This is a genomic window from Vibrio salinus (genome assembly GCF_021272385.1).
In the GTDB taxonomy this organism is placed as follows: Bacteria; Pseudomonadota; Gammaproteobacteria; order Enterobacterales; family Vibrionaceae; genus Vibrio; species Vibrio salinus.
The window spans coordinates 691284-806626 of sequence record NZ_JAJSDZ010000005.1 but is presented as its reverse complement, the minus strand read 5'-3'; the positions used below and the strand labels follow the sequence as shown (position 1 = coordinate 806626).

Sequence of the window (115343 nt, the reverse complement as noted above, 5' to 3'; positions counted from 1 at the left end):
TTTAGAGAGTGCGGATTGTCTCTTAGATCTGATAAAAAAGTTAAAACTCCCCCAGCAGGTAACCTTAAATGACGTGTCTAGATACAAGTATCGCTCAGTTTTTTACATTTGAATTTTGGAACTCTCGAGCTGATATCATTATGGCTGTAATTGCTGTTATCGCTTTAGTGTTTACCATTATTCAATTGCTATCAGGTAGAAAAGAATCGCGAAGAGCTACTGCATATGCTGCCTATCAAGAGTACCTAAGATTGTGTTTTGATAATCCGATGTTTGCTTATGGAAACCAAGATGAGATTGTTTTAAATGGTAAAACTGACAAAAAGTACCCTTGGTTTGTGTCCCAAATGCTTTTTGCTTTTGAACAGATATTGGAAACGGATAAATCCGATAATCAATGGAAAATGGCAATTGAAGCTCAATTAAAACAGCATGATTGGTATCTTAAAAAATCGACTTCAGCAAGTCGAGATGAATGGAGTAAGGAACTCTCATCAATTATTCAGAAAGTAATAAAGTAGTATCTTCTGAGGGAAGTTGTAACTAGTCCTACAGTGATTTTCCTCATTGTTTCCATATGGATGCATGAGTAAACTGATATGAAGTGATTAACATATATTGGCTTATGCGCTAACTATTTAAAATGTCTTCCAAACTTACTTTTCAACAAATTCACACAATCTGGAGTAATGCGGTAAAGTATATCCGTGGTGTTTCTGAACTCAATGATATAAAAGAGCAAATTCTTGTTTTAGTATTTATAAAACGGCTATCTGATACATTTGAAGAAGCTCAAGAGAAGATTATTAAATCCTATTTAGATGATGGTTACATCAAAGATGTAGCTGTGACTTTGTCGGAGAACCGTGATGAATTTGATTGGATGTTCTTTATTCCTTCATCTGCGCGGTGGTCTGAACTTGAAAAATTAAACTCTAGTTCTGAAATTGGACATAAAATTAATCGTATTTGTTATGAAATAGAAAGTAATAATCCTGTACTCAAAGGTGTATTAACCTCTGTTGATTTTGTTGCCAAATCAGCGAGAGAAAAAATTTGGCTTGACGTAATTTGTTACTTTTCACAATTCAGTTTTTGTGATGATAACTTTGAAAATTCCGACTTATTCTTTTACGCCTTTGAAAGTTTGTTGCAGTTATTTGCCAACGAAGCAGGTAGAAAAGGAGGGGAGTTTTATACGCCTCAATCAATAGCTAAGCTAATGATTGAATTATTAAGACCAAAAGAAGGGATGCATATTTATGACCCGACGTGTGGTACTGGTGGTTTACTTGTTCGAGCGGTTAATTATCTTCGAGAACAGGGCTCAAAATTTGATAGCTTAACGTTGTTTGGACAAGAGATTAATTTGGATACCTGGACAATCTGTCAGATGAATATGTTTATTCATAAAGTATTTCATAGTGATATAAAATTAGGTGACACGTTAGTAGAACCAAAGCACGTTAACAATAGATGTTTACAGCAATTTGATTGTGTTTTAGCTAACCCTCCTTATTCAATGAGAATGAATGAACAAGAAAGCCTGTATCATGATGAATATAATAGATTTCGATATGGACTACCGCCCAAAAACTACTCTGATTTAGCTTTCCTACAACACATAATCGCTGCTCTTAATACTAATGGAATGGCTGCCGTTATTCTTCCACATGGAGTTTTATTTCGAGGTAATAGCGAAAAAGTAATTAGGGAGGGAATACTGAAAGATGATTTGATTGAAGCCGTAATTGGTTTACCCCCCGGTCTTTTCTACGGGACAAGTATTCCTACCTGTCTGATTATTATTAATAAAAACAAGTCACTTATTCGTCAGCGTAAAGTATTGTTTATAGATGCATCACAAGACTTCTTATCCACGAGTTTGATGAATGTTTTACGGGAGCAAGATATTCAAACTGTTGTTGATGCATATGATAAATTTGAATCGATGGGCACCTTTAGTAAGATTGTTTCGGTCGATGACATTTTATCTAAAGAGGCAAATCTAAATATTTCACTCTATGTAAATAACTCCCCTGTGGTTCAAGAAATAGAAGCTTTACTGAGTCATCATGAAGGCTTTGAGCAAGTTTCTATGAAAAGTAAAAAATTGGTGAAATCGATTGGTGTCGTCAAATCTGATATTGATGATAATGAATTAAATGCTATTTTTCTACGAAGAACTCGCCCAGAATTAGGTTCTATTTTACTCAGTTTAAAAGGTCAAAAAATCCCATCAGTTGGATATGTTAAGATCTTATTTAATAAAGATAAATTATTATCGGAATATGCCAAGTTGTTCTTTGAATCTCAGCTTGGGAGAAAAATGTTGAGCCAAATTCCGACTGGAACAAGTATCCAGACTCTTCAAGCTAAATCAATTCAATCTTTAAGTATCCCGATTCCGACAATCGATGTGCAGCTAGAAGTGATAAAAGTCGCCTTAAAATTAGAAATAGCGAGAGGACAAATTGACCAGTTCTTCAAAAAGCTTACGACTGAGCCAAAAAAATACAAATCTATAGAAGACAGTACTGATGAAATGGTTTATCGACTTTCGGCATTAAGCGATGTTAAGCATCTTGAGCATCTGATTTCTCTTGGTGAAACTAGACAAATGGAATTCAAGCAATCATTTTTCGCTAATGTGGATAAGATTCGTAATGAAAAGGTAAAAGTAGAGAAAGATAGGGATACTCAAGGCGATATAATTAAAGATATTGTCTCTTTCTTAAATACGGCTGGTGGCATATTACTAATTGGTGTGAATGATAAAGGTAAAGTCACAGGTGTCGATATCGAGGCGAAGCGCTTTGGATTCAAGAAAATGGATAACTACTTCCAAGAACTAGGCGCACAATTAGCTTCGCGTGTTAGGGCTGATTATGCGGAGTATTGCCTGTTAACTGAGGTACCGTTTGAAGGTAAAACCATAGTTCGAATTGACTGCCAGCCTTCACCAACACCTGTCTTTCTTGATAACACCAAATTTCACGTTCGAACCGATACATCTTCCCCTGAACTAACTGGCATCGAGATGTTAAGATACATCCAAAATCATTTTAAGGTTGCATTGATTAATGACCCAGAAAATCACACTCCAACAGCTTGAGTCCTTCCTGTGGGAAGCGGCTGATATATTACGTGGCAATATGGATGCCTCAGAATACAAAGACTACATCTTTGGCATGATGTTCCTGAAGCGCTTGTCAGATGCGTTTGAAGAAGCGCAGGAAAGCGTGGTTCAGTACTATCTTGGCAAAGGTAAAACTCAAGAGCAGGCGCAAGCCTTGGCACAGGATGAAGATGAGTACGATAAAACCTTCTATGTGCCGAAAAGTGCGCGTTGGTCTGAGCTGAAAGATTTAAAACACGATATCGGTGCGACACTCAACAAAGCCACGGAAGCGATTGAAGAATACAACTCCAGCTTGGAAGGGGTATTAGTTACCATCGACTTCAATATCAAAAACAAACTATCAGATAAAAAGCTGCGTGATTTGTTGTCGCATTTCAGCAAGTACCGCCTGCGTAATGAAGATTTCGAACGTCCAGACTTGTTAGGTACTGCTTACGAATACCTGATCAAAATGTTTGCTGACAGTGCTGGTAAAAAAGGCGGTGAATTCTATACGCCAAGTGAAGTGGTGCAACTGCTCGTGTCATTGCTTAAACCACAAGCGGGGATGCGTATCTATGACCCGACTTCTGGCTCTGGCGGTATGTTGGTACAAACCCGTAACTACCTAAAAGATCATGGAGAGAACCCAGCAAACTTATCCTTGTTTGGTCAGGAGATGAACCTGAACACCTGGGCTATCTGTAAGATGAACATGTTCCTGCATGGTGTGTTGAGTGCCGATATCCGTAAAGGAGATACCTTACGCGAGCCGAAGCATACTGAAGCTGGCGAGTTGATGACCTTTGACCGCGTAATTGCCAACCCACCATTCTCTCTGAAAAAGTGGGGTAAGGATGAGAGTGATAACGATGGTTATGGACGTTTCCCTTATGGCACACCACCTAAAGATGCGGGTGATTTAGCCTTTGTTCAGCATATGATTGCCAGCACCAATGCCGAAGGTATGGTTGGCGTGGTGATGCCTCACGGTGTGCTATTCCGTGGGTCGAGTGAAAAGGCGATTCGTCAGGGCATTTTAGAAGATGATTTGTTTGAAGCTGTGATTGGTTTGCCATCGGGTTTGTTCTACGGTACGGGTATTCCGGCTTGTTTGCTGATCATCAATAAAAACAAACCGACTGAACGCAAAGGCAAGGTGCTGTTTATCAATGGTGAGCTGGAATTTGAAGAAGGTAAAAACCAGAACAAACTGCGTGATATCGATATCGAAAAAATCGTCACCACCTTTGAAAATTATCAAGATATTAAGCGTTACGCCAAAGTCGTTAAGTTTTCCGAAATCGCAGAAAACGACTACAACCTTAATATTCGCCGTTATGCCGATACTGCGCCACCAGCGGAAATTTTTGATGTCCGTGCTATTTTGCATGGCGGTGTACCAGTACGCGAAGTGGAAGACGAATACATTCAGGAAGAGATTCTGCAAGGCTTTGATGTGTCCACTGTGTTTACCGTGCAAGCAGAAGGCTATTACCAGTTCCGTAAAGAGATTGAAGCAAAAGAACAGATTCGCGCTTTTGCTACTGATGCGACTGCTGCGGTTATTGCTCAATTCGAACGCTGGTGGGATAAATATCAGGTCTCACTGAAAGCGTTGGATGATGAAGTTGCGACTGCTGAAAGTGTAATGCAGGGGTATCTTAAGGAGTTGGGGTATGAATAAACCATATCCTAGTGAGTGGAACTCCTTCTGCTTGAGAGATGTTGTCGAGTCACGGTCAAGCAATGTTGATAAAAAAAGCTATGATGGTGATAAAATAGTACAGTTGTGTAATTACACGGATGTTTATTACAACAATAGAATTACTAGTTCTATTTCTTTCATGATTGCAACTGCCAAAGATAAAGAAATAGAACGATTTTCTTTATGTCTTGATGATGTAATTATTACTAAAGACTCTGAGACTCCTGATGATATTGCAATACCAGCTTATGTGAGTGAAGAACTAGATAATGTAGTGTGTGGTTATCACCTAACTTTATTGAGACCATATAAAAATAAAGCTAGTGGAGAGTATTTAGCTCATTTATTTCGATTACCTATCATTCAACATTATTTTTATATACTAGCGAATGGTATTACTCGTTTTGGATTAACAGCTGATGCCATAGCGAACGCACCTTTGGTACTTCCCCCTCTCCCTGAACAACAAAAAATCGCCAAAATTCTCACCTCTGTCGATGAAGTGATTGAAAAAACACAGGCGCAAACCGATAAGCTCAAAGACCTAAAAACCGGCATGATGCAGGAACTGCTGACTAAAGGTGTCGGTGTGGATGGTAAACCGCATACCGAGTTTAAGGATTCCCCAGTGGGGCGGATACCGAAGGGGTGGGAGGTTAGACAGTTTGGCGAGATTTTTAAAAGCTATAAATATGGTCCTCGATTTAGTGCCAAGGATTATGCTCTTAATGGTAATGTTAAAACTATTCGAGGAACAGATCTCTCTAGTAATGGAGTCATTAAATATACACAAGTTCCCACAGCAAAATTGGATGAAAAGTTAGTTGATCAAAATGCTCTAGAGGATGGCGATCTTGTGATGATTACAACTGCTGACTGTGGTGCTACTGCTGTATTTGAAAAGCAATCTATCCCATACATTGCTAGTGCATATGCTATTAAGTTAACTCCTAAGGCTCAACTCAATTCAAAATATATAAATTATTTTATGCAGACTAGAAGCGCATTAACGCAAGTTGAATCCTTTATAAGGAAGGGGACTGTCGCAAATTTGCCTGGTTCAGATGTAATGTCCATAGTTTTAGCTTTGCCATCACTAAATGAACAAAATAAGATTGTTGATATTCTTGAACAATTAGATAAAGAAATAGCACTTAAGTCGGATTCTTTAGAAAGTAAAAGCAGGTTAAAGAAAGCTCTTATGCAAGATCTTCTGACAGGCAAAGTTCGCGTACAGGTTGATTAACAAGGAAGGAACATGTTACAGGCAATACTCCATGGAAAGGCTGGACGCATTGACACCGATGAAGGCGAATCACAAAGTTGGCGTGAGGTGTTTAAACAGCGAGAAGACTTGATGACCGCTGCGGTGTTTGGGCGCTTTGCCTATTTGTCTGCACCTGTTCAATCTTACTTGATGCAAAGCTGGCTCGGGGTTACTGAGCCAGCGTTTGACGACTTTGAAACCATCGATTTTTGGTCTAACTACGATCTAGAGAACAATCACAATCAAAAACGAGTTGAGCCCGATGTGGTGCTGAGATTTAAAACAGCTAATGTGATTATTGAGGTGAAACCACCAGCTGGTGGGGATCAATATAAAGACCAATGGCAGCGTGAAATTGAGGCGTTTCTTCAATCGGATGAGCAAACTCATTTGCCACTCTATTTTGTTGCGCTGGGTCGAATCCCTAACAAGCAAACGTCAGAACAATGGTTCACTGAACTGCAAGATGAGTTTAAAGAAAAGCTCAGCGGTATCTATGCGTTAGAGTGGCAGCCTGTGGTCAATACGCTACTTGAACTGAAAAAAGGCGAACTGCCTAATGTTCAGGACCGTCGGGTTATCGATGATATTTTACAAGCGGCTCAGCTCTATCATTTAAAAACTAGTGGTTACGGTTGGGATGCATTACTGAATGCATCTTTACCTAAACTCTCTTTAGAACACTTGTTATTTAAGAATCCCATAAAAACTAACTGGGATGAGTTATTGAATTACACCCAACAGTTACCACTTTCACTAAAGGACATTACAGCATGGAAGAAGTAGACGAACTCTTTTGGCAAGTTCGCACAGCTCACCGATTGTTAGTTGCTTATTACCAGCGATTGCACCCTATCATTGATGACTTGGCTACTTTCGCTGATACAGTCTTTGATTTCTGGACTCCTCAATTGTTTGATAAACCAGCTAGAGCAAATCCGTTTACAAAATGGCAGTGGGATTTACTTCCTGCCGCAGTAACTCGCTATGTCTTTAAACAGGTGAAAGAATCATCCAAAGTGACAAAGGGTGATTTTACACTCGAATTTCTTGTGGTTAACGATACTGGTATCGTTAAAGAGAAAGGGAAAGGTGAACTTGATGCTTTAGCGTTGCCACTAAATGTGGAACATGCTGAAAGTATTATTAAAGTTGGTATATATCGGGCTGCTGAAAATAGTGATAAAGACTATTTCTCTCAATGGAATAGTGTAAATTATCCCGATTATCAGGATGATGACTCTTTCAAAAGAGATAAATTATTCTTAACTACAGGATTCGAATTCCCTATTTCTTTACTGTTGACAGAAGACGGCGTTCAGGCCGTTAAAGAAAAAATTGATAAATATCTAAAAATAACTCAGCAAGCGATATCTTCTAGTCAATCATAGGAATGCATATTAATGGCTAATGATGAATTCGACAAAGTAGAACAACCTGCTATTGTCCAGCTCCACCGGCTTGGTTGGACTTATATACCAGGCAAGAACCTATCTCCAGAGCATCCAAACCATGAACGTGATTATTTGAGCGATGTGGTATTGGTTAAGCGTTTAGAAGCTGCCATTACTCGAATTAATCCATGGATCAATGAAGAGAACTTGCGCAAAGTGATGCGAGAGGTTACCTATCCTCACTGTGCTGGCTTAATGGAATATAACCAAGGCTTTTATGACACGATGGTCGGTTATATTTCTGTCGAACAGGATTTGGGGAAAGGTAGAAAAGGTCAAACCGTTAAGCTGATTGACTTTGAAGATCCCAGTAAGAATGATTTTATCTGCACTAACCAATTTAAAGTTGAAGGTCTGAATCAAAAAATCATTCCTGATATTGTCTGCTTTGTGAATGGATTACCACTCGCCGTTATTGAATGTAAGTCCCCTTATATCTCTGATCCTATAGCACATGGTATTGACCAATTAAGACGCTATGCGAATCAACGTATTCCTGAACACTTCGAAGGTGCGGAAAAGCTGTTTTGGTATAACCAACTGATGGTGTCTACCTGCCGAGATAAAGCAAAGGTAGGTACGATTAGCTCACCTGCACAATATTTCGGTGAATGGAAGGACGCTTATCCTTTGACAGATGAGGATATTACTCAGCAACGTTTGAGTAATGTGATTTCGTTGGCTGAACAGATGGATATCGAATTGCCTTCATCCGTTGCGGATGTTGAGCTTGAGTATCAAGAGGTCGCTGAAGATAAGGCAGATTATCAAGTTCTTGAAGTGACAGCACAACAGCGCTTAATTGCTGGTATGTTTAGCCGTGAAAACTTTCTTGATATTGTCCGTAATTTCATTCTCTTTGAACCAGTCGATGGGCGTTTGATTAAAAAGGTGGCTCGATATCAGCAATTCCGAGCTGTGAATAAAGTTATCGAACGTATTAAGCATGGTAAGAATAGAAAAGAAAAATCAGGGGTAGTATGGCATACCCAAGGCAGTGGTAAATCGTTAACTATGGTGATGTTGGCGGTAAAAATGCGCCATGACCCAGAGTTAAAACAGTACAAATTGGTGTTTGTCACCGATAGAACACAGCTTGATGAGCAGCTTTCTACCACTTTTACTGGGGCGCAGGGGGAAACGGTATACAACGCAACCTCGGTTGAATCATTAAAAGCGCTGTTAAAGAAAGACAGTTCAGATCTCGTTACGGCAACGGTCCAGAAGTTTAGAGATGCTGAAAAAGAAGCACTTGAGAAAGGCGATGAGAGCTTTGTTGACCTCAATACATCTGAAAAAATTATTGTCTTAGCCGATGAAGCTCACCGCACTCAATTCGGCGGGTTAGCGCTTACTATTAATAGTGCTTTGCCTAATGCTCCAAAAATCGGGTTTACAGGAACACCTTTGCTGAAGTCTCAGCAGAAAATGAATGATGCGTTTGGTGGCTACATTGATAAATACAAAATCAATGAAGCCATTGATGATGGTGCAACGGTACGGTTACTTTATGAAGGTCGGGAAGTACAAAACCAAGTTGCTGGTGAGTCGCTGGATAAACTGTTTGATGAGTATTTTGGCAGTTATAGCAAAGAAGAACAGGCTGAGATTAAGAAAAAATACGGTGTAGAACGGGCGGTTCGTGAAGCGCCTGCCCGTATTCGTTGGGTGTGTATTGATTTGCTCAAACATTACCGTGAGCATATTCTGCCTGACGGGTTTAAAGCCATGATTGTCGTGGGAAGCCGACACGCTGCCGCGGTTTTTAAAGAAACACTGGACGATCTCGGTGCTCCACAATCTGAGGTAATTATCTCCGGCGATCACAATGATTCACCGGAAATCGCCAAATACACCGATAAAACTCACCAGAAACAGGTGATCGCTAATTTTAAAAAGCCATTTGGTCAGGATGCGCCTGGTACTGATGAGCAAAATAAGAAGTTCGATAACACGGCGTTTCTGATTGTGAAAGACATGCTGTTAACCGGTTTTGATGCCCCGATTGCTCAGGTGATGTATATCGACCGTAAACTGCAGGATCATACTCTCATGCAGGCGATTGCCAGGGTGAACCGGACTTATAAGGGGAAATCTTGCGGTTTTATCGTCGACTATTACGGATTAACTCATTATCTCACTGAAGCATTAGATCTATTCAGTAGCGATGATGTGGAAGGGACCTATCAAAGTCTTAAAGATGAGTTACCAAAGCTGAAAGCGGCTCATACCCGGGTTAAGGCATTTTTCCGTGACGTTTCTGGTACGGATGTGGATGATTATGTTCTTGCGCTGAAAGATGACACAGTTAGGGCTCAGTTTGAAATTGCATATAAACGTTTTGCTAAACAGTTAAATATCATTTTGCCGGATAAATCAGCTATGCCTTATGTGGCTGATATGAAGCTTTGGGGCAAGGTTCATCATGCTGCAAGAAATCGTTATCGTGATGAAGGGATGGATTTAAGTGGTGTTGGCGAGAAAGTTCGCCAATTGGTGGATGACCATATCCTCAGCACGGGTGTTGATCCGAAAATTCCACCTATCGATTTATTGGCAGCCAATTTCAAATCGAATGTGCAGTCTTTGAAGTCCGATGAATCAAAAGCCTCTGAGATTGAGAGTGCGATTAAACATCACATCACCATTAATCTTGATGAAGACCCGGAATACTACCGTTCTCTGAGTCTGCGGTTGCGTGACATTATTGAAAAAAACGCAGGTAATTGGGCCTTACAGTTAGAGCTATTACTGGAAATGACCAGTGATATAAAAACAGGGCATCAGCAAGCAGCACAAGAAGTTGGATTAAGTGAAACAGAGTTTTCGTTCTATAACATTCTGGTGGCAGAAGTGACTAAAGCCAAAGATGGCGATGTGATTGAAGAATCGGTGCATGATGAAATTAAAACCACTACTCAAGCTCTGGTAAAAATACTTGATGAAGCAACCAATATTGTCGATTTCTTTAACAAATCTGATGAAATAAAGCGGATGAAGAAAAAAATCAAACGCTTTGTATTGGAGCAATCATTTGGTGATATAGACCTTATCAATATACTGCAAGATCGTTTTCTGGAGCTGGCAAAAACTAAGTTTGGTAATAAATCGTGATGACTTCAGCTTCTGAAAAAGTAGAAGGGCGTGGCTTTTGTGCCGTTGTAGTACGTACTAGCCGAAAAAAATCCGCGACCATTAAAGTAGAAGAGGGCATTGTTTCTGTTGTGGTACCCAAAACCTTGCCGATGGATAAAATCCACCAGCTGGTGGATTCCAAACACGATTGGATTATTGAAAAGCTTGCTATTTATGCGGAAGCTCAGCCGCCTTCAGAGAAAGAATACGTATCAGGTGAATCATTCCCTTACCTTGGACGTAATTACCGGCTAAAAGTGCTTACGGGCGATTTAGCGCCCACAAAACTCATTAATGGCAGAATTACGGTTACCGTGCCAGATCCTGACGCACAATATCATTACATTCGTCGGGCGCTATTGAATTGGTATAAGCGCAATGCTGAAAAGAAAATCCGCGAAAAAGTCACCCGTTACGCAAAACAGGTTGGTGTTGAAACCGGCGTGGTCCGTATCAAAGAATTCAAAAGCCGCTGGGGGAGTTGCACACCCTATGGTGACCTGGAGTTTAACTGGCTAATTGTCCTTGCACCGAATCGTATCGTTGATTACGTCGTAGTACATGAACTGTGCCACTTGATCCACCATGACCATTCAATCCAGTTCTGGAAAGAAGTGGAGCGTGTGATGCCTGATTACCGGGAGTGTAAGGAATGGCTCAAGGATAATGTGCATAAGTTGGTGGTGTAGTACTTCAGTATGGTTTACTTACCACTAATGACCTCGTTAGCTGGTTTGCAAAAAATATCATGGGGTGTGCATTCTTGGGAACTGAAATGATTCCATACACTGATTACAAGTACTGCGGTGATTGCTAAGAATATTAACCTTTTCATAATAAATCGTTATGCCTCGACAATAGTGCTTTTAAGTTGATACAACCGTAGATTAACTTATTCATTATTAAAAAATTTAAGCCCTTGTTCAAAAATAAGGGCAAGGATAAAAATTATTTAACCTGAGATCTGGTTAAGCCAGAACAATATCACTGCTTTCTAACAGCTCAAGCTCATGAGCTGTTAGATCCAAGCTTGGTTTTGTATCCTTCAGACAATACGCAATAAGTCCCCCAAGAAGGTTCAGAATGAACCCATGTAGGCTACGATGCCTTGAGTGCTCAATGTAAGAGATGTTTTTGAGTTGGTCATTGACTGTTTCGATAATGAAGCGTTTCTTTAGCAAGGCTCTATCCCACAAGGAAATGAATTTCTTTTTCATATTCTTTCGAATGGTTGTGATCAACTCAACGCCTTTGTTCAGCAGCTCTCCGGTCAGCGCTTTGCTGATGTAGCCTTTGTCGCCGTATAGCTTTCCCCAAATAGCATCAGCCATCTCTGGCACTGGCTTTCTATCGTCTTCATTACCCGTGGTCAGTTTAAGAGAGACGATCTCTCCTTGGTGGTTAATAATTAGGTGCAATTTAAACCCAAATGACCATCCCATCGTGCCTTTGCCATGGTTTGCAACGCCTTCAAATACTTTGTTTCTCTTTGCACGCATAATGTGGCAAACCTCAATTTTGGTTGAGTCCACAAATTGAATACCCGTTGGTTTACCAAGCTTAGAGGTCAGATAGCTACACATGGGTACGACTACACTGGCGGTCATCCCCAGAAACCGTGTGTAGCTTAAAAGCTCTGGGAAGTAGTCATTGAGGTAACGGCATACATAAAGCAGATAGTAGCTTTTAAAATCACGATAACTGGATTGATGAAAATGGATGATGATGGTCATTATCTCGGCTGGCGAGAGCTTGCAAGCTCGGCGACGCTTCATTTGACCATTGGCAATTAGCTGCTGTTGCCACTGTCCGATAAACAACTGACAGAAATCATCGACATCACAAAAGGTTTCAATTAACTTATCCATGCTCGTTCCTTGTTTGTTCTGCTCACTCTTGGTCGAATGATCAGGTCGAGGAACGAGCAATTAGTTCCTTTTTTATCCTCAATTTCTTATCCAGAGCTGAGGTTATTTACTATTTAAATGGGTTGAATTTGTCTTGGGTTCTCTCATATATCATAACAGCTTTAATGGCTGAAATTGGTATATCTGAAAAGCATGCTCCTTCTGCATGCAAGTAACATCTTTTATGTGGATTCGAAGAGTTTCTCCATTCATCAACGACTTGTTCAGCAGACCAGAAATCACTTTTGATACTTTCAAATTCAATCTCTAACCAGACTGTCTCATTCTGAGATGATATTCCTGGAACATGACTAAATAATGTGTCACATTTTTTTGCATTAGGCGTTCGAAAATCAAAGAGACAAATCCCGTTCATGGATGTAATAAAAGAATGAGATATAGGATTTGAATTTAATAAACTTGGTGGTGTGGTACTGATAAATCCGGCTTCTTTTATTGTATGCCAATTTTGAGTGGTTGTAGCATGTAATATTTTGCCTTTCAATTCGTTGGGTATTTGGAACATTTTTTCTCTCATTTATTGATGTTGATTTGATTGTATGTTATTCGCGCGGAGTTTCGCTAACTATCTGAAAAGTTATAATTTGATAGAAAATCATGTCTATCGGCAGATAGTTCATCATTTCGAGTTTTAGATGATGAAGGAGTTGCTAAGAACATAAAGCAGTATGTATCGGAACGGTCTGGTGATTTTATGTTTAATTTTTCCCGCATTTCTTTCTTTGATGTAACTACCCATTGTCCTAATTCATTAATAAAAACAGGTAGTCGACTCATTTGATCTTTAGTCATTTCGCTTGAATCGATTTTTAACCGATCTGTTTTTACTGCGTTACGCATCATGATATGGCTATAAGCGCGCTTGTTGATAAATCGACTTCTCGCATTTTTATTGAAGACGGGTTTTCCCCAACGGATTTCCTGAACGTTTAATCCAATTTCTTGAGCTATTTTAACGGTTGAAAACCCGACGCCATCACCGTCAATGACAACTAAAATATTTTCAGAGAGATAAGGTGCTACTACTTTTTTTATCTCATAGGCAAAGTCAATAGGATCAATCTCCGAGGACATCTCAAATAGTTGGTGCGATAGTACAATTCGATGTTCTGGTTCATCGATAGATACTTTGCATATATTGATAACGGATTTATCTCGCCCATTGCCCACATCACACGCTGCAACCCATCCCCAATCGGTATTGGATATGTCAATGTGGCACGATGCCGCTCGATCACAATCTAATCGGCTTAGTAAATAACCTTCCATGTTGTTAGGAAAACGCCCCAGTACTTTGATTTGATATTCTGGAGAGTCTTCACCACCATATGAAATTAACTTTTCACCGATGAATTCTGGGGTTACTAAAGGTGATTCTTCGGAGTTAAGTGTTATTGCTTCCCATATATCACTAAGCCGATGGTGAGTATCATAGAAAAAGCCTGATGTTCTTGTCGGTTGACTTAACAGGCACATATTGTTGTGTTCTTCAGTTAGTGCTGCACTTAACACTTGAAGTGCTTTATCCGGTAAGCCACTAGCCTCATCAACAACGACTAAGTATGTGTGGCAGTGTTCCCCGGCAAGGGCTTCCTCATTACCTAGGCGGGCGGATTTTGCAATGCAGCTCCATACGCCCTTGTAACCAACTGCGAAGAATTCTCGTTCGTTAAGTTCGAAGTATTGTGATAACCAAGGCACGTTGGTACAAAGTGCTCTGAAATTTATTTTGATGTATTTCCAGATAACGTTTCTTACTTGAGCCGCATTATTAGCAACGACAACAACTCGGCTTTCTGGGTTTAGTATTATGAAGGCTAAAATCATAATACTGGTCATATCGCTTTTCCCGGTGCCATGCCCGCTAGAGACTGAGACTCTTGAGCCTTTTTTTTGGACTGCTTCTATGATTAGTCGCTGTTGCCAAGTGGGGCTTTTGCCGCAGAGTAGTGCAAATTCAATCCAGTTATATCGGTACTGAAATAAGAATTGAGGGTAACGGGGTTCTGATAAAATAGTTTTAAGTTTATTCATTTATCTGATTCTTCATTGTCACCAAAAAACTTTTTGTTTATGCGTGCTTTTTCGAGATGAATTGCCTTAAGTCTATCTTCCTGTTTGGTTCGTTCTGATTCAATGTTGTTCCAATATTCTTCGGTCATCTTATCGATATCCTGGCGAGTGAATAATTCATCCTCGATTTCGACTGTTGTGTTCTTTAACTCGAAATCGAGCTTTTTAAGTACATATGTCGGAAGGGAACCTAGGTCATTAACTTCAAACTGATAAGCAACATCTAATGCAGTACATCCACCAGTCTGGAGTTTCTTGAGCCATCGATTCTTTATTTTTTGTTTTGCTGGTGGAAGTTCGTCATCAGCGAGTAGTGGTGATTCAAGTGCCTTTTGTATTTGAGGTATTAATTTAGATACTCGGTCTGCACAAGCAAGAGAAACGGCAAGTGCAGACGATACATCTCCCTGTTCATAGAGTTCTTCAATACGAGAACCGCCCAGAATTGCTATTTGAGCAACCTGATTTTTTAATTGGGCAAACTCATAAGAATAATCATTAGCCAAAAAAGCGTCTTTAACCTCCGGAGGCATGTCTCTGGAATATCCTCCGTGAATTAAGGCTGCTTTGTTATTTTTTATAAAACGAGCTCGCCTATATGAATCTAATTCATAGTCGATTTCTTTTACTGCCAATGATTTTATTTTTCTTTCTTTTTTCATAGCTATTATCGCTGTATGTACGGAGCTGTTCGCTCCGTACATGATTAATGTGTTAATTATTTGAGAATGATTCTGCTATCTGTAAATGTATGACGGCTAATACTACTTTTGAGACAGTTGGAGAAAGTTCTTTAATTTCTTGCAGTAACTCCTTCATTCTTTGTCGTCGAATTCCTTTCCTAAAAGTACTAGAGGGTATATCTCTTGCGCTAGCAAAAGCAGACATTGATATTTTTGGTGATTTAACAGTAGCTAATCGGAATTGAGCTGATAATAACGGCCAGTTATATGTATTACGCATGAATCTGACCTCCAAAATCGCTGACTCTGGTTTTATAAAACTCAATAGGGGATGAATAGTAATTACCGTCTTGAGCTAAGAAAGAACTAGTCGGAGTAGCTTTAATTTTCGGTTTTCTGGGGTTATCGTTTAGCAATAATAAGATGTTTATCTTGTATAAATTGCTAGTGGGACCAGATGATGAATAGCGACGTTTTTTGGTAATAAAATTGAGCTCTTCAAGCTTTTTTATGGCTCGTTTTGTAGATGATTCACTGAATCCAGAATTTTGTGAAAGTGTTTTTATTGACGGAAAACATTCAAAATCTCTGTTTACATAAGAAAATAGAGTCATAAGAGTTGCTTTATCGATTCCTGAGAGATTATTCGATTCTGCTGATTGTCTTAATAATTCATTTATTACTGAAAGTGGTGTCATGTGATATAATTCCTTTACTGCAAATAAGTTTGGCGGCTTCGTATGCAGTTAATTGATAATGGTCACAGTGATACGTTCGTTTTCACTGTGGCTTTTTTGTATGGTCTTGTGGGTACTTAGTTAGCGTCAGGTAGACCCACTAACAAACCAATTAACAAACTAAATAACAGTGCTTATGCTGTTTCTCTTGTTTGAACCCATTCCATTAGCTCTGAATAAAGCCAACCAACAGAGTTTCCGTTTGGTGTGAGTTTTCTGCGTTTTGGAAAGAGACCTAGCTTTTCTAACTCCCAGGTACGAACTCTTGATAAGCCTGTTAAGTGAAATCTTTCTGGTTCTCGTACTACGCGATCAATAAACGAATATTGAAGTTTTTGTGCTTGATTTTCCATATAGCCTCCGAAGCTGTATTATTGTGTTCGAAGGCTATTGTGGTGGTTTATTGAGAAAGGAACTAGATAGAAGTGCTAGCGTTTTTACTATGTTTTGAAATTATTTTAGAGCATCAATAATTATCTTGTTATTGAAATTATCATTTAATAATAAGTAGACTTCATTTTGTTTAGGGTAATCACTCTCAGGTCTTCTAGCTAACGAAACGTTGTGTTGTTCGCAGTAGTATTTGATGACACTTGTTATTGTGCTTTTTGCAAAGCGCTTTGTACTAGCCTCATGTAGTCGTTTAAGGATGACTTCTGCTAGACTGGTCTTTTTCGGCATCCTATCTCTGTAATGGTTGTGTACTGATTCAACCATTTTTTCAATAATAGCACGCTCTCTGTTCTTTTTTTCTTGTGTCTTTTTAGCCCCTTTGGATTTATTAAACGCATCGATGCTTAACTTAGATGTGGGCTCCAAATAATCGGTCGTTTCGTTGTAAGTACCGATCAATGAGCCAAGGTTTACGGCTTTCCTTACGAGAATTTCTAACATTGATGGGCTCGCTCCTGCCTCTATTAAGTGTTTTTCCACAGACCTAAAAGCTGCTATAGAATCAGAAGCTTCTCTGATGATTTCATTTTTATTCAGTAGCGAAATTTCGGCATAGGTTCTTGTTTCAAATCTATTATTGGGTAGGTTATTCGCTTGTTCTACAATGTGTTCTAAGAGCTTCTGTCCTTCAGGAATGATGCTGATTACTCTGACTACGTCGCCATACTGGCATAGTTCTTTTTTCTTTAGGCTTATTTTGGGACGATTAGCGGTAAATAAGTTAGGGAATATTTTTTCTTTACTCATAAGATTATTTTCACTGGTTGACTATGCGAAGGATTCCATTGCTTTTACTTAGACTTAAATTTCCTTGAGCTGCATGTTCAATGTATTCACTCCACCAGCACATTACAGGGCGGCGCTGTTCTAGGTAGTCAGTGCGGTTGTAGGCTCGGCGCACTTCATTGCCATCAACATGGGATAGAGCTGCTTCAATTACATCAGGGTTAAAGCCTTGTTCGTTTAACACTGTACTGGCAATAGCTCTTAGTCCGTGTGAAACAAGTTTTCCTTGATAGCCCATTCGTTTAATGGCAGCGTTTGCAGTTTGAGAATTCGTCGGTTTTTTGGGATCTCGATCAGCTGGAAATATAAATGCACGATGAGCACTGATAGGTCTCATTACCTCTAGCAGCTCTATCATTTGAGGGGTTAGGGGAATTGTATGTTCACGACGGTTCTTCATCCGTTCTGCTGGAACTGTCCATACTTTCTTATCCCAATCGATTTCTGACCATTTAGCTCCTGATGATTCTTGAGGTCTTGTCATTGTATGCAGTTGCCATTCGATTAAGCACCGAGTAGTAAGCTTAATGCTTGCTCTCGAGAGGGTAGTCATAAACTGAGGGAGTTCATCTGGACTAATGGTTGGCATATTTTTCTTTTTAGGAGCATGGAAAGCTGAGTGAATCTTGCTTAGTGGATTGGCATGGATAATCCCAGTGTTGACGGCAAAGTCCATGACTTCATTTATGCGTTGGCACAAACGTTTGACAGTTTCGAGTGAACCTTTAGCTGCAATTGGCTTTAACGTATTGATTGTTTCTATAGCCGTAATTTTGCTGATAGGTAATTTGCCTAGCTTTGGGAAAATATGTAATTCAAATGAACGCCAGATATCCGTGGAATAATTTTCTGAAACAGTAGATTTTTTTACAGTCATCCAGGATTCAGATATTTTTTCGAAAGTGTGTTCTAGTTCAGCGAGTTTTCCACGTGTCTCTTGCTGTTTGTGTTCTCTTGGATCGATTTGCTTGGCTAAGAGTGTTAAAGCTTCAAGTCTAAGCTTACGGGCTTCTGAAAGACTGATTTCTGGAAAACTACCGAATGAAATGTTTGTACGCTTCTTGGTATACGGTTTTTGATATTTGAAAATCCAAACTTTACTACCTGATGGGCGAATACTTAGCATTAAACCCTGTCCGTCGCTTAATGTGTATTCTTTCTCTTTGGATTTAGCTTGTTGTACTTGTGTTGGCGATAGAGGCTTAACTAAGCGTGCCATGTCGATGTTCCTTATATAGAAAACATGTTAGTACCAAGCATTAGTACTAACCTATATCTTGGTACATTGTTTAGTACCAAAACTTCCGAATTCAATAAAACTGCATCGAACTATTATGAACAACAAAAAGCCCCGAGGCTAGTGCCTTCGGGGCTTTAGATAACGTTATCGAACGTTTTCGTATACGAATTTGGTGGAGCTGGGGGGATTTGAACCCCCGTCCGGAAACCATTCCTCTTTGGTACTACATGCTTAGTCGATCTTTAATTTCACCACCCGACTGCGAACCGACACGCGACCGAATGACTAACCTGAATTAAATCTTACGCTTCATCCCTCAGGTGGGGGAATCCACGCCAGCTTGATTGGGTTTGACCTTCTGAACTCCCCGTCCTACAAGCGGAGGCTAGGGCAGAAGGGCTCTGAGCAGGTTATTAAGCTGCTAGTGCGTAGTTTTCGTCGTTTGCGACTATTTGTTTGCGGTTTGTTAACGAGGCCTACCGCACCTCGGCATGCACCTCAGACTTCAGCATTCCCGTCGAATCCTAAATCAGCCCCTGAGGTAGATTGTGCATACTACCAGATATAAGGATAGTGTCCAGTGTTGCACCTATCAAGTGATTAACTTTAATCCACTTTTTGTGATTTAAATGAGATTGCGGATTTGGGCAGCATAAGAGATAGCATCTAAACTTGATAAAATGAGGTATGATATTCAGAGAGTGTATCGGTATGAAGAAACCGGATCATGTGTGTGGATACGTTTCTCCTGATGGGTGGAAATGCGATCAGCCTGCCGGAGAGTCAGGTCTCTGTTACTGGCACGATCCCGACATTGATAAAAGTGATGATGATGTAAAAGTGAAAGTCGAAGAGTGGGCGCATTCAGGGCGGCCGCTTGATGGCTTTCAGTTGGCAAAAACCAACCTGAGAGACATTAATCTGGTTAACTCCGGAGCTAAATGTGGTTTTCAGTGTCGTAACGTGGATTTTTACCGGGCGGACTTAACCAAGGCACACTTTTTCGGACTGGATTTACGTGGATCTTCATTAATGAAAGCTAAGTTGTTGGATGCCAATCTAAATTGCGCTCAGGTTGAAGGGGCTAATTTTTTGGGGGCCGATCTGTCCCGGATGCGTTTGGAAAATGTAAGTTGGGGACATTTTCTGAAACAGGAAAAGCTGGCGTATGAACACCAGAAATCGAAACAGACTGAAGAAGCCAGACTACTGTTTCAGGAATCGGAAGAAGTCTGCCGTAATATCAGAAAACAGTGTGAAAAACAGGGGTTATTTGAAAATGCCGGTGTTTTTTTTAAACGGGAAATGCGGTTCCGGCGTTATCAGATGCCATTTTTCAGTTCAAAAAGAGCGGTGTCTAAGATAGTCGATTTGTTCTGTGGGTATGGTGAAGAGCCCATACGGGTGGTTCTGTTCTCCATTTTTCTTATTTTAAGTTGTGCCTGCATTTATTTTGTATTGGATACCGTGCCGATATCCAGTGAGTATGATCCGGAACGGGTTGTGGTCTTTTATCTTATTGAGTTTCTGAATGCGGTGTATTTTAGCGTGGTTACGTTTACGACATTGGGCTATGGCGATATATCTCCGGTGGGGATTGCCCGTTTTGTGGCGGCAACGGAAGCCTTTCTGGGAAGTTTTATGATGGCCTTGTTTGTAGTTGTATTTGTAAAAAAAATGACGAGGTAAAAGTTAGGAGTATAAAAAAGGCAACAGATCTTAGTGTCGTTGCCTCTTGGTAATATCAGCCGGAAAGCTAGCGCAATGAACTTTTCATTACCCGGGATTTTTCGCGCTGCCAGTCTTTTTCTTTCAGATCGGCACGTTTATCGTGAAGTTTTTTACCTTTAGCGACGCCGATTTTCAATTTGGCCCAGGAACGCGACCAATATAACGTCAAAGCGGCTAGCGTCATACCGTCACGGTTTGTCTTGCCGATAAGGTTGTCAAGTTCACGCCGGGACAGAAGCAGTTTGCGTACGCGTGTTGGATCTGCCACAACATGAGTGGATGCCTGTTTCAGAGGAGTGATCGTCATACCAGAGATAAAGGCTTCGCCCTCTTTAAGGAAAACGTAGCTTTCAGCGATATTGGCTTTACCCTGACGAAGTGATTTCACTTCCCAGCCCTGAAGCTCCAGCCCCGCTTCTATTTCATCTTCGATGAAGAATTCGTGGCGAGCTTTTTTATTCTGAGCAATGGTATTGCTGCTTGGTTTCGTTTTTTTCTTTGCCATAGTGTGGCTCATTATACGTATCAGATTACGTTAAGGAAATCCTTTTATTGCGTCTGACGAGAATAAAAGTAAAATTGCGACAGCCTTGCTGTTTAGGCTATACAGAGGAGTCATTATGAAGCAGATGAGTCGTTCGGCGTTAGTGTCGTTTAGTGCTGAACAAATGTACGATTTGGTCAACGATGTTGACGGCTATCCGGAATTTTTGCCGGGATGTTCCGGTTCGAAAGTGATCGAAGCAACATCGGAAAAAATGGTGGCATCTGTGGATGTATCAAAAGTCGGGATCAGTAAAACGTTTACGACATCTAACCGGTTGATACCGGGCGAAGCAATTTTAATGACGCTGGTGGACGGACCTTTTAAGACGTTGAGTGGCGGGTGGTATTTTACGCCGCTTGATGAACAGGCTTGCAAGGTCGAGCTGAAGCTGGAGTTTGAATTTTCCAGTAAAATGATTGAAATGGCTTTTGGTAAGATCTTTAATGAACTGACGAATAATATGGTGAATGCATTTACCAAACGTGCAAAACAGGTGTATGAAAACAATGAATGCCGAGTCTGATACCATTCAGGTTGAAGTGGCTTATGCGCTGCCCCATGAGCAAAGGGTAATTTCTCTGGTTGTTGAGTCTTCCATGTCCGTTGAAGATATTATCAAGCAATCCGGAATTATCGATGTTTATCCTGAAATTGATTTAACCAAAAATAAAGTCGGCGTTTTCGGGCGTACCGTTAAGCTTGATTCATTGGTGAGAAATAAAGACCGCATTGAAATTTACCGCCCTTTGATTGCGGATCCGAAAGAGATTCGCCGGAAACGGGCAGAAGAGGCGAGAAAAAAAGCCAAAGCTGCAAACCAATAAAGCTCGCCATTGCGAGCTTTATACTGTCCGTATTCTTTCTTTTATTTCTGTAAGATTCTGAAAAGAACGGTTTAATGAATGCCTTCGAAGAAGTTTTCGCCATTATTAAAATCGCCAGCAATCTTAACCAGACTACCGTTTTCATTGAACTTAACAATTAAATTTTTCTGAACGGTTTTTCCGTTGCCTGGCTTATGGCTGTATATGTAGTACCAGGTATTTGGATAGCCGTTCTCGACAAGCATTGGTGAGCCCATTACATAACGGACCTGATCTTTGCTCATGCCAAATTTTAGCTGGTCAACGGATTGTTGCTCAACATAATTACCCTGATTGATATCGATTCGGTACACTAATTTGTTGGCAACGGAACAGCCGCTCAACATAATGAGCGAGGCTGGTACTAGGAAAAACCATTTTTTCAACTGCATAAAGATTACTGATAATGTCGTTATTCAAGAAACTGCTCCGATAATAAACAAGGTTAGAGCAGATGTAAAAGCATACTTAGTGTTCTGAATACTTATGACCACAGTTTTTTTAATTGGTTTCATCAATAAGCACAAAAAAAACCTTATGCTGCAATTAGTAACTCTTTTGCATTAGCTAACGTGGTTTCTGTAATAGTACTTCCGCCCAAAAGCCTTGCCAGCTCTTCAATCCTCTGTTCTGTATTCAGTGGGAGCATCTGGGTCTCTGTTTTTCCTGCCTTGCTATTTTTCGCAACAAAGAGCTGCTGATGACCGCATCCGGCTACCTGAGGCAAATGGGTAACGCATAAAACCTGAGTAGATTCGCCCAACTGGCGTAGCATTTTGCCGACAATAGCTGCCGTTGGGCCACTGATACCCACATCGACTTCATCGAAAATAAGGCTTGGTGTATCGACTTTTTGGGCAGTAATAACCTGGATCGCCAGTGATATACGAGAAAGTTCACCACCGGATGCCACTTTGCTGATTGCCTGTAAAGGTTGCCCGGGGTTGGTTGATACCAGAAAGCTGACGGAATCACACCCCAGTGGAGAAGGGCGGTTTTCATCGTAGTCAAGCTGAATCGAAAATTTGGCTTTTTCCATGCTTAGTTCATGCATGCTCTTACTGATGAGTTTATTCAGTTCTTTTGCGTATCTGGCCCGGGATTTATGTAACTTTTCTGCCTGTTTCCTGAAATGGCGTAATTTGTTTTCAACGTCCGCTTCCCGTTCCTGAATTTTTTCATCAGAGCTGTCCAGTGTTTCAATTTGTTTCCGAAGCGCCTGATGGTGAGAGTAAAGTTCATCCGGCTGGACATAATGTTTACGGGCCAGAGACATGACTTTTGAATAACGCTCTTCCACCCAGGCCATTTGTTCCGGATCAACATCAATGTTATCAAGATAAAGCCTCAGCTCACTGCTGGTTTCTTCTAGCTGGATAACGGCTTCCGAAAGCATCGAAGGAAGCCCGGTTAACTTGTCATCCAGTTCCGATAAACTGATAAGGTGATGATTAATGGTCTGTAATAAATTAAGAGCATTGCATTCTTCATTGTCATTGAGAAGATCAACCGCCTGTTGGCAGTGGGCAGCCAGTTCACCGCTGTTTGAAAGACGTTTATGTTCTTGTTCAAGCTCCATAAATTCATCTTCGTTGAGCGCCAGCTCATCTAATTCTTTTAGCTGGTATTCTAAAAGCTGGATCTGAGCCTGATTCTGTTGGCTGTTCTCTTTTAGCTGTGCCAGTTCATTTCTGGCGTGACACCAGTCCTGATACGTCTTTCTGGTGGTACTTAATAAGGAGGCGTGCCCGGAATACTGATCGAGCATGGATATCTGATGCTCGGTTTTCATTAGCTGCTGGTGAGCATGTTGGCCGTGAATATTGATTAACAACTGACCAAGAGATTTGAGTTGTGATAATGGGACCGGGCTACCATTGATGAACGCTCTGGAACGTCCTTCTTTTGAAATGGTCCGGCGCAGAATACATTCGGTACCGTCAAGCAGATCGTTGTCTTCCAGCCACCGGGAGGCATTCAGGTTATTGTCGAGAGAAAAGGCGGCACTCACATCGGTTTTCTCTTCTCCCTGGCGAACCATGCCAGTTTCTGCCCGTCCGCCCAGACATAAACTGAGCGCATCAATAGCGATGGATTTACCAGCCCCTGTTTCTCCGGTAATGGTTGTCATTCCTTTTGACAGTTCTAACTGCAAAGATTTTACGATAGCAAAATTGTTTACACTTAAATGAGCCAGCATGATAGTACCTGTATATTAAAACAATACTGTATAAAGAAACAGTATATACTGTTTCTTTATACAGTAAAGAGCTGGTCCATCATTTTATTACCGAATGCGATTTTTGTGATCGGCTACCGGTTAAAACAGTTTATTTGACCAGCCGAGTTTTTCACGCAGAACATGGTAATAACTGTAATGCTCAGGATGGATAAGATGTAACGTATTCGGACTCCGGTAGATGTGTACTTCATCTCCGGGTGAAACCGGAAGTGAAACCTGTCCGTCACAGCTGACTTCCTGCATACCGAGATTGTGAGGTGGAATCAGCAACTTAATATGACGGTTACTGTCGACCACAATTGGGCGGCATGACAGGGTGTGAGGGAACATCGGTACCAGAGAGATGGCATTCAGGCTTGGAGAAAGAATCGGTCCACCTCCCGATAGAGAATAGGCTGTTGAGCCTGTTGGTGTGGAGACAATTAAGCCGTCCGATCGCTGAGAAAATGAGAAGGTATTATCAATATAAACTTCAAACTCGATCATATGAGCAACCTGCCCCGGATGTAGGACGACTTCGTTCAGCGCGGCATTATGGCTTTTTATCTGATCGTGGCGGTGGATTTCAGCTTCCAGAAGGAAACGTTGCTCTTCAATGTAGTTACCGGCCAGTACCTTGGATAATGCTTCCTTAAAATTTTCCGGATTAAGATCAGTCAGAAAGCCGAGGCTTCCGCGGTTGACTCCAATGACCTTTATGTCGAAACGGGACAGGACCCGCGCCGCCCCCAGCATGTTACCGTCACCACCAACGACGATGGCCAAATCTGCTAGATCGCCGACATCTACGATAGACGCGAAATGTTCATCGGGAATATCCGTCAGAATACTGCTCAGCCTGGCATCGATTAAGGCTTTGTATCCTTGCTTTGTTAACCAGTGATATAAGTCGACATGAGTTTGAATTGCTTTCTGATCCCGGGGTTTTCCTATGATAGCAATCACGTCGAAAGATTTTTTCATAATTTTTCCAGACAATTTGGGCTTGAATCAGGACTCATCATCCCCATAATAAAGGCAAGTTATGCTTTTATGCGAATTTTTGTGTAGCCAGTGTAAACCAAACTCACACATTTGTTACATAGATCGTTAAACTCTGGAGATATCATGAGCAACGAAGAAAACAAGGTTAAAGAAGAAGAGCTTCAGCAGGAAACCGTTGAACAGGAAGAAACTGAAGCTGAAGTAGTAGGTAGCGATGCTGATGTGGAATGGAATGAAAGTAGCGACGAACCAGAGCAGGATGATCAGGATGCGAAAATCGCTCAGCTTGAAGCCGCACTGTTAGCTAGTGAAGCCAAAGTAAAAGATCAGCAGGACGCCGTTCTTCGTTCAAAAGCGGAAGTTGAAAACATGCGTCGTCGTACTGAGCAGGAAATTGATAAAGCACGTAAATATGCCCTGGGTCGTTTTGCCGAAGAGTTACTGCCGGTCATCGATAATTTGGAACGTGCGATTCAGGCTGCGGATCCTGAAAATGAAATTGTTAAGCCCATTCTTGAAGGGGTTGAAATGACGCATAAATCGTTCGTTGATACGATTGCGAAGTTTGGGTTGAAAGAAATTAATCCTGAAGGTGAAGCATTTAATCCTGAGTTCCATCAGGCGATGTCTATTCAGGAAAGCCCGGATCATGAGTCAAATACTGTCATGTTTGTTATGCAGAAAGGGTATGAACTTAATGGCCGTGTTATCCGTCCGGCTATGGTGATGGTCGCGAAGTAACAGACAACGTTTCTGTTATTCAACTTAAAAAGGCTGAGATGGATTTCATTTCAGCCTTTTTTGTTATTCACATTTTTTATTCTTACATTTTGTAAGTCACGTTGAAGCCGAAGGTTCGTGTCTGGCCGACAGCGGCTCGGGTTGAGTTGTTGACATAATAAATAATATCTTCATTAGCCAGGTTTTTAACGTAACCATCAATGATAAAGTCACCGATCAGATACTGGATTTGAGCATCAGCCGTTACATAATCACCGGCTTTATAGCTGTCAGTGTTCGCTAAATCAGAGTAATATTCACCAACATAGGTAACATTTGCTCCAAAGGATAAGTTTTGCCCTATGTATTGGGTAAAGCCTGCCGCAATGTTCGAGTTAGGAGCACTTGGCAGTTCATTTCCTTTCTGGGCAATATCATCGCTATCGATTTCGGATTGCAGAAGACCTAAAGAGCCGTGCAGTTGTAAATTGTCTGTTGCCCATAGGGAGCTTTCGATTTCCAGACCATAGGTATGAGCATCATCAATATTGGAGATGTATTCATTGTTTAAAAAGGCCTGATAGCCGGAGTAATCGTTGTAGAACAGACTTGCTGTTAACTCTGCACTTTTTGTAATCTGGCTTTTCACACTGGTTTCGTAGGCGGTAACCGTTTCTTTCTCATAAGAATAGTAATCTCCGAAACCGGTAGAGCTCCAGCTGATACCATCACCACCAGCGTTATAACCCCTCTGTATTGAGGCTGAAAGCGTTGTGTCCGGTGTGATATTATACATAATGCTGGCTTTGGGTAAGAGGATGGTTTCAGAGAGATCTTTATCGATTGTGTAACTTGAATAAGCAAGCAGATAACGGTCTGTATCTTCATTCTCCAGGCGCGCACCACCGGTTAATGTCCATTTATCGGTTAGCTTATAAGACGCTTCACCATAGAGGGCTGAAGTAATAACGGTACTGTTACCATCAAAGGTGGGAGTGGTAAAAGTCGCACTCAGTTTGTTGTCATTTTTTGACAGATATAAGCCAGTAACACCTGACCAGTCAGAATCGGGAGCATTAAATAACAGACGGTTTTCTAGTGTCCATTGCTCTTTGTCTGATTTAACGACACCATTTCGTGGGTACTGCTCAAAATAAACATCTGTTTTTATGTAGCTGATTTGAGTGGCGTTGATAATACCGTCGACTATTTCATAATTTATGTCTGCAGCAATGGAATCAACACTGGAATCCTGTAAACGAATGTTATCACTGGCATCCTTCAAAGTCATGGTCTGAGTTGAATAGCCGCTTTCAGTGTCATTAGCCCAGTTGAGATATTCACCGTCGTATTTATGGTGGTTGAATGTGAGTTTTGCCGATAATCCTGGAATGGAAGCCGGCTCCCAAAGTAATTTAGAACGAATATTGTAGTTTTCTGAATCATCAACGTCAGGTCCGTTATCCAGCTCATCAGTGTCCTGATCGTAATTCATCCATCCTTCGCCTTTTATGCCATCAACTGCCAACCTAAATGCCAGTTCATCGTCGATTATTGGTGCGTTGACCATGGCTGCAAGGTTGCTTTTGACGTTGCCGTTTTTATAGGTTTCCATTCCGGCTCTTGCCGATGCTTCGTACTGATAGGTAGGATCATTGGTTGTAACAACAAGAGCGCCACCAATAGAGTTCGTTCCCTGAACAGTTGATTGCGGGCCTCTCAAAACTTCTACCTGACGGGTGTCCCACAATTTATTAGGTGTAAAACCATAGCCGGACCAGGATTGGGAAATACCATCGACAATGGTTGAAATTCTCGGACGTCCTCCGGTTATAAATGAATATCCGCCAACAGATGCTCCCGTTCCATTGATACCCCGGATAGAAATGGAACCAAATCCACCGGTTATGACGTTAGGAGAAATTGTGGCTAATTCATCAACGGTTTGGGTTTTACCATTTTCGAACTCATCTTCTGTTATTACTGTGACGGCAGCAGTCGTATCTTTCAGACTCTTATCTAACTTTTCTCCCGTCACGGTAATGGTTTCTAATGAAGAATCATTACGTAGGGAGTCATCGGCAGCAAAAGCGGAGAGAGGTAAAAATGCGGTGCCAATTACTGCGGCGATTTGGACAGAGAGTCTCTTTTTTGTATGCCCGGGAGCATTGATGGAAGTCATTATCATTATTTTATCCTTTTCTTGTTAAATTCTAAAAGATGATAATATTAACAATAATGATATTTATTCTCAATTGCATTTTTATGGAATATTTAAAAGTCTCAAAAAGGAATCACCAGAGGTGTTCCGGTTACCGGGTCGGAGATAATTTGGCTTTTAAGGTTAAAAATCTGCTCGATGTTCGTTGCGGTTATCACGTTTCGGGGAGTGCCTGTTGCCTGGATTTCTCCAGATTTCATCATTATTAAATGATCGGCATACCGGCAAGCCTGATTAAGATCATGTAAAACAGCCACAACGGTTTTATTTTGTTCTTCAATCAGTGTCCGGCACAGTTTCAGTATGTCAAGTTGATGGGTTAAATCCAGATACGTTGTTGGCTCGTCTAAAAATAAAATATGGGTATCCTGCGCCAGAGAAGTGGCAATCCAGGCTCGTTGCCTTTGTCCTCCGGATAACTGATTGACTTTCTGATTGCAAAGAGAGGCGATACCGGTTGATTGCATTGCCTGTGTTACTGCCGTTTCATCGGCATCATTCCATTGCTGGAAAAAACTTTGATGTGGGTAGCGTCCTCGGGATACCAGTTCCCGGACGGTAATGCCATCAGGTGTTTGTGTTGTTTGTGGCAATAATGAAATCTGCCGGGCCAGGTATTTAGAGCCAAAATCACAAATTGGTGTATTGTCGAGATAAACGTCACCAGATATAGGGGCGTTTAACCGGCACAACGTTTTGAGCAATGTGGACTTACCACATCCGTTTGGGCCAATAATAGCTGTAAACCGTCCGGTGGGAATGGTGATATTAAGGTTATTACTGATGGGAATGCCATCGTAGCCTAAAGACAGGCGTTGTCCTGAAAGGCGAGAGGTCGGGGAAAGTGATGAGTTTGACATATAGAAACCTTACTTTTCTGAATGGACGAGAATCCACAGTAAATAGATTCCGCCTGACAGAGTGGTGATTTGTCCAATAGGTAAAACAATATTGAATGGGTTTTTTCCGGCGATAAGATCGGCACAGACAAGTAATATGGATCCGGTCAGGGCACTGCCTGTAACAGGAAGTACGGAGCCGGTTAAACGGGCAAAAATTCTGGGCGACGCTAAAGCAACAAATGCAATGGGACCGGATGCGGAAGTGGCGACAGAAGTAAGGATGACGGCAAGCATAATGGCGTATTGTCTTCTCTTTTCTACGTTGATGCCGAGTTGTTTTGCATATTCATCGCCCATTTCGATCATTCGGAGAGGACGGGCAAGATAAATGAGAGTGGGCCATATTACGATAAACGTAAAAAAAACCGGAAGGGCATGCTGCCAGGTTCTGGAGCTGAGAGAGCCGACCAGCCATAAATTTGCCGAGACTGCCTGATCAAGGTCTCCTTTAACTAATAATAATCCATTGAAAGCAAATAAAATGGCACCGACGCCGACCCCAGATAAAATAAGTGAATAACTGGAAGTGGTTTTCCCATGACGGGAGAGCATCAAAACAATCAGAGCTGTTGAGATCCCTCCCGCGATAGCCCCGAGGATAATGCCACTCTGGGAAGTCTGGAAAACAATAATGGCAATAAGGGCTCCTGATGCGGAGCCGGTAGTGAAGCCTATGATGTCCGGTGAACCGAGTGCGTTTCTGGCTACCGATTGAAAAACTGCTCCGGCGACCCCTAGGGAAGCACCAACAAAAATAGCGGTAACGACTCTGGGTAAGCGAATGTTCCAGAATACCATGTGTATCAGTGGTGATGGGGCGGTTCCGGAAAGCGTCGGTATTAAGTCTGAAAAGGAGAGGGTTACTGAGCCGAGAGTCAATCGGTAACCAGTCAGCACCAATAGCGAGATCAACAGCACCAGAATAAGCTTATTCTCCGTGCGGGAATATAAAAAGGTGGTCTGGTGTATGCGAAAGATGGAATGACGCTGAACACCCTGTTCATTTTGCATCATAGTTGTGAAATTCTCCATTTTCTAATCAGGAAGAGGAAAAACGGGCCTCCCAGAAGCGAAGCCATGATTCCGGCACTGACTTCTCCCGGGTATCCAACCCATTTTCCGAGAAGGTCGGCACAGATGAGCATCAGCGCGCCTATGATCGCAGAGTAAGGAATAATCCACCGGTAATCCGGACCGGCAATGGTACGGGCAATGTGTGGTGCAGCTAAGCCGATAAAACTCACCGGACCGATGGCTGCCGTGGTCAGTCCTGAAATAGCGATAATAATAAAAGCGACCGTGACGGTAATGATTTTAAGATTGATTCCCATACTCCGGGCTGATTCCGGTCCAAGGCTAAGGACATTCAGGGTGCGGCCGATAAACAGGGACGGAAGGATGAAAGTGATCAGCCCGATGGTACAGGGAATCAGAACATTGAACCCTCTTCCTTGTAGCGAGCCTACAGTCCAGTGTCTGAACTGATCGAACACGGCATTTTCGCTGTTGATAATGATGATATGGGCGATAGCCAGCAAAACTGCTGAAATTGCAGCTCCGGAGAGAACAAACTTAATGGGATTGAACGACGCTGAATTTTTATTATGAGTCAGTGTGTAGACGAGGCCGCCAGACAAAGCCGCCCCAATCATGCCAAACCACAAATACTGACCGGTATTGTGAATCCCCAGTAGTGCAATAGCGATAACAATTGCGGTTGTGGCTCCGGCATGAATACCAAGTATTCCCGGGTCGGCAAGCGGATTTCGGGTGAGAGCCTGAATAAACGTACCGGCTATACCTAAACTCAGTCCCGTTATCAATCCTAGGAAAATTCTTGGCAGACGAAGATAATGAACCAAAAGGTGCTGACTGTTGTTTGCATCAAACTGAAAAATGGCGCTCAGAGTAGTGGAAGCGTCTATCGTTCTGGAGCCGGAAAACAGGTTTGCTGTCATTAGTAAACCTGTCAGAAAAACTAATGCAGCAAGACGGATAGCCCGTTTCTTAGAATGATAGTGATAGCCGGTACTGACCGTTTTTGCCGGATTAATCATGACTGAAGTGCTTCTCTATACCATCCACAATTTCCATCGCACTGTAGTAATCGATACGAAAAGAGTGTTTGCCCAACCCGTAGACCTGTCCTGCTCTTACCGAGGGCATATTTTTCAGTACCGGATCACTGATGAATGCCGGTACTTTTGTATCATCAGCACTGAGTAAAAACGTGATCGTTCCTTTGAGTTGGGAAAGTTGTTCATAGTGGGCCCAGATAAAGTTGTTTCTTATCGTATCGGTTTCATTCCATGCCGGGTCAGGCGCTTCGACGGAAAAGCCGAGTGAAGCCAGCAACTGGCCATGAGCACTGGTTGGCTGGGCAATCGGATTGGCCATTCCTGCGCCGTGGTAACTGATAATATTGGCTTGACCGGCCGGGATAGATAGCCGTTGTCTGACCGTGTTAATGTGAGCATTAAAGGTGTCAATTACCTGGTTGACATGCGCTGTCGTTCCCAAAGCGTAGCCCAGTTTTTGTGCCAGACTTTGCCATGTCTGGTTACCATAATCGACAATAATGGTCGGAGCAATTTGTCGGAGAACACTGAGCTGGTCAAGAGCGGAGTCGGCTCCGGACTTTGAAACGACAATCAGATCCGGCTGTATCGCAATCGCTTTTTCAATATCCACCTGACCGGCGGGCCATAAAGGGGTAACTCCCCGCTTTTGAGCAATGTGCTTCCACTGGTCAAAATAATGGCCGTAGCTTGTGGTTGCGGAAGCGATAACAGGCGCGTCAATAGTCAGTAACGTCCCGGTCACTGTAACTGAGGTGGACAAAACCCTCATTGGTTGATGAGGTATCCGGGTCTGACTGCCATCGGCATTGATAAACGTTCGTGGCCACTGTACCGATTCCTGAGCCCGAGCCATATTCATCAGGCCAAAGAAGTAAATGCTCGGCAGAATAAAGAAAATAATTTTGCGAATCATTGTTATTCTCATTAAAAAATAAAATGCATTGTAACGTAAAAACGATTTCAATGTGTATAGCGTTTTTTGAACCGGGTTTTGGGGAAATGTAGTGCAGTGGGAAAGTGGAATGGTTCGGTGAGAGAAACAGACGTTGTAAAAGCACCGCCCGCCTTATAGCGAGCGGTATATAAGCAATAGAATGAGTATGTAAATTATCCTATTTCAGCCTGAACTACTGCGGCTTTGCTTTGTCGGTATTCGATAATAACCAGCATAACAATCACAGCAATGGATATCAGACGGTATGGGTTAGGCAGCATGAGTGTCGTTACCGCTAACAGCAGGAATAGAACTTTTTTCGCCATTCCCATTTTGCGGAAAAGATAGCCTTCAATACCTCCGGCAAATGCCACAATTAACGCCGAACAGGCAATGATGGATTCGATGAACTGAAAAGAATTTTCATTGTGTGTCCATATGAGCCCTGAAAAGGCCATCATAGCCGGAATCAGGAAGAAACCCTGCGCCAGTTTGAATGCCTGAACTGCCGATCTCATTGGTGAGGCATTGGCGATTCCGGCACCGGCGAAGGCCGCCAATGCAATCGGTGGCGTGACGTTTGATGTCTGTGATAGCCAGAAGACAATCATGTGAGCAGCTAACAGAGGCACACCCAGATCCATCAGAGAGGGAACTGCCATAACAGATAAGACGATATAGGCTGCCGTAACGGGTAATCCCATTCCGAGAATAACCGCAGCAATGGCAATAAAGATCAGTGCTGACCATAAGTGTCCACCGGACAGGGATGTTAAGAACTGAGTAAACTGTAATCCGATACCGGTTTGTCCTACGACACCGACAACGATACCGGCAGTGGCACAGGCAATGGAAATAGGCAACGCCAGAATGGCCCCTTCACGCATTCCTTCCAGAATGACTTTAACGTTAATTTTTGTGTGTTTTCGGGAGAATGCTGCCACCAGAATGGCGGCACATCCGGCGATACCGACCAGAATAGGAGAGTAGCTCATCACCAATAGGGCGGTGATCAATACCAAAGGTAGCAAAAAGTGCCAGCCTTGCTTCAGGATGCCACCAATTTTATCGGTTTCTGTCAGCCCTTTAAGATTGAGTTTACAGGCCATCAGATGAACATATAAAAGGGTACAGCCGAAATAGAGAATCGCCGGGGCAATTGAAACCAGGATAATGTCACTGTAGGCGATCCCCGTAAACTGAGCCATGACGAACGCGCCGGCACCCATCACGGGGGGCATAATCTGACCACCTGTCGATGCGGCTGCTTCAATTCCGGCAGCCTGTTCTGCTTTGTAACCAAGTTTCTTCATCATTGGAATGGTGAGAGAACCGGTAGTGACCGTATTGGCAATTGCCGAGCCGGAGATTGATCCCAGAGCTGCCGATGCCAGTACACTGGCTTTTGCCGGCCCACCGCGTGATTTACCGGCAATGGCAAAGGCACTGTCTATGAAAAACTGGCCGGCACCGGACACCTGTAGAAAGGCCCCAAACAGAACAAAGATAAATACAACACCAGCTGCAATTGCCAGCGGTGCTCCGAAAACACCATTGGTGGAAAAAATATGGAAGCGGACCATTTCTTCTAATGAGAAGCCTTTACTCGCAATGGAGTCGGGAAGAACGTTGCCATAAAGTGCGTAAACAAGAAATAACCCGGCAACCATTACCATGATCATGCCTACTGCCCGGCGGGTTGCTTCAAGTAACAGCAAGATCATTAAGGCACCGGCCAGTTGATCTTTTGCAGATAATCCGTCCAGCAGGAAAGAGATATCATCATAATCAAACGAAATAACCTGTAGAGCTGCCCAGCAGGTTGCACCGATTAGGGCAAGATCAATGATCCGGCCGATAAAAAAAGGAATGGGTTTAGAGGTTTCCGGTCTGGTTAATGGAAACGATAAAAAAATCAAAATCAATACCCAGCTCAGGTGAACCGGTCTGAATACGGTGGCAGATAACTCGGCAGTTACGCCCTGCCAGATTTGAAATACGGTCAGAGAAATTGCGATAATGCCTGCCAAAAAGGTCAGGGTATTCGCGAACTTCATCTGGCTTGAAGATACTTGTGTCATAATTACACCATCATTTTCTGCAAAGAATGATGAAAAAACATGAACAGCAAGTACGAAGCTTACTGTTCATAAAGTTATTCATATTAATAAGTTATACCCAAGCGACCTGAATCATGCATCTTCAGGTTGCTTGGGTATATAAGAATTATATTGTGCGAACGTGGTTACTGACCGATGTGCTCGTCGTAATATTTTTTTGCACCCGGATGCAATTCCACGCCTTTTAATTTATTCATGTTTTTAACAGTCATAAATTTAGTGACACCAATGGCTTTACGAATCTGATCGATATGATCAAAAGCGACTTTTGTCATTTCGTAGGCCAGTTTGTTGTCTAGTTTTTTATTGACAACAAGTACGTTCCACACTGCCGGGGCAGTAAATTCAGGAACATTTTTATAACTGCCGGCAGGTGCTTCCAAAGGAAGGTAAGAAGGGTTGGCAGTCTGAATTTTCGCTAACTCGTCTTTTGTGAAAGACAAAATGCGAATATTCCGTGTTAATGCCAGTTCTGTTATCGCACCTACGCCGAGGCTGCCAACAATTACACCGGCATCAATCTGACCATTGGCAATAGCACTGGTTGTTGCTGTGTAGTTGAGAGACTGCGCAGTGATGTCTTTTTCCGTGATTCCCAACGTATTTAGAATGTTTACTGAGCTGACGCGTGTACCGGACCCCGGAGCGCCTAAAGAGACTTTTTTCCCTTTCAAATCACTGATGGATTTGATATCAGAATCTGCCGGAACGATGAACTGTACAACGTTTGGATAAAGTGCGAACAGAACGTCTGTTGGCATAGTACGGGGGAAGGGTTTTTCACCATTGTGAGCTTTTAATGCCACATTACCCATTGCAATACCGGCAAGCTGTTTGTTTGTGGCCACTTTTATGATGTTTTCAACTGATGCGGCGGTAACTTCGGCCCGCATATTGAAGTTGGGTATGTTTTCACTCCAGATTTTAGCCAGTGTTCCACCCAGTGGGTAATAGGTTCCACTTTGACTACCGGTACCAATTGTGTAGTTTTCAGCCATTACATTTTGGGTGAGACCGAGACCTAAACCCAAAACCAAAACCAATAGTGTTTTTGTCAATGCTTTATACATTAAATACTCCTTTATGCCTTTTCGTCTCAGGTCCTTCGACATGATGACGGTTTAGGGTACGTCCATTTCACATGTGCATAATATTTAATCAGCTTATTTAGTTAATACCACGACACCTGATGAACCACGTAATACTCGTTGGTCAAACTTTAGCCTGAATCACAAGTTTCTGACGAAAATGAAAACCATTTAATATGAGCATCACAGAAGTTGAAATGGGGGTATATTCAGGCTGATGAATCACCTGCTTATTGCTATTTTTTATATCTTCCATAAATTTTGTTTATACATCAAGAAATAATTCAACGAAATACGACCGGTTTGCAGAGCGATATTGTGAGCTTCTGTCAAACAGGGGGGCGGATCTTCCCTTGTTTTTCTTTTTTATGAATAAAAAGTGAAAGAAATTAAAAAAAAATTACCTTTTGCCCTTGAAAAGGGAATGACTGCCCCTATTTATGTGCATAAGCGAAGCAAACGTCGTTTTATAAAGTTAAGTGAGTAAGGGTTGAAACCCGAGTCTCCAGCCCCATATAAGGGGTAAGTAAGACGAAATTAAAGAATTTATTCGGAGATAGCCTGATGGGTAAAATCATTGGTATTGACTTAGGTACTACAAACTCTTGTGTTGCTGTACTTGATGGTGACAAACCACGCGTAATCGAAAACGCAGAAGGTGAACGTACAACACCTTCCATCATCGCGTACACAGATGGTGAAACTTTGGTTGGTCAACCAGCAAAACGTCAAGCTGTAACCAACCCTGAAAATACACTATTTGCTATTAAACGTCTGATTGGTCGTCGTTATGAAGACCAGGAAGTTCAGCGTGATATTTCAATCATGCCATTCAAAATTGTTAAAGCAGATAATGGCGATGCATGGGTTCAGGTAAAAGATCAGAAATTAGCAGCACCACAGGTTTCTGCTGAAGTTTTGAAAAAAATGAAAAAAACAGCGGAAGATTTTCTTGGTGAAGAAGTCACCGGCGCTGTTATTACCGTTCCTGCTTATTTCAACGATGCACAGCGTCAGGCAACGAAAGATGCCGGTCGTATTGCTGGTCTTGAAGTTAAACGTATCATCAACGAACCAACTGCGGCAGCGTTGGCTTACGGTCTTGACAAAAAAGGCGGTGATCGCACTATCGCCGTTTATGACCTTGGTGGTGGTACATTCGATATTTCAATCATCGAAATCGATGAAGTTGAGGGTGAAAAAACATTCGAAGTACTTTCAACCAATGGTGACACACACCTGGGTGGTGAAGACTTTGATAACCGCATGATCAACTATCTTGCAGACGAGTTCAAAAAAGAGCAAAGCATTGATCTGAAAAACGATCCTCTTGCAATGCAGCGTTTGAAAGAAGCGGCAGAAAAAGCGAAAATTGAACTGTCTTCCGCTCAATCTACAGATGTTAACCTGCCTTACATCACGGCAGATGCAACCGGTCCTAAACACCTGAACATCAAAGTGTCTCGTGCTAAACTGGAATCTCTGGTAGAAGATTTGGTTCAACGTTCTCTGGAACCTCTGAAAGTGGCTCTTGCCGATGCGGATTTATCGGTTGGTGATATCACTGACGTTATCCTTGTTGGTGGTCAGACCCGTATGCCTATGGTTCAGGCTAAAGTAGCTGAATTCTTCGGTAAAGAAGCTCGTCGTGATGTTAACCCGGATGAAGCGGTTGCTGTTGGTGCTGCGGTTCAGGGTGGTGTGCTTGCCGGTGATGTGAAAGACGTTCTTCTTCTGGACGTAACCCCTCTGTCTCTGGGTATTGAGACCATGGGTGGTGTTATGACCAAACTGATTGAGAAAAACACCACTATCCCGACAAAAGCAAGTCAGGTATTCTCTACTGCAGAAGATAACCAGAGCGCGGTTACGATTCATGTTCTGCAGGGTGAGCGTAAACAGGCGACTTATAACAAGTCTCTTGGTCAGTTCAACTTAGAAGGTATTCAGCCTGCACCTCGTGGCATGCCTCAGATTGAAGTGAGCTTCGATCTTGATGCGGATGGTATCCTTCACGTTTCAGCGAAAGACAAACAGACTGGTAAAGAACAGAATATCACTATTCAGGCTTCTGGTGGTCTGAGTGACGATGAAATCGAAAAAATGGTTCAGGAAGCGGAAGCTAACAAAGAAGCGGATAAAAAATTCGAAGAGTTAGCAACTGCACGTAACCAGGCTGACCAGATGATTCACGCGACTCACAAACAAGTCGAAGAAGCTGGTGATGCTCTTCCTGCTGACGAAAAAGCAAAAATCGATGCTGCAATCAGTGAGCTGGAAACAGCAAAACGTGGTGAAGATAAAGCAGAGATTGAAGCAAAAGTTCAGGCATTGATGACTGCTTCTCAAAAACTGATGGAAATGGCACAACAGAAAGCACAGGCTCAAGGTGCTGAAGGTGGTGCAGAGCAACAGGCATCAGGCGCTAAAGATGATGATGTTGTTGACGCTGAGTTTGAAGAAGTGAATGACGACAAGAAATAATCTCTGAGCGTTGTTCAACGAGATCTTGTTGATACCTTTTTAAGGTTTAAACGGGCGTTTGGGGAGACTCTTACGCCCGTTAGTTTGTATGTGAGAGTGTCGGTTTTGGAAAATAAGTAGACAGTTACCAGTTTGTCAGTGTACAGATGGGGGACTCCTGATAACGACTAACACTGATAGCTGATACACTGATTTCCCTAAATCGATACATTTATCGGGCGACGATATGTCGTTTGCAGTAACAAATTGGTGACGAAGAACATGTCAAAACGTGATTTTTACGAAGTATTAGGTGTGGGCCGTGATGCTTCTGAGCGTGATATTAAAAAGGCATATAAACGCCTTGCAATGAAATACCACCCAGACCGTAACCCGGGAGACGATACGGCTGCGGAGAAATTCAAAGAAGTAAAAGAAGCGTATGAGGTGTTAACCGACTCGCAGAAACGTGCCGCATACGACCAATATGGTCACGCAGCCTTTGAACAGGGTGGCGGCGGCTTCGGCGGTGGTGGCTTCGGTGGCGGTGCCGGTGCTGATTTCGGTGATATCTTTGGTGATGTGTTTGGCGATATCTTTGGCGGTGGTCGTCGGGGTGGCGGTCAGGCCAGAGCTCAGCGCGGAGCCGATCTTCGCTACAATATGGAGCTGTCTTTAGAAGAAGCGGTACGCGGATGTTCTAAAGAAATTGAAGTTCCGACTCTGGTTGAATGTGATGTCTGTCATGGCAGCGGTTCGAAAACCGGTAAAACGGAAACCTGTCCGACGTGTCATGGTCATGGACAGGTTCAGATGCGTCAGGGATTTTTTGCCGTACAGCAAACCTGTCCTACCTGTCATGGTAGCGGTAAAATTATTAAAGATCCTTGTGATGCTTGCCATGGTAAAGGCCGTAAACAGAAAACGAAAACACTTAATGTTAAGATTCCTGCCGGTGTGGACACCGGTGATCGTATTCGTCTGAATGGTGAAGGTGAAGCCGGAGAAATGGGAGCACCAGCCGGTGATTTATACGTTCAGGTTCATGTCAGAGAACACCAGATTTTCGAACGTGATGGTAATAACCTGTTCTGTGAAGTGCCGGTAAGTTTTGCTATGGCAGCGCTTGGTGGTGAAGTGGAAGTTCCGACATTGGATGGCCGTGTAAATCTTAAAGTGCCTGCAGAAACTCAGACCGGTCGTATGTTCCGGATGCGTGGCAAAGGCGTTAAAGGTGTTCGTGGTGGAGCTGTGGGTGATTTACTGGTTAAACTTGTTGTTGAAACACCGGTTAAGCTGAGTGCCCGTCAGAAAGAACTGCTTAAGGAGCTTGAGGATTCCTGCGGCGGAGAAGCGGCGAGTAAGCACAAACCAAAAGCGGAAGGTTTTTTCAGTGGCGTAAAGAAGTTTTTTGACGACTTGACCAGTTAAGAAAACGGGATAACAGATTGATTGTTCAAAGGCCGGAATGACAGTTCCGGCCTTTTTGTTTTATGGATGCCGTTTATGTTGTCCGGATCGCTTCTGTAATTGAATACCTTAACTAAACTGACCATATGGTAATTCCCTTAAACCGGAGTTTACGATGGAGTCAGATACCGGTGTTCTTATCATCGTGTTCGTTGTTGTGTCTTTACTGGTCGGAGCTTTAGTGAAGTCTTTTGCAAGAGTTCTGACGTCGCCATACAGTGTTATTTTGCTGGTTCTGGGATTGATTGTCGGATTTGTCAGCCGGACCCATGTCGGTTTGCATTTTTTCCCCCATATTAATGAGCACTTACTGGTTCTGTCGAACATTGATCCCCATTTGATACTGCTTCTTTTCTTGCCAACCCTGATTTTTGAGTCCGCTTTTAGCATGGAAACACACTTGTTTAAGCGAATGTTTAGTCAGATTGCGATTCTGGCGGTTCCCGGATTGTTATTAACGACCGCTTTGACAGCAGCTCTTGCCTACTATTTATTTCCCTGGAACTGGCCATGGACTGTGTGTCTATTATTTGGTGCTCTAATTTCGGCGACAGATCCTGTTGCGGTAGTCTCGCTGTTAAAAGAGGTGAGTTCACGGAAAAGACTGGAGACACTGATTGAAGGTGAATCACTTTTAAATGATGGCACTGCGATCGTTTTGTTTACCTTATTTTACGGACTGTTAGCTCTACAGGAACCAGCAAATAGCGGGCCATTGGCCGTCAGTACGCAATTTTTTATGGTGGTGGTATTAGGGCTTTTCATTGGTGCTGTGGTTGGCGGTATCGTTCTTGGTTGGGTAGGGAAAGTATTCAATCAGCCACTAGTAGAAATTACCGTCACTATTTCTGCAGCATACATTGCTTACTATATCGCGGAGCATATTTTCCATGTGTCCGGGGTTGTTGCAGTTGTTTCTCTTGGATTGATTCTGGCCAGCTTCGGGCGTACAAGAATTTCACCGGAGGTGGCGGATTTTTTACATCACTTTTGGAACATGATGGCTCATATAGCTAACACTCTAATCTTTGTTTTGGTTGGTATTATCGTCGCGACTCGTATCCGTCTGGATGTTCTGGACTGGTGGTGGACGCTGCTTGTTTTGTATCTGGGTATTCAACTTATCCGGGCTCTGGCCATTTTTTTCTTCATGCCGATCTTAAAAAGAATTGGTGTGGGAATAAACCGGAAGAAAGGCATCATTCTGGTTTGGGGCGGATTACGGGGCGCTGTCTCTTTGGCTCTGGCATTGATCCTTCATCAAAATTCGGCTCTGGGGTATGAGCTGGGTGATCAAATCTTATTCCTGACCGCCGGTATTGTGGCTTTAACCATTATTATTAACGCCACATCGATGACCTGGGTACTAGAAAAACTGGGGCTGGACAAGCTTCCTCCCGGCAAGCAGGCGTCACTGGATAAAGCCCGCTATACCATTAAAGTCCGTATGCTGAATGAGATGAAAAGCTTACAAAATAATGTGTTCCTGCAGAGAGCAAACTGGGCGGCTTTGCAGCTTCCGCTAAAAAAAATTAAAAAGCCAGAAGAGGCGATGGTTCGGAGTGGAGTGAATGAAAATGAAATGCGAGTGGCTTTTTTCCGGCGGTTACTGGAAGCTGAGCGCAAATTTTACTGGTCTCAGTTTAAGAAGGGGGCATTAACCGGAACGGCGACAGCGCAGTTGATCAATGCGGTTGAAATTGCATTGGATGGCGAGCCGAAACTGGCGCCCAGAAACAGCCTTTTCCAGTTCTGGAAAACCCCGGGCTACATTAAAGCGTTTGGCCGGGTACCCGTGCTGAATAATCTTATAGTGAACTTCTCATTTGAACGACTGGCTCTGAGTTATGATACCGCGAGAGGGTTTATTGAAGCTCAGAATGAAATAGTTCATCACATTCATGATTTGGCTCCCAGTGTCCAGGACGCTAAAGAAGCCCTCGCGGATATTGAGGTGAATAAATTACAAACACAGTCACACATTGAAGCCTTACGGGAATATTTTCCTGATCTGTCATACAGTCTGGAAACGCATTCAGCACATCGTTTGTTATTGAACATGGAACGAACACACTTGATGACCATGATTGACGAAGGTGTGCTGGATGAGAGTGAAGCACAAAAACTGATCGAAGACGTAGAGTACCGGCTTGCGAATTTAAAACAGGAAGCTCACCTGATGAGCTCCAAAGAAATATCGGAACAGTTTAAAGCCATGGTGTGGGCTAAAGGCGTAAAAACCAGAACACTAATGGCTATGGGAAATATTGCTCAGCGTCAGATTTATAATGAAGGTGAGTTAATCTATGGCCAAAGTGAGCATGCCACAGCGGTTGCTGTTGTGATGAATGGCCGTGTGGCGGTACTGAGTCCGAAAATAGAAAGACTGGCTGAACCGGGTGACTGGGTTGGATGTTGTGCTTTTCTTTCTTCTACCTATCAAACCAGTGCTAAAACGACGTCACCAGCAGAAATCGTCTGGTTGAACCTGCATCAGATCCGGAGTATCGCTTCAAAAGATAAGCAGCTGAAAAAAATACTGGCGGAATTTCTGAATACCGAAATTTCTCAATAATCTTCTTTCTGAATGTCGACGGATTTCAAATATTTTCTGACTTTGAAATTGAGAGATTTCCGGGAACTGATATTAAGCTGTTCTTCATTTAATCAATGCTCCTTAACGATTGGGAGAACTGATATTCTTTATCCGAACCCACCGGATAAATGATTCAGTTTATGTCTAAATCGGGATTTACGTTAATTGAGTTGTGCATTACCACTGCGCTTCTCGGAATTGGTTTTATGCTGGCACTGCCGGATATGACCCGCCTTAAGGATAATATCGAAGTTCGCTCATGTGCAAATGAGATTTATCAGTTGATTCAACATGCTAAAGCGTTGTCAGTCAGTCAGAAACAACCATTCTGGCTATGGATTGACAATGGAAATAATGAGTCTGGCTGGAAGCTGATTTTATCGGATTCCGGTAATACAGTCGCCGGTCATACACTAAGTGTTATTAGCTACTCATCTTATCCTGATCTGATCGTTACCGGAGCTTATCTGGATAATAAAATGATGTTTTTTGATTCACGTGGAAAAGTATCCAGTGGGCATATTACGATTCAAAGCCGTTCATCACTTTTATTCAGGCTGAACATCGTAACATTTTATGGTTCGGCAAGGATTCGAATTTGTGCAGAAGGAGCAAACGGAAATGAATGGCCGGAATGCTAGCCTGAGTGGATGTAATCAACATGGTTTTACTCTGATTGAGGCAATGATTTCGTTAGCATTAACGTCCCTGTTGCTGTTAGGAGGGATGAAACTGGCAACAACAGCACTTTTTCAACACAGAGCGGTTAATGAGCATTATGCTTTCTGGCAGCAAATGTCAGTTGCGTCACACATATTAAGACAGGAATTACATAAGGCCGGGTATAACGGACAAAAGGGACAAAGTGCCCGGCTTGCCGGGTGCGAAACCATTCTTTCGGTTAGTCCTGATCATCATTCTCTGGCGTTTACGTATCTTAAAAATAAAGAGGGAAGTGAGTATCAGACCATAGCCTATCAGAAAAAGAAGAATCAGCTGGTCCTGTGCGAAAAAGTTACTTCTCAACCGGTCAGTCTGAATGAGGCTCTTGCTTCGACTCAAATGGCGCCCTGTTATCCGGTGTTTGATAGTCGTAGCATCACTATCGGCCGTTTTGATGCACAGATAACGGTGTTGAAGAACAGCGCCGATGTACCTGTATTGGATGTGCTGAATTTAACCCTTTCTGCGTCGTCAGTGATGCATCCGGAACTCATATGGAGTCAGGTAATACAGCAGCCACTAAGAAATTGGCGGTAAGGCTGTGATGATGAAAAAAGTCCGCGGAGCGGTGTCCGTGATGATGACAACATTATTGATTGGTGTTGTATCTGTTTTGGCTTTATCAGTTTTCAGGACTTTGATTCAGTCTCAACATATTTCTCAGGGCAGAATAAATAATATTATCCGGGAATGGAATCTAAAAGGCATCAGTGATTGCGTGGCAGAAAAAATCATTCAGCTCCCATTCAGTACGTCATTTTCTCATTGTCTGGATGATGAAGGCGTTTACCTTGAAGTCACTCACGGTATGAAGCGTGATGTGACGGTTAAGGAAAAAAAATCAGAGGTATCATTTTCGCTTAAGCTGCCGGAGGCGGATAGAGCCGGTGTCATTAAAAGTACGATGAATTTAGTGTTTCTCAGAGACGTTTCCATCAGCCCGGACCCCGGAAAATCAACGTCTAAAGGACGATGGGAGTGTTCGTCAATACTGTACAGCCGTCAGCTTTATGCACAGTCATTATCTTCATCTCACCCATATTTGTCTCCATTAATGCCTTATTGGGGATTTATGAAACAGGGAGCCCGTTGTGATAATCGTCATTACAGTGTTTCGGTAAATCCTTCTGCGGCCAAAGCGGATTTTCGTAAATTGCCCATTTTAGATCCTTTCTTTGATTTATGGCATATCAGTGCCGGAGACTGGTTTTCATTAATGTCAGATTCTCTGATTGGTCATGTGCCAGTCCGCTTTGAAAACAGCTTTGACGGGACCCTTGTGTATTCTGAGGAAAGCAGGCTTCCACCGGCTGAATTTAACCCATCCTGTGAGGGTGGCATTGACCGTCAGTTACAGAAAGGGAAGCGAATTATCTGGGTGTATGGTGGGTGTGAGCTTAATGATGACGGTATTTCAAGGATTAATTCGGCCATAGATTCTGCTTTTAAACATGGTGGAGTCATCATCGTTGTACAGAACGGAATACTTTCTATTCATGCAGATATCAGTCTTCATGCTCTTATTATACAGATGATAACGGGTGAGAGTGTAGATTATGCGTCGCAGTGGTCGCGGGTAGGAAATGTTTCTCATATTATGGACGATATCAGCCATCAACCTTTTCCGTCCCTTAAAAAGACACTGTCATTAGATTCACTGGCTTACTATCAGAGTGGTCTGTTTTATCCGGAAGGCGGTTTGATATTGATTGGCGAACATTTTTATTCTCTGATTAAGAGCCGTTATTTTGCTATCCAGAAGGATCTGATAACGGAAGCGTTGTCTGTGGTCCGGCCTGTTGAACGTGCCGGGGGCTCATGGGATGAAAAATGAGAAGGGGCTATCACTGCTTGAAGTCGTAATCTGCTTAACTCTTATTTCGGTGACCTGTTTGGGGATGGTCGGCATGATCAGCAAGACACTGTTTCATACCGGTAAAATACATCAGGCTGAGATAGCCATGACCATTGCCGAAGAGACGTTGCGTTACTGGCAATATTGCGGTGCATATGAGGCTTCTCATCAACTGAATTCCTGTCACTCGTTTGATGATATTGTTGGTTTTTCTGAAAAAAAAGGAGATTACCAAATTTCGGTAACTGTCAGTCCGCTTGATACATCAGATGACGGATCTGTACTCGTTAAAAAAGTTGTTGTTACTGTCCGTTGGGGAAATCAGATGGTTTCTTCTGGTGAGCAAGGGAAAGAGCAGGAAATTCAGCTGAAAAGCGCCTTTTCCCGCCATAATCTTTTTTCAGGTAATTAAGGGTTTTCAATTATCCTGAAGTGCTTTTTTAAGGTATCTGGCATGAAATTCTAAATGTTCTTCAATAAAGCTCTGTATAAAATAGTAGCTGTGGTTATAGCCCGGATGCATCCTTAAATGTAAGTTTGTCTTGCTCTGAAGTGCCGCTTCCTGAAGGTCTTGTGGTCTGAGTTGTTCCTGTAGAAAATTGTCGGCTTCTCCCTGATCGATAAGAATTGGCAAAGAGCAGCCGTTAGAAGACAGTAATTCAGTTGCATCGTATTGTTTCCAGTCGTGCCGGTCTTCTCCGAGGTACGCGGTGAATGCTTTTACCCCCCAGGGACATATCATCGGATGGCTGATAGGGCTGAATGCTGAAATTGAGGTATATTTATCTGGATTTCTGATCCCGATAGTCAGCGCACCATGCCCTCCCATGCTGTGCCCGGCAATAGATCGTTGTCCGTTAACCGGGAAGAACTCTTTAACGATTCCCGGGAGTTCATGCACGATGTAGTCGTACATCTGATAATGGGTTACCCATGGTTTCTGAGTGGCGTTAAGGTAAAAACCGGCTCCAAGCCCCAGGTCATAACTGCCTTGAGGATCATCCGGAACCAGTGCACCTCTTGGACTGGTATCCGGAGCGACAATAATCATGCCAAGTTCCGATGCTTTTTTGAATGCTCCGGCTTTTTGCATAAAGTTTTCATCTGTGCAGGTGAGGCCTGAGAGCCAGTACAACACGGGGGCCGGATTATTAGCACAAATGTTTTCAGGAATGTATACAGCAAACTGCATGGTGCAGTTAAGTGTTTTTGATTCATGGGTATACTGTTTATGCCAGCCACCAAAAACTTTATTCTGATTGATGTTTTCAAGCATGGAAATCTCCTTATTGTGCCTTCATAAAAGAAGGCACGTAAAAACGGGGGATTAGTCGGCGAAGTGAATGACGGAACGGATACTCTCACCGGAATGCATCAGCTCAAAGGCTGTATTAATGTCTTCCAGTGGCATGGTGTGAGTAATAAAGTCCTGTAAGCCGAATTCACCATTAAGGTATTGCTCGACGATACCGGGAAGTTGAGAGCGGCCTTTTACTCCGCCAAAAGCACTGCCCCTCCAGACCCGGCCGGTTACCAGTTGAAATGGTCTTGTAGAAATTTCCTGCCCGGCACCTGCGACACCGATGATAACGGATTCTCCCCAGCCTTTATGGCAACATTCCAGCGCCTGTCTCATTACGTTGACATTACCTATACACTCGAAAGAATAGTCAACACCTCCGTCTGTCATCTCGATGATGACGTCCTGAATGGCTTTATCAAAGTGTTGAGGGTTAATGCAGTCGGTAGCGCCAAGTTTTTTTGCCAGTTCAAATTTCTTTTCATTAATATCAATGCCGATGATCCGGCTGGCACCGGCCATTTTCGCACCAATAATGGCAGACAATCCGATCCCGCCCAGCCCGAAAATTGCAACAGAATCACCTTGCTGAACTTTGGCTGTATTTAAAACGGCCCCCATACCAGTGGTAACGCCACACCCAAGCAGGCAAACTTCTTCCAGTGGGGCTTCCTGATTTACTTTTGCCAGGGAAATTTCCGGTAACACCGTATACTCGGAAAAGGTTGAGCATCCCATATAATGATAAATCGGTTCACCATCTTTATAGAAGCGGGTGGTACCGTCAGGCATTAATCCTTTGCCCTGAGTTTCCCGGACCGCGCTGCATAAGTTGGTTTTTCCGGATTTACAGAATTTGCATTCGCCACATTCTGCCGTGTAGAGGGGGATGACGTGGTCACCAACCTCAACACTGGTGACGCCTTCTCCGACCATTTGAACGATGCCGCCACCTTCGTGTCCTAAGATCGCCGGGAAGACGCCTTCCGGATCGTCACCGGATAAGGTAAATGCATCGGTGTGGCAGACACCTGAGGCCACTATCCGGATCAGAACTTCACCGGCTTTAGGCAGCATAACATCCACTTCTTCGATTTTTAGTGGTTGCTTCGGTCCCCAGGCGACGGCGGCTTTCGATTTAATAAATTTAGCTTCAGACATGTGCTTCCTCTTGAAGTAATGGGTGGTTATTAGTTTGGCTGAGTTTTTAGTATAGATAGGTTCATTATTTTTATAATCAGGGCATAATAAGAATTACTTTTACAATAATGTAATAATCAAAATGGCAAACTGGGAAGGGATCAGTGAATTTGTCGCTGTCGCTGATACGGCAAGTTTTACCAAAGCGGCACAGAAACTCAGCACATCGGTTGCGAATGTCAGCCGGAGAGTGACCGCGCTGGAAGAGCGTCTTGCGGTTAAACTGTTAATTCGGACAACCCGTAAAGTGTCATTAACCGAAGCCGGGCATCTTTATTATTCTCAGTGTAAGCAGTTGCTGGACGGTCTGGAACAGGCCGATCTGGCGGTAACACAAATGCAGGCATTACCAAGCGGGAAGCTGAAAGTTACGGCACCTGTTACCTATGGTGAAAGAATGATAGCACCATGTCTGCATGATTTTTTACAGCAATACCCTCACCTTGAGCTTGAACTTATTTTGACAAATAAAAGGCTGGATATGGTTGAGCAGGGCATTGATCTGGCAATACGGCTGGGACAATTGAATGACTCCAGTTTTGTTGCCAGAAAGCTCAGACCAAGGGTTTTGCATGTGTGCGGAACACCGGAATATTTTGAGCAGTATGGAGTGCCGCATACGCTATCTGAACTGAGCAGGCATCAGTGTCTGGTGGGAACATATGATCACTGGCGTTTCAAAGATGATCAGCATGCCAAAAGTATGGGTATTCATGGTCGGGTTCGTTGTAACAGTGGCATTGTTTTACTCGATGCAATACTTAAAGGTATGGGAATAGCCCAGTTACCGGATTATTATGTTAAAGATTACCTTCAATCCGGAGAGCTGACCGAAGTACTGACCCATTACCGGGATAACCGGGAAGGGGTATGGGCACTGTATCCTCAAAACCGGCATTTATCGATGAAAGTAAGATTATTAGTCGATTATTTGTCTGAATCATTATAATGCGTGTCTCAGAAATGAATGGAGATTGGTTGTGAACGAAGAGGTAGTGTTTTCTGCTCAGGATGAGATGTTTATGAGACGGGCAATGGAACTGGCATCGCTGGCTGAAAAAGAAGGCGAAGTCCCCGTTGGTGCAGTGCTGGTTAAAGATGGAAAGATTATTGCCGAAGGACACAATACATCGATTGGTTCTCACGATGCAACGGCTCATGCTGAGATTGAAGTTATCCGGAAAGCGGGTACCGAACTGAGGAACTACCGCCTGACAGACACAACATTGTTTGTCACTCTGGAGCCCTGTCCGATGTGTGCAGGGGCTTTGCTACACAGCCGGGTTAAAAGAATTGTTTATGGCGCACCGGATCTAAAGGCCGGTGCGGCAGGTACGGTTTTGAATCTGTTCAGTAGTGATGCAGCCTATCATTACGCAAACATTGAAGCCGGATTACTGGAAGAGGAGTGCAGGGAACAGCTGCAACGTTTTTTTAAACGACGCCGTAAAGAGATTAAAGAACAGAAGAAAGCATTAAAAAAAACAGACTGATTTTAGTCGTCTCCGGTATCTGTATATTTACTGCCAGAGTTTAATGGATAGCAGATTTTGGGAAGACGACGTCAGGTTGAAAGTCTGGCAGGTGACAAGATTATTTTTCTGCTGCGGAAAGTTGCACAAAGGTTCTGTGACGGGTAAAAATTTTCTGTTTGCTGTTTATTAATCTGCGTTTGCGACGAAATGCGGCCGTATTTTTCCACAGATTGTTTGATTGTTTACGTCTTCTTAGCATAAAACAACCCCCTTTTCGTATTCATTATTGTATTTGATTATTGTCTCCCTGTATTTTAGTCAGGGTGGATAATGATGTTTTGATACATTGTGACTGTATCGTGGCGGTTAAATCTCTAACCGCCACTGCTTACTATTGGGGGTTTAGTTGGAAAAATCAAGACTTTCAGGCATTATTCTGCCTTATTTTTTCTCATCAATGTTGTTTGTTTTATCCGGTTGATCTTTGATTTTTAATTCCGTTTCTATTTTATCACCAATTTCCTGGCTCTCCCTGTTATTTTGTTGCTCAAAAGATGTTGCTTTGATTACTTTTAAGCTATTGATATCTAGATCGTTATCTGAGGTATCTTGTTGTTCTACATGACCAATGATACTTTGATAGTACTGCCTGATATTCTCAACATAGGCTTTTGCCTGACTTCCCCTGGCATATCCATAGCGGGTCCGGCGATAATATTTTTGCCGTTGTAACAGAGGTAACCGTTCCCGGACATCACTCCACGAATCCGGATCGCCGCCCTGAGATTTTGTAAGCCGCCTTGCATCCATCATATGACCATATCCCATGTTATAAGATGCCAGAGCAAACCAGATTCTTTCATGTTCCGGGATGGATTCAGGTATTCGTGCAATCATCCGGCGCAAGTACTCGACACCGCCTCTGACAGATTGCCTCGGATCCAGCCGGTTTCTGACTTTGACACTCCTTGCGGTCGGTAATGTTAGCATCATCATTCCTCTGACCCCGGTTGGAGAAATGGCTCTGGGGTTCCAGTGAGATTCCTGATAGGAAAGTGCAGCAATCAGACGCCAGTCAAATTCGTCAGAATATTCCTGAAAAATAGGTGTCCATTTTGGTAGTTTGGTATCCAGTGCCCGGATAAAAGCCCGTGTGTCTACGTAGTCAAAGGTTCTGACATGCCCGATGTACTTTTCATCTAATGAGGCTAAACGACCTGACTGTTTCTGATCGCCAAAAAACTCAATCATCAGTGCATACAGGCTTTCGTCGTCCGAACGGCGGATGTACCAGGAAATTGGCTGATCTTCTGTTAATTCGAATGCTAAAGCGAGATCAGGGTAAATACGCTGAGCTAATGACACTTCAACTGAATCTGCCAGAGTAAACATCAGTTTCCCTTCGGAAATTTGTTTAAGCAGATCGTTGATGTCTGCATTTTTTCTGATCTGATATTCGAGTTTCGGGTGTGTCTTTTTTTGTTTTGCCAGTGTTTGCATCAGATGCTCGTCACCGACAATGGCAAAAACAGACTCATCAGGATATTCTTCCTGAAGTGATTTCTGATGAGCGACAATTTGTTTGATATTGTGAGGTTTCCAGCGTCCCTGTTTATAAATCAACTGCTGACTGACGTAGTAATAAGCCGGGCCGGCTCTGAACTTTTTGATCCGGGATAGAGTTTGAGTCTGCCCGGCAGCCACAATGTCAATTTCACTTTTCTGCAGGGCCGGAAACAGCGAAGAGACCCGGAATACGGGTTTAATTTCCAGTTTTACTCCCAGTTCATTAGCGAATTCTCTGGCGAGTTCATAATCGATTCCTGAAGGTCCGTCCGGTCCGATAAAATACGATAGTTGATTGTTAACCACGCCAACTCTCAGGACACCGCGTTCACGAATTTTAGCTAAGTCACTTTGTGGTTTTGAATCAATCTGACAACCTGACAGGGTAAAGATGAAACAAATAACGAGGAGACTCTTTAGAAAATGGCGATATTTAAATAATGTCATTTATGAGTAATCTCTGGCTTACATAATCATCTTTATAACAAAGGATCAATTAAGCGCAACAATTTAACTGTGTGGATTTCAATTAGGATGATACAACTAAGAGTCTTAATTGGGCAAATTTCAAAATAAATAAAAAAAATGACGCAAACGGTTGCGTTGGGTGTTACATCACAAAAGTAATTCCTTTATAATGCGCCAGCATAGAGAAGGTAAGATTGGTATGAATTTCCAGATAATTATCTTAACTGACTGAATTTATTCCAATACTACCTTAATTAACAGCAAATAGAGACCTAAGCACATGAGAATTTTGCGCGGTTCCCCAGCTCTTTCTGAGTTTCGAGTTAATAAACTTCTTGATCAATGTCGCGAGCTAAATCTTCCGGTAAGCGGTATTTATGCCGAATTCATGCACTTCGCTAACCTCACTGCCGAGCTTGATGCCCAGGAACTTGATAAGTTAGAAAAACTACTGACTTACGGGCCTACGATTGAAGAGCATCAGCCGGAAGGTCTTCTATTCCTGGTGACGCCTCGTCCCGGAACGATTTCTCCATGGTCTTCTAAGTCTACTGACATTGCCCGTAACTGTGGTCTGGAAAAAGTTAAGCGTCTGGAACGTGGAACTGCTTACTATATTGAAACCACTGCAGAGCTGACGGACGAGCAGGTCTCAGAGCTTAAAGGACTGATCCATGACCGGATGATGGAAGTGGTCTTTAATGATTTTGAATCGGCGGATGCGTTATTCTCTGTTGCTGAGCCTGCGCCGTTGATTCAGGTGGATATTTTATCTGGTGGTCGTCAGGCGCTTGAGGAAGCGAATATTTCTCTTGGTCTTGCGTTGGCAGACGATGAAATTGATTATCTGGTGGAGAACTTCACTAAGCTGGGACGTAACCCGAACGATATCGAGTTGATGATGTTTGCTCAGGCGAACTCTGAGCATTGCCGTCATAAAATCTTTAATGCTGACTGGACCATTGATGGTGTTAAACAAGAGAAATCTCTGTTTAAGATGATTAAAAATACCTACGAGAATAACTCTGATTATGTGTTGTCTGCCTACAAAGACAACGCGGCCGTGATGACCGGTTCAAAAGTCGGACGTTTCTTTGCGGATCCGCAAACCCGTCAATATAACTACCATCATGAAAATGCACACATCCTGATGAAGGTGGAAACCCACAACCACCCGACGGCGATTTCTCCATGGCCGGGGGCATCAACCGGTAGTGGCGGTGAAATCCGTGATGAAGGCGCAACAGGTATCGGTGGCAAGCCTAAAGCTGGTTTAGTTGGTTTTACTGTTTCTAACCTTCGTATTCCTGGTTTTGAACAGCCATGGGAAACTGATTTTGGCAAACCAGGTCGTATCGTTAATGCATTAGACATTATGATTGAAGGCCCATTAGGTGGCGCAGCATTCAATAACGAATTCGGTCGTCCTAACCTGCTGGGTTACTTCCGTACTTACGAAGAAAAAGTAACGTCTCACGCAGGTGAAGAAATCCGTGGTTACCACAAGCCAATTATGATTGCCGGTGGTATGGGTAACATCCGTGAAGAACACGTAGAGAAAAAAGAGATTCCGGTTGGTGCGAGTCTGATCGTTTTAGGTGGTCCGGCGATGAACATCGGTCTGGGTGGTGGTGCAGCCTCATCCATGGCGTCCGGTCAGTCTTCTGAAGATCTGGATTTTGCCTCTGTACAGCGTGAAAACCCGGAAATGGAACGCCGTTGTCAGGAAGTTATCGACCGTTGCTGGCAGCTTGGTGAAGATAACCCAATCGCATTTATTCACGATGTGGGCGCTGGCGGTATTTCAAACGCGCTTCCTGAATTGGTTAATGACGGTGACCGTGGTGGTAAATTCCAACTGCGTGACGTGCCAAATGATGAGCCGGGAATGAGTCCGTTAGCGATCTGGTGTAACGAATCTCAGGAGCGCTATGTACTTGCTGTCTCACATGAAAACATGCCGACGTTTGATGCCATCTGTCAACGTGAGCGCGCTCCTTATGCGGTAGTCGGGGAAGCGACAGAAGAACGTCATCTGACACTGGACGATTCTCACTTCGGTAATACACCGATTGATATGCCGATGGACATTCTGTTGGGTAAACCGCCTAAGATGTCTCGTGATGCCACGACGTTAAAAGTGGAAGGTAAAGCGATTACTCGTGATGACATTGAAATTAATGATGCGGTAGATCGCGTTTTACGTCTTCCGGCTGTTGCTGAAAAAACGTTCCTTATCACTATCGGTGATCGTAGCGTAACCGGTCTGGTTGCCCGCGATCAGATGGTAGGTCCATGGCAGGTGCCTGTTGCAAACTGTGCGGTCACCGCGGCAAGTTTTGATACTTACCACGGTGAAGCCATGTCGATGGGCGAGCGTACTCCGGTTGCTCTGTTGGATTTCGGTGCTTCTGCCCGTTTAGCTGTTGCTGAGTCGCTGACAAACATTGCATCCACGGATATCGGTGCGTTAAACCACATTAAACTGTCTGCTAACTGGATGTCTCCGGCCGGTCACCCGGGTGAAGATGCCGGTCTGTATGAAGCTGTTAAAGCGATTGGTGAAGAATTATGTCCGGCACTGGGTTTGACAATACCGGTTGGTAAAGACTCCATGTCGATGAAAACCAAATGGGAAGAAAACGGTGAGCAGAAAGAGGTGACATCTCCACTGTCTCTGATCATTACGGCGTTTGCCCGTGTTGAAGACATTCGTAAAACGGTGACGCCTCAGCTTCGTACCGATAAAGGGGCAACCAGTCTGATTGCGATCGATTTAGGTCAGGGTCAGAACCGTATGGGGGCGACCGCACTGGCTCAGGTGTATAAACAGTTGGGGGATAAACCTGCGGATGTAGATAGCCCTGAGTTATTAAAAGGCTTCTTTAATGCCACACAGTCACTGGTTCGTGACGATAAACTGGTGGCTTACCACGATAAAGGCGATGGTGGTCTGTTTGTCACGCTGGCGGAAATGGCGTTTGCCGGTCATTGCGGTGTGAAGGTTGAGCTGGACAAACTGGGTTCTGATGCGCTGGCGGTGCTGTTCAACGAAGAGTTGGGGGCAGTGGTTCAGGTTAAAAATGATGATCTTGATGCGGTTCTGGCTAAACTGGCAGAACATGGTCTGAAAGCCTGCTCACATGTAATCGGTTCGGTTGAAGCAAATGATACAATTGCAATAAGGCTCGGCGGTGAAACGGTGGTAAACCGCTCCCGTACCGAATTACGTACTATCTGGGCTGAAACTACTCAGAAAATGCAGGCACTTCGTGATAATCCGGCGTGTGCAAATCAGGAATTTGAAGCGAAGAAAAACGATGCCGATCCCGGTCTGAATGTGAATTTAAGCTTCGATGTAAAAGAAGACGTTGCAGCACCGTTTATTGCAACCGGTGTTCGTCCTAAAATGGCGATTCTTCGTGAGCAGGGCGTGAACTCTCACGTTGAAATGGGAGCGGCTTTTGACCGTGCCGGTTTTGATGCCGTGGACATTCACATGAGCGATATCCTGACCGGTCAGGTAGCACTGAATGCTTATCAAGGTCTGGTTGCCTGTGGCGGCTTCTCTTATGGTGACGTACTGGGTGCCGGTGAAGGCTGGGCTAAATCGATTCTGTTTAATAATCAGGCCCGGGATCTGTTTGAAGGCTTCTTTAAACGTAAAGACACGTTTGCGCTTGGGGTGTGTAATGGTTGTCAGATGTTATCCAACCTGCGTGATCTGATTCCTGGATCTGACTTATGGCCGCGTTTCGTACGCAATGAATCTGAGCGTTTTGAAGCCCGTTTCAGTCTGGTTGAAGTGCAAAAATCGGATTCTGTCTTCTTTGATGGAATGGCCGGCTCCCGTATGCCAATTGCGGTCTCTCACGGCGAAGGTCGTGTTGAAGTTCGTGATACAGCACATCTGGAAGCGATTGAACAATCGGGTACGGTTGCGGTGCGTTACGTTGATAACTTTGGCCATCCGACTCAGCAATATCCAAATAACCCGAACGGTTCACCAAATGCGATCACCGGTTTAACCAGCAAAGACGGACGTGTCACGATTATGATGCCTCACCCAGAGCGTGTATTCCGGACCGTAGCGAACTCATGGCACCCTGATTCATGGGGTGAAAACGGTGCCTGGATGCGTATTTTCCAGAACGCACGTAAGAATATCGGTTAATCTTTTCGACGGATATAAAAAACAAAAGGGCTGATTTTTCAGCCCTTTTTCATTGAGATTGGTTTATTGATGGGTGTGACTATTTTAAATCAAAACGGTCAGCGTCCATGACTTTCACCCAGGCTTGAATGAAGTCAGTGATAAATTTATCTTCTGCATCATCACCGGCGTAGACTTCCGCTAGCGCTCTGAGCTGGGAATTGGAACCGAACACCAGATCAACCCGTGTTGCTGTCCATTTTTTATCGCCAGTCTCGCGATCGTATCCTGCGAACGTGTCAGCTTCTTTTGACGTTGGACGCCATTCGGTACCCATGTCTGTCAGATTCACAAAGAAATCATTGCTCAGTACGCCCGGACGATGAGTGAGAACGCCGTGTTGAGACTGTTCGTAATTGGCATCCATGACTCTCATCCCGCCAATTAAAACGGTCATTTCCGGTGCCGTCAGCGTCAGTAACTGTGCTTTATCCAATAGCATTTCTTCCGCCGGTACCGTGAAGGCCGTTTTCAGATAATTTCGGAACCCATCGGCTTGTGGTTCCAGAACCTGAAATGATTCTACATCGGTCTCATTTTCATAGGCATCCATTCTGCCCGGATGGAAAGGTACCGTGATGTTTTTTCCGGCGGTCCGTGCGGCCTGTTCAATCCCGGCAGAACCACCAAGAACAATCAGGTCGGCCAGGGAGATTTTTTTATTGCCGGTTTGTTTTTGGTTGAAGTCATCCCTTATCTGTTCGTAAACCGACAAGACTTTCTGTAACTGTGCCGGTTGATTGACCTGCCAGTCTTTTTGCGGCGCGAATCGAATGCGGGCTCCGTTAGCGCCTCCGCGCTTATCCGAACCTCGGAACGTCGCTGCTGATGACCAGGCCGTATAAACCAGCTCAGAGACCAGTAAATCGGATTCGAGAATGGTCTCTTTTAACCGGGCGATATCATGCTGGGTGACCAGTGCATGATCCACTGCCGGAATCGGGTCTTGCCAGATTAGGTCTTCATCTGGTACTTCCAAACCCAGATAGCGAACTTTAGGTCCCATATCCCGGTGGGTCAGTTTGAACCAGGCTCTGGCAAACGCATCATCGAACTCTTCCGGGTTATCTTTAAAATGCAGGGCAATTTTACGGAATCCCGGATCTTCTTTCATTGCCATGTCCGCATCCGTCATCATAATTCCTACCCGAATCGCATCATCTTCTGCGTCCGGAGCGCGATCGGCATCGGCAAGTCCTACCGGTTTCCACTGGTTTGCCCCAGCCGGACTTTTGGTTGGTTCCCAGTCATATTTAAATAATACATCAAGATAAGAGTAGTCCCAGACCGTTGGTGTCGGTGTCCATGCGCCTTCAACCCCACTGGTAATGGTGTCCCGGCCTTGTCCGCTGCCATAAGCGCTTTTCCAGCCCAGCCCCATTTCTTCCAGTGGCGCAGCTTCCGGATCCGGCCCCACTAAGCTGGCATCCCCGGCCCCGTGAGTTTTACCGACGGTGTGACCACCAATTGTCAGTGCCGCCGTTTCATAATCGTCCATTCCCATCCGGCCGAAAGTATCCCGTAGGTCTTTAGCGGTGCCAAGCGGATTGAGTTCGCCATCGGGCCCTTCCGGGTTGACATAGATTAATCCCATCTGAGTGGCCGCCAACGGATTTTCCAGATCCCGGTCACCGGTATAGCGGTTTTTGTTGCCCAGCCAGGTATCTTCGGCACCCCAGTAAATATCTTCTTCCGGTTCCCAGATATCTTCACGGCCACCACCGAATCCAAACGTTTTCAGTCCCATCGATTCATAGGCCACGTTTCCGGTCAGAATGAACAGATCGGCCCAGGACAGGCTGTTACCGTATTTCTTTTTGACCGGCCACAACAAACGGCGGGCTTTGTCCAGGTTGCCATTATCCGGCCAGCTGTTTAGTGGTGCAAAGCGCTGATTCCCGGTTGAACCGCCCCCACGTCCGTCGCCGGTCCGGTAAGTACCGGCTGAGTGCCAGGCCATCCGGATCATAAATGGGCCATAGTGACCGTAATCCGCCGGCCACCAGGATTTTGAGTCCGTTAACACGGCCTCAATGTCTTTTTTAACCTGTTTCAGATCCAGTGTAGAGAAAGCCGACGAATAATCAAAGTCTTCGCCCATCGGATTGGATTTCTTATCATTTTGATGGAGAATTTTCAGGTTTAGCTGATTCGGCCACCAGTCATTGTTGGTGGTGGCTTCACTTTTTAAACGAGTGTTACTTCCGTGCATGACCGGACATTTTCCGCCATGGCTGTTTTTGTTGTTATCCATTACAGTCTCCTGCTTCACGTGTATGTGTTATCCGTTAATCAATAAAGATATTCCAGAATGTGGCTTCGTAATCTTCGGCCAGAGAAGTGACAAAACGACATTGCTGCGAAACAAATGAATCGTTTGTGGAAATGACGCTGCTGTCACTGGCAGATACGGCAGATACCGGTTCGTTTTGTTTTCTTTCTTCGTCAGACATTGCTTTTCCAAACTCGTCTTTTTAGGATAGTAGTAAGTATAGGGAAGAAAAGGCTATTTGAAGAATTGCTTTCATCTATTTTACCAATAGACAAATCCTTTTAACTGTCAGGGGAAAGACGCGTATAAAAGCGGACCACCGGCTATCAATAAAAACAGGTGTTAGGAAGGAAAAGAAAAAGGGCAGGCAGCCCTTTTTATCGTGATGATAGGGTTACCGGAACTGGCCGACTTCCGGTAAAAAATCGAATCCGGCTGAAGCCAGTTTCGCGATTAATTTGTCTTTATTAATGTCATGGACGGACACCAGTTTATCCAGGTCGCCATCAAAATCGTCCCGCAGTTTGGTGTTGATCAAACTGAACAATAAAATCGGATCCATATTTTCATAATTCGCTAAATTCATTTATTCATCCTCGAAGTCTGAAATGAGCAAATTGGCGGCGGCAAAGGCCGCTTTTTCCCGGGTGGGTTGTGGCAGGCTGGTGTCTGAAGCAATGTCGTTCAGCGCGTTTAACGCGCAGTGAATAGCCTGGGGAATGTACCCCTGATCGCCACTGCCGATTTGCGAATAAAGTTCACGAATTAAATCACAGCAATCGTATACTTTCATGAAATTAAACCTTACAAATGATAACTGCTCTCAATATACACGGAGGGATAGAGAAAAACAAAAACCATTGCTTTATTTGCCCGCAAAGCCAGAACGGACTGAATCCAGTCGTCCGTTAAATACGCCTGAAGAGATTTCATCCGGATAAAGCTACCGCAACAAATTTGCCGGTGAATACTGATCGGTCAGTTGACGGACCGAAGTATCCCAGTCCGTCTTCAGAGACATCAACTGCGGATATCGTTTCACGTCAATACCGTAAGGTTTCAACGCGTCGGAAAGCTGCTGAGCCTGATAGCGAAGCTTAATGATAGAAGGCAGCTTCCGGCTTATGACAATCACCCGGTTTCCGGATTCATGGGGAATTCTAAAATTAAAAAAAGGGCCAAAGACGTGTTGATAAGTCACCGATTCATGATCATAAAGCCGGCTGGTGGAAAACGTATTCGCGACTAAAACCCCATTTGCGGTCATCAGTTGTTTCACTTCCTGAAGAAACTCCCGGGTCATTAAATGCTCCGGAATATAATCGCCATTAAACGCATCCAGAATAATATAATCATAATGCTGCTGCTTCAGGACTGACCGTTTGATGAATACCCGCGCATCGGAAATAATCACGGACATTTGTTCGTCTTCACGAAAGTGGAAGTAGTCCTTTGCCACCTGAACCACGGCCGGATCCAGTTCGACGATATCAATCTGCGCCTCTGGATATAACTGATTCATTACCACCGGAATCACGCCCCCACCCAAACCAACGACCAACACCCGGGCGGGATTCGGCTGCAACAGTAATCCGGCGAAAGACATCCGGGTATAGAGCAGAGATAAATGAGGATTGTTCTGATCAGAGGGCTGGCAGGTTTGAAAGCGCTCTCTTCCTTTCACTGCAGCGAAAACCAGGCAACGTATCCCATTGTTTTCCACCACGGAAATATTCTGATAAAGCGATTTTTGCTGATAAATGATCGGATTGCCGGCCAGAGCAGACCCCATGGTGATAAAAACACCTAACCCGATAAGAAACCACCATTGTTGGATTATTTTCATGACTGCACCTCGGCAACCACGTCAGGTTTATCACTCACATATGCCAGCAAACCTCCGAGACATAACAATCCAATCAGCGTCAGTAAAATGTTATTGATGTCAAACCAAAGCACCAGATAGAAAGACGTTGCCAGCGTTCCGAGCGCACTGCCCAGCGTTGACACAAAATACAGCGTTCCGGCAACCTGACCACTATGGCTCGACTCCCTGACCAACAACCGGACGGAATAAGGCGACACCATGCCCAGAATCAGTGTTGGCAGAAAGAACAGCAACATGGCGGTGACTAAAGAGCCATAACGGGGATCGGTCAGGTGCAGGAAGACGTGTTCCATGATGGTTTGCCCGGCAAGCACCAATGGTAACAACGTCAGCGCCCCGGCCAGATACAGCAAACTGAATTTTCGTAAAGAGGGACGATGTAATGACCAGCGTCCTCCCAAAAGATACCCGCCTGATAATGCCACCATAAAAATAGTAATGATACTGCCCCACACATAAATACTGCTGCCAAAATACGGGGCCAGAATCCGGCCTCCCAGCAGTTCAACCGACATAATGCAGAAGCCGCTGAGGAAGGTTAATAGCAAAATCAGCCGGTGAGTCAAATACCCATACATAACGAAGCCTTCATCCGAAAAAAGAGACGGTGTACAAACCTTTCGGTAAGACACCCCTTTTATTAAGCCTATACCTAAATTTCTGTTTTGCTGACAGAAAAGAAAAATCGTATCCTGAGGCTACGATTTGCCTGTAATAAAAATGGTATATTGGTACACTGTGACGCTCACAAACAAGGGTATTTAAGGATGACTTGAGGAGCGACTCATCAATATTCAAGGATTTACAACGACCATTCTTCCTATTGCGTTATCGCCGGGTGCCAGTTTAACCCTCGCTATGTCGAATGCGGCTATCGTTGGTCATAAAGGCGCGTTAAAAGTGATCATCGGTACGGCGATTGGTATTTTTGTACACAGTGTATTGGTGGGGATGGGGATATCCCGTCTGATCGTCCAAAATCATACGGTTTTCAATGTCCTGCAGATTTGTGGTATCGCATTTTTAGGATGGCTTGGCATCAAGCTATTACTGGCCGGCTTAAAACCGGCAAAAGAGGTGCAGTTAAAAGCAAAGCTGGTTGGTGTCAGAGACGCCTTTTTTCTCAATGTATTCAATGTTAAAGCGTTTGTGCTTTACGTTACTGTTGTGCCTTTGTTCGCGGGGAAAAGTCTTGACAGTTATCTTGGCTTGTCAAGCATTCACATTGCTATTATGGCGGTATGGACTTACTTTTGTTGTTATCTGTTCTGCGTTGCGAATAGAAAGTTTACTATCTCAGTCGTTGCTAAAGTCGTCAACCTACTCGGTGGCATTAGTCTGCTGTATATTGCTTGTCATACCGCTTTCTCATTAGCTGGGTGATCACTCAGCCCGAATAAAAGACAGACGGCTTTCGTTTGATGGTGGTTGGCGTTCTTTAATTCACTGTTCTTTTTTCTTATTTTCTAACGATTGCTTTTTATCCTCTTTTGCCCATTTTTTCTTTTCTTTTTTCGATGCTTTCTGTTTTTTCAGTGCTTCTATACAGGCTTTATCTCCCGGCTCACACTTTAGCCCCGTCATCAGCCCCTGATTGTTTTTTAAATCGTCCGCAGATGGTTTTCCTTTCCCTGCCCATGAAGGCTTATCAGCCATAACACTGGCTGAAAGAATTAAAGCAATCAAAGGTAGCAGCTTTATCATAATCTTCTCCACATGACATGTTGAATTCCACTACAGTGTAGTCGTGAATGGGGGCTTTTGCTTTTTATGTCTTATGCTAATAGAGAAAATAAATGGCTTCTCTGACCCGGTCTGGTGGAGCAAATAGACAAGGGGAAAAGGGCGGCCAGTTATCTGAGTTCAACCTTACGGCCATCCGAATCCTGAACGAGGTAAACGTTCCGGTTGCCGGAGGTGTATGTGCTTAATACCTCCAAATCCGCCAGTCTTTTTTTAATATGACTGACGGAAAAGCCTTAACCGTACATGATCGAAAACGTCGTTATCTGTGCGAGTTGTTTGAGGCGTTCTTTGCCATGAGTGTAATACTTTTAAATAGGCGTCGAACCGGGAAATTGAGCGCTCACTACGTTTCGACGTTATTCACTCGGTTGACTTCTGCGATTTTTTCGCCATCCCAAATCATTTCCAGAAGGTAGGTTTGCACGATATCATCTACGGATTCCGGGGTCAGCAAAGCCCAGCATTCGCCGCCGTCAGTCCGTACTGATGGATACTGTATTGCCTGATATCCGTTTTTCTTTAAGTCCCGGGCAAGGTGTTGGGATACGGCGTAGCTGTCAGGATTAAGGACATCGTGGTTATCTGAGTGAACGATATACGTGGGGGACGAGTGATGCGTGACAATTAATCCCCGAAACAGAAAACGATCGTACTTTAGCCCCTCAATCTTGGACCAGTATTTTTGCTGGTGGTATCTTACCTCTGCCGCTGCTGTCTGATCGTTTGAGGCAATATATAAGGCGCCAAAAAAGCAGTCGTTGAAACGTCCGCCATCGGGATTAATGTGAGTAAATGGCGCAACCGCATAGCTTCTTCCCCGCTGACACTGAAAAGGGATCTCTGAGTGACGCAGTAATGACAGGTCACCGATTTCTTCCTTTAGCCGCGGGTTGGTAATGGCCTGAATGGCATAGAGAATGTCAAATTCTTCCGGCGTGGCGACATCATCAAATAAAGCGATACAGGGGTATCGGGTGTTAATCAGCCGGTATCCTTTTCTTTTTTCCGGATGGTTATTTATCCCCACAATCCGCCCCTTAGCGCGTCAATCCGCCGGGCCACTTCATACAGGTCGGCAAATTTTCCTGACTCGATAATTTCAACCGGTGTCCGGCCGGCAAAGTAATCATTATGGTTTTTCATGGTCATAAAGCCACGGACATTGGCCGGGTTGCTGAATACAATCCGAAGAGCCTGATGCATATTGAGGATGTAACTGACCCTTTCTAACTGGTCATCGCTAAGTTTTGTTGTCTCAGGTTTGGCTTTGTATTTGTGATAGGACGATTTCGATAATTTAAGAATTTTCTGGTTCTGTTGCGTACTACACCCCCAGGACGAGAGGATCTTGTCGGCTGTTTTAAATCCGGTCATTGCCAGATCTTTAGGACTAAAACCATTGTCTTTTGCTAAATTCATAATCAAGTCCTTATGCGGATATTTATTTAATATTAGTCTTAAAACGGACTTCTGTAAATGTTAATGTCGTTGTCTTTACCATGAGTATTTTATAAGCCGTACTAGGGTCTGTTGACCTTTTGTGGTCGATTTTTGTTCACTCTGAACGGGTTTTGATCGCGGCGCAGGGCATGTAGCTTAGTTATTCTAAGCAAATGGCCTGCAACAAAGAGCAAAGCCAGTTCAGATGAACCCTTCGGGCAGCGTTTGATGGTGATTTATTCAGCGTTGGGTCATGATTCATGTAGATGACTACACTTCACATGCCCCGCCTTGCCTAAATCACCATCAACTCGCTGCAAAAACCATCACCAAAGATCAACAGACCCTAGTCATTCCCCCGGCAAGTTTGGAGGATAAATTGTATTTCCAGCCGTGTTCTATGGCTCAAAAAATATAACGATATAACTGACTATAATGAAGTATTCATAATAAGTCTGTCGGAAGGAAGATGACTGAATTCGAAAAAATGACGATGGGTATTGAACACGATGTAAAGAGTCCGGAATTTGCTCAGTTAAGGAACCGGGCATTTGAGTTGCTGCAGTGTATCAATCAGCGACAGTTTGAAGTAGCAAAGCCTTATGTTTCAGAGCTATTTAAGCATTTCGGTGAGAATAGCGTGGTGTGTCCTCCTTTTTTATGTGAATACGGAAAGACAATTTCAATTGGCGATGGAACATACATCAATATGGGGGTAACGATGTTAGATAATGCTCCGATAACGATTGGCCATCATGTACTGGTTGGGCCCGGTACACAGTTTTATACACCAACACATTCACTTGACTATACGCAGCGTAAAAAATGGGAGTTTCAGTGCCGGCCGATTGTGGTTGAGGATGACGTCTGGATTGGGGGGCGGGTGGTAATTTGCCCGGGAGTCACGGTTGGAGCTCGTTCAGTTGTTGCTGCCGGTGCTGTGGTAACAAAAGATGTTCCTCCAGATACTCTTGTCGGTGGTATGCCTGCGAAAGTGATTAAAGCGCTGAATACAGCACAGGGTACTTAAGGACTAGGGACAATAAAAAGGATGGGCTGAGCCATCCTTTTTTTTCTTCTCATTCTGGTAGAAATGTTTATTTGCTCATCTGACTCTGAACAAATTTAATAATGTCTGTTGTGGAAACCGACGTTTTCTCACCAGAGCGGCGGTTTTTGTATTCGAAGTTACCTTCGTCCAGACTGCGTTCACCAATGATGATAGTGTGAGGAACACCGATGAGTTCCATATCAGAGAACATAACGCCCGGACGTTCTTTACGATCATCAAACAGAACATCGATACCAAGAGCTTTCAGCTCTTCATACAGTTTTCCGGCTGCTTGCTGAACGCGTTCTGATTTGTGCATATTCATTGGTACGATAGCAACTTCAAATGGTGCAATCGCATCAGGCCAGATGATGCCGTATTTGTCATGATTTTGTTCAATGGCTGCGGCTACGACGCGGGATACTCCGATACCATAACAGCCCATTTCAAGGATGACATTTTTACCGTCAGGGCCAAGGACACCACAATTCATTTTTTCGGAGTAGTTAGTACCTAACTGAAATATATGACCAACTTCGATGCCCCGTTTCAGCATGATGGTACCTTTACCACAAGGGCTGGGATCACCTTCCACAACGTTACGCAGATCTTCAATCTGACCAGGTTCAACATCACGGCCCCAGTTAATGCCGAAGTAGTGTTTTCCGTCTACGTTAGCTCCGGCGCCGAAGTCACTCATTACAGCAACAGTGCGGTCAATAATAAATGGCAGTTTCAGGCCAACAGGACCCAGAGAGCCGGGACCTGCACCAATCAGTGCCCGGATTTCTTCTTCTGTTGCCATCTCAAGCGGTGCAGCTACTTCTTTCAGATTTTCTGCTTTTACTTCATTTAGCTCGTGATCACCACGAATGATCAAAGCAATGATATCGGCATCTATTTCTTCAGATGCTTTAACGAATAACGTTTTGACCGTTTTTTCAATTGGCAACTTAAATTGATCAACCAGTTCTGCAATAGTTTTTGCATTTGGTGTATCTACAAGCGTCATTTCCTGAGTAGGCGCGGCACGTTCTGTATCAGGGGCGATGGCTTCAGCTTTTTCGATGTTTGCAGCATATTCGGATTCCGTTGAAAATGCGATCAAATCTTCGCCACTTTCAGCCAGCACATGAAATTCCTGAGAACCGCTGCCACCGATGGCTCCACTGTCGGCAAGTACCGGACGGTAATCAAGGCCCATACGGTCAAACGCGTTACAATAAGCACCGTGCATGATGTCATACGATTTTTGCAGTCCGTTTTTGTCGATATCGAAACTGTATGCATCCATCATTGAAAATTCACGAGCTCGCATAACACCAAAGCGAGGACGTCTTTCATCACGGAATTTTGTCTGGATCTGGAACAGATTCAGTGGAAGTTGTTTGTAAGAACTGACTTCATTTCGTACAAGATTGGTGATGACTTCTTCTGCTGTCGGACTAAGAACAAACGGACGCACATGGCGATCAGTAAAGCGGAGTAGTTCAGGGCCCATTTTTTCTGAACGCCCGGTTTCTTCCCATAATTCAAACGGTTGCACGACAGGCATTAATGTTTCGATAGCCCCTGCATTGTCGATTTCTTCACGAACAATATTTTCGACTTTTCGCAGAACACGTAGACCCGTAGGCAGCCAGGTGTAAAGACCTGAAGCCAGTTTACGAATCATACCTGCACGAAGCATGAGCTGATGGCTCACGATTTCTGCGTCGTTTGGAGTCTCCTTCAGAGTAGAAAGAAGATAGTTACTGGTGCGCATTTATGGTATCCGTTCATCAAGTGATTAATACATTCCGTCAGCGATGAACCGTTAACGGAATACTTAAAATTAGCCGCATATGATATCAGCCATTTGCATCTGTCAAAAGTATTCAATTGCAGTTACTGTCACTATTTGTTGGTTGAAAACAAACTTTACGTTTAAATCAAACAAATGGACGGCATATTCTTTATTGTCTGGCTTTTTACGTTTGTAGGCTGGCCTCGGATCCTGAGCGAGAACGTCATGAATAACCGAGCGTTTATGGTCGCTATCCTTTATATGACGGAAAAACTGCTGAGCCTGATCCGAAAACCGAACCTGTTGTAGTGGCTCGGGGCGCTCATTTGCATAACCGCCATTGGCATTATCAACCGAATCAGAATAGGGAATATAAGGTTTTATATCGACGATTGGTGTTTGGTCGACTAAATCCACACCGCCCAGTAAAAGGTAAAATTGTTCCCCAATCTGTTCAGTGCCTTTTAACTCTACGGCAGACATCCCAATTCCATTGGGTCTGAACGTTGAGCGTGATGCAAAGACGCCGATGCGTTCATTTCCACCCAGTCTCGGAGGTCTGACTGTGGGTTTCCAGCCTGCGTTCAGGTTTTGATCAAACAGGAAAAGTAGCCAGACATGGCTGAATTGTTCGATTCCCCGGATGGATTCACTGCAATTGGCTTTTCCCTGCAATCGGATTCGTGAGACAGATGGAACCAGACCAGGTTGCCGGGGAACCGAAAATTTTTCTTTGTATGGTGTTTCAATAACCCCAACCGGTTCTATCTGGTATATATTACTGTTTATCATTGATATTTCCGTGTTCCGGTAAATGGTTTATTGTTTATTGTTTTGTCCATACTTGGAGAGAATACGGTCAAGATGTCCGGCAAAGGCTCGTTTATCTGCCTGAGAAAGCGCCGCTGGTCCGCCGGTATGCACACCACTTGAGCGCATAGTATCCATAAAATCCCGGATATTCAGGCGGGATTTTATGTTTTCAGTGGTAAAAAGCTCGCCCCTGGGACTGAGTGCCTGAGCTTTTTTTTCGATGACATCATTGGCCAGTGGAATGTCTGCGGTGATGACTAAGTCATTTTCTCTCACTCGTCTGGCAATTTCATTATCGGCAACATCAAAGCCACTTTCGACCTGAAGCATTGTAATATTCAACCTTTTTGGTAACGGAATTACATGGTTAGCGACAAAAGTGCAGGGGATTTTGGTCCGTTCTGCTGCTTTTATAATGGTTTCCCTGATCGGTTTCGGACAGGCGTCTGCATCAACCCATATTTTCATTTGCTTCGTTTCTCTATTTGTGCTTCAAGATGAGCTACTCTGGTTAACAGATCTGAAATCTGGTCTTCTAACACTTCAATACGTGCTTCCGGTGTCTGAATCGGTTTTTGCTGTATTTCAACTTTCGCAACCCGTTTTGATGATTTCCAGCTTTTTAACGCTGCAATAATAGCCGGAATAGGGACCGGCATCGCCAGTCGGGCTTTAATTAATGCGGTTGTGGGCTCTTTCCCTTCACCATCCAATTGGTTGAGGATAGTCTCAATCTCTTTGCTTATCTCAGATGCTGACATGCTTCGCCCTCTTAAATACCCTTATTTTAAGCATAAACGGGCCGTAACAAAAGTGCTTCCTTGGTTGTGAGAAATATCTTACAAAAGCTGTGAGATATGAATAGTTTGCTGTGTTTAATCTTTGTTCTTTTTTACATTTAACATAATGAAAAACTGAGAGTTTGTTTATCAAGCTTTGTGTTGTTTTAATTCGTAATATTCTTTCCATATTGCGTTAAAACGCAGAAAGGTTAAATTGAAAAGGTCGAAAGGATACGGCTTTAAAAAACAGGATGTGGTCTTCCGGAGTGAAGACAGAATTGGAACAACATCAGGATGATGTCAGGGAAACCGCTCAGGGAATAAGTGATGAGAGCTGACAAGGACTCAGTGTCATGGATGAGTGGACACCGTCAGGAAGGCGATGCTCGGAAGATTGTTAATGGAATAAATAAAAAAATGACAGACAGGCAGGACGCATACCCGTAGCCGGAAAGCTGCATTTAGACCAGACCCCGTTACCTTTCCGGTAGCGGGGGTTTCCTTTGTTCTGATTCAACTGAAACAGAATTCTGACGAAATAAAGGTTTCAACTCCCGAACGACGGCGTTACACTTTCGCCGTTTTAGATTACATAATTATTTGCTTCTGGCAAAACAAGGACAGTTTGTGACAATTGCGACTAAACGGGCCTTATTGCTCCCATATACAGAGTTGTTTGAGTCTAATTTTCTGATGCTAAATTGTTGTACTAAAAACCGGGCGTTTTTAGGGGGGCCGCTAACGATTTCAGTTGCCCGTGAACGGTTTCATCAGCTTCTGGTTTCAGCCGATATTTTTGCTATGGCGGTTCTGGATAATTATAACCGGGAATACATCGGTCATATTCAGTTGTCAGTGAGCAAAGGTATTGGTGATTTATTGTTTATTTTTGATAAAGCTTACTGGGGAAAAGGGTTTGCGTATGAAGCTTTGAAGTCCTTTATTCCTAATATGCGTGCCCAGAATTGTTTTCTGACTGAAATCAAAGCAACCGTTCAGGCTCAAAATAAGGCGGCAGTCCGTTTGTTAAATAAGTTAGGTTTTCAGTCTTATGGCAGAAAGCCGGATGAATTCTTCTTTATATGCGATGTGGAGGAATCCAGAACTTTACCGCTATGAAGCCGATCATATCCAGATACCCTTCGTAACAGTCATCGCCCTGAGATGAGAATTCAAAAAGGTATCGGGTATGCCAGTACCAACGGCCGTTATTTCTGATTCGGTGGCCTGCACGTGCAATGCTGACGACTTGCAGGCCCAGAGCTTCGCATTTGGCATTGATGTGTCTTTTGGCTTCTTCATTTTGTCGGCTTTGCTGCCAGAACAGAAAGCAAAATAAACTCAGAAGTAAAATCCAGATCAAAGTATCCATTAGCGGGCGGTTCGCTTTGTTGATTGCTGTAGTGTAAGTAATGCGGTCTGAAGTTCTTCGGTTGCATCGGAATGAAGAAGTGTCAGGAAAACGTGCCGGAGTGTTGGCTGCATGACTAAATCGGCAAATATCTGATTAAAGAAGTTTTGATCATTGCTTTCCGCCAGACGTATCAGAAACTGTTGGGCCAGTATTGGATCACGCAGAATAGAGGCACTGCGGCCAGCTATCGCAATTAAGATTTCTTTGTGACTTAAAAAGGGATCGTTTAGTAACTTTCTGCATACTGAGGCCAGTTGTTTTTCCTGAGCCCCGGCTAATGCCCTGACATAAGCCGCCAGCAGAAATAAGTCAATTTCTGTTTTCTTCAATTCATCTTCTGTCAGTTCTTCCAGTGTTTTTGCCAGAGAATTGGGTAATTCGATATGTTCCAGAACACCTAAAAGAGCATATTTAGGCGGATTTGGTAACTGACGTAATGCTTTTCTGAGTAATATGGAATTCTGCTCATGTGAAATCCGGGCGCATATGTCTGAAATCCCCTGTAACCCGACCGTTTGCCAGTTATCCCAGCCGAGACCTCCACTCATGTAATGTTGAGCATGCTCATAGTATTGACTACAGGGCAGATTGAGTTTTGCCCGGAGCAGACTGTGAAAAATGGCTAACTTTTCTTCCGGTGGCCGGTAGGTATAAGGGTTATTGGCCAGCTTTTCCTGCTGTTCTTCTGTCATATCATCGGAAAGTCTGGAGCCCATGGCTTCAATGACATAGCGGATAAACTGTCCAATATCGGTTGATTTTAGTAATCCCCGTTCATCTAACTCAAATTTTAAAAACCAAATCCATGGCTCTCTTTTTTTATTCCAGTAGGAAATTGCTAAGTTAGCTTTACGCTGAACAGGCGCCGGATAGGGCATCTGACCTTCTTCTATTTTTGCAAAGTCTGCTGGTGGGATCTGAGATACCCGGCGGCTAAGATCAAATATCAGATAGTCACAGCCACTCTCGTTTAGCAGTTCGGTCAAAGTTGAAATTTTAGTCATTGGAACAATGTTTCTCGGAGTACATCATGAATAAATGGTATTCTATCCGCTGTTTTCAAGTCCAGAAGAAAAGTCACCATAAGATAATGACCCATTTTACTGATATTCGTAATTTATTACATGATCTCGAAGATGCATTGACAATGCAGTCTTTATGGGATGAGGAGTCCCCGGAGCAGGAGATATTGCTGAGTCGGACTCCTTTCGCTATGGATAAACTAGAGCCTCACCAGTGGTTGCAATGGATTTTTATACCTAAAATGAATCAGGCTATTCAACTGCAATCCATTCCTAATGGGTTTACCATGACTCCGTATTTTGAGGAATGTTGGAAAGAGAAACCGGCTATGGCTACCATTCTGAAGATTCTTCGGGAAATCGAAAGGGTTTGTCAGTGATATTAGAGATTATCTATCAGGACGCTTATATTGTTGCTGTGAACAAACCGGCAGGAATGCTTGTTCACCGTTCATGGCTGGATAAACACGAAACCCGTTTTGTTATGCAAACGTTGAGGGACCAAATAGGGCAACACGTTTTTCCTCTTCATCGTCTTGATCGTCCGACATCAGGGGTTTTGGTGTTTGCGTTATCCGGGGAATATGCATCGGAAATGGCGCCAATGTTTGCCAGACATGATATGGAAAAAGTCTATCACGCTATTGTAAGAGGATGGATACCGACACCGGGAGTTCTGGATTATCCACTCAAAGAAGAGTTGGATAAGATTGCGGACAAGTATGCCAAGCAGGATAAAGACGCTCAGTCTGCCATTACGGAATATCGTCCTCTGGCTAAAGTGGAAGTGCCATTTTCGACTGGGCGGTTTCCCGCCAGCCGTTATTGTCTGATTGAAATGAAACCTAAGACGGGAAGGAAGCATCAGTTGCGACGACATATGCACCACTTAAGTCACCACATTATTGGTGATACGACTCATGGTGATGGCAAGCACAATCGTCTTTTCCGGGAGCATTATCATTCTCATCGTCTGCTTTTACATGCAACCCGGTTATCTTTTATTCACCCGTTTACACAGGAGCGGGTAGACATTAACGCATCGCTGGACGGGACATGGCAGCATCTGATGCAGGAATTTAACTGGACGTTATAAAAAATCCCCGGTAAGGGGATTTTTTATCGCTTATATGGCATCAACAGCCCCTGGCTATAAGTAGTCCCGGATGGCCCGTTCGATGCCTTCGGCATCGAGCCCCAGTTCGGTATGAAGTTCCTGCTGGGTACCCTGATGGACGAATTCGTCAGGCAGTCCCAGATTCAGTACCGGTTTGATGCATTTTTCTTTCATCAGGAATTCGGTTACGGCAGAACCGGCGCCACCGGCAATGACGTTTTCTTCCAGAGTGACGATCACATCATGGCTTCTTGCCAGTTTAAGAACCAGTGCTTTATCCAGTGGTTTTACAAATCTCATATCGGCAATGGTCGCATCAAGTTTTTCTGCTGCTTCCCTAGCATAAGGCAGAAGCGTCCCAAAGTTTAAAATGGCAACGTTCTGACCTTTTCTAATAATACGTCCTTTACCAATCGGTAATTCGTTAAAAGTATCATCAAGAACTGCACCTGTACCACTACCCCGGGGGTAACGTACTGCACTTGGGCCTCTGTGCTGATGGCCTGTGTACAGCATTTGGCGACATTCGTTTTCATCACTTGGTGTCATGACTACGATATTTGGAATACAGCGTAAAAAGCTCAGATCAAAGGCACCCTGATGGGTTTGTCCATCGGCTCCGACCAGTCCGGCTCTGTCAATGGCAAACATGACCGGGAGGTTCATGATTGCTACATCGTGAATGAGTTGGTCGTATCCGCGTTGCAAAAACGTGGAATAAATGGCAACGATAGGGTGGTAGCCACCAATCGCCATACCACTGGCTAACGTAACAGCATGTTGCTCTGCAATGGCAACATCAAAATATTGTTCAGGAAATTCTTTAGAAAAACGAACCATGCCCGAACCTTCACGCATGGCTGGGGTGATGGCCATTAATTTCGGATCCTGTTCTGCCATATCACACAGAAAATCACCAAAAATTTTAGAAAAAGTGGGTTTGCCGCTTGTCGATTTGGGCAATGTATCATCGGTTGGGTCAAATTTAGGTACGGCATGATAACCTATCGGATCTTTTTCAGCCGGTTCATGTCCTTTGCCTTTTTTGGTCATGACATGAAGGAACTGCGGGCCATTCAGTTCTCGCATATTTTTTAGTGTTTTGACCAGTTCAACCACATCGTGCCCGTCAACTGGTCCAATATAGTTAAAGCCCAGCTCTTCAAACATGGTTCCCGGTACGACCATGCCTTTCAGATGCTCTTCTGTTTTTTTCACCAGTTCTTTTATCGGAGGCAGTCCTGACAGGACTTTTTTACCCCCTTCCCGGATAGAGGTATAAAAGTTTCCGGAAAGAAGTTGTGCAAGATGATTATTCAGCGCGCCCACATTTTCTGAGATTGACATCTCGTTATCATTTAAGATGACCAGCATATCCGGATGAATGCCTCCGGCATGGTTCATTGCTTCGAAAGCCATTCCCCCGGTGATAGCGCCATCACCGATAACACTGACCACCTTACGGGATTTGCCTTCTTTTTCTGCACAGATCGCCATTCCTAAAGCGGCACTGATAGAGGTAGAGGAATGACCGACCGACAGCGTGTCGTAGTCACTTTCTTCACGCCAGGGGAATGGATGTAATCCATTTTTCTGGCGGATTGTCGACATTCTATCGCGGCGGCCGGTTAAGATTTTATGAGGGTATGCCTGATGCCCCACATCCCAGATTAAACGATCAAAAGGCGTATTATAAACGTAATGAAGTGCGACAGTGAGTTCGACCGTTCCCAGCCCTGATGCTAAATGTCCGCTTGACTTACTGACTGAGTTGAGAAGGTACGTGCGTAGCTCTTCGCAGAGCTTTGGCAAGGCTTCTTTTGGTAATGTTCTTAGCTCATTGGGCTCATTGGCCAGAGCCAGAGTTGGATACTTTGAAATATCAAGGGTCATAATTAGGCGCTAGTGATCTTATATTAATTTTTGCGCTCGACAACATATCGGGCGAATTGTTCAAGTAATTCTGTATTGTAAGGAATAGAGTTCAGCGCTTGCAGAGCTTCGTCAAGGAGCGCCTGCGCTTTATTTTTCGCACCCTCTAATCCTAATAGTGACGGATAAGTACTCTTATTGTGTTTGCAATCGGAGCCTTGTGGTTTACCCAGCGTTTCTGTGTCACTAATAATGTCTAGGATATCATCTTGTACCTGAAAGGCTAAGCCTATTGCATGTGAAAATGATTCAAGCTGAGGTAAAACATCGATGCCTTTTTTCCCGGCAGCCAGAGCGCCTAACCGGACAGCACAATTGATTAGAGCACCGGTTTTATTTCGGTGAATTTCTTCTAACTGAGACAAGGGTACCTGTTTGCTCTCTGCTTCAAGATCAAGGGCCTGCCCTAAACACATACCATTGGCTCCCGATGCCTGAGCCATAGCCTGAATCATTTTGATACGGTTGAGCTCTCCGTCTTCAGAAAGAGGTCCTTCAGAAAGAATGGTAAAGGCGAAAGTTTGCAACGCATCGCCAGTCAAGACGGCCGTTGCTTCATTAAATTTTATATGACAGGTATCATGGCCGCGGCGAAGTTCGTCATCGTCCATTGCCGGCAGATCATCATGAATCAGTGAATAGGCATGAACACATTCGATGGCCGATGCCGGTGTGTCGAGATCCTTTAATTCACACCCCAGCATTTGCCCGGTGATATAGACAAGATAAGGTCTGGCCCGCTTACCTCCTAACAGGAGCCCGTAGCGCATGGCCTGAATCAAATCCTGATGTTGATATGGCAATGTATCTAACCATTGGTCAAGCTGTTGATTGTTGCGTTTCTGATATACTGCAAGATCCTTCATTACCTGATACTACTCCGGCGAATTATCGGATGAATCAGTGAACTCTGTCAGCGGGGCATCATCGCTGTTATTGAGTAAAATCTGAACTTTCTGCTCTGCTTCATTGAGCTTGGTCTGTCCGGCTCTTGCTAAGGTGATGCCCCGTTCAAATTTTTTCAGGGCGTCATCAAGTGATAGATCGCCGTTTTCAAGCTGATTTACCAAGGAATCCAGTTCTTCAATGGTTGCCTCGTAAGACATATTTTCTGGTTTTTTACTTGCCATAACGTATATCAATAAAATGGTTTGGTGGAAACTTACCTTAGGGGCGGTAGTTGGTCAAATATTACTGCTTTTATTTGTATACCCGGATACCTCTGAAGCTACATGGGGATATTCACGATAAATTGTAAACAGAATCACATTCTTTCTAAACAGAAGAATATCTATTGTCGGAAAAATCTGATGAAATTGAACTGTAATATGACTTTCTACGAGGATTGAGTATAAACTTATTGTGCAGATATTTGATGTGATCCAACAATTTAATTAAAGATTTTTTTTTAGAGCCGATAATGAGATAGTGGCGTAGAAGGGAACAAAAAAGATGAGGGCTACTCTGTGGATATAGCAACACTGGTCGGATTACTTGGTGGCTTAGGTATGGTCATCATGGCAATGGTACTTGGTGGAAGTCTGTCAATGTTCGTTGATGTGGTTTCCATTCTTATTGTTGTCGGTGGTTCAGCATTCGTTGTTATGATGAAGTTTACCATGGGGCAATTTTTTGGTTCTGGCAAGATAGCAGCCAAAGCGTTTATGTTTAAAGCCGATGAACCGGAAGACCTGATTGCTAAAATTGTTGAAATGGCTGATGCAGCACGTAAAGGTGGTTTCCTGGCGTTAGAAGAAATGGAAATTTCCAATAATTTTATGCAGAAAGGGATTGATTTACTGGTTGATGGGCATGATGCCGATGTTGTCAGAGCAGCATTACAGAAAGATATTTCGCTAACGGATGAGCGACATGAGTTTGGTACGGCGGTATTCCGGGCATTTGGTGACGTAACGCCTGCGATGGGTATGATTGGTACGCTTGTGGGGCTGGTGGCGATGTTGTCCAATATGGATGACCCAAAATCTATCGGTCCGGCGATGGCGGTTGCGTTGTTAACAACGTTATACGGAGCGGTATTATCAAACATGGTTTTCTTCCCAATTGCTGACAAGTTGTCATTACGCCGGGAACAGGAAACGTTAAACAGACGTTTAATCATGGATGGTGTACTTGCTATTCAGGATGGGCAAAATCCACGGGTTATTGATAGTTATCTGAAAAATTATCTCAATGAAGGTAAACGGGCTCTGGATATCGATAATGAATAACACTCTGATTTAGGCAACTGTCGTATGGATGATGAAGAAAAGTGTAAATGTCCGCCACCGGGGCTTCCGTTGTGGATGGGAACATTTTCTGACTTAATGTCCCTTTTGATGTGCTTTTTTGTACTTCTATTGTCTTTTTCTGAGATGGATGTACTGAAGTTCAAGCAGATTGCCGGTTCAATGAAATTTGCTTTTGGTGTTCAAAATCGTTTAGAGGTTAAGGATATTCCGAAAGGAACCAGTGTTATTGCTCAGGAATTCAGACCGGGACGCCCGGAACCCACACCGATCGATGTCATCATGCAGCAAACGATTGATATCACTCAACAGTCACTTGAATTCCAGGAAGGGGATAAAGACAGGGCTGGTGGTTCTCAGCGGGAAGCCGGCGAGCAGAATGGTGGCAAATCACCAGAAAGTTCAACTCAGGATAATCAGAATTCCGAATCTGAGCAACAACAGGCTCAGGAATCTCAGGCAACAACGGAAGAGATGGAGACGGTTTTAGAGAGTCTGAAAAAAGCACTGAACCGTGAAATTGAACAGGGTGCCATCGAAATTGAAAATCTGGGGCAGGAGATTGTTATCAGAATTCGTGAAAAGGGCGCTTTCCCTCGTGGTTCTGCATTCTTGCAGCCTAAGTTCCGGCCTTTGGTCAGACAAATCGCTGAGTTAGTAAAAGATATACCTGGTACTGTAAGAATTTCGGGGCATACAGATAATCAGCCTCTTGACTCTCAGCTTTATCGCTCTAAATGGGATATCTCTGCTCAGCGGGCTGTATCGGTTGCTCAGGAAATGGAGAAAGTACCGGGATTTGATCATAACCGGCTGGAAGTTCTGGGGATGGCTGATACCCAGCCTATCGCCAGCAATGATACCCCTCAGGGCAGGGCGCTTAACCGGCGGGTAGAAATCGGTATTCTTCAGGGTAAACCGATTTACAGTAAAGAAGTTAAGGCTGTTAAGCCCTGATGCTCATCGTTTAATATTTCATAAAAACGGGAAAGATAATGTGCTTTCCCGTTTTTATTCGCTTTCCTCATTCCTTCATTCTTGTGTATAATCTTGCGCCTTTACGGTAGCCCTGAGTTACTTCCACCCAGCAGAGTAATATTGCGAACAGACCAATGAAATTTATAGTTAAGCCTCATCCAGAAATTTTCGTTAAAAGTGAATCGGTACGTAAACGGTTTACCCGCATTTTAGAATCGAATATTCGTAACATTATTCAGAAGCGAACTCAGTCTGTTGCGGTATTTAACCGCAGGGATCACATTGAAGTGACGGCACCGACATCAGATTTTTATCCCGAAGTGGTTGAAATCCTGACTCAGACGCCGGGTATTCATCATGTTCTTGAAGTTCAGCAGTCCGAATTTAAAGACATGCATGATATCTATGAGCAGGTTTTGGAATTAAACCGGGATAAGGTTGAAGGGAAAACCTTTGTTGTTCGTGCTAAGCGTCGCGGGAAACACGATTTTACGTCTATTGAACTTGAGCGCTATGTCGGTGGTGGTTTAAATCAGGCTATTGAATCCGCTAAGGTAAAACTGAAAAACCCGGATGTTACTGTCAACATTGAAGTTTCAAATGAAATTTTGAACCAGGTTATTGCCCGTCATAAGGGACTTGGTGGTTTTCCTTTAGGAACACAGGAAGATGTGCTTAGCCTGATTTCCGGTGGCTTTGATTCAGGGGTGTCCAGTTACCTGCATATAAAACGAGGTTCTAAAGTTCACTACTGTTTCTTCAACCTTGGTGGTCCAGCGCACGAAATCGGTGTTAAACAGGTCGCTCATTTTCTGTGGAATAAATATGGGTCATCGGCCAAAGTCCGTTTTATTGCCGTTGATTTTGAACCTGTGGTAGCAGAGATCCTTGAAAAAGTGGACGACGGTCAGATGGGGGTCATTCTTAAGCGCATGTTTATGCGTGCTGCCGGAATGATTGCTGAAAAATTTGGTATTCAGGCACTGGTAACCGGGGAAGCGTTGGGGCAGGTATCCAGCCAGACACTGACTAATCTGCGTCATATTGATGGCGTGACGGATCGCTTGATTCTTCGTCCTTTGATTAACTGGGATAAAGAAGACATTATTAATCTGGCCCGGGATATTGGTACGGAAGATTTCGCAAAAACTATGCCGGAATATTGTGGTGTCATTTCAAAAAAACCAACCGTTAAAGCCATAAAAGAAAAACTGGAAGCCGAGGAAGATAAATTCGATTTTTCTGTTCTTGAACAGGTGGTATTTAATGCCCGTCAAATGGATATCCGGGACATTGCGAAAGAGACTGAGCAGGAGGCACCGGAAGTCGAATTAGTGGATGCAGTTCAGTCTAATGCGGTTGTTTTAGATATTAGAGGCCCGGAAGAAGAAGAGCATAACCCTTTAGAAGTTGAAGGCGTGAAAGTGGTACACATTCCATTTTATAAACTCGCTACGAAATTCGGTGACCTGGACCAATCAGCAACGTATCTTTTGTATTGTGAACGGGGAGTTATGAGCCGTTTGCAGGCTTTGTACCTTAAAGAGCAAGGATTTAATAACGTTAAGGTGTACCGTCCTTAATTGAAGCCGTATGAGTCTTGTTATGAACCGTGGCCGTAGTGCTGCGGTTTTTTTATGCATAAAAAAACACCGCCAACCGGCGGTGTTAAATTTGACAGACAGGTCAAAAAAATAAATACAGGAAGTATAGATTTGTGCAGAATGACTGCGCAAAAAATGGTAGAAATCTACCGAACTCGAAATTCGAGTTTGCAAACACAACATCGCAACACAAGACTCAATGATTCCAAGGAGAATCAGGTTGTTAAGGCTTGTTTTGCGGGAATGAATATAGAATTTTTGTCGCACCTCAGCAATGGATAATTTATAATGTTTCGCATAAGAAAAACTAATAGATAGGTTTGGAAAGAAAAAATGATTAAGAGGCTTCCTCCTTTAAATTCGCTCCGGGTTTTTGAGTCGGCGGCAAGACATCTTAGTTTTACAAGAGCTGCGGAAGAATTGTACGTTACACAAGCTGCTGTCAGTCATCAGATTAAAACCTTGGAAGAATTTCTCGGATTAAAGCTTTTTAAAAGAAGAAATCGCTCCTTATTGCTGACGAAAGAAGGACAAAATTATTTTTCAGATATGAAAGATATTTTTTCTGCCATTCAGGAAGCCACGGATAAGTTGCTTGAAAGAAGTGAAAAAGGCGCTTTAACGATCAGTCTTCCTCCTAGTTTTGCCATTCAGTGGTTAGTTCCAAGGCTGGCTGATTTTAACCGGCAACAACCGGATATTGATGTTCGGATAAAAGCAGTTGATAAGGATGAAGGTTCATTGTTCGACGATGTTGATGTCGCAATTTATTATGGTAAGGGGCATTGGCCGGGGTTAAGAGCGGACAAATTGTATCAGGAGTTTTTAATTCCTTTGTGCTCGCCACTGTTACTCCATGGTGAAAAGCCTCTGATTGAATTGTCTGATTTGGCCGGTCATACATTGCTTCATGATACCTCCCGTCAGGAGTGGAAGCAGTTTGTTAAAGAGAATGATATTTCCGGTGTTAATGTGAACCATGGGCCTATTTTCAGTCATTCAACCATGGTGTTGCAGGCGGCGGCTCATGGTCAGGGAGTGGCATTAGGTAATAATGTCCTTGCGCAGCCTGAGCTGGCATCAGGCCGGTTGGTCGCACCATTTGATAAGGTATTGATGACGGATAATGCCTTTTATGTCGTTTGTCATGAGAAGCAGGCGGATACTGGCCGGATTGCCACTTTCCGTGACTGGATGATAGCCAGAGCCAAACAGGAACAGGAGGAAATGCTGGATGAATAATGTCATTATTAACGGTTCTCTGGAACAGCCTGCATTTATTTTTGCTCATGGTGCCGGAGCGGGTATGGAACATCCCTTTATGGAGTTCATTGCTCAATATCTGGAAAAAAAGGGGATTTGTGTAATACGGTTTGATTTTCCCTATATGATTAAGCAAAAAGAACTTAATAAAAGACGTCCTCCGGACCGGTCGCCAAAGTTGCTGGAAGCCTATGAAGCTGTGATTGAAAAATATGCCCGGCCAGATGGTATCGTCATCGGGGGAAAATCAATGGGAGGCCGTATGGCTTCGTTACTGGAAGATAATAAGCAGGTCAAAGCTGTTGCCTGCCTGGGTTTTCCGTTTCATCCTCCGGGTAAGCCGGAAAACTTTAAAGGCAAGCACCTGGAAATGTTCCGGAAAAAGGGGCTGATTCTTCAGGGGGAACGGGATACATTCGGAAACCGTAAAGAATTGGAATTAATGTCATTATCCGATCAGATAACGGTTCGTTTCTTAAAGGATGGGGATCATAGTTTCAAGCCCCGAAAGGCATCCGGATTGTCTGAGGAACAAAATTTATCAGAAGCAGCAGAAATGTTAGCAACGTTTATTCTGGAGGCATATCGTGCTTAGTCGTTATTTTTTATCCGTTGGCGCTTTTTTTGGTGCAACAGGTGTAATACTGGGGGCTTTTGCAGCTCACGGGCTCAAAGGGGCGCTTTCCCCCTATCTTCTGGACGTTTTTAAAACAGGCGTTTTCTATCAGTTGATTCATTCTATTGCCCTGATACTGGCTTGTGTACTGAGTTTTATGACGTCTGGTAACCCTGAAGCTCAAAAATATTTTAATCGCTCCGGTTTTTGTTTTACTATCGGCATCCTTTGTTTTAGTGGCAGTTTATATTTGCTCGCCATGACTGGGGTTAAATGGTTTGGTCCGGTGACACCTGTCGGTGGATTATTTTTTATTATCGGCTGGATCATGATACTTATAGCGGCATTTAAAATGAAAGAGGTAAGTCTGTGAAACAGTTGATGCTTTATTGCCGGCCTGGTTTTGAAAAAGAATGTGCAGGTGAAATTCAGGATAAAGCAGCCCGGATTGAAGTCTATGGCTTTCCACGGCTTAAGCCGAATTCGGGGTTTGTTTTGTTTGAATGTTATCAAGATGGCGATGCACATCGTCTGATAAAGGAACTGGAATTTAATACGCTTATTTTTTCCCGCCAGATGTTTGCGGTTGTGGCTGAATGTGAGGATTTACCGGTTCAGGATCGTATCAGCCCGATTTTATCTGCAATCAGTGAAGGTGATGGTTTCCCCCGTTGTGGTGATTTGCGGATCGAAACGCCGGATACCAATGAAGCAAAGGAATTGTTGAAATTCTGTCGGAAATTTACGGTACCTCTCAGGCAGGCAATGAGAGGTAAAGGGTTTCTTTTTGAAAAAGAGAATGTCAAAAAACCAGTTATGCATGTTTGTTTTACAGAGCCCGGCCACTGTTTTACCGGTTTTTCTTATCCGGGTAACAATTCGGCTTTTTTCATGGGAATTCCCCGCCTTAAATTTCCGGCAGACGCACCGAGTCGTTCCACATTAAAACTTGAAGAAGCGTTTCATGTCTTTATCCCGAAAAATGAATGGGATGAAAGACTGGCCCCAGGAATGTGGGGCGTGGATTTAGGTGCCTGTCCCGGTGGCTGGACTTATCAGTTGGTCAAACGTTCGATGTTTGTTCATGCGGTAGATAACGGACAAATGGCTGACAGTCTGATGGAAACGGGGCAGGTAAAGCATCATATGGCAGACGGTTTTAAATTCGAACCACCGAGAAAAAATATAACCTGGCTTATTTGCGATATGATTGAAAAGCCTTCCCGGGTCGCTCAGCTTATGGGAGAGTGGATAATAAGCGGTTGGGCTAAAGAAACCATTTTTAATTTAAAACTGCCGATGAAAGGGCGTTATGATGAGGTGCTGCAGGATATTGAAAACCTCAAAATATTCTTGAAAGAAAATGGTGTGAAATTCAAACTTCAGGCGAAACATTTGTACCATGATCGGGAAGAAATTACCGTTCATATTCAGAGCCTCTCTAATATTTCTCCTCATTAATATTCAATGACGGAGCATCAGCGAACAAAGGAAGCTCAGGCTCTGCTTCCTTTGTCATCTTCAGCTTTCGTTTGCCTGATGTGACGGATAACGGATGTCTTGAAGATTAAATCCCAGTTCCAGGTCAGTTTTTAACGTTGCTACCTGTTTACAGGCTAATGCCAGCTCGTAATTATCTTCCATTTTATTTTGATATTTTTTCGGTATATCACTGGCCTGAAAGGCTTCTTCCAGAGTCGGGTAAGTGGATAATATGTCTTGTGCTGCCTTGGGGCCGAGTCCTGGAACGCCGGATATCTGACTGGAACTGATACCGGTAAACCCCCAGTAATCAGGTAACTGCTCAGGCTGGACGCCAAATTCTTTTTTTACAAAAGGGGCATCTAACCACCGGTGCTGAAAGTAATCCCGGATTTGAAGGGTTGGGGACAGAATCTGGCAATAGCCTTTATCTGTTGAAATGATGGTGACTTTTTCACCATGTTTGGCGACTTTTATTGCCAGCGTTGCAACCAAATCATCCGCTTCATCTCCGCTGGAAAGCAGAGAGTCGATGCCTAATTCCCACCACGCCTGCTGAATGACATCCATTCCTTCCTGCAACGGTACCGGCATGGGTTTTCTTCCCTGTTTATATTCCGGAAGCAAACTGGCTCTCCATCCCCTGTCATCACTGTTGTGATCGAAAACAGCCACAATGTGGGTTGGCTTGGATTCATTAATGATTCGGGTCAGAGTCCTTTTCGTTGTCTCAATAGTCCGGTCGATATCGGCAGGATCCGGCTGAGCAGAGTGAACGCGTCGAATCAGATTTAATGCATCAATAATAACAAGGTGTATAGACATAATCAGAAAAAAAATAAGGGCCGAAGCCCCTATTGTAAATTAACTGATTCAGATTACTACCTTACATTATTTGATAGCAGGGTTCATAGGCATGCCCACCCGGAAGTTTCATCCTGTTCTGCTGAACAAAGTCGCTGAGTAACCGGTCCATTTTTTTCATTAATGCCTTATCACCATCAAGTAAAAACGGTCCGTGCTCTTCAATAGTCTGGATTCCGTCCGCTTTGACATTTCCGGCAACAATACCGGAAAAAGCTTTGCGCAGGTTTGCTGCCAGTTGATCCGGTGCCTGATTATGATGAAGGTCAAGTGCTGCCATGGCTTCATGTGTTGGTTCAAACGGATGCTGAAATGACGGATCAATTTTCAGTGACCAGTTAAAACAATAGGCATCGCCACTGTCTTTCCTGTACTGTCGGATTTCCGGCATGGATTCTTTCATAATTCTGGCGACTTCGGGGGCGTTATCAATAATGATTTTATAATGCCTGGTTGCCTGCTCACCTAATGTTTCAGAAATGAATTTGTCGAGTGAACGAAAATAAGCTTCGCTTTCTTTTGGTCCGGTTAATACGATTGGCATTGGTTGTGTGTCATTTTCCGGATGCATCATGATACCAAGAATGTACAGCAGTTCTTCTGCGGTGCCCGGGCCACCGGGGAAAATAATGATACCATGAGCAAACCGGACAAAGGCTTCCAGCCTTTTTTCTATGTCAGGCATAATAACCAGTTCGGTTACGATTGGATTTGGTGGCTCTGCAGCAATAATGGATGGTTCGGTTAAACCGACGTAGCAAGCCTTGTTATAACGTTGTTTGGCATGCCCGATAGCTGCACCTTTCATCGGTCCTTCCATTGCTCCCGGGCCGCACCCTGTACAGATATTGAGTTCCCGTAACCCCAACTGGCTTCCGACTTCCCTTGTGTACTGATATTCGGTTGCATTGATGGAATGTCCACCCCAGCAAACAACCATATTCGGTACAATTCCCGGGGTCAGTGTTCCGGAATTTCGGAGAATACTGAAAACTAAGTTGGTGATGTGAGATGAGTTATCCAGATTGAAAGCGTGGCTGTCTCTGAGGTGCATGTTGACATACACGATGTCTCTCAGTACTGAAAATAAATGTTCCTGGATACCTTTGATGATGTCCCCGTCAACAAAAGCATGAGCCGGAGGGTTTATCAGCTCCAGTTTCATTCCTCGTTCACGTCTGAGAACGTTGACATCAAACGATTGGTATTTATCGAGAAGTTCTTTTGAGTTGTCTGTATGGCTGCCTGAATTGAGAACAGCAAGGGTGCAGTTTCGGTATAGTTCGTAAAGGTCGCCGCTTGAGGCTGTTTTCTTTAGTCGTTCAACTTCCAGCTGGGAAAGTAAGTCCATGCTGCCTGTTGGATTAATATGTGTAATCATTGGCGCCTCCCTTATAAGAGATCTTTTTTGTTTTTAGAATAGGAGCAATATTCTCTGTTTTGCTCTGAGCAATATGACTGAAGCTGTCTAACTTTTTGATTTTAGAGTTTCAATGTAGCGTAAAAATGACAATAGGAGAAATAAGTATTCGTCATCAGTGTGAAGATAGCCATTAATAGGATGGATTGTTTGCTTGTTTTATAACCGATTGTGTATTGTGGCCTTTGTTACTTCCACAAAAATTGGCTGGATCCTGATTCTTTTGCTTCGTTCAGATAATGTCTGATACGATCGAGTACTTCTTCTGGAGTATCGCTTTCGATAAATTCAGTACTTGCTGCTGAAAGCGTTATTTGAATGCTTTTGTTTCTGAATTTGAAGGGTAATTGTGACACTTTTGTTTTGATTTGTTCAACAGCCTTAAACGTTGAATCGTTATCACAATCGGGAAACATAATTATGAATTCTTCGCCGGCAAATCGGGCCAAAACCGTATTCGATGGAATATGGCTGTGAATTGTGCGAGCGATGATTTTCAATGCTTTATCTCCGGCAGTAAAACCGAATTGATCATTCAGATGTTTAAAATTATCGATATCAAACAGGACAATACGAAGCGGAAGTTGATTTTTTATCCAGCGGTGATATTCGTGCTCCAGTTTGTTATAAAACGCGTTTCGGTTGTAGGTTTTGGTCAGCGGATCCTGTTGTAATCTCGCCGTTTGTTCCTCTAAACGGTGCCGGTAGTCATGAGTGCTGTCTCGAAGTGTTTTTATTTGCGACTTTTGAAATTCCATCCGCTCAATCAGCGTTTTCTCTCTACTTTCGGCGTCTTCCAGTCTTTCGATAATAAGGGCTAATTCAGAGAAAACCGGATTTAACCGGGATTTCATCGATTCGAGATCGTCGTTTCTGTTGAGGATATCCTGACTCCGGGAAAGAAGTTTGGACAGATCCTGATACATTTCCCCTCGGTTTTCAGAGTTATTTTTACTCTGGGTGACATTTTGCGAGCTGGCTTTTAATTGTGTTGATACGCTGTTACTAAGATCATGAAGAAATTTTTCAGAGGCCTTTCTCTCATGTTCTGTGCCATGGACAACCAGTTCGAGAACGTTTAAGGTCAGATCTAACAGTTCCTGCCCATTGACACCGATGAGTAATTTTGCCCGGATGTCATACAGCCTTTCGCCATATTCGCCTTCAAAATCAAGTTCTGTGATGAGTGTCTGGAGTTCTGATGAAAGTTGGGCTAACAGATCCTGTTCAGTTGAATTACTCCGCTCAAATTCAGACATGTGCGGATTGGAGGCCATGATTTTTATAGAGCGTTCATAAAGTCCTAAAAGGCGTGTTGTCTGATCGCTCAGAGATGCTGATTTTTTGGTTGGAAAATTCAGAAGATCTCGTAAGTCTCTTTTCAATTTTGCCGGAAGGCCCGGGAGACGCAGTAACATCTCGCCACCTTGACGTAATTGAGGGGCAAGATTTGTTAGTTGTTTTTCCATAGTCAACATCTGTTAGGTGAAAAATTCGAATTCGGGCGTTTTTATGTCTGATGAAGTTAAATCTGACGTTGCTGTCCTCATTTTTCTGCTTGCCGGAACAGAATAAATGACGCGTTAACGTTTTTGACCTCCATGCTTTTCTTATATCCAAGCAGTTTTACTGTGAACGTATCTGCATTTGGTATTTTAAAACTCTTTTCAGAATCCACAAGCAAAGATCAATGATTACTCGCCAACTTATCAATAGTACCAGAATTTATCGCCAAGTCCCGTTATCAAAAAAATATATCGACATCTTTTAGTGCTTCTTGAGCAATTTTTTAATGATATCTTCATTATTGTGCGAAGAATGTACTTTAATCAGGCCTTGATGAATGGCTTGTTTACAGGAACGCCGGATATTATCTGATGCAAAACTGGCTGCCGGAGCATTGTCAATGGCTTTAAGATAAACCCAGTGGCTGGTTTTATCCTGAATACTGAGTTCTCTTGAAACACTGGTGGCCATTAGCAGGATATCCAGTAATTCTTTATCATTGATAGATGTATAAGCTTTTGGCAGAAACGGATAGTCGGCAATTCCAATCCGAATAATCCGGTTTAATGGACGGGATGGCTGGAATTCATCGACCCATTGCTTAATTTTATTGAACAGATCCTGTGGTGGAGTGTCTCTGTCTAGATTATTTTCCACATAGAGCAGGTTTGCATCGGTAAAGTGAAAAAGACGAGTATTATTTTTGAGCTTACTTTTTAAATATTGGCCAAAGGCATGCTCTAATTCCATTCCGGCGGTAAATCCATATTCAAGGTACATATTTCGCAGAAACGGAATGTCGATCATTGCGAAACGCAGTCTGTCATTCAGAGGCTCATGAATCAATTCACCAATGTGCCATTGTTCATAATTGCGGCTACTCTGACGCATAGAGGAAGGAAGATTCACGCTTAGCATTCTTAAATTGCTGAGCTGGGAGCGGGAGTGGGTGAATAAATGTTCGTTAATCTGATCAATTTCTTTGTTTTTCTGGCGTATGGTGATACCGCGTTTGATCGAAAGAATGAAGAAAACGAACAGGATGGCGCACAGTGCATAAGTAATGGATTTTAATTTACGGTAGTCTTCTTCTTTTTGTTTTAGCCTTTTTTCCTGACCAACTAAGTGAAGTGTTTGTTCTACAAATTCTTTTTGTTGATTAAATGCATCTTCACTAAGCTGATTCAGCGTGGTTTGCTGAGCTTTATTCAGGCGATTGTATTTCTTTTCATAACTCAGTGCGTTTTTGTAATCTTTTCTCTGATTGTAAATGGCGCTCAGTAATTGATAGCTTTCGAGTTCAGTTTGTTTATCTGCTGATTTTTTTGCAAAAATTAACGATTTATTCACCTCAGTCAGGCTTTTTTTATAAAATTTCTGACGAAAATTGAGCCGGGCCTGCAGTAGTTTTTCTTTTGCTTTTAATTTAGTAAAAGAGGTTTTTTTCAGGAGTGATGTCGCTATATCAAGATAGTCTTCAGCAACCGGGTAGTTATAAAGCTGAATATACGTAGCTGCGAGATTAATCCGGACTTCAATAAACTGCGACAGATTATGTTCTAGCGTCTGGTGATCGAGAACATTAAGGTAGTGAACCAGAGCCAGATTGAATTTTCCCTGACGATAATAGATGTTTCCCATCTGGTTTAATATTGTGGCCAGAATTAGAGAATGATCATAATTATCATAAAAATCAGCAGCCTGAGACAGATAAATGAGTGCCTGGTTGTAAACATGTCTGTTTTCAAATAACCAGGCCAGTAATGTATTTGCCTTAGCTAACTGAGCACTGGAATTTGTTTCTACAGCACTCCAGTACGCTATCAGTAATTCAGATAATGCCAGATTATAGTTGCTGTGATTAAGATAGTGTTGCCCAAGTTCCAGATGATAGTGAATCTTGGTCTTTGTTGACGAACTGTGATCAATATAAGGTTTAGCCTGTTTATACAGCATGTTTGCCAGTTCATTGTCGTTCTCATAAGAGGCTATTTTCGCTCTGAACATCAGAATGTTGTGCTGAATATTTTTAGTTAACGGTTTGACGTCTTTCAGACCATCAATAACCGTCACTAAATAACGCAATTCCGCCCGCGCTTCAGATGAGTCGTGCGTGGATTCCCAGTTAAGTCGTATAGTCTGTAATTCAAGATCGAGTTCCAGTATGGTTAACTGATATTGTTTGGCCATTCTTTTGGCTTCTGCCACATGTGACATCGCCAGTTTTTTTTCACCAAGTGCAAAATTAGCATTTGCAAGTATTTGTAGTGCTTCAACTGTTGAACGGGGGGTTCTTATCTGGATATCAGTATCATTTCTTGAAACAGTTGATGGCGTTTTTTCTGATGCTTCTGCAAGTTTCCGCTCTGTTAGATACTGAGTCATCAACGTTTTGGCTTGTTGCGGAGAAATATCGGTTAAGGTATTTGCCTCATTCAGCTCTGCAGATGTATAACCATTTGCCCACGCATTATTAAATAGCAGGATAAGTAAAATAAAAGCGACGTTTCTCCACAGGTGACAGAACATTAATACTCCAAAATTTTATTGTCTGGCCATTCGTAATAAATTAGACGGGCATGCATTTTCCGTTGAACGGTATGGATTGATATCCAGTCCACCCCGACGGGTATAACGGGCATAGACGGTTAATTTTTCCGGAGAGCACTGGCGCATAATATCTGTGAAAATGCGCTCAACACATTGTTCGTGAAATTCATTATGTTGTCTGAATGATACAATATAGCGCAGAAGTGCTTCCTGATTAATCCGTTTCCCTTCGTAAGAAATTTCGACACTTCCCCAGTCAGGCTGTTTGGTGATCAGGCAGTTTGATTTAAGAAGGTGGCTATGAAGTGTTTCCGATACCCATTCCTCTCCGGTAGCATTCTCAAGTAACCCAGCATCAAATTCATATCCGTCGATTTCAATGTCCTGATGATCGATACATTCGCCTTCCATTGCGACGATATGCTGATGAGTAAAGTTATCTACAGAGTGAATTTCGACAGAAACCATTTCACCGGCACAAGAGGTAAGATCGTTTACAAGTGTGTCGTGAACTTCTTCCCAGCTTTCGAATTTAGTCTGATTAAAGCTGTTGAGGTAGAGTTTGAATGACTTAGACTCGATGAGATTCGGACTTGTTGCCGGGATAATTACGTAACCAATAGCTACCTGAGGCAGGCCTTTAGAGGTGAGCCAGGAAAGTTCATACATCGTCCATACATCACTACCAGAAAAAGGTAATGGGGCGGATATGTTAATGTCGTCACGGTTTAATTTTCTGGGTACAGGTTGCAATAATGTTGGGTCGTAGGTGGCTGCATATTCAGTTGCACGGCCTAGAGTCAATCCCTTGAGTTCTTCGGAGTCAGAATATTTACTCATATTTATCGTTCTTTTCGTTTAGAATACGTCGAATTTTACGCAATCTGAGGGCGTGTGTCATTACTGACTCGACATTCGCTCTGTTAAAGTGGAGATCACGATGATTTTATCAGTCAAAGATGCATTGGATGACTTTGGCAAAAGGTATACAGTGGCATTCAATCAAAAGAATGGATGTGATCCCGTTGATCGGGAACTGACTGACTGGCCATCTGAATGTGTGCGCGAACGGAATCAGGATGTGGTTTTATGGCAGCCGGTGGAAAGAGATAACGTTGCTGATTTCTCAAATATCGAAAAAGCAATGGAAATAGACCTGCACCCGGATATCCATCAGTTCTTTGGTCGTTTTTACAGTGGTGATATGACAGCTGCTTATGAGGGAGAAGAACTGACTTTAATTCAGGTATGGAATGACGATGATTTTGAACGTCTTCAGGAAAATATTATCGGGCATTTAGTTATGCAGTCCCGGTTAAAATTACCCCCGACGGTTTTTATTGCGGGGATTGATTCCGATATCGACGTGATTTCAGTGTGTAATGTATCCGGAGAGGTCATTCTGGAGACGTTAGGAACGAAAAAACGCCGGGTTTTAGCCAGGTCTCTGGTTGAGTTTTTAATGAAATTAGAACCGGTAGTATAAATAAGTATGTATGTTGTTGAATTGGAATTTGAGTGTTTTGATAACACGACGTTTAGTGCTGTAGAGAAAGCCATTAATGGCTTAATGGAGGCGCTGCGTTTTAATGGGCAGGTATTAGGCAGAGAATTTCCTATTGTTGTTGGTGATGGTGAATTTTTTGTCAGAGCGGTTTGCCCGGAAAAAGACAGTCTGCATCCTGATTACCATTCCGATTATGTTCGGGTATGTTTTGACCGTCTCACTCAGGCATCGGTATTAGCGCCGAAAGTTAGAGTATTGGGGCAGGATCTTAACTCGGAAGAAACCGCTGAAAACCGGATGCCTTCATGGCAAATCCTTTATACAACGTATGTTCACACCTGTTCACCATTGCGTGATGGTGATAGTTTTCAGCCGATTCCATTATACCGGAATCCACCGACCTTAAACGGGGACCATAAGTCGGTTATCAAATGGCAGACTGAATGGCAGGCATGTGATGAACTTCAGATGGCCGGTGGTTGCAGAGCTGAGCATGCTGCATTAAAGGAAATTACAGATGTCAGCAGCGATCTTTTTCGTCGTGGATGGGATTTGCGTGGACGTATTGAATACATTACGAAAATACCGACGTATTATTATCAATATCAGGTTGGCGGTACGTCCTTAGAACAACAACAGCAACGCGTTTGTCCCCGTTGTGGCGGAGAGTGGCGTTTGGACGAACCGTTGCATGATATTTTTCATTTCAGGTGTGATAAGTGCAGGATTGTTTCTAATCTATCCTGGGATTTTTTAAAATTATAAAAAATGGCCGGTTAATTAAACCGGCCATTTTTGTATGTTATATCGATAAATCGTCTTACCAGCCTTTAACAATACTGCCTTTAAAGATTTTATAAGCAGCGTTGTATACTTCTTCGGTCTGGTATGCTTTTACAAAGTTTTTCACATTTTCTGAGTTTACATTGTCCTGACGGGCAACAATGATATTCACGTATGGAGAATCTTTGTCTTCAACAAAAAGGCCGTCTTTATCTGGTGTCAGATCAAGCTGGCTTGCGAAGGTATTGTTGATGACTGCAATGGTGACATCGTCGAGAGAGCGAGGTAATTGAGCTGCATCAAGCTCAACAATTTCAAGGTGTTTTGGATTGTCGATGATATCGCCAACGGTGGCTTTCAGTCCTACGTTATCTTTTAGTTTAATAAGGCCCTGCTTCTGTAGAAGCAGAAGAGAACGGCCAAGGTTTGTTGGGTCGTTCGGCACTGCGATACGATCGCCGTCTTTCACTTCGTCCACAGATTTAATTTTTTTGGAATAGCCAGCAATAGGGTATACAAATGTATTTCCTGCAATCGCCAGTTTGTAACCCCGGTCAGCCATTTGGGCATCAAGATAAGGTTTATGCTGAAATGCATTGATATCAATTGAGCCGTCATCCAGTGCAGCATTCGGTGTTACGTAGTCAGTGAATGTCACTAATTCTACATCCAGATTGTATTTTTCTTTTGCCACTTTTTTGGCAACTTCAGCAACCTGAGCTTCGGCTCCGGCCATCACGCCGAGTTTAATTTTGTTCGATTCTGCAGTTTTATCGCCACAACCCGCCAGAACGAGTGAAGAGGCTACCGCTGCTATTGTGAATAAACCCTTAAGGCTAAATTTCATGAGCGTCTCCTTTAAAAATTAATTATACGTTTTATCTATGGTCTACACGGCGAACAATTGCATCACCGATAGACTGAATTATTTGTACCAGTACGATAAGCATTACAACGGTGACAGCCATGACGATGATGTCGTAACGATAAAATCCATACCGGATAGCGACATCCCCGAGACCTCCACCGCCAACGGTGCCAGCCATGGCTGAGTAGCTGACCAGAGTGACCAGAGTGATGGTGACAGAATTAAGAATAGTGGGTAATGCTTCGGGCAGAAGCACTTTTGTAATGATCTGTACCGGTCTTGCCCCCATCGCCTGTGCGGCTTCAACCAGACCCGAAGGGACTTCCAGTAATGCACTTTCTATTAACCTTGCTACGAATGGAATCGCACCGATAGTTAAAGGAACAATGGCTGCAGTGGTCCCAATAAACGTGCCAACGATTAATTTCGTGACGGGGATGATCGCTACCATCAATACCAGAAAAGGAACTGAACGGCCGATGTTGACAATTGCACCGAGAATCTGGTTAAACCGAACATTTTCTGCCAGTCCGCCTTTTTTTGTGATATGCAAGATAACGCCCAGAGGAATACCGACAGCAAATCCAACGATGCCCGATACTGCGACCATATAGATAGTTTGCCATGTTGCACCCAAAATCAGGGTACTGTTTTGGGTTATCCAGTTTGCTATAACATCAAATGACATAACCTAATACCTCAACTTTTACATGATGATCGCGAAGATACTGAATTGCTGCTTCATCATCTTCTTTTGTACCGTACATTTCGGCGAGTAACATACCGAATTTAACTCCGCCTGCATAATCGATATCTGAGCTTAAGATATTGATATCCACATTAAATTTTCTTGAGATTTGAGAGGCCAGTGGTGCATTGACGGTCGCTCCGGTAAATTCCAGCCGAAGAAGCGGATGACTGTCATCTACCCGCTTTGAATGCAGGCGTTCCTGAAAATCTTCCGGAATGGAAAGATCCAGTGTTGAACGGATAAAGTCATGCGCCAATTCTGTTTTGGGATGAGAAAAAATCTCGCCGACGGTCCCTTTTTCGACCAGTTCACCATCACCAATGATAGCAACTTCATGGCAGATGCTTTTGACCACATCCATTTCATGCGTAATCAGCAAAATGGTGATATTGAGTTTTCGGTTTATTTCTTTTAGCAGCTTCAGAATCGAATGCGTTGTTGCCGGGTCTAAAGCACTGGTTGCTTCATCACAAAGCAATACTTTAGGCTCGCAGGCCAAAGCTCTGGCGATAGCAACCCGCTGTTTCTGACCGCCACTTAAATTGGCTGGGTAGGTTTGTTTCTTATCTGAGAGACCGACAAGTTCCAGTAGTTCATTTACCTTTCTGGAAATATGAGTTTTATCTTTACCGGCGAGTTCCAGTGGAAGCGCTATGTTTTCAAAAACGGTTCTGGATGAAAGCAGATTAAAGTGCTGGAAGATCATTCCAATATTGCGTCTGGCTTCCGACAGTTTCTTAACATTTAGCTTGGTAAGATCAACGCCATCAACAATAACGGAACCGGAAGTAGGGGCTTCAAGCATGTTTACACAGCGGATCAGAGTACTTTTCCCTGCACCTGATGATCCGATAACCCCGAAAACGGTTCCCTGTTGAATCGTTAAATTAATGTCTTTTAGGGCGTTAATTTCCTTATCGCCTTGATAAAACACTTTGTTTACTTGATTAATTTCAATCATTCGACACGACCTAAGCAGGGATATTAGATGAATATGTCACAATTCGTTAAAAACTGTAGTGGATGCTATGGTTTCAACGCATTCGTGTCAATAGATTTATTTACGTCTAGACGTCTAAAATGGTTAAATTTACTAAATGATTTGTAATTAGATAGTGATGAAAGAAATAAAGCGTGCAATAATTTATCCAAATTCCATACAGAGAGTCCTATTTTGTCAAAACCAGCCGTATTTTTAGATAGAGATGGTGTGATTAATGTTGACCATGGCTATGTTCATGATGAACATGATTTTGATTTTATCGAAGGCGTATTCGAAGCAACAAAATTGTTGCAGAATATGGGATATCTATTGGTTTTAGTGACAAATCAGGCCGGAATTGCCCGTGGTATTTATAGTGAAGAGCGTTTTTTGTCTCTCACTCAATGGATGGACTGGAACTTCATTGATAATGGTGTTGAATTTGATGGCATCTACTACTGTCCCCATCACCCGGATGAGGGGATAGGTAAATACAAGCAAGATTGCGATTGCCGTAAACCTAAGCCCGGCATGTTTATATCTGCGCGTGATTTCCTGAAAATTGACATGGCGAACTCTGTTATGGTTGGTGATAAAGCCGAAGATTTGATGGCGGCCGAAGCTGCCGGTGTTGGTACAAAAATTCTTGTGCGTACAGGGAAACCAGTGACAGAAAAGGGAGAAGCGATCGCTACAGTTGTGTTGGATAGTATTCGTGATGTCCCTGCTTTTATGGATAAGCTCAAGTAGGGCTGTTCACTAAATCTTTCTGCAAGTTATTGTTGGGTTCTTTTTTCTATGGGTAAAAAACTTACCATTCTTGATATTGCTCGTTTGTCTGGGGTGAGTAAATCCACCGTTTCCAGAGTACTGACTAATGCCCCGCGGGTGAATCCGGAAACTCGCGCTAAGGTTGAGAAAGTGATTGCTGATAACGATTATGTGCCTTCTAAGTCAGCCCAGTCTATGCGAAAACAGAATCAAAAAGTGATTGGCGTGATTATTTCCAGGCTTGATTCTCCTTCGGAAAACAGAGCGGTAAGTAGTATGCTGAACGTATTCTATGCCAATGATTATGATGCCGTTATTATGGAAAGCCAGTTTGATCCAGATAAAGTCAGTGAACATTTAGCGGTATTAGAAAAGCGTCAGGTAGATGGTGTCGTTTTATTCGGTTTTAGTGGCTTAAAAGCAGATTGCCTGAAAAAGTGGAAGCATAGGATTATTACTATTTCTATGGATGCAGTGGGTATTTCTTCTATTAATTATGATAATTACGGTGTCATTTCCCATATTCTTGAATATTTAAAAAAGAAAAGTTTAAGAAATATCAGTTATATCGGTGTGGATCCAATTGATAAAACGACAGGGTATCTTCGGTTAAATGCGTATTTAGACTGGTGTAATGAATATTCTGTGTCTCCTTGTTATCGGACAGGGAAGCTGAGGTATGAAAGTGCTTATCAGCTTGTTGATGAGGTTTTGCATCCGGAAACAGAGGCGATCGTTTGTGCCAGTGATACTCTTGCTCTTGGAGTGATAAAACGGCTTCAGGAGTGTCAACGTAATGATGTAATGGTAGCCGGCGTTGGGGGCAGTGAGCTGCTGTCGTTTTTGTTTCCTAAAGTATACAGTATTGATCCGGGGTACCGTGAAGCGGGGACCAATGCTGCTAATCAACTGATTAAACAGTTAAAAGACAGATGTGGAAGTGTCTGCTTAACGCAATCTCCTAATTTTTAAGTCAGATTATATTTTTGTCCTTCTAGCCAGCACTTTTATTTAATGTAAGTGTTCACTTAAGTCGTTAGTTCATTATTTTATCATTCATTAAATGTGATCATTTTCACGAGGTGGGAACATTCCCATTTGTGAGTCTGACTGGATGTGGGAATGTTCCCACTTTGTTGATGTCCTCAGAAAAATGGGTGAGTTTATGAGTAAGAATATTCAGCAACAAGATGTGCAACGCATCATTGAGTTGGTCGGAGGGCGCGATAACATCGCAAGTGTGACACACTGTTTAACCCGATTACGTTTCGTATTAAATGATAACGATATAGCGGATATAAAGTTGCTTGAGTCAGTAAAGTTAGTTAAAGGATGTTTTACTAATGCAGGGCAATTTCAGGTAGTGATTGGTACCGAAGTTGATGAAGTGTACGACATACTAATTAATCTGGCCGGGAAAAACTCAGCATCTAAAGAAGAAGCAAAAAACGCAGCAAGACAGAATATGAATATTCTTGAGCGTGGGATATCTCATTTAGCCGAAATTTTTGTCCCACTTTTACCTGCGATTATAACTGGTGGGTTGATTCTGGGGTTTCGGAATGTCATTGGTGACATAAAAATGTTCGATGGCCAGACGTTGACTCAGATCAGTCAGTTTTGGGCAAGTGTTCATTCTTTCTTATGGTTGATTGGCGAGGCTATCTTTTTCTTCCTTCCTGTTGGGGTTTGTTGGTCAACAGTTAAAAAATTAGGGGGAACACCGATACTTGGCATTACGCTGGGTATTACACTGGTTTCTCCTCAGCTTATGAATGCCTATTTGATCGGTCAGCAAGTTCCTCCTGTTTGGGATTTTGGCTGGTTCACTATTGCAAAAGTTGGTTATCAGGCTCAGGTTATTCCGGCAATGCTGGCCGGTGTTGTATTGGCATTGATTGAAACGAATCTGAAAAAGATAATTCCGGCTTATTTGTATCTTGTGGTTGTCCCATTTGTTTCTTTAATTATTTCAGTGGTTCTTGCTCATGCCTTTATTGGTCCGTTTGGCCGAATGCTGGGGGATGGGGTTGCCTATGCAGCTAAAGCGGCAATGACAGGACAGTTTGCAGTTATTGGTGCCATAATTTTTGGTTTTCTTTACGCACCCTTGGTGATTACCGGTATTCACCATACTACCAATGCAGTCGATTTGCAGCTTATGCAGGACTTAGGGGGAACACCTATCTGGCCGTTAATTGCATTGTCCAATATTGCTCAGGCTTCTGCTGTTTTAGGCATTGTGCTTGTCAGTAAAAAAAACGGTGAACGGGATATTTCCATACCTGCCGCCATTTCTGCCTATCTGGGAGTAACAGAGCCTGCCATGTATGGGATAAATCTGAAATATAAATACCCAATGCTCTGCGCCATGATTGGTAGTGCTTTGGCTGCCGGAGTATGTGGTAGCTTCGGTGTAATGGCGAATGGAATTGGTGTCGGTGGTTTACCGGGAATTTTATCGATCAAGCCTCAGTTCTGGGGTGTTTATTTACTTGCTATGGCAATTGCGATTGTTGTCCCGGCGATATTAACCATTTTTATGTTTAAACGGACTCAGCTAAAAGAGAATGCAGTAAAAACACAGCAATTAGAACATTAAAAAGTTAATAAAAATACGAGTAAACTCAGATGATAAAACAGCGTAATAAGAACTGGTGGAAGAAAGCAACGATATACCAGATTTATCCTAAAAGCTTTTATGACACTCAGGGGGGGGGGGACGGGGGATATTTGTGGAATTGCCAGTAAATTAGATTACCTGAAATTGTTGGGGACTGATGCGGTATGGTTAACACCGGTGTACTGTTCGCCAATGGTAGACAATGGGTATGATATTTCTGATTATTATTCCATTAAACCGGACTTCGGTACCATGGCGGATTTTGAGGCCTTTCTGGAGGCCGCGCACCGGCGTGACATCGCCGTTATTATGGATATTGTCGTCAATCATACCTCCACTCAACATCCATGGTTTAAGGATGCACTGGGGAATAAAGAAAGTCCGTACCGTGACTATTATATTTGGCGAAAACCGGTTAATGGCAGAACGCCGAATAACTGGCAATCGAAATTTGGTGGTAGTGCATGGGAATTAGATGAAGCCACAGGAGAATATTATCTTCATCTGTTTGCAAAAGAACAGGCTGACTTAAACTGGGAGAATCCAGAAGTAAGAGAAGAAGTAAAAAATATTATCCGGTTCTGGGCTGAAAAAGGAGTTGATGGTTTCCGGCTTGATGTCATTAACCTGATTTCCAAAGAACAACATTTTTCTGATGATGATTCGGGGGATGGCCGCCGTTTTTATACTGATGGTCCTAAAGTTCATGAGTACTTACAGGAAATAAGTAACGAGGTTTTTAAGCGGTACGGAAGTGTGACCGTCGGGGAAATGTCGTCAACGACACTTGAGCATTGTCAGCAATATTCATCTTCTGATGGACGGGAATTGTCAATGGTATTTAATTTTCACCATCTTAAAGTGGATTACCCCGATGGTGAGAAATGGGCATTGGCACCTTTTGATTTTTTGAAGCTAAAACAGATATTCAATTATTGGCAAACCGGACTGAATGGAAAAGGGTGGGGAGCTCTGTTCTGGTGTAATCATGATCAGCCCCGTGTGGTGAGCCGGCTGGGTAATGATAAGGAATACCGGGTTGAGTCGGCTAAAATGCTGGCAGCCTCTCTACATATGATGCAAGGCACGCCATACATCTATCAGGGGGAAGAGATTGGTATGACGAATCCTCATTTTTCTCAGATCTCTGAGTATCGTGATGTTGAAAGCATCAATATGTATGACATTATGGTGAATTATGATGGGGTTTCAGAGCAGGAAATGATGTCAATTCTTTCTGAACGTTCCCGGGATAACTCACGAACGCCGATGCAGTGGAATGCTGATGATCATTCAGGGTTCAGTTCAGTGAGCCCCTGGATTCCTGTAGCGGATAATTACCGGGACATTAATGTAGAAAATGCATTAAAAGATGAGTGCTCAGTTTTCTATTTCTATAAGAAACTGATTAAGATGCGAAAAGAGATAGATGTGATTACCTCAGGTGATTATCTTGATTTATACCCTGAACACCCGAAGGTTTTTGGTTATCAGAGATCAAATCCCGATCAGCAGCTAATTTGTTTAAACAATTTTTATGACAAAACGACCGAGTGTAAATTACCTGAGTCAGTTACACTGACAAATGCCCGGTATGTACTGGGAAATTATTCAGGTATCGAACAGTCTGAAGTTGAGAAAATCCAGTTACTAAGGCCCTATGAAACAAGAGTTATTCTGGTAGAAAAGTATGCTGACTGGACGTCAACCGATTAAGGACTAGCTAATACTCAGACCTGATGCTATGTCAGGTCTGAGCCTGTTATTCAATAATGGCCATTTCCTGAAGAACTATTTATGTTTTTATTGCTGAAGGCGTTCTTTGGCTTCTTCAACTTTTGAAAAATCCAACCCTAATTCTTCGACTGCTTCTTTTATAAGAGCCGGATTTTGCATTACCTGACCCATTAATATCTGAAGCTTATCCTGAGGCAAATTTAATTGACTGAGTGTTGCCATTGCTGCCAGCGGATTTTGCGTTAATGCCTGAAAAAGTTCATGGATCTTTTCATCACTAATATTATTCTCTTTCAACATTGCAAGAATCGGATTCATTGTCTGACCTTTTATTACTTAAAAAATAGGGGAACAGTTTAACATTAGGTTTTACCGGATTGTACCGATAACTGTTGCTGCACGCTTTTTGCTTTATTTTTGAGATGGTAGAGAATGACACATTGTATCTTTTATCTGTGATGTATTTTGAGGAAATTGCTCATATAAAAAAAGCCTGACGAATGTCAGGCTTTGGAATATGGTGGAGGGGGACGGATTCGAACCATCGAAGGCGGAGCCGGCAGATTTACAGTCTGCTCCCTTTGGCCACTCGGGAACCCCTCCAGAGTGTTTAACTTTTTGTATCTGACTGACTATTCAGTCAAACGAAATATGGTGGAGGGGGACGGATTCGAACCATCGAAGGCGGAGCCGGCAGATTTACAGTCTGCTCCCTTTGGCCACTCGGGAACCCCTCCAGAGTGTTTAACTTTTTGTATCTGACTGATTATTCAGTCAAATGAAATATGGTGGAGGGGGACGGATTCGAACCATCGAAGGCGGAGCCGGCAGATTTACAGTCTGCTCCCTTTGGCCACTCGGGAACCCCTCCAGGGTATTTAAACACTTAATGTTTCCCGTACCATCAAGTGAGTGCGGAGCGAATCATAACAAACTCGGTCATTGTGTAAAGCGTTTTCTTAGATTTTTAGCTTGAATGCTGCCTTTTTAGGCAAAGGCAGCCAGATTAGGATGTTAAGTACACATGTCTTTGTTTAATAGCTTACAATATAGCGGCCTGGCTTATGATTCATGCCTAAAACAATGTTCAGAAAAACAACACTTAATACAGAACAAAAGACGGTTTCGTAGGGTAAATAGATAAATGAAGCAATGACGATTGAGCTGTCGATGCAAACCTGTGTTTTCCCAATGGAAATACCGAATTTATCCTGAATGTACAAACAAAAAACATTAAACCCCCCCAGGCTTGCCCGGTGGCGAAATAAGATTAACATGCCGAGTCCCATCAGGATGCCTCCGGTAATAGCACAATACGCTGCATTCAGGCTGGCTACCGAAATGAAATAAGAAAGGTAATCGGAGAAAATTGATACAATGGCACAGGCAATTGCCGTGCTGATGGAAAAAACCGGACCGAATCGTTTCCATGCCAGAATGTAAAAGGGCAAATTTACCCAAAAATAAAGAACGCCAAATGACAAAGAGGTTAGGTGGGTGAGTAGTAATGCCAATCCTGCCGTCCCACCGGTAACCAGCTGACCGGCCTGAAGGAAAAGGATACCCTGGGAAAAGACAAAGGTTCCGGTCAAAATTGCGATGATATCTTCTTTTCTGGTGTGTTTTTCCATGTTCGAATCTGTTTTTTGGATATTGAAATCCAGATAGTATGGAAAAGTGCAAAATTTAGGTAGCCGTGGCGATGAAATTCAGGTAAATCTATGTAACTAATGTTTTACAGGTGTAAATGCCTGAAATTGACACGGCTGTTTTGAAGGTCCCGGATTGGTCAAATTAAGTTTACATTACGATCATGAAAATTCTGCATGATAAAATGCGTAATTTGTACTTTATGACACATATCAATTTATGTAAAATACCCGCCAATTCGTTGACGAAAACGTTTGCGTAAGGTCGCAGAGCCGTTTAAACCATTCAGTTAATCTGAGTCAGGAGATACAGATGCTTAAGCGTGATATGAATATCGCTGATTATGATCCAGAGCTATTTGCAGCTATTCAGGAAGAAACTCTTCGTCAGGAAGAGCATATTGAATTAATCGCTTCCGAAAACTATACCAGCCCTCGTGTAATGGAAGCACAGGGATCTCAGTTAACCAATAAGTATGCAGAAGGGTACCCTGGCAAACGTTATTATGGTGGTTGTGAGTATGTTGATAAAGCAGAAGCTCTGGCCATTGAACGTGCTTGTCAGCTATTCGGATGTGGCTATGCTAATGTACAGCCGCACTCAGGTTCTCAGGCAAACAGTGCAGTGTATATGGCATTGTTAAATCCGGGTGATACCGTTCTTGGTATGAGCCTTGCCCACGGTGGTCACCTTACTCATGGTTCTCCGGTTAACTTTTCTGGTAAGCACTATAATGTGATTCCATATGGTATCGATGAAGATGGCCAAATCAACTATGATGAGATGGAAGCGCTTGCTCTTGAGCATAAACCAAAAATGATTATTGGCGGTTTCTCAGCATATTCTCAGGTTGTTGACTGGAAACGGATGCGTGAAATTGCCGATAAAGTTGGCGCGTATTTGTTTGTTGATATGGCGCATGTGGCCGGTTTGATTGCCGCTGGCGTTTACCCATCTCCTGTTCCTTTTGCTCATGTTGTTAGTACGACAACACATAAAACACTGGCAGGTCCACGCGGCGGTCTGATTTTGTCTGATGCCGGTGAAGAAATGTATAAGAAACTGAATTCAGCTGTTTTTCCTGGTGGTCAGGGTGGTCCGTTAATGCATGTTATCGCGGCCAAGGCTGTTGCGTTTAAGGAAGCGATGGAACCTGAGTTTAAAGCATATCAGGAACGTGTCGTTGAAAATGCCAAAGCAATGGTTTCTGAGTTCCAGTCTCGTGGGTATAAAATTGTCTCTAACGGTACAGAAAATCACCTATTCCTTGTCGATTTGATTGATAAAGGAATTACCGGTAAAGAAGCAGATGCTGCATTAGGCGCTGCGAACATTACTGTAAATAAAAACTCAGTACCCAATGACCCTCGCAGCCCATTTGTAACATCCGGTATTCGTGTCGGTTCACCAGCTATTACCCGTCGTGGCTTTACGGTTGATGACGCTAAAAATCTGGCTAACTGGATGTGTGATGTTCTTGATAACGTCAATGACGATAATGTGATAAATGCAACCAAAGAAAAAGTGTTGGAAATTTGTAAACGTCTTCCTGTTTACGCATAACACGCATACTGGTTTGCTAGTACCTTATTAAGGTAATCAGAATTCTTATCAGGAAAAAACCCAGACAGTAGTCTGGGTTTTTTATTGTCTATTTTTCCTTTCCAGTCATGAATTGCATTGTTTTAGTGCAAATACTCCTATATGGTTTTAAATGTTGCTGTTTTTGTAATCAAAATAAACGGGTTTTGGTTATACTTTACAGTATCACTACGTTTTTTAGTTGGCTTGATACTTGCTTTTATTTTTCAGGTAAGTTTGAAACTCTGGTTTTGATTTTACCGACGATAACAATGAATAAGGAGAGGTATTCATCACCGGTTAGGTTGGTGTGTGTACCAGTTAAATTTCATGACTAAACTGATAATATATTCTGATCTGGACGGTACTTTACTCGACCATTATACCTACAGTTTCGAAGCGGCGTTACCTGCTATTGAAATGTTAGAAAACCGAAGTATTCCCTGGATACTGAATACAAGTAAAACATTTGTTGAACTTGCCGATCTTCGTCGTCAGCTGAATCACCACCACCCATTCATTACTGAAAATGGTGCTGCAGTTTATATTCCGAAATCCATTGTCAGATTGAATGATCCGTCTCTTATTGATGTCGGAGATTATTGGTGTAAAGCATTTGGACCTGAGCGGAAAATGCTAATTAGTGCAGCTAACCGGTTTAAAGAAGAGTTTCGCTTTATCGGATTTAATGATTTAACCGTTCAGGACATTGTGGATTTGACGGGGCTACATCATGACAATGCCGCGTTGGCGATGGCGCGGGAATATACGGAACCCTTAGTCTGGAATGGCAGTGACGAAGAATTAGCCCTATTTAGAAATAAGCTGAAACCATTAGGAATTCAGGTTCAGAAAGGAGGGCGTTTTGCTCATTTAATGGGAGAATCCTGTGATAAATCTACGGCAATGAACTGGCTGACACAAGCTTATCAATCCATCTGGAATCAGCCTGTTGTTACGGTTGCTCTCGGCGATGGTGAGAATGACGTCGATATGTTGAGAATGGTAGATATCCCGGTTATTGTTCGTTCCCCTGTACATAATCCTCCTATTATCCCAAACCGGGGTGATGCTCACATATCGAAAGGTTATGGTCCGTCAGGATGGAGTCAGGAGATTGAACGAATTTTGAATCAGGAGGAATTGTAAGCCAGTAGTGATAACAACGGACAAGTTTAGTCTGGATATATAGCAGTTAACTAATTTAGGAGATCTACAATGGGTGACTTTTATCAAAACGGAATTGTAACCACTCTGCACAATTTATCAGACCGCCCGATAGAAGAACTGGAAGAAGAACTCTGTGAATTCGCGAAAACACGTTCGATGTCTCTTATTTTGCCATGTCTCTATTCTGAACTGGAGACCGAGGCGATGCCTAATATAATCGAACATCTGAAAAAAGTTCCTTATCTGAGTGAAATCGTAATAGGGCTCGACCGGGCTACTGAGGAACAGTACAGAGACGCTCTGAAATTCTTCTCAGTTTTACCACAAAGAACCCGTGTTCTATGGAATGACGGTCCCAGATTAAAGGCCATTGATGAAATTTTGAAAAGTGAAGAACTTTCCCCGACTGAACCGGGTAAAGGTCGTAATGTGTGGTTCTGTATGGGATATACCTTAGCAACAGGGAAAGCGGAATCGGTTGCTATGCATGATTGTGATATTGTCACATATGACCGAGGTTTGCTTGCAAGGTTGATTTACCCCGTTGCTAATCCGAACTTTAATTATGAGTTTTGCAAAGGCTATTATGCCCGGATAGCGGGTGGCAAACTGAATGGTCGGGTCAGTCGTTTGTTAGTCACGCCATTGATTCGTTCGTTGAAAAAGGTATTTGGTCATCTGGATTATCTTGAATATCTGGATAGTTATCTTTATCCGCTTGCTGGTGAATTTTCGTTTAGACGAGATGTGATGACGGATTTACGGATACCCAGTGATTGGGGGCTGGAAGTTGGCGTATTGAGTGAAATGTATATGAATTATTCCACCAACCGTCTTTGTCAGGTTGATATTGCCGACGCTTATGATCATAAACATCAGAATCTTTCTGCGGACAATGATGATGGCGGACTTTCTAAAATGTCTATCGATATTACCAAAGCTGTTTTCCGGAAGCTGGCGACACATGGCATTATTTTTAACCAGGAAACCTTCCGTTCAATTAAAGCCAGTTACTATCGTATAGCGTTAGATTATGTGGATGCATATAGGAATGATGCGGTAATTAATGGCTTAAAACTGGACACTCATCTGGAAGAGAAAACCGTTGAATTATTTGCCGGAAATATTATGAAAGCGGGAGAAATGTATTTGGACAGTCCGATGGAAGCGCCATTTATGCCTTGCTGGAACAGGGTTATGAGTGCATTTCCTAATGTTCTTAATCAGCTGGAAAGGCAGGTGGAGCTCGATATGAAGGAATTCGGTCCGGCTGAATAAGAGAGACGTTCTGAGCCGGTAATGCCGTGTATTGAACAAGGAAAAGTAACGTGATTTACTGATTTACTGAGATAAAGGCTGGATATTATGGAAAATAGTGCGCCCTCTCATTTAGAGCAGCGTTTGATTGGTCATTTACAGGTGTTGTATCCTCACATGGATACCGGGGTATTAGCCCGGCAATGTTTATCAATATTTCATCTTGAGCCAGATACGGAGTCTCCGAAGCCACACCGGAATTTGTGGAATCAGTCCGATATTATGCTGATCACTTATGCAGACTCATTACGGGAGAAAGGAAAAGCACCTCTCGATACGTTAAATCATTTTTTAAAAAGCCGGTTAAGTGAATCGGTATCTGTTGTCCATTTATTGCCGTTTTTCCCATACAGCTCCGATGATGGATTCAGTGTCATTGATTATACTAGTGTGAATCCTTCCAGTGGCCAGTGGGTCGATGTCACTGAAATTGCCAAACGTTTTAAAGTGATGGGCGATTTGGTCATCAACCACTGTTCCAGCCGGAGTATGTGGTTTGAAAACTATAAGTCGAATCAGTCACCGGGCAAGGGATATTTTTATGAAGCGGATCCTGAATCTGATTTGAGTAACGTTGTCCGCCCCAGAACATCCCCTTTATTACGAGAAGTTCAGACTAAAGATGGTGTGAAATATGTCTGGTGCACATTCAGTCATGATCAGATTGATATGAATTTCGAGAATCCGGAAGTATTACTGGAATTTCTGGGTATTATCCGGCTGTATCTGGATAAAGGAATTCGTTGGTTCAGGCTGGATGCCGTTGCTTTTTTATGGAAATCTCCCGGGACCAGTTGTATTAATTTACCGAATACTCATGAAATGATTCGGTTGCTCAGGCTTCTTATTGAGCATTGGGCTCCGAATGCCGTGATTATCACCGAAACGAACATTCCGAATCAGGAAAACCTGACGTATTTTGGTAACGCGAATGAAGCGCATCTGATTTATAATTTCTCATTGCCCCCGTTACTGATTAATACGCTTGTGACCGGGAGTTGTGCCCACCTGAAAAGCTGGCTGATGCACATGCCGCCGGCTCAGCAGGGAACGACTTATCTGAACTTTGTGGCTTCTCATGACGGTATTGGATTACGTCCGACTGAGGGTTTGTTATCAGAGTGGGAGCTGGATTCGCTGATAAATACGATGAAGAAGTTTGGTGGAAGAATCAGTTCAAGAACGACGCCTGACGGTGAAGCGAAGCCCTATGAAATTAATATTAGCCTTTGGGATGCGTTAAGTGGTTCTGTGCAGTCTGGCCCTGATCAGTGGCAGTTTGCCCGTTTTGTGTGTGCGGCAGGAATCCAGATGGCATTAGAGGGGGTACCGGCTTTTTATATTCATTCATTGCTGGGAACTGAAAATGATAATGAACGGGTAGAAAATACCGGGCAGTTCCGTTCGATTAACCGGCATATCTGGGATATGAAAGAGTTGAATGAGGCACTAAACAGTGATACTCATCATCACAAAGTATTTAATGCTATAACCCGTTTAGCAAAGATCCGCCGTGCTCAACCGGCTTTTCATCCAAATGCAACGCAATATATCATGCATATGGGAGACAGTTTATTTGCTTTCTGGCGGCAAAGTCTGGGCAGGCAGCAGAGTTTATTCGCTATTTTTAATATTACCAGTGAGCCACAGTCATTTAATCTGTCTGAGCTGAATCTGATTGCAACGGATGACTGGACAGATTTACTGACCGATCAGGTTTATGAGGATCGTTTGGCAAAAGTGACTCTTATGCCATATCAGTTTTTGTGGTTGGCAAATAAAAAGCGAGCTTGAATCTTAAATAAAAAAGCAGCTCAGATAATTATGAGCTGCTTTAACTTTCCGACAAATTATCAGATAAAATGTGACTAGTCTTTTGTGATACTCAGAGTGGTACCGGACTTACATTTAAACAGATAATATTTGTCGCTTTCCGTGAATTTGCCAAGTCCTTCACCATCACAGTATTCGATGTTAATGTTCCTCATTACATCCAGTGTGGATTCTTTTTTCAGAGCAAATTTAGAGCCATCAGCGCAGACGATACGGACACGTCCGGCGTCATCAAGAGAGTAAATTTTTACATCAGTGTTGCATAGCTCGAATGATGCCTCACGATAATTGTCTTCTTTTGTATTAGTAGCACAGCCAGCTAACAAAATACCGGCAGACAATAGGCCTAAGGCACTCAAAATTTTCATAACTATTCCTTGATAAGTCCTGTCAATTACTTAAAGACTATAAAACAACACACTGACTTTCAACAAATCTAAGTCAAATATGGATATTTGTTGCAGGAAAAAGATATTTTATTTAACTTCTTCGCCTTTTGCCTGTAAATCTGCGTGATACGAAGAACGCACAAACGGACCACAAGCTGCATGTGTGAAACCCAGATCTAAAGCAATTTGTTTCAGCTCATCAAACTCTTCTGGTGGGACATAACGTTCAACGGGTAAATGATGGCGGCTGGGTGCCAGGTATTGCCCCAGAGTTAACATGGTAACACCATGAGCTCGTAGATCTTTTAAAACCTCGATGATTTCTTCTTTTGTTTCACCCAATCCCATCATTAATCCGGATTTCGTTGGAACCGTCGGGTGCTGCTCTTTGAACTTTTTAAGTAGATTTAACGACCACTGATAGTTAGCCCCCGGGCGAACTTTTCGGTAAAGGCGTGGCGCTGTTTCTAAATTATGATTGAAAACATCGGGTGGATTGTCATGTAATTCTTCCAGGGCCCGATCCATACGACCACGAAAATCCGGAACAAGTGTTTCAATTTTTATGCCGGGACTTTTTTCCCTTATCGCTTGATTACAATCTGCAAAATGCTTAGCTCCACCATCACGCAGGTCATCCCGGTCAACAGATGTGATAACGACGTACTTCAGATTCATATCCTGAATCGTCTGAGCCAGTTTTTGAGGTTCTTCTATATCAGGTGTTAATGGACGGCCATGAGCGACATCACAGAAGGGGCAGCGACGAGTACAAATGGCCCCTAAAATCATAAAAGTGGCAGTACCATGATGGAAGCATTCGGCCAGATTAGGGCAAGACGCTTCTTCGCATACCGAGTGCAGGTTGTTTTTTCGCATCGCATCTTTTATATCGCGAATGCGCTTACTGTCTGTCGGCAGTTTGATTTTCATCCATTCAGGTTTGCGAAGAACCTCTTTCTGTTCGTCAGGCATATTCTTGACAGGAATTAGTGCCATTTTGTCAGCGTCACGGTATTTAACGCCTTTTTCCATCTGAATTGGTTTACTCATGATTCATTACTTCTGTGCTGTAGGTGACTTTATCGTAGCTTAATGTCGCTACCAGTTCCGAAATTAATTGCTTTTCTACTATTGTTATATCTTCAGGACCGTTGAGATCTTTTATCTGGACCATCTCCAGTCCCTGGTATCCACATGGGTTGATTCTATGAAAAGGAGATAGATCCATATTCACGTTTAGAGCAAGCCCGTGAAACGAGCAGCCTTTTCGTATTCTTAGTCCAAGCGAGCAAATCTTTTTCCCACTGACATAAACGCCTGGTGCATCGGAGCGTGCATTTGAATTAATACTGTAATGTTTTAATGTATTAATAACCATGTTTTCTATGTGCGTTACCAGCTCTCTGACCCCAATTTTTTTTCGGCGTAGGTTGATCATAAAATACACAACAATCTGACCCGGTCCATGATAGGTCACCTGGCCGCCTCTGTCACTTTGGATTATGGGAATATCACCAGCATCTAAAATATGTTCCGGTTTGCCAGCCTGACCCTGAGTAAATACGGGGTTATGTTCGACTAACCAGATTTCGTCAATTGTTTCATCGGTACGTTGGTCGGTAAAGCGGTGCATCGCATCTAAGATAGGTGAATAATCTTGCCGGCCAAGGTATTTTACGATGAGTTCGTTATTCATTTAAGATGCCCGTGCTGATTTATAAAGTAAAAAGATTATAAACGCGAATCCGTTATCTCACTACTACTGAATGACAACTTTTTACCTTTCGAAAAGAGTGGGTGTTTCTATTTGTCTGAAAAATAAAAGAAAAGCAGCTAAAGCTGCTTTAAAATAAATTTTAATAATTAAAAATATTTTAATTTTTGATGCTTATAACACCATTCTCACAATGTCAATTTCACCGAGTTCTTTGTATAAGGTTTCAACCTGTTCAATAGATGTTGCGGTTATATTAACAGAAACGGAATGATAGTTTCCTTTAGCGCTTGGTTTAATGACCGGGGTGTAATCGCCGGGAGCGTGGCGCTGAATCACTTCAATGACCAAGTCCGGAAGTTCTGGTTTTGCATGCCCCATTACTTTATATGTAAAAGAACAAGGGAACTCAAGCAGGTCTTTTAATTTTGCGTCTGAGTTAATTGTTAACATTTTCCGATACCCCAATTGGTCTGTAACACGTTTGCGTGCATACTACTGGTTATTTTTAATAATCTCAAGCCAAAGAAAAAGCCACCTGGGGTGGCTTTTTTATCTGTTTCCCGGATTAGTTAGAACAAGCCTTTGAATAGCAAAACAATGTAATCCCAAAGGCGACTGAACACTCCGCCTTTCTGCACATTTTCTAAAGAAATGAGGGGATATTGTGCAACGTCTTTGCCATCCAACTGATAGTACAATTTACCAACGACTTCTCCTTTCTTAATCGGTGCTTCCAACTCTTTTTCCAAGACAAAACTTGCTTTTAAGTTTTTGGCCTGGCCGCGTGGAAGTGTCACATAGGTATCTTTAGCAACGCCTAATGCGACCTGATCTTTATCGCCCATCCAGACGCGTTCTTTGATAAAGGTTTCACCGGCTTTATGCGGTGCTACTGTTTCAAAGAAGCGGAACCCGTAGCTGAGAAGCTTTTTACTTTCGGATTTTCTTGCGTCGCTGCTGTGCGTTCCCATCACAACAGATATGAGACGCATGTTACCTTCTGTTGCTGAGCTTACCAGGTTATACCCTGCACCGCTGGTGTGGCCTGTTTTTATACCATCAACGTGCATGCTCTTATCCCACAACAGGCCGTTGCGGTTGTACTGAGTGATCCCGTTATACGTGAACTTTTTCTCTGCGTAGATTTTGTATTCATTTGGAACATCACGGATCAGGGCCTGTCCAAGTAAAGCTAAGTCGTACGGAGTTGAATACAGGTTTGGATCATCTAAGCCATGAACATTAGTATAATGCGTATTTTTCATACCTAAAGTGCTGGCCCAGGCGTTCATTAGATCAACAAAGGCATCGGTTGAACCAGCAACATGTTCGGCCATAGCGACACAGGCATCATTTCCTGATTGGACAATAATTCCCTGATTTAAATCACGTACTTTTACCGTAGTTCCAACCTCGATAAACATCTTAGATGAATCGGGGAAGTTCTTGGCCCACGCTTTTTTGCTTACAACGACATCATCATCGTTAGAGATATTGCCCCGGGCAATTTCCTGACCAATGACATAACTGGTCATCATTTTTGTCAGACTGGCGGGAGCAAGCTTAGTATTCATTTCTTTCTGAGCTAATATTTTACCCGAATGATAATCCATTAATACGTAACCTTTGGCCGCAATTTGCGGTGGATCGGGTACGACAATTGGAGCAGCACTTACTGAAGATGAAAGTGTGGCGGATAAAGCAACGGAAGCTGCAAGAAAAGAAGTTATAGCAGTATTTTTTTTCATGGTTAATACGATATTTATTATCTGTTATGGATATCTTATCAGAAACAATTTGTGTTAACAGTTATTCACGGAAAGTAATTACCTGCCAGTTTATTGCGTTTCATTTTGTTTCTTGATAAATGCAGTTTGATAGCCAAGTGACTTCACTTGCTCAAGTGTTTTTTCTGTCAGACCATAATCTTGAAATGGTCCCAGAAAAACCCGGTGATAGCCATCTGTGTCATCAACAAAACTTGCCACCGATAACTTATGACTTAGATTTTGTGATAAAGTTCGGGAGTTGTTCATATATTTTGATGAAAAGACCTGAATTATATAGCCATGCTTTGTTCTTGAAGTACCGGAGTTCTGCTTTTCAGGCGTAGAGATGGCTTCGATTTCAACGTTAGCTGTCCCTGTCTGAACCACGCCTAATTTGTATGCAGCAGCATAGCTCAGATCAATGATGCGCCCGGTATGGAATGGTCCCCGATCATTAATTCTGACAATGGCGGTCTTTCCGTTGTCCAGATTGGTCACTTTGACATAACTTGGTATTGGTAAGGTCTTGTGTGCAGCCGTCATGGAATACATATCGTAGATTTCGCCGTTTGACGTTTTATGTCCATGGAATTTTTTTCCATACCATGAGGCTTTCCCCTTTTGTTTAAATCCTTCTGTTGTTCTCAGTACCTTATAAGACTTTCCTAAAACAGTGTAATTACGGTTACCGCCGATACTATAGGGCTCATATTTCGGGTTGGCATCTTCAATATGTTCAACAGATATGGGTTTATCGGGAGCAATATCGTCATCGATATCATATCGTCCATCAGGGCCGGAACTACTACAACCGGCTAACATCGCCAGAGAAAAACAGCAGAAAAATGGGAGTCTTAAATTCATGTTAAGTCGCCTTTGAAAATGCCTTTCTGTGTGTATGAATAGACATTAAAATACCAAAACCGGCCATTAGAGTGACCATCGAAGTGCCACCATAACTGATTAATGGCAAAGGAACGCCAACAACAGGTAAAATTCCGCTGACCATACCAATATTAACAAAAACATAGACAAAGAAGCTGAGAACAATACTGCCTCCCATCATTTTCCCAAATGCGGTTTGGGCATTACTGGCCAGATATAATCCCCGGCCAATGATGAAAAGATAAACGCAAAGTAGTAATACGATACCAATTAATCCCCATTCTTCTGCAATGACGGCAAAAATAAAGTCGGTATGACGCTCTGGTAAAAATGATAGTTGGGATTGTGTTCCATGTAACCAGCCTTTCCCAAATATTCCTCCGGAACCAATAGCAATTTTACTTTGAATGATGTGATAGCCCGCTCCCAGAGGATCAGACTCTGGATTGAACAGCGTTCTTACACGTACTTTCTGGTATTCGCGCATTAAAAAGAACCAGAGTACAGGGATAAATCCTCCCAAAGCGATCAGTGCGGAGAAAATGATTTTCCAGCTTATGCCTGCAAGGAAGATGACGAAAATACCGGAAGCGGCAATCAATATGGATGTGCCCAAATCCGGTTGTTTTGCAATTAAAATTGTCGGTACGAAGACCATTACTAATGAGATGGCCAGCATTTTAAATGACGGAGGAAGTGGTTGTTTTCCGATATAACGTGATACCATCAGTGGCACGGCTAGTTTTAGTAGTTCCGCAGGCTGAAAACGGACAAAGCCTAAATTCAGCCATCTCTGGGCACCTTTAGATGCTTCTCCGAAAAACAGAACACCAAGAAGCAGAATCACGCCGAGAAAGAAGAGCAAAGGAGCCAGGGATTCGTAAGTTCTCGGGGACAGCTGTGCTAAGAAAACCATTACTGTGATCGCAAGAACCATTCTCATTGCCTGCTTATCCATCATCCCCAGGTCCTGTCCACTCGCACTGTACATCACGATCAAACCGAACCCCATAACGAGCAGGATGCCAAGAAGAAGAGGCATATCGATATGTAACCTTTCAAAAAATGAACGATTCTGGCCGGATGAGGGATCAAATTCCATTATTTCGAATCCTTTTTATTTGTGGATTTTTCCTTTTTCAGTAACATATAGTCGAATACTTTTCTTGCTACCGGAGCACCGTGACTTGAGCCGCCTCCGGCATTTTCTAATACGACAGTGACAATTACTTTGGGCTCGTCTACCGGAGCAAATGACGTAAACAGGGCATGATCGCGTAAGTGTTCCGCCAGTTCATCGGCATTATATTTTTCGTTTTCTTTCAGTCCGAAAACCTGAGCCGTGCCAGATTTGCCCGCGCTGGTGTATGGGGCTCCTCTAAAGGCTCTTCTTGCTGTGCCGCGCTTGCCATTATTGACCAGATACATCCCATGGATGGCGATATCCCAGTACTTTTCAGGGACGTTTTTCACTGGAGGAAACGTTTCTACTTTAGCCAATTCCTGCCTGCTGAAAGGATCTCCGTTATTAATGGTTGCTCTCAGGAAATGAGGGGCTAATACTTTTCCATGATGAACCAGTACTGATGTTGCTTTTGCAATTTGCATTGGCGTGGCTGTCCAGTATCCCTGACCAATTCCAACCGGAATCGTATCGCCCTGATACCATGGTGTATGATGCCGTGCCATTTTCCATTCTCTGGAAGGCATATTTGCTTTACTTTCTTCGAAAATGTCGATGCCGGTATATTTACCATAACCAAATTTCTTCATCCATTTGGACAGACGATCAATACCCATGTCATATGATACCTGATAAAAGAAAGTATCGACGGACTCTTCAATTGCTTTGGTTACATTAACTCTTCCGTGTCCCCAGCGTAGCCAGTCTCTGAATGGTTTTGTTTTAGAGTTGGGGATTCTCCAGTATCCGGGATCATTACGGGTTGTGGATGGTGTAATAACGCCTTCAGTCAGGGCCGATACCGCTATTAATGGTTTTACTGTTGATGCCGGAGGATAAATTCCCAACGTGGCCCGGTTAACAAGAGGACGGTCTTTGTCGTTTAGCAGAGAGCGGTACTCTTTACTTGAAATACCATGAACAAAAGCATTGGGGTCATAGCTGGGGTTAGAGACCATCGCCAGAACGCCATTATCTTTCGGATCCAGAACAATTGCTGAGCCTCGGTATCCTTCCAGTAATTTCTGGACATAATTTTGTAATTTGATATCAATATTAAGAACCAGATCTTTTCCCGGAACCGGAGGAACGTATTTTAATGTGCGGATAATCCGACCCCGGCTATTCACTTCCACTTCCTGATATCCAGGCATGCCATGCAGAATATCTTCGTAATATCTTTCAATACCTAATTTCCCGATATCTCTGGTCGCTTTATAGTTTGCTTCTTTTCCTTCACGAGCCAGCCGTTTCAGATCCCGGTCATTAATTCTTGAAACATATCCGATGACATGGGTCAGAGTATTACCAAACGGGTAGTAGCGTTTTAGTGTTGCAGTAATTGAAACTCCGGGATATTTGTATTGATTGACCGAAAATTTGGCAACCTGCTCGTGGGTAAGTTGTGTTAACAAAGGCACCGAATTGAAACGCCGGGACTGCTTCAGCTCTTTTTTAAACTGGATAATCTTTTCATCAGGAATAACCAATATTTTCTTCAAGCGCTCAATGGTACTATCAATGTTTTTTACCTGTTCCGGGGTGATTTCCAGGTTAAATATAGGCCGGTTTTCCGCAAGAAGGGTACCATTTCTGTCGTAGATTAATCCCCGGTTCGGTGCTATAGGAACTATTTTTATCCGATTGTCGTTTGAGCGGGTCTGATAATCCTGATATTGAATCACTTCCAGGTTGTACAGGTTTGCGATCAAGACGCCGACCAGAACCACAATACCCAGAAATGAAACAATGGCCCGGTTACGAAATAACCGGGCTTCAGCTGCATAATCACGAATAGGGCTGCGTCTGCGTAACATTCACCTATTCCCTGTGATATGGATGGTTGGTCGTAAGACTCCACGCCCTGTACAGGCTTTCTGCCATGATTACCCTGACCAGAGGGTGGGGCAGCGTTAAAGGTGAAAGAGACCAGCTTTGATCTGCCGCTTGTTTGCACTCAGATGCCAAACCTTCCGGCCCACCAATCAGAATAGAGACATCCCGGCCATCAGATTTCCAGTTTTCCAGTTGTTCTGCCAGTTGGTGAGTATCCCATGGTTTGCCGGGGATATCTAAAGTAACAATCCGGTTTCCCTTTGGCACTGCAGCCAGCATAGCCTCTCCTTCTTTATAGAGAATTCTGGCGATATCGGCATTTTTCCCCCGCTTACCGGCGGGGATTTCAACAAGCTCCATAGGCATATCATGAGGGAACCGGCGCTGATATTCACGGAACCCTTCTTCCACCCATTTCGGCATTTTGGTACCAACGGCGATAAGCTGTATTTTCACCGTTAGCTCCAGAGTTTTTCCAGTTGATATAAATCGCGTTGTTCTTCCTGCATTACGTGAAGCATTGATGAGCCCATATCCAGTACAACCCATTCACCTTCGTTAGCACCTTCAATACCAAGAGGTGCCATTCCCGATTTTTTTGCTTCTAATGCAACATGGTTTGCGATAGAGGCGACATGTCTTTTTGATGTCCCGGTGCAGATAATCATATAATCTGTCATCGAAGACTTATCGGTTACATCCAGAGTAATAATATTTTCGGCTTTCATATCATCAGCTTTATCAGCTAAGAAATCATTTAACTCATTTTGTTGCAAGGGATGTGATCCTTTTTCTATTGATTTGAATATAATAATTGAGGTTATTGTTTCTGATTATATCACGAAAGAATTTAGAGTATTATCTCGGAGAAGGTGGTGTACTCATTTTCATGCTGATATTTTGTACTAAAAGCCATGGCTCATCTGATGAAAATTGTGTTTTCGTGAGAATTTCTATTTCTGTTAGCGCACAGATCAAGGATTTTATGTCACGCTGAGTTAATCGGTTGAGTGCCTGTGTATAATATGGCCGTCTGTTTTGCCAGACTTTGTACTGGTCATAAATGTCTTTGAGAGACCGAGATGGTTGTAACGATTTCATCTGCCAGAGAAGCATCAGTTCTTTTTGTATAGTTCTCAGCAGAATAATGACCTCGGTTCCTTCTGATTCCAGTTGACGCAGAATCCTCTGAGCGCGGTTTGGTTTGCCTTCCAGCAATGAATCTACCCAGTGGAATGCCGTAAAATGGTTATGACGATTTAGCGATTCTTCCAGTCTGATTAGCGTTAACTTTCCATCTGGGAATTGCAAAGCCAGCTTTTCTAAACTCTGAGTTAAGGCCAGTAGATTTCCTTCATGCCATTGAGCCAGCATCTGCAGTGCTTCGTTATCCGGATTCAGCCCTAATTTTTTGCAACGGATATTGATAAACTGGGGAAGTCTCTGTATATCCGGTGTGAAACAATTAACGATACATGCAGAAGATGATAGTGCCTTGAACCATTTAGTGTTTTCTTGAGCTCTTGTTGTTTTCGGCCCTTGTACCACGAGTACAATATCCGGATTTTGAAGTTCAAGTAATTCAGACAGTTGTCTGCCGATTTGTGAATTCAGACCGGATTCAGGAATGAAAACTTCGATAATTTGACGGGATGAAAACAGGCTTAGTGACTGAAACTGATCATAAACATCATTCCAGTCGAGCGTTTTATCGGCAGTATACCGATGAACCTCATCAAATCCCTGCTGTTTCGCTTTTAGCTCAATAAGAGCCCGGCTTTCTTCCAGTAATAACGGCTCATTTCCTAATAGTAAATATAAGGAACCCGGGCTGTTTTCTAATAAGTCCGCTAATTTTTCCGGATAAATTTTCATAAATGACAACTTACTAAGGTTTAATCTGACTGCTTCTCTTTCGTTGTCACCTTATAGTCTTTTTCCATTTTATGTACTTCTTCAGTGCTGCTTTCTTCAGCAAAATCCACTTTTAAGCGGGCCATCTGACGGATAACCTGTGATGCCGCCAGTTTACGCATTTCATCAACAATCATGGATTTTTCCATCGATTTTGCCAGTGCGGTTAAAGGGTTATCCAGGTAGCTTCTGGTCACACTCGTTTTAAACTGGCGTTCACCAATATCCGGGATTGTTATACGGTAGTTGATGGTCAGTGTCAGCTCTTTTTCAGCCGTCCGGGTGTTTTGATAGACTGACAATGTTCTTGAAGTCAGAGACTCGGATGTCAGGTGTAAATTCGGAATATTTTCAGCAGGCGAGACAATATCTACGTTACTTTGCGTCAGTTGCTTTTTCATCAATCGGGTAAATGTGCTGTATTGGTCATAACTGGTCACAGACAGCTTATCTAACTGTTCCGGGACACTGTAATCGCCTCTCAGGTGAAAACCACAAGCACTGAGAACAGAGGCTATAATACTGACGAAGAATAGCTGTCGGATAAAGGATACGTTTAATTGCATTCGGTTTATATCTCGTTATGACTAAAACTTATCTAAATTCATTTTTGGAAGAAAATGAGTTTAGATAAGTAAACAGGAATCAACTCCTGTTTACTTTTTATGACAAAAAACGAACTAGTTCGCAACGATGTTTAGTAGTTTGCCCGGAACGTAAATCACTTTACGTACGGTGAGACCATCTGTGAATTTTTTCACATTTTCGTCCTCTAGACCAAGTGTTTCAACCTGTTCTTTTGTTGCGTCTGCTGCAACAGTAAGTTTTCCACGTAGCTTACCATTGACTTGAAGAACAATCAGTTTTTCATCTTCAACTAATGCTTTTTCGTCAAATGTTGGCCACGATGTATGATCGATATTTTTGATACTCATCGCTTCTGCCATTTCAAAGCAAATGTGCGGAGTGATGGGATACAACATGACAACAATCGCCTTCAGAGCTTCATCCATGATGGCACGATCCTGCTCATCATCCTGTGGCGCCTTCGACAATTTATTCATCAGTTCCATGATGGCAGCAATGGCTGTATTGAATGTCTGACGACGTGCAATATCATCGGATACTTTTGCAATGGTTTTATGAACATCACGACGCAGATTTTTTTGTTCTGTATTCAGTATTTCTGTATTGACAGTTGAAGCCTCACCTTGAGAATTATGCTGAAGCACCAGTTTCCAGACCCGTTTCAGAAAACGATTTGCGCCTTCTACTCCGGATTCCTGCCATTCCAGAGTCATATCTGCAGGGGATGCAAACATCATAAATAAGCGGACGGTGTCTGCGCCATACTTATTCACCATTTCCTGAGGGTCGATACCATTGTTTTTCGACTTAGACATTTTGATCATGCCAGAGTGCACAACCTTGCGGCCTTGATTATCGACTGCTGAAACGATGTGTCCTTTACCGTCACGTTCAATAGTAACCTGTGTAGGAGAAACCCACTCTTTGGTTCCTTTTTCGTTCTGGTAATAGAAAGCGTCGGCTAAAACCATTCCCTGGCACAGTAACTGTTTGAATGGCTCATCCGATGTGACATAACCGGCATCACGCAATAATTTGTGGAAGAAGCGAGAGTACAACAGATGCATACAGGCATGTTCAATACCACCAACGTATTGATCTGCAGGTAACCAGTAATTGGCTTTTTCCGGATCCAGAATATCATCGGCATTAGGTGAACAGTACCGGGCGTAATACCACGAAGATTCCATAAAGGTGTCGAAAGTATCGGTTTCACGAATAGCCGGTTCGCCATTGAATGTGGTTTGCGCCCATTCTTTATCTGCTTTAATAGGGCTGGTTACTCCATCCATTACAACATCTTCAGGCAGAATAACCGGTAATTCTTCAACCGGAACCGGATGA

At 43.1% G+C, this 115343-nt stretch carries 111 protein-coding genes, 3 tRNA genes, 1 other RNA gene and 1 pseudogene (2 of these 116 cut by a window edge); 47 read left to right on the top strand and 69 right to left on the bottom strand.

Translation table 11 applies throughout. From position 1 onward, the window contains the following. The 9 genes from LRQ06_RS03900 to LRQ06_RS03860 all read left to right on the top strand — a co-directional run. On the top strand, positions 1-72 hold the 3' end of the coding sequence (locus tag LRQ06_RS03900; RefSeq protein ID WP_232765125.1) for an RNA-directed DNA polymerase. It extends 3810 nt beyond the left edge of the window; the window shows 72 of its 3882 coding nt (coding positions 3811-3882); its start codon lies beyond the left edge, outside the window; the stop codon is at positions 70-72. Further along, positions 69-521, top strand: a complete 453-nt coding sequence (locus LRQ06_RS03895) for a hypothetical protein (RefSeq protein ID WP_232765124.1) — start codon at positions 69-71, stop codon at positions 519-521. Before LRQ06_RS03900 ends, LRQ06_RS03895 begins: the two co-directional genes overlap by 4 nt. A 122-nt stretch (positions 522-643) precedes the next feature. After that, positions 644-3115: an N-6 DNA methylase gene (locus LRQ06_RS03890; protein ID WP_232765123.1), complete on the top strand. Its 2472-nt coding sequence runs from the start codon at positions 644-646 to the stop codon at positions 3113-3115. Continuing rightward, the gene (locus LRQ06_RS03885; RefSeq protein WP_232765122.1) at positions 3084-4808 is read left to right on the top strand and encodes a type I restriction-modification system subunit M; all 1725 of its coding nucleotides are present in this window, start codon (positions 3084-3086) and stop codon (positions 4806-4808) included. The genes LRQ06_RS03890 and LRQ06_RS03885 overlap by 32 nt, the downstream gene beginning before the upstream one ends. Then, positions 4801-6075: a restriction endonuclease subunit S gene (locus LRQ06_RS03880; RefSeq protein WP_232765121.1), complete on the top strand. Its 1275-nt coding sequence runs from the start codon at positions 4801-4803 to the stop codon at positions 6073-6075. The genes LRQ06_RS03885 and LRQ06_RS03880 overlap by 8 nt, the downstream gene beginning before the upstream one ends. A 12-nt stretch (positions 6076-6087) precedes the next feature. After that, on the top strand, positions 6088-6882 hold the full coding sequence (locus LRQ06_RS03875; RefSeq protein ID WP_232765120.1) for a hypothetical protein: 795 nt from the start codon (positions 6088-6090) through the stop codon (positions 6880-6882). Then, positions 6870-7487, top strand: coding sequence for a PM0109 family protein (locus tag LRQ06_RS03870; protein ID WP_232765119.1), 618 nt, complete (start codon positions 6870-6872; stop codon positions 7485-7487). Before LRQ06_RS03875 ends, LRQ06_RS03870 begins: the two co-directional genes overlap by 13 nt. Before the next feature lie 12 nt (positions 7488-7499). Next, the gene (locus LRQ06_RS03865) at positions 7500-10664 is read left to right on the top strand and encodes a type I restriction endonuclease subunit R (RefSeq protein WP_232765118.1); all 3165 of its coding nucleotides are present in this window, start codon (positions 7500-7502) and stop codon (positions 10662-10664) included. Beyond that, positions 10664-11374 carry a M48 family metallopeptidase gene (locus tag LRQ06_RS03860; RefSeq protein WP_232765469.1) on the top strand — a complete coding sequence of 237 codons (711 nt, stop codon included), beginning with the start codon at positions 10664-10666 and terminating at the stop codon, positions 11372-11374. The genes LRQ06_RS03865 and LRQ06_RS03860 overlap by 1 nt, the downstream gene beginning before the upstream one ends. Before the next feature lie 279 nt (positions 11375-11653). Here the strand turns inward: LRQ06_RS03860 and LRQ06_RS03855 are convergent, their stop codons facing one another. From LRQ06_RS03855 to ssrA, 10 genes are all read right to left on the bottom strand, one after another. Continuing rightward, positions 11654-12553, bottom strand: a complete 900-nt coding sequence (locus LRQ06_RS03855) for an IS982 family transposase (RefSeq protein ID WP_232765117.1) — start codon at positions 12551-12553, stop codon at positions 11654-11656. A gap of 109 nt (positions 12554-12662) precedes the next feature. Continuing rightward, complete coding sequence (locus tag LRQ06_RS03850) at positions 12663-13118, bottom strand: hypothetical protein (protein ID WP_232765116.1); 456 nt, start codon at positions 13116-13118, stop codon at positions 12663-12665. A gap of 56 nt (positions 13119-13174) precedes the next feature. Further along, entirely contained in the window at positions 13175-14647 is a 1473-nt protein-coding gene (locus LRQ06_RS03845) for a terminase (protein WP_232765115.1), read from the bottom strand. After that, positions 14644-15348, bottom strand: a complete 705-nt coding sequence (locus tag LRQ06_RS03840; protein WP_232765114.1) for a 3-phosphoshikimate 1-carboxyvinyltransferase — start codon at positions 15346-15348, stop codon at positions 14644-14646. The genes LRQ06_RS03845 and LRQ06_RS03840 overlap by 4 nt, the downstream gene beginning before the upstream one ends. 52 nt (positions 15349-15400) lie before the next feature. After that, positions 15401-15649: a hypothetical protein gene (locus tag LRQ06_RS03835; RefSeq protein ID WP_232765113.1), complete on the bottom strand. Its 249-nt coding sequence runs from the start codon at positions 15647-15649 to the stop codon at positions 15401-15403. Continuing rightward, a complete protein-coding gene (locus tag LRQ06_RS03830) occupies positions 15642-16067 on the bottom strand; it encodes a helix-turn-helix domain-containing protein (protein ID WP_232765112.1) in 426 nt (141 codons plus the stop codon). Before LRQ06_RS03830 ends, LRQ06_RS03835 begins: the two co-directional genes overlap by 8 nt. Before the next feature lie 173 nt (positions 16068-16240). Then, a complete protein-coding gene (locus LRQ06_RS03825; RefSeq protein WP_232765111.1) occupies positions 16241-16459 on the bottom strand; it encodes an AlpA family phage regulatory protein in 219 nt (72 codons plus the stop codon). A gap of 100 nt (positions 16460-16559) precedes the next feature. Continuing rightward, a complete protein-coding gene (locus tag LRQ06_RS03820; RefSeq protein WP_232765110.1) occupies positions 16560-17306 on the bottom strand; it encodes a hypothetical protein in 747 nt (248 codons plus the stop codon). Between the two features lie 10 nt (positions 17307-17316). Next, the gene (locus LRQ06_RS03815) at positions 17317-18564 is read right to left on the bottom strand and encodes an integrase domain-containing protein (protein ID WP_232765109.1); all 1248 of its coding nucleotides are present in this window, start codon (positions 18562-18564) and stop codon (positions 17317-17319) included. A 191-nt stretch (positions 18565-18755) separates the two neighbouring features. Then, positions 18756-19122: a transfer-messenger RNA gene (gene ssrA, locus LRQ06_RS03810) on the bottom strand. A 174-nt stretch (positions 19123-19296) separates the two neighbouring features. On the opposite strand from ssrA, the gene LRQ06_RS03805 reads away from it, so the two are divergent. Then, positions 19297-20274 carry an ion channel gene (locus tag LRQ06_RS03805; protein ID WP_232765108.1) on the top strand — a complete coding sequence of 326 codons (978 nt, stop codon included), beginning with the start codon at positions 19297-19299 and terminating at the stop codon, positions 20272-20274. A gap of 67 nt (positions 20275-20341) precedes the next feature. On the opposite strand, the gene smpB is transcribed toward LRQ06_RS03805, so the two are convergent. After that, positions 20342-20821, bottom strand: coding sequence for an SsrA-binding protein SmpB (smpB, locus tag LRQ06_RS03800; RefSeq protein WP_232765107.1), 480 nt, complete (start codon positions 20819-20821; stop codon positions 20342-20344). A 115-nt stretch (positions 20822-20936) separates the two neighbouring features. On the opposite strand from smpB, the gene LRQ06_RS03795 reads away from it, so the two are divergent. Together LRQ06_RS03795 and LRQ06_RS03790 are read left to right on the top strand one after the other, a co-directional pair. Next, positions 20937-21386, top strand: a complete 450-nt coding sequence (locus tag LRQ06_RS03795; protein WP_232765106.1) for an SRPBCC family protein — start codon at positions 20937-20939, stop codon at positions 21384-21386. Further along, positions 21370-21687 (top strand): RnfH family protein, encoded by a 318-nt coding sequence (locus tag LRQ06_RS03790; protein ID WP_232765105.1) that lies wholly within the window; start codon positions 21370-21372, stop codon positions 21685-21687. Before LRQ06_RS03795 ends, LRQ06_RS03790 begins: the two co-directional genes overlap by 17 nt. A gap of 71 nt (positions 21688-21758) precedes the next feature. Here the strand turns inward: LRQ06_RS03790 and bamE are convergent, their stop codons facing one another. From bamE to nadK, 3 genes are all read right to left on the bottom strand, one after another. Then, on the bottom strand, positions 21759-22118 hold the full coding sequence (gene bamE / locus LRQ06_RS03785) for an outer membrane protein assembly factor BamE (RefSeq protein WP_232765104.1): 360 nt from the start codon (positions 22116-22118) through the stop codon (positions 21759-21761). Between the two features lie 143 nt (positions 22119-22261). Continuing rightward, positions 22262-23926 (bottom strand): DNA repair protein RecN, encoded by a 1665-nt coding sequence (gene recN, locus LRQ06_RS03780; protein ID WP_232765103.1) that lies wholly within the window; start codon positions 23924-23926, stop codon positions 22262-22264. Between the two features lie 120 nt (positions 23927-24046). Further along, positions 24047-24931, bottom strand: coding sequence for an NAD(+) kinase (gene nadK / locus LRQ06_RS03775; RefSeq protein ID WP_232765102.1), 885 nt, complete (start codon positions 24929-24931; stop codon positions 24047-24049). A gap of 144 nt (positions 24932-25075) precedes the next feature. Between nadK and grpE the strand changes: the two genes are divergently transcribed. After that, positions 25076-25693, top strand: coding sequence for a nucleotide exchange factor GrpE (gene grpE, locus LRQ06_RS03770; protein ID WP_232765101.1), 618 nt, complete (start codon positions 25076-25078; stop codon positions 25691-25693). A gap of 82 nt (positions 25694-25775) precedes the next feature. Here grpE and LRQ06_RS03765 read toward each other — a convergent pair whose 3' ends face one another. From LRQ06_RS03765 to LRQ06_RS03735, 7 genes are all read right to left on the bottom strand, one after another. Beyond that, on the bottom strand, positions 25776-27860 hold the full coding sequence (locus tag LRQ06_RS03765) for a TonB-dependent receptor (protein WP_232765100.1): 2085 nt from the start codon (positions 27858-27860) through the stop codon (positions 25776-25778). A 95-nt stretch (positions 27861-27955) separates the two neighbouring features. Then, on the bottom strand, positions 27956-28753 hold the full coding sequence (locus LRQ06_RS03760) for an ABC transporter ATP-binding protein (RefSeq protein ID WP_232765099.1): 798 nt from the start codon (positions 28751-28753) through the stop codon (positions 27956-27958). A 9-nt stretch (positions 28754-28762) separates the two neighbouring features. Next, the gene (locus LRQ06_RS03755; protein ID WP_232765098.1) at positions 28763-29809 is read right to left on the bottom strand and encodes a FecCD family ABC transporter permease; all 1047 of its coding nucleotides are present in this window, start codon (positions 29807-29809) and stop codon (positions 28763-28765) included. After that, positions 29806-30852, bottom strand: a complete 1047-nt coding sequence (locus tag LRQ06_RS03750) for a FecCD family ABC transporter permease (protein WP_232765097.1) — start codon at positions 30850-30852, stop codon at positions 29806-29808. The genes LRQ06_RS03755 and LRQ06_RS03750 overlap by 4 nt, the downstream gene beginning before the upstream one ends. Then, on the bottom strand, positions 30845-31789 hold the full coding sequence (gene fepB, locus LRQ06_RS03745) for a Fe2+-enterobactin ABC transporter substrate-binding protein (RefSeq protein WP_232765096.1): 945 nt from the start codon (positions 31787-31789) through the stop codon (positions 30845-30847). The genes LRQ06_RS03750 and fepB overlap by 8 nt, the downstream gene beginning before the upstream one ends. 194 nt (positions 31790-31983) lie before the next feature. Beyond that, entirely contained in the window at positions 31984-33891 is a 1908-nt protein-coding gene (locus LRQ06_RS03740) for a TRAP transporter permease (RefSeq protein ID WP_232765095.1), read from the bottom strand. Between the two features lie 164 nt (positions 33892-34055). Then, positions 34056-35000 (bottom strand): TAXI family TRAP transporter solute-binding subunit, encoded by a 945-nt coding sequence (locus LRQ06_RS03735; protein WP_232765094.1) that lies wholly within the window; start codon positions 34998-35000, stop codon positions 34056-34058. Between the two features lie 582 nt (positions 35001-35582). Between LRQ06_RS03735 and dnaK the strand changes: the two genes are divergently transcribed. The 7 genes from dnaK to LRQ06_RS03700 all read left to right on the top strand — a co-directional run bounded on the left by dnaK (position 35583) and on the right by LRQ06_RS03700 (position 44537). Then, positions 35583-37502, top strand: coding sequence for a molecular chaperone DnaK (gene dnaK / locus LRQ06_RS03730; protein ID WP_232765093.1), 1920 nt, complete (start codon positions 35583-35585; stop codon positions 37500-37502). A 261-nt stretch (positions 37503-37763) separates the two neighbouring features. Further along, positions 37764-38912 (top strand): molecular chaperone DnaJ, encoded by a 1149-nt coding sequence (gene dnaJ, locus LRQ06_RS03725; RefSeq protein ID WP_232765092.1) that lies wholly within the window; start codon positions 37764-37766, stop codon positions 38910-38912. A 154-nt stretch (positions 38913-39066) separates the two neighbouring features. Beyond that, positions 39067-41526: a cation:proton antiporter gene (locus tag LRQ06_RS03720; RefSeq protein WP_232765091.1), complete on the top strand. Its 2460-nt coding sequence runs from the start codon at positions 39067-39069 to the stop codon at positions 41524-41526. A 161-nt stretch (positions 41527-41687) separates the two neighbouring features. Further along, positions 41688-42188: a GspH/FimT family pseudopilin gene (locus LRQ06_RS03715; RefSeq protein ID WP_232765090.1), complete on the top strand. Its 501-nt coding sequence runs from the start codon at positions 41688-41690 to the stop codon at positions 42186-42188. Continuing rightward, entirely contained in the window at positions 42148-42807 is a 660-nt protein-coding gene (locus tag LRQ06_RS03710; protein WP_232765089.1) for a prepilin-type N-terminal cleavage/methylation domain-containing protein, read from the top strand. The genes LRQ06_RS03715 and LRQ06_RS03710 overlap by 41 nt, the downstream gene beginning before the upstream one ends. 7 nt (positions 42808-42814) lie before the next feature. Next, complete coding sequence (locus LRQ06_RS03705) at positions 42815-44104, top strand: hypothetical protein (RefSeq protein WP_232765088.1); 1290 nt, start codon at positions 42815-42817, stop codon at positions 44102-44104. Continuing rightward, positions 44094-44537, top strand: a complete 444-nt coding sequence (locus LRQ06_RS03700; RefSeq protein WP_232765087.1) for a type IV pilus modification PilV family protein — start codon at positions 44094-44096, stop codon at positions 44535-44537. The genes LRQ06_RS03705 and LRQ06_RS03700 overlap by 11 nt, the downstream gene beginning before the upstream one ends. Positions 44538-44543: 6 nt before the next feature. On the opposite strand, the gene fghA is transcribed toward LRQ06_RS03700, so the two are convergent. Next, complete coding sequence (gene fghA, locus LRQ06_RS03695) at positions 44544-45401, bottom strand: S-formylglutathione hydrolase (RefSeq protein ID WP_232765086.1); 858 nt, start codon at positions 45399-45401, stop codon at positions 44544-44546. A 51-nt stretch (positions 45402-45452) separates the two neighbouring features. After that, positions 45453-46586, bottom strand: coding sequence for an S-(hydroxymethyl)glutathione dehydrogenase/class III alcohol dehydrogenase (locus LRQ06_RS03690; RefSeq protein WP_232765085.1), 1134 nt, complete (start codon positions 46584-46586; stop codon positions 45453-45455). Positions 46587-46707: 121 nt separating this feature from the next. On the opposite strand from LRQ06_RS03690, the gene LRQ06_RS03685 reads away from it, so the two are divergent. Beyond that, a complete protein-coding gene (locus LRQ06_RS03685; protein ID WP_232765084.1) occupies positions 46708-47574 on the top strand; it encodes a LysR family transcriptional regulator in 867 nt (288 codons plus the stop codon). A gap of 67 nt (positions 47575-47641) precedes the next feature. Next, complete coding sequence (gene tadA, locus LRQ06_RS03680) at positions 47642-48118, top strand: tRNA adenosine(34) deaminase TadA (RefSeq protein WP_232765468.1); 477 nt, start codon at positions 47642-47644, stop codon at positions 48116-48118. A gap of 423 nt (positions 48119-48541) precedes the next feature. Here the strand turns inward: tadA and mltF are convergent, their stop codons facing one another. After that, a complete protein-coding gene (mltF, locus tag LRQ06_RS03675) occupies positions 48542-50113 on the bottom strand; it encodes a membrane-bound lytic murein transglycosylase MltF (RefSeq protein ID WP_232765083.1) in 1572 nt (523 codons plus the stop codon). Positions 50114-50414: 301 nt separating this feature from the next. Here mltF and purL point away from each other — a divergent pair, with 301 nt between their 5' ends. Next, on the top strand, positions 50415-54308 hold the full coding sequence (gene purL, locus LRQ06_RS03670) for a phosphoribosylformylglycinamidine synthase (protein WP_232765082.1): 3894 nt from the start codon (positions 50415-50417) through the stop codon (positions 54306-54308). Between the two features lie 79 nt (positions 54309-54387). Here the strand turns inward: purL and katG are convergent, their stop codons facing one another. From katG to LRQ06_RS03640, 7 genes are all read right to left on the bottom strand, one after another. Next, positions 54388-56601: a catalase/peroxidase HPI gene (gene katG, locus LRQ06_RS03665; RefSeq protein WP_232765081.1), complete on the bottom strand. Its 2214-nt coding sequence runs from the start codon at positions 56599-56601 to the stop codon at positions 54388-54390. A gap of 34 nt (positions 56602-56635) precedes the next feature. Then, positions 56636-56800: a hypothetical protein gene (locus tag LRQ06_RS03660; protein ID WP_232765080.1), complete on the bottom strand. Its 165-nt coding sequence runs from the start codon at positions 56798-56800 to the stop codon at positions 56636-56638. A gap of 213 nt (positions 56801-57013) precedes the next feature. Then, the gene (locus tag LRQ06_RS03655) at positions 57014-57205 is read right to left on the bottom strand and encodes a DUF4250 domain-containing protein (RefSeq protein WP_232765079.1); all 192 of its coding nucleotides are present in this window, start codon (positions 57203-57205) and stop codon (positions 57014-57016) included. Beyond that, positions 57206-57412, bottom strand: a complete 207-nt coding sequence (locus LRQ06_RS03650; RefSeq protein WP_232765078.1) for a YaeP family protein — start codon at positions 57410-57412, stop codon at positions 57206-57208. Between the two features lie 11 nt (positions 57413-57423). Beyond that, on the bottom strand, positions 57424-57552 hold the full coding sequence (locus LRQ06_RS21010) for a hypothetical protein (protein ID WP_257794079.1): 129 nt from the start codon (positions 57550-57552) through the stop codon (positions 57424-57426). Between the two features lie 10 nt (positions 57553-57562). After that, entirely contained in the window at positions 57563-58465 is a 903-nt protein-coding gene (locus tag LRQ06_RS03645; RefSeq protein ID WP_232765077.1) for a fused MFS/spermidine synthase, read from the bottom strand. Beyond that, entirely contained in the window at positions 58462-59022 is a 561-nt protein-coding gene (locus LRQ06_RS03640) for a fused MFS/spermidine synthase (RefSeq protein ID WP_232765076.1), read from the bottom strand. Before LRQ06_RS03640 ends, LRQ06_RS03645 begins: the two co-directional genes overlap by 4 nt. Before the next feature lie 271 nt (positions 59023-59293). Between LRQ06_RS03640 and LRQ06_RS03635 the strand changes: the two genes are divergently transcribed. Continuing rightward, positions 59294-59890, top strand: coding sequence for a LysE family translocator (locus tag LRQ06_RS03635; RefSeq protein WP_308218818.1), 597 nt, complete (start codon positions 59294-59296; stop codon positions 59888-59890). A 60-nt stretch (positions 59891-59950) separates the two neighbouring features. Here LRQ06_RS03635 and LRQ06_RS03630 read toward each other — a convergent pair whose 3' ends face one another. Beyond that, positions 59951-60211, bottom strand: a complete 261-nt coding sequence (locus LRQ06_RS03630) for a hypothetical protein (RefSeq protein WP_232765074.1) — start codon at positions 60209-60211, stop codon at positions 59951-59953. Between the two features lie 92 nt (positions 60212-60303). Between LRQ06_RS03630 and LRQ06_RS21005 the strand changes: the two genes are divergently transcribed. After that, positions 60304-60438 (top strand): hypothetical protein, encoded by a 135-nt coding sequence (locus tag LRQ06_RS21005; protein WP_257794078.1) that lies wholly within the window; start codon positions 60304-60306, stop codon positions 60436-60438. A 158-nt stretch (positions 60439-60596) separates the two neighbouring features. Here the strand turns inward: LRQ06_RS21005 and LRQ06_RS03625 are convergent, their stop codons facing one another. Both LRQ06_RS03625 and LRQ06_RS03620 read right to left on the bottom strand, forming a co-directional pair. Further along, a complete protein-coding gene (locus tag LRQ06_RS03625) occupies positions 60597-61280 on the bottom strand; it encodes an RES family NAD+ phosphorylase (protein ID WP_232765073.1) in 684 nt (227 codons plus the stop codon). After that, entirely contained in the window at positions 61271-61672 is a 402-nt protein-coding gene (locus LRQ06_RS03620) for an MbcA/ParS/Xre antitoxin family protein (RefSeq protein ID WP_232765072.1), read from the bottom strand. The genes LRQ06_RS03625 and LRQ06_RS03620 overlap by 10 nt, the downstream gene beginning before the upstream one ends. Before the next feature lie 490 nt (positions 61673-62162). Between LRQ06_RS03620 and LRQ06_RS03615 the strand changes: the two genes are divergently transcribed. Then, positions 62163-62723 carry a sugar O-acetyltransferase gene (locus LRQ06_RS03615; RefSeq protein ID WP_232765071.1) on the top strand — a complete coding sequence of 187 codons (561 nt, stop codon included), beginning with the start codon at positions 62163-62165 and terminating at the stop codon, positions 62721-62723. Between the two features lie 67 nt (positions 62724-62790). Here LRQ06_RS03615 and LRQ06_RS03610 read toward each other — a convergent pair whose 3' ends face one another. The 4 genes from LRQ06_RS03610 to LRQ06_RS03595 form a co-directional block, all read right to left on the bottom strand. Continuing rightward, positions 62791-64509: a proline--tRNA ligase gene (locus LRQ06_RS03610; protein WP_232765070.1), complete on the bottom strand. Its 1719-nt coding sequence runs from the start codon at positions 64507-64509 to the stop codon at positions 62791-62793. A 102-nt stretch (positions 64510-64611) separates the two neighbouring features. Beyond that, the gene (gene tsaA, locus LRQ06_RS03605) at positions 64612-65307 is read right to left on the bottom strand and encodes a tRNA (N6-threonylcarbamoyladenosine(37)-N6)-methyltransferase TrmO (RefSeq protein WP_232765467.1); all 696 of its coding nucleotides are present in this window, start codon (positions 65305-65307) and stop codon (positions 64612-64614) included. A 42-nt stretch (positions 65308-65349) separates the two neighbouring features. Further along, on the bottom strand, positions 65350-65811 hold the full coding sequence (locus LRQ06_RS03600; RefSeq protein WP_232765069.1) for a YaiI/YqxD family protein: 462 nt from the start codon (positions 65809-65811) through the stop codon (positions 65350-65352). Then, entirely contained in the window at positions 65808-66104 is a 297-nt protein-coding gene (locus tag LRQ06_RS03595; RefSeq protein WP_232765068.1) for a hypothetical protein, read from the bottom strand. The genes LRQ06_RS03600 and LRQ06_RS03595 overlap by 4 nt, the downstream gene beginning before the upstream one ends. A 648-nt stretch (positions 66105-66752) precedes the next feature. On the opposite strand from LRQ06_RS03595, the gene LRQ06_RS03590 reads away from it, so the two are divergent. Continuing rightward, a complete protein-coding gene (locus LRQ06_RS03590; protein WP_232765067.1) occupies positions 66753-67244 on the top strand; it encodes a GNAT family N-acetyltransferase in 492 nt (163 codons plus the stop codon). On the opposite strand, the gene LRQ06_RS03585 is transcribed toward LRQ06_RS03590, so the two are convergent. Beyond that, on the bottom strand, positions 67204-67497 hold the full coding sequence (locus LRQ06_RS03585; protein ID WP_232765066.1) for a DUF3301 domain-containing protein: 294 nt from the start codon (positions 67495-67497) through the stop codon (positions 67204-67206). The two genes, LRQ06_RS03590 and LRQ06_RS03585, sit on opposite strands and share 41 nt — an antisense overlap. Continuing rightward, the gene (locus tag LRQ06_RS03580; RefSeq protein ID WP_232765065.1) at positions 67497-68543 is read right to left on the bottom strand and encodes a DUF3549 family protein; all 1047 of its coding nucleotides are present in this window, start codon (positions 68541-68543) and stop codon (positions 67497-67499) included. Before LRQ06_RS03580 ends, LRQ06_RS03585 begins: the two co-directional genes overlap by 1 nt. 26 nt (positions 68544-68569) lie before the next feature. Between LRQ06_RS03580 and LRQ06_RS03575 the strand changes: the two genes are divergently transcribed. Together LRQ06_RS03575 and truC are read left to right on the top strand one after the other, a co-directional pair. Further along, positions 68570-68941, top strand: a complete 372-nt coding sequence (locus tag LRQ06_RS03575) for a YqcC family protein (RefSeq protein ID WP_232765064.1) — start codon at positions 68570-68572, stop codon at positions 68939-68941. Next, complete coding sequence (gene truC / locus LRQ06_RS03570; protein WP_232765466.1) at positions 68941-69657, top strand: tRNA pseudouridine(65) synthase TruC; 717 nt, start codon at positions 68941-68943, stop codon at positions 69655-69657. Before LRQ06_RS03575 ends, truC begins: the two co-directional genes overlap by 1 nt. Before the next feature lie 54 nt (positions 69658-69711). Here truC and dxs read toward each other — a convergent pair whose 3' ends face one another. Genes dxs through xseB form a run of 3 tightly spaced genes read right to left on the bottom strand, consistent with a single transcriptional unit; the run spans position 69712 to position 72740 of the window. After that, positions 69712-71571, bottom strand: coding sequence for a 1-deoxy-D-xylulose-5-phosphate synthase (gene dxs, locus LRQ06_RS03565; protein WP_232765063.1), 1860 nt, complete (start codon positions 71569-71571; stop codon positions 69712-69714). 23 nt (positions 71572-71594) lie between these two features. After that, on the bottom strand, positions 71595-72476 hold the full coding sequence (gene ispA, locus LRQ06_RS03560; RefSeq protein WP_232765062.1) for a (2E,6E)-farnesyl diphosphate synthase: 882 nt from the start codon (positions 72474-72476) through the stop codon (positions 71595-71597). 9 nt (positions 72477-72485) lie between these two features. Next, entirely contained in the window at positions 72486-72740 is a 255-nt protein-coding gene (gene xseB / locus LRQ06_RS03555; protein WP_232765061.1) for an exodeoxyribonuclease VII small subunit, read from the bottom strand. 336 nt (positions 72741-73076) lie between these two features. Between xseB and pomA the strand changes: the two genes are divergently transcribed. The 8 genes from pomA (at position 73077) to rlmM (ending at position 79781) form a co-directional block, all read left to right on the top strand. Next, positions 73077-73841, top strand: a complete 765-nt coding sequence (gene pomA / locus LRQ06_RS03550) for a flagellar motor protein PomA (RefSeq protein WP_232765060.1) — start codon at positions 73077-73079, stop codon at positions 73839-73841. 24 nt (positions 73842-73865) lie between these two features. After that, entirely contained in the window at positions 73866-74816 is a 951-nt protein-coding gene (locus tag LRQ06_RS03545) for a flagellar motor protein MotB (protein WP_232765059.1), read from the top strand. A gap of 155 nt (positions 74817-74971) precedes the next feature. Continuing rightward, the gene (gene thiI, locus LRQ06_RS03540) at positions 74972-76420 is read left to right on the top strand and encodes a tRNA uracil 4-sulfurtransferase ThiI (protein ID WP_232765058.1); all 1449 of its coding nucleotides are present in this window, start codon (positions 74972-74974) and stop codon (positions 76418-76420) included. Between the two features lie 54 nt (positions 76421-76474). Next, entirely contained in the window at positions 76475-76723 is a 249-nt protein-coding gene (locus tag LRQ06_RS03535; RefSeq protein ID WP_232765057.1) for a hypothetical protein, read from the top strand. 51 nt (positions 76724-76774) lie between these two features. Next, the gene (locus LRQ06_RS03530) at positions 76775-77683 is read left to right on the top strand and encodes a transcriptional regulator GcvA (RefSeq protein WP_232765056.1); all 909 of its coding nucleotides are present in this window, start codon (positions 76775-76777) and stop codon (positions 77681-77683) included. Then, positions 77676-78299 (top strand): alpha/beta family hydrolase, encoded by a 624-nt coding sequence (locus LRQ06_RS03525; RefSeq protein ID WP_232765055.1) that lies wholly within the window; start codon positions 77676-77678, stop codon positions 78297-78299. Before LRQ06_RS03530 ends, LRQ06_RS03525 begins: the two co-directional genes overlap by 8 nt. Then, positions 78292-78693, top strand: a complete 402-nt coding sequence (locus tag LRQ06_RS03520; protein WP_232765054.1) for a DUF423 domain-containing protein — start codon at positions 78292-78294, stop codon at positions 78691-78693. Before LRQ06_RS03525 ends, LRQ06_RS03520 begins: the two co-directional genes overlap by 8 nt. After that, positions 78690-79781 (top strand): 23S rRNA (cytidine(2498)-2'-O)-methyltransferase RlmM, encoded by a 1092-nt coding sequence (gene rlmM / locus LRQ06_RS03515; RefSeq protein WP_232765053.1) that lies wholly within the window; start codon positions 78690-78692, stop codon positions 79779-79781. Before LRQ06_RS03520 ends, rlmM begins: the two co-directional genes overlap by 4 nt. A 60-nt stretch (positions 79782-79841) precedes the next feature. Here the strand turns inward: rlmM and xni are convergent, their stop codons facing one another. The 5 genes from xni to queF form a co-directional block, all read right to left on the bottom strand. Continuing rightward, positions 79842-80627 (bottom strand): flap endonuclease Xni, encoded by a 786-nt coding sequence (gene xni / locus LRQ06_RS03510; protein WP_232765052.1) that lies wholly within the window; start codon positions 80625-80627, stop codon positions 79842-79844. A 61-nt stretch (positions 80628-80688) separates the two neighbouring features. Then, positions 80689-82047 carry a nucleotide 5'-monophosphate nucleosidase PpnN gene (gene ppnN / locus LRQ06_RS03505; RefSeq protein ID WP_232765051.1) on the bottom strand — a complete coding sequence of 453 codons (1359 nt, stop codon included), beginning with the start codon at positions 82045-82047 and terminating at the stop codon, positions 80689-80691. Between the two features lie 227 nt (positions 82048-82274). Beyond that, positions 82275-83555 carry a GGDEF domain-containing protein gene (locus tag LRQ06_RS03500; RefSeq protein WP_232765050.1) on the bottom strand — a complete coding sequence of 427 codons (1281 nt, stop codon included), beginning with the start codon at positions 83553-83555 and terminating at the stop codon, positions 82275-82277. 298 nt (positions 83556-83853) lie between these two features. Then, the gene (locus tag LRQ06_RS03495; protein WP_232765049.1) at positions 83854-86121 is read right to left on the bottom strand and encodes a tetratricopeptide repeat protein; all 2268 of its coding nucleotides are present in this window, start codon (positions 86119-86121) and stop codon (positions 83854-83856) included. 15 nt (positions 86122-86136) lie between these two features. Continuing rightward, positions 86137-86982, bottom strand: a complete 846-nt coding sequence (gene queF / locus LRQ06_RS03490) for an NADPH-dependent 7-cyano-7-deazaguanine reductase QueF (RefSeq protein WP_232765048.1) — start codon at positions 86980-86982, stop codon at positions 86137-86139. Between the two features lie 100 nt (positions 86983-87082). Here queF and syd point away from each other — a divergent pair, with 100 nt between their 5' ends. Together syd and LRQ06_RS03480 are read left to right on the top strand one after the other, a co-directional pair. Further along, the gene (syd, locus tag LRQ06_RS03485) at positions 87083-87628 is read left to right on the top strand and encodes a SecY-interacting protein (RefSeq protein ID WP_232765047.1); all 546 of its coding nucleotides are present in this window, start codon (positions 87083-87085) and stop codon (positions 87626-87628) included. A gap of 6 nt (positions 87629-87634) precedes the next feature. Then, entirely contained in the window at positions 87635-88414 is a 780-nt protein-coding gene (locus LRQ06_RS03480; RefSeq protein WP_232765046.1) for a Zn-ribbon-containing protein, read from the top strand. A 55-nt stretch (positions 88415-88469) separates the two neighbouring features. Here LRQ06_RS03480 and LRQ06_RS03475 read toward each other — a convergent pair whose 3' ends face one another. From LRQ06_RS03475 to metN, 3 genes are read right to left on the bottom strand one after another with little or no spacing between them, the layout of a single operon-like run. Next, positions 88470-89279 (bottom strand): MetQ/NlpA family lipoprotein, encoded by an 810-nt coding sequence (locus tag LRQ06_RS03475; protein ID WP_232765045.1) that lies wholly within the window; start codon positions 89277-89279, stop codon positions 88470-88472. A 31-nt stretch (positions 89280-89310) separates the two neighbouring features. Beyond that, the gene (locus tag LRQ06_RS03470) at positions 89311-89988 is read right to left on the bottom strand and encodes a methionine ABC transporter permease (protein ID WP_232765044.1); all 678 of its coding nucleotides are present in this window, start codon (positions 89986-89988) and stop codon (positions 89311-89313) included. Continuing rightward, positions 89978-91012, bottom strand: a complete 1035-nt coding sequence (gene metN / locus LRQ06_RS03465) for a methionine ABC transporter ATP-binding protein MetN (protein WP_232765043.1) — start codon at positions 91010-91012, stop codon at positions 89978-89980. Before metN ends, LRQ06_RS03470 begins: the two co-directional genes overlap by 11 nt. 213 nt (positions 91013-91225) lie before the next feature. Here metN and gmhB point away from each other — a divergent pair, with 213 nt between their 5' ends. The 4 genes and pseudogenes from gmhB (at position 91226) to treC (ending at position 96143) form a co-directional block, all read left to right on the top strand. Further along, the gene (gmhB, locus tag LRQ06_RS03460) at positions 91226-91783 is read left to right on the top strand and encodes a D-glycero-beta-D-manno-heptose 1,7-bisphosphate 7-phosphatase (protein ID WP_232765042.1); all 558 of its coding nucleotides are present in this window, start codon (positions 91226-91228) and stop codon (positions 91781-91783) included. A gap of 48 nt (positions 91784-91831) precedes the next feature. Next, positions 91832-92776 carry a trehalose operon repressor TreR gene (gene treR / locus LRQ06_RS03455; RefSeq protein ID WP_232765041.1) on the top strand — a complete coding sequence of 315 codons (945 nt, stop codon included), beginning with the start codon at positions 91832-91834 and terminating at the stop codon, positions 92774-92776. A 193-nt stretch (positions 92777-92969) separates the two neighbouring features. Then, complete coding sequence (gene treB, locus LRQ06_RS03450) at positions 92970-94406, top strand: PTS trehalose transporter subunit IIBC (protein WP_232765040.1); 1437 nt, start codon at positions 92970-92972, stop codon at positions 94404-94406. Between the two features lie 29 nt (positions 94407-94435). After that, a pseudogene (treC, locus tag LRQ06_RS03445) lies at positions 94436-96143 on the top strand (alpha,alpha-phosphotrehalase). A gap of 87 nt (positions 96144-96230) precedes the next feature. On the opposite strand, the gene LRQ06_RS03440 reads toward treC, so the two are convergent. The 5 genes from LRQ06_RS03440 to LRQ06_RS03420 form a co-directional block, all read right to left on the bottom strand. Further along, complete coding sequence (locus LRQ06_RS03440) at positions 96231-96482, bottom strand: DUF2999 family protein (RefSeq protein WP_232765039.1); 252 nt, start codon at positions 96480-96482, stop codon at positions 96231-96233. A 200-nt stretch (positions 96483-96682) separates the two neighbouring features. Then, a tRNA-Tyr gene (locus LRQ06_RS03435) sits at positions 96683-96767 on the bottom strand. A 49-nt stretch (positions 96768-96816) separates the two neighbouring features. Then, a tRNA-Tyr gene (locus LRQ06_RS03430) sits at positions 96817-96901 on the bottom strand. A gap of 49 nt (positions 96902-96950) precedes the next feature. Then, positions 96951-97035: transfer RNA gene (locus LRQ06_RS03425), tRNA-Tyr, on the bottom strand. Between the two features lie 163 nt (positions 97036-97198). Further along, positions 97199-97795 (bottom strand): YitT family protein, encoded by a 597-nt coding sequence (locus LRQ06_RS03420; RefSeq protein WP_232765038.1) that lies wholly within the window; start codon positions 97793-97795, stop codon positions 97199-97201. 331 nt (positions 97796-98126) lie between these two features. Between LRQ06_RS03420 and glyA the strand changes: the two genes are divergently transcribed. From glyA to LRQ06_RS03400, 4 genes are all read left to right on the top strand, one after another. Next, a complete protein-coding gene (glyA, locus tag LRQ06_RS03415) occupies positions 98127-99377 on the top strand; it encodes a serine hydroxymethyltransferase (RefSeq protein WP_232765037.1) in 1251 nt (416 codons plus the stop codon). A 348-nt stretch (positions 99378-99725) separates the two neighbouring features. Further along, positions 99726-100544 (top strand): HAD-IIB family hydrolase, encoded by an 819-nt coding sequence (locus LRQ06_RS03410; RefSeq protein WP_232765036.1) that lies wholly within the window; start codon positions 99726-99728, stop codon positions 100542-100544. 69 nt (positions 100545-100613) lie between these two features. Further along, the gene (locus LRQ06_RS03405; RefSeq protein WP_232765035.1) at positions 100614-101843 is read left to right on the top strand and encodes a glycosyltransferase family protein; all 1230 of its coding nucleotides are present in this window, start codon (positions 100614-100616) and stop codon (positions 101841-101843) included. A gap of 87 nt (positions 101844-101930) precedes the next feature. Then, on the top strand, positions 101931-103676 hold the full coding sequence (locus LRQ06_RS03400; RefSeq protein ID WP_232765034.1) for an alpha-amylase family glycosyl hydrolase: 1746 nt from the start codon (positions 101931-101933) through the stop codon (positions 103674-103676). A gap of 74 nt (positions 103677-103750) precedes the next feature. Here the strand turns inward: LRQ06_RS03400 and LRQ06_RS03395 are convergent, their stop codons facing one another. From LRQ06_RS03395 to leuS, 13 genes are all read right to left on the bottom strand, one after another. Next, on the bottom strand, positions 103751-104074 hold the full coding sequence (locus tag LRQ06_RS03395; RefSeq protein WP_232765465.1) for a hypothetical protein: 324 nt from the start codon (positions 104072-104074) through the stop codon (positions 103751-103753). Between the two features lie 117 nt (positions 104075-104191). Then, positions 104192-105157, bottom strand: a complete 966-nt coding sequence (gene lipA, locus LRQ06_RS03390; protein WP_232765033.1) for a lipoyl synthase — start codon at positions 105155-105157, stop codon at positions 104192-104194. Further along, positions 105150-105803, bottom strand: a complete 654-nt coding sequence (gene lipB, locus LRQ06_RS03385) for a lipoyl(octanoyl) transferase LipB (protein ID WP_232765032.1) — start codon at positions 105801-105803, stop codon at positions 105150-105152. Before lipB ends, lipA begins: the two co-directional genes overlap by 8 nt. 192 nt (positions 105804-105995) lie before the next feature. Next, positions 105996-106274 (bottom strand): DUF493 family protein YbeD, encoded by a 279-nt coding sequence (gene ybeD / locus LRQ06_RS03380; RefSeq protein WP_232765031.1) that lies wholly within the window; start codon positions 106272-106274, stop codon positions 105996-105998. Positions 106275-106393: 119 nt separating this feature from the next. Continuing rightward, entirely contained in the window at positions 106394-107572 is a 1179-nt protein-coding gene (locus tag LRQ06_RS03375) for a serine hydrolase (RefSeq protein WP_232765030.1), read from the bottom strand. Positions 107573-107662: 90 nt separating this feature from the next. Continuing rightward, positions 107663-108457, bottom strand: coding sequence for a septal ring lytic transglycosylase RlpA family protein (locus LRQ06_RS03370; protein ID WP_232765029.1), 795 nt, complete (start codon positions 108455-108457; stop codon positions 107663-107665). A 1-nt stretch (position 108458) separates the two neighbouring features. Further along, complete coding sequence (rodA, locus tag LRQ06_RS03365) at positions 108459-109580, bottom strand: rod shape-determining protein RodA (RefSeq protein WP_232765028.1); 1122 nt, start codon at positions 109578-109580, stop codon at positions 108459-108461. Further along, a complete protein-coding gene (gene mrdA, locus LRQ06_RS03360; protein WP_232765027.1) occupies positions 109580-111478 on the bottom strand; it encodes a penicillin-binding protein 2 in 1899 nt (632 codons plus the stop codon). Before mrdA ends, rodA begins: the two co-directional genes overlap by 1 nt. A 4-nt stretch (positions 111479-111482) precedes the next feature. Further along, positions 111483-111953 (bottom strand): 23S rRNA (pseudouridine(1915)-N(3))-methyltransferase RlmH, encoded by a 471-nt coding sequence (gene rlmH / locus LRQ06_RS03355; protein WP_232765026.1) that lies wholly within the window; start codon positions 111951-111953, stop codon positions 111483-111485. A 2-nt stretch (positions 111954-111955) separates the two neighbouring features. Further along, positions 111956-112273, bottom strand: a complete 318-nt coding sequence (rsfS, locus tag LRQ06_RS03350) for a ribosome silencing factor (protein WP_232765025.1) — start codon at positions 112271-112273, stop codon at positions 111956-111958. An 82-nt stretch (positions 112274-112355) separates the two neighbouring features. Continuing rightward, positions 112356-113372 (bottom strand): DNA polymerase III subunit delta, encoded by a 1017-nt coding sequence (holA, locus tag LRQ06_RS03345; protein ID WP_232765024.1) that lies wholly within the window; start codon positions 113370-113372, stop codon positions 112356-112358. Positions 113373-113392: 20 nt separating this feature from the next. After that, a complete protein-coding gene (locus LRQ06_RS03340) occupies positions 113393-113977 on the bottom strand; it encodes an LPS-assembly lipoprotein LptE (RefSeq protein ID WP_232765023.1) in 585 nt (194 codons plus the stop codon). Positions 113978-114091: 114 nt separating this feature from the next. After that, positions 114092-115343, bottom strand: the end of a protein-coding gene (gene leuS, locus LRQ06_RS03335; RefSeq protein ID WP_232765022.1) for a leucine--tRNA ligase. Its footprint extends 1322 nt past the window's final position; only the last 1252 of its 2574 coding nucleotides appear in the window; its start codon lies beyond the right edge, outside the window — the gene reads right to left on this strand; its stop codon occupies positions 114092-114094.

Excerpts from the sequence above, each read along its gene's own strand:
- rodA (WP_232765028.1), bottom strand. The coding sequence starts at position 109,580 with ATGGAATTTGATCCCTCATCCGGCCAGAATCGTTCATTTTTTGAAAGG.
- LRQ06_RS03405 (WP_232765035.1), top strand. The coding sequence starts at position 100,614 with ATGGGTGACTTTTATCAAAACGGAATTGTAACCACTCTGCACAATTTA.
- LRQ06_RS03840 (WP_232765114.1), bottom strand. The coding sequence starts at position 15,348 with ATGAAAAAAGAAAGAAAAATAAAATCATTGGCAGTAAAAGAAATCGAC.
- LRQ06_RS03655 (WP_232765079.1), bottom strand. The coding sequence starts at position 57,205 with ATGAATTTAGCGAATTATGAAAATATGGATCCGATTTTATTGTTCAGT.
- LRQ06_RS03530 (WP_232765056.1), top strand. The coding sequence starts at position 76,775 with ATGATTAAGAGGCTTCCTCCTTTAAATTCGCTCCGGGTTTTTGAGTCG.
- LRQ06_RS03660 (WP_232765080.1), bottom strand. The coding sequence starts at position 56,800 with ATGTCTGACGAAGAAAGAAAACAAAACGAACCGGTATCTGCCGTATCT.
- LRQ06_RS03885 (WP_232765122.1), top strand. The coding sequence starts at position 3,084 with ATGACCCAGAAAATCACACTCCAACAGCTTGAGTCCTTCCTGTGGGAA.
- LRQ06_RS03795 (WP_232765106.1), top strand. The coding sequence starts at position 20,937 with ATGAAGCAGATGAGTCGTTCGGCGTTAGTGTCGTTTAGTGCTGAACAA.
- LRQ06_RS03685 (WP_232765084.1), top strand. The coding sequence starts at position 46,708 with ATGGCAAACTGGGAAGGGATCAGTGAATTTGTCGCTGTCGCTGATACG.
- LRQ06_RS03475 (WP_232765045.1), bottom strand. The coding sequence starts at position 89,279 with ATGAAATTTAGCCTTAAGGGTTTATTCACAATAGCAGCGGTAGCCTCT.
- dnaK (WP_232765093.1), top strand. The coding sequence starts at position 35,583 with ATGGGTAAAATCATTGGTATTGACTTAGGTACTACAAACTCTTGTGTT.
- ispA (WP_232765062.1), bottom strand. The coding sequence starts at position 72,476 with ATGAAGGATCTTGCAGTATATCAGAAACGCAACAATCAACAGCTTGAC.
- LRQ06_RS03595 (WP_232765068.1), bottom strand. The coding sequence starts at position 66,104 with ATGTCAGCATCTGAGATAAGCAAAGAGATTGAGACTATCCTCAACCAA.
- LRQ06_RS03750 (WP_232765097.1), bottom strand. The coding sequence starts at position 30,852 with ATGATTAATCCGGCAAAAACGGTCAGTACCGGCTATCACTATCATTCT.
- LRQ06_RS03860 (WP_232765469.1), top strand. The coding sequence starts at position 10,664 with ATGACTTCAGCTTCTGAAAAAGTAGAAGGGCGTGGCTTTTGTGCCGTT.
- LRQ06_RS03580 (WP_232765065.1), bottom strand. The coding sequence starts at position 68,543 with ATGACTAAAATTTCAACTTTGACCGAACTGCTAAACGAGAGTGGCTGT.
- LRQ06_RS03630 (WP_232765074.1), bottom strand. The coding sequence starts at position 60,211 with ATGATAAAGCTGCTACCTTTGATTGCTTTAATTCTTTCAGCCAGTGTT.
- LRQ06_RS03690 (WP_232765085.1), bottom strand. The coding sequence starts at position 46,586 with ATGTCTGAAGCTAAATTTATTAAATCGAAAGCCGCCGTCGCCTGGGGA.
- LRQ06_RS03755 (WP_232765098.1), bottom strand. The coding sequence starts at position 29,809 with ATGATGCAAAATGAACAGGGTGTTCAGCGTCATTCCATCTTTCGCATA.
- LRQ06_RS03765 (WP_232765100.1), bottom strand. The coding sequence starts at position 27,860 with ATGATAATGACTTCCATCAATGCTCCCGGGCATACAAAAAAGAGACTC.
- LRQ06_RS03645 (WP_232765077.1), bottom strand. The coding sequence starts at position 58,465 with ATGAAAATAATCCAACAATGGTGGTTTCTTATCGGGTTAGGTGTTTTT.
- treR (WP_232765041.1), top strand. The coding sequence starts at position 91,832 with ATGGGTAAAAAACTTACCATTCTTGATATTGCTCGTTTGTCTGGGGTG.
- LRQ06_RS03500 (WP_232765050.1), bottom strand. The coding sequence starts at position 83,555 with ATGGAAAAACAACTAACAAATCTTGCCCCTCAATTACGTCAAGGTGGC.
- LRQ06_RS03705 (WP_232765088.1), top strand. The coding sequence starts at position 42,815 with ATGATGAAAAAAGTCCGCGGAGCGGTGTCCGTGATGATGACAACATTA.
- metN (WP_232765043.1), bottom strand. The coding sequence starts at position 91,012 with ATGATTGAAATTAATCAAGTAAACAAAGTGTTTTATCAAGGCGATAAG.
- LRQ06_RS03340 (WP_232765023.1), bottom strand. The coding sequence starts at position 113,977 with ATGCAATTAAACGTATCCTTTATCCGACAGCTATTCTTCGTCAGTATT.
- LRQ06_RS03585 (WP_232765066.1), bottom strand. The coding sequence starts at position 67,497 with ATGGATACTTTGATCTGGATTTTACTTCTGAGTTTATTTTGCTTTCTG.
- queF (WP_232765048.1), bottom strand. The coding sequence starts at position 86,982 with ATGAGTAAATATTCTGACTCCGAAGAACTCAAGGGATTGACTCTAGGC.
- LRQ06_RS03845 (WP_232765115.1), bottom strand. The coding sequence starts at position 14,647 with ATGAATAAACTTAAAACTATTTTATCAGAACCCCGTTACCCTCAATTC.
- nadK (WP_232765102.1), bottom strand. The coding sequence starts at position 24,931 with ATGAAAAAATCTTTCGACGTGATTGCTATCATAGGAAAACCCCGGGAT.
- glyA (WP_232765037.1), top strand. The coding sequence starts at position 98,127 with ATGCTTAAGCGTGATATGAATATCGCTGATTATGATCCAGAGCTATTT.
- syd (WP_232765047.1), top strand. The coding sequence starts at position 87,083 with ATGATTTTATCAGTCAAAGATGCATTGGATGACTTTGGCAAAAGGTAT.
- lipA (WP_232765033.1), bottom strand. The coding sequence starts at position 105,157 with ATGAGTAAACCAATTCAGATGGAAAAAGGCGTTAAATACCGTGACGCT.
- LRQ06_RS03600 (WP_232765069.1), bottom strand. The coding sequence starts at position 65,811 with ATGAAAATATGGGTTGATGCAGACGCCTGTCCGAAACCGATCAGGGAA.
- LRQ06_RS03805 (WP_232765108.1), top strand. The coding sequence starts at position 19,297 with ATGAAGAAACCGGATCATGTGTGTGGATACGTTTCTCCTGATGGGTGG.
- recN (WP_232765103.1), bottom strand. The coding sequence starts at position 23,926 with ATGCTGGCTCATTTAAGTGTAAACAATTTTGCTATCGTAAAATCTTTG.
- LRQ06_RS03470 (WP_232765044.1), bottom strand. The coding sequence starts at position 89,988 with ATGTCATTTGATGTTATAGCAAACTGGATAACCCAAAACAGTACCCTG.
- mltF (WP_232765083.1), bottom strand. The coding sequence starts at position 50,113 with ATGACATTATTTAAATATCGCCATTTTCTAAAGAGTCTCCTCGTTATT.
- LRQ06_RS03740 (WP_232765095.1), bottom strand. The coding sequence starts at position 33,891 with ATGACACAAGTATCTTCAAGCCAGATGAAGTTCGCGAATACCCTGACC.
- fepB (WP_232765096.1), bottom strand. The coding sequence starts at position 31,789 with ATGATTCGCAAAATTATTTTCTTTATTCTGCCGAGCATTTACTTCTTT.
- mrdA (WP_232765027.1), bottom strand. The coding sequence starts at position 111,478 with ATGTTACGCAGACGCAGCCCTATTCGTGATTATGCAGCTGAAGCCCGG.
- LRQ06_RS03815 (WP_232765109.1), bottom strand. The coding sequence starts at position 18,564 with ATGGCACGCTTAGTTAAGCCTCTATCGCCAACACAAGTACAACAAGCT.
- LRQ06_RS03835 (WP_232765113.1), bottom strand. The coding sequence starts at position 15,649 with ATGCGTAATACATATAACTGGCCGTTATTATCAGCTCAATTCCGATTA.
- LRQ06_RS03495 (WP_232765049.1), bottom strand. The coding sequence starts at position 86,121 with ATGTTCTGTCACCTGTGGAGAAACGTCGCTTTTATTTTACTTATCCTG.
- LRQ06_RS03545 (WP_232765059.1), top strand. The coding sequence starts at position 73,866 with ATGGATGATGAAGAAAAGTGTAAATGTCCGCCACCGGGGCTTCCGTTG.
- LRQ06_RS03610 (WP_232765070.1), bottom strand. The coding sequence starts at position 64,509 with ATGCGCACCAGTAACTATCTTCTTTCTACTCTGAAGGAGACTCCAAAC.
- fghA (WP_232765086.1), bottom strand. The coding sequence starts at position 45,401 with ATGCTTGAAAACATCAATCAGAATAAAGTTTTTGGTGGCTGGCATAAA.
- LRQ06_RS03615 (WP_232765071.1), top strand. The coding sequence starts at position 62,163 with ATGACTGAATTCGAAAAAATGACGATGGGTATTGAACACGATGTAAAG.
- LRQ06_RS03790 (WP_232765105.1), top strand. The coding sequence starts at position 21,370 with ATGAATGCCGAGTCTGATACCATTCAGGTTGAAGTGGCTTATGCGCTG.
- LRQ06_RS03880 (WP_232765121.1), top strand. The coding sequence starts at position 4,801 with ATGAATAAACCATATCCTAGTGAGTGGAACTCCTTCTGCTTGAGAGAT.
- LRQ06_RS03700 (WP_232765087.1), top strand. The coding sequence starts at position 44,094 with ATGAAAAATGAGAAGGGGCTATCACTGCTTGAAGTCGTAATCTGCTTA.
- LRQ06_RS03370 (WP_232765029.1), bottom strand. The coding sequence starts at position 108,457 with ATGAATTTAAGACTCCCATTTTTCTGCTGTTTTTCTCTGGCGATGTTA.
- smpB (WP_232765107.1), bottom strand. The coding sequence starts at position 20,821 with ATGGCAAAGAAAAAAACGAAACCAAGCAGCAATACCATTGCTCAGAAT.
- LRQ06_RS03440 (WP_232765039.1), bottom strand. The coding sequence starts at position 96,482 with ATGAATCCGATTCTTGCAATGTTGAAAGAGAATAATATTAGTGATGAA.
- LRQ06_RS03850 (WP_232765116.1), bottom strand. The coding sequence starts at position 13,118 with ATGTTCCAAATACCCAACGAATTGAAAGGCAAAATATTACATGCTACA.
- lipB (WP_232765032.1), bottom strand. The coding sequence starts at position 105,803 with ATGAATAACGAACTCATCGTAAAATACCTTGGCCGGCAAGATTATTCA.
- LRQ06_RS03830 (WP_232765112.1), bottom strand. The coding sequence starts at position 16,067 with ATGACACCACTTTCAGTAATAAATGAATTATTAAGACAATCAGCAGAA.
- LRQ06_RS21005 (WP_257794078.1), top strand. The coding sequence starts at position 60,304 with ATGGCTTCTCTGACCCGGTCTGGTGGAGCAAATAGACAAGGGGAAAAG.
- grpE (WP_232765101.1), top strand. The coding sequence starts at position 25,076 with ATGAGCAACGAAGAAAACAAGGTTAAAGAAGAAGAGCTTCAGCAGGAA.
- LRQ06_RS03760 (WP_232765099.1), bottom strand. The coding sequence starts at position 28,753 with ATGTCAAACTCATCACTTTCCCCGACCTCTCGCCTTTCAGGACAACGC.
- LRQ06_RS03865 (WP_232765118.1), top strand. The coding sequence starts at position 7,500 with ATGGCTAATGATGAATTCGACAAAGTAGAACAACCTGCTATTGTCCAG.
- LRQ06_RS03410 (WP_232765036.1), top strand. The coding sequence starts at position 99,726 with ATGACTAAACTGATAATATATTCTGATCTGGACGGTACTTTACTCGAC.
- LRQ06_RS03400 (WP_232765034.1), top strand. The coding sequence starts at position 101,931 with ATGGAAAATAGTGCGCCCTCTCATTTAGAGCAGCGTTTGATTGGTCAT.
- LRQ06_RS03820 (WP_232765110.1), bottom strand. The coding sequence starts at position 17,306 with ATGAGTAAAGAAAAAATATTCCCTAACTTATTTACCGCTAATCGTCCC.
- LRQ06_RS03480 (WP_232765046.1), top strand. The coding sequence starts at position 87,635 with ATGTATGTTGTTGAATTGGAATTTGAGTGTTTTGATAACACGACGTTT.
- LRQ06_RS03420 (WP_232765038.1), bottom strand. The coding sequence starts at position 97,795 with ATGGAAAAACACACCAGAAAAGAAGATATCATCGCAATTTTGACCGGA.
- tadA (WP_232765468.1), top strand. The coding sequence starts at position 47,642 with ATGTTTATGAGACGGGCAATGGAACTGGCATCGCTGGCTGAAAAAGAA.
- xseB (WP_232765061.1), bottom strand. The coding sequence starts at position 72,740 with ATGGCAAGTAAAAAACCAGAAAATATGTCTTACGAGGCAACCATTGAA.
- bamE (WP_232765104.1), bottom strand. The coding sequence starts at position 22,118 with ATGCAGTTGAAAAAATGGTTTTTCCTAGTACCAGCCTCGCTCATTATG.
- LRQ06_RS21010 (WP_257794079.1), bottom strand. The coding sequence starts at position 57,552 with ATGAAATCTCTTCAGGCGTATTTAACGGACGACTGGATTCAGTCCGTT.
- LRQ06_RS03875 (WP_232765120.1), top strand. The coding sequence starts at position 6,088 with ATGTTACAGGCAATACTCCATGGAAAGGCTGGACGCATTGACACCGAT.
- thiI (WP_232765058.1), top strand. The coding sequence starts at position 74,972 with ATGAAATTTATAGTTAAGCCTCATCCAGAAATTTTCGTTAAAAGTGAA.
- LRQ06_RS03735 (WP_232765094.1), bottom strand. The coding sequence starts at position 35,000 with ATGTATAAAGCATTGACAAAAACACTATTGGTTTTGGTTTTGGGTTTA.
- treB (WP_232765040.1), top strand. The coding sequence starts at position 92,970 with ATGAGTAAGAATATTCAGCAACAAGATGTGCAACGCATCATTGAGTTG.
- holA (WP_232765024.1), bottom strand. The coding sequence starts at position 113,372 with ATGAAAATTTATCCGGAAAAATTAGCGGACTTATTAGAAAACAGCCCG.
- LRQ06_RS03525 (WP_232765055.1), top strand. The coding sequence starts at position 77,676 with ATGAATAATGTCATTATTAACGGTTCTCTGGAACAGCCTGCATTTATT.
- dxs (WP_232765063.1), bottom strand. The coding sequence starts at position 71,571 with ATGACCCTTGATATTTCAAAGTATCCAACTCTGGCTCTGGCCAATGAG.
- LRQ06_RS03640 (WP_232765076.1), bottom strand. The coding sequence starts at position 59,022 with ATGTCGGTTGAACTGCTGGGAGGCCGGATTCTGGCCCCGTATTTTGGC.
- LRQ06_RS03575 (WP_232765064.1), top strand. The coding sequence starts at position 68,570 with ATGAATAAATGGTATTCTATCCGCTGTTTTCAAGTCCAGAAGAAAAGT.
- LRQ06_RS03870 (WP_232765119.1), top strand. The coding sequence starts at position 6,870 with ATGGAAGAAGTAGACGAACTCTTTTGGCAAGTTCGCACAGCTCACCGA.
- LRQ06_RS03650 (WP_232765078.1), bottom strand. The coding sequence starts at position 57,412 with ATGAAAGTATACGATTGCTGTGATTTAATTCGTGAACTTTATTCGCAA.
- LRQ06_RS03375 (WP_232765030.1), bottom strand. The coding sequence starts at position 107,572 with ATGAAAAAAAATACTGCTATAACTTCTTTTCTTGCAGCTTCCGTTGCT.
- ybeD (WP_232765031.1), bottom strand. The coding sequence starts at position 106,274 with ATGTTAACAATTAACTCAGACGCAAAATTAAAAGACCTGCTTGAGTTC.
- LRQ06_RS03720 (WP_232765091.1), top strand. The coding sequence starts at position 39,067 with ATGGAGTCAGATACCGGTGTTCTTATCATCGTGTTCGTTGTTGTGTCT.
- LRQ06_RS03825 (WP_232765111.1), bottom strand. The coding sequence starts at position 16,459 with ATGGAAAATCAAGCACAAAAACTTCAATATTCGTTTATTGATCGCGTA.
- purL (WP_232765082.1), top strand. The coding sequence starts at position 50,415 with ATGAGAATTTTGCGCGGTTCCCCAGCTCTTTCTGAGTTTCGAGTTAAT.
- dnaJ (WP_232765092.1), top strand. The coding sequence starts at position 37,764 with ATGTCAAAACGTGATTTTTACGAAGTATTAGGTGTGGGCCGTGATGCT.
- LRQ06_RS03855 (WP_232765117.1), bottom strand. The coding sequence starts at position 12,553 with ATGGATAAGTTAATTGAAACCTTTTGTGATGTCGATGATTTCTGTCAG.
- LRQ06_RS03620 (WP_232765072.1), bottom strand. The coding sequence starts at position 61,672 with ATGAATTTAGCAAAAGACAATGGTTTTAGTCCTAAAGATCTGGCAATG.
- LRQ06_RS03535 (WP_232765057.1), top strand. The coding sequence starts at position 76,475 with ATGCATAAAAAAACACCGCCAACCGGCGGTGTTAAATTTGACAGACAG.
- ppnN (WP_232765051.1), bottom strand. The coding sequence starts at position 82,047 with ATGATTACACATATTAATCCAACAGGCAGCATGGACTTACTTTCCCAG.
- LRQ06_RS03895 (WP_232765124.1), top strand. The coding sequence starts at position 69 with ATGACGTGTCTAGATACAAGTATCGCTCAGTTTTTTACATTTGAATTT.
- LRQ06_RS03715 (WP_232765090.1), top strand. The coding sequence starts at position 41,688 with ATGTCTAAATCGGGATTTACGTTAATTGAGTTGTGCATTACCACTGCG.
- LRQ06_RS03890 (WP_232765123.1), top strand. The coding sequence starts at position 644 with ATGTCTTCCAAACTTACTTTTCAACAAATTCACACAATCTGGAGTAAT.
- xni (WP_232765052.1), bottom strand. The coding sequence starts at position 80,627 with ATGTCTATACACCTTGTTATTATTGATGCATTAAATCTGATTCGACGC.
- katG (WP_232765081.1), bottom strand. The coding sequence starts at position 56,601 with ATGGATAACAACAAAAACAGCCATGGCGGAAAATGTCCGGTCATGCAC.